At 40.8% G+C, this 81,835-nt stretch carries 65 protein-coding genes, 2 tRNA genes and 7 pseudogenes; 50 read left to right on the forward strand and 24 right to left on the reverse strand.

Annotated features, from left to right (window positions below):
• Positions 1-7 precede the first annotated feature (7 nt).
• The gene (locus ACINWC323_RS03260; RefSeq protein WP_221408631.1) at positions 8-1,201 is read left to right on the forward strand and encodes an IS256-like element ISAba26 family transposase; all 1,194 of its coding nucleotides are present in this window, start codon (positions 8-10) and stop codon (positions 1,199-1,201) included.
• A gap of 34 nt (positions 1,202-1,235) precedes the next feature.
• Here the strand turns inward: ACINWC323_RS03260 and ACINWC323_RS20180 are convergent.
• The 4 genes and pseudogenes from ACINWC323_RS20180 to ACINWC323_RS03245 all read right to left on the reverse strand — a co-directional run.
• Positions 1,236-1,316, reverse strand: a pseudogene (locus ACINWC323_RS20180) (LysR family transcriptional regulator); the annotation flags it as partial.
• Positions 1,317-1,448: 132 nt separating this feature from the next.
• The gene (locus ACINWC323_RS03255) at positions 1,449-2,243 is read right to left on the reverse strand and encodes a substrate-binding domain-containing protein (RefSeq protein WP_032881684.1); all 795 of its coding nucleotides are present in this window, start codon (positions 2,241-2,243) and stop codon (positions 1,449-1,451) included.
• 90 nt (positions 2,244-2,333) lie between these two features.
• Positions 2,334-3,644 carry an MFS transporter gene (locus tag ACINWC323_RS03250; RefSeq protein WP_009514864.1) on the reverse strand — a complete coding sequence of 437 codons (1,311 nt, stop codon included), beginning with the start codon at positions 3,642-3,644 and terminating at the stop codon, positions 2,334-2,336.
• A gap of 277 nt (positions 3,645-3,921) precedes the next feature.
• Positions 3,922-4,851: a LysR family transcriptional regulator gene (locus ACINWC323_RS03245; RefSeq protein WP_005071169.1), complete on the reverse strand. Its 930-nt coding sequence runs from the start codon at positions 4,849-4,851 to the stop codon at positions 3,922-3,924.
• A gap of 789 nt (positions 4,852-5,640) precedes the next feature.
• Between ACINWC323_RS03245 and ACINWC323_RS03240 the strand changes: the two are divergent.
• The 22 genes and pseudogenes from ACINWC323_RS03240 (at position 5,641) to ACINWC323_RS03140 (ending at position 33,248) form a co-directional block, all read left to right on the forward strand.
• Positions 5,641-6,688, forward strand: a pseudogene (locus tag ACINWC323_RS03240) (Bug family tripartite tricarboxylate transporter substrate binding protein).
• A 50-nt stretch (positions 6,689-6,738) separates the two neighbouring features.
• Entirely contained in the window at positions 6,739-7,185 is a 447-nt protein-coding gene (locus ACINWC323_RS03235) for a tripartite tricarboxylate transporter TctB family protein (RefSeq protein WP_155758141.1), read from the forward strand.
• A 12-nt stretch (positions 7,186-7,197) separates the two neighbouring features.
• Positions 7,198-8,697 carry a tripartite tricarboxylate transporter permease gene (locus tag ACINWC323_RS03230; protein WP_009514910.1) on the forward strand — a complete coding sequence of 500 codons (1,500 nt, stop codon included), beginning with the start codon at positions 7,198-7,200 and terminating at the stop codon, positions 8,695-8,697.
• A 49-nt stretch (positions 8,698-8,746) separates the two neighbouring features.
• The gene (locus ACINWC323_RS03225) at positions 8,747-9,793 is read left to right on the forward strand and encodes an AbrB family transcriptional regulator (protein WP_009514902.1); all 1,047 of its coding nucleotides are present in this window, start codon (positions 8,747-8,749) and stop codon (positions 9,791-9,793) included.
• A 438-nt stretch (positions 9,794-10,231) separates the two neighbouring features.
• A complete protein-coding gene (gene kdpA / locus ACINWC323_RS03220; protein ID WP_009514962.1) occupies positions 10,232-11,929 on the forward strand; it encodes a potassium-transporting ATPase subunit KdpA in 1,698 nt (565 codons plus the stop codon).
• A gap of 16 nt (positions 11,930-11,945) precedes the next feature.
• Positions 11,946-13,958, forward strand: a complete 2,013-nt coding sequence (gene kdpB, locus ACINWC323_RS03215) for a potassium-transporting ATPase subunit KdpB (RefSeq protein ID WP_009514871.1) — start codon at positions 11,946-11,948, stop codon at positions 13,956-13,958.
• 9 nt (positions 13,959-13,967) lie between these two features.
• Positions 13,968-14,579 carry a potassium-transporting ATPase subunit KdpC gene (gene kdpC, locus ACINWC323_RS03210; RefSeq protein ID WP_032881686.1) on the forward strand — a complete coding sequence of 204 codons (612 nt, stop codon included), beginning with the start codon at positions 13,968-13,970 and terminating at the stop codon, positions 14,577-14,579.
• A 13-nt stretch (positions 14,580-14,592) separates the two neighbouring features.
• Entirely contained in the window at positions 14,593-17,241 is a 2,649-nt protein-coding gene (locus ACINWC323_RS03205; protein ID WP_009514897.1) for an ATP-binding protein, read from the forward strand.
• An 11-nt stretch (positions 17,242-17,252) separates the two neighbouring features.
• Complete coding sequence (locus tag ACINWC323_RS03200; RefSeq protein ID WP_009514863.1) at positions 17,253-17,951, forward strand: response regulator transcription factor; 699 nt, start codon at positions 17,253-17,255, stop codon at positions 17,949-17,951.
• A gap of 235 nt (positions 17,952-18,186) precedes the next feature.
• Entirely contained in the window at positions 18,187-18,399 is a 213-nt protein-coding gene (locus tag ACINWC323_RS20565; protein ID WP_009514957.1) for a hypothetical protein, read from the forward strand.
• A gap of 91 nt (positions 18,400-18,490) precedes the next feature.
• On the forward strand, positions 18,491-20,368 hold the full coding sequence (locus ACINWC323_RS03190; RefSeq protein WP_009514893.1) for a potassium transporter Kup: 1,878 nt from the start codon (positions 18,491-18,493) through the stop codon (positions 20,366-20,368).
• Positions 20,369-20,708: 340 nt separating this feature from the next.
• Positions 20,709-20,894, forward strand: coding sequence for a hypothetical protein (locus ACINWC323_RS03185; RefSeq protein ID WP_009514884.1), 186 nt, complete (start codon positions 20,709-20,711; stop codon positions 20,892-20,894).
• A 188-nt stretch (positions 20,895-21,082) separates the two neighbouring features.
• The gene (locus ACINWC323_RS03180; RefSeq protein ID WP_009514881.1) at positions 21,083-23,899 is read left to right on the forward strand and encodes a type VI secretion system Vgr family protein; all 2,817 of its coding nucleotides are present in this window, start codon (positions 21,083-21,085) and stop codon (positions 23,897-23,899) included.
• A gap of 9 nt (positions 23,900-23,908) precedes the next feature.
• Positions 23,909-25,204, forward strand: coding sequence for a VRR-NUC domain-containing protein (locus tag ACINWC323_RS03175; protein WP_249364870.1), 1,296 nt, complete (start codon positions 23,909-23,911; stop codon positions 25,202-25,204).
• A 22-nt stretch (positions 25,205-25,226) separates the two neighbouring features.
• A complete protein-coding gene (locus tag ACINWC323_RS03170; protein WP_009514908.1) occupies positions 25,227-26,462 on the forward strand; it encodes a type VI immunity family protein in 1,236 nt (411 codons plus the stop codon).
• A gap of 95 nt (positions 26,463-26,557) precedes the next feature.
• Entirely contained in the window at positions 26,558-27,244 is a 687-nt protein-coding gene (locus ACINWC323_RS03165; RefSeq protein ID WP_009514950.1) for a GAD-like domain-containing protein, read from the forward strand.
• 152 nt (positions 27,245-27,396) lie between these two features.
• Positions 27,397-28,536 carry a hypothetical protein gene (locus ACINWC323_RS03160; protein ID WP_032881687.1) on the forward strand — a complete coding sequence of 380 codons (1,140 nt, stop codon included), beginning with the start codon at positions 27,397-27,399 and terminating at the stop codon, positions 28,534-28,536.
• 25 nt (positions 28,537-28,561) lie between these two features.
• Entirely contained in the window at positions 28,562-29,713 is a 1,152-nt protein-coding gene (locus ACINWC323_RS03155; RefSeq protein WP_009514868.1) for a hypothetical protein, read from the forward strand.
• A gap of 313 nt (positions 29,714-30,026) precedes the next feature.
• Positions 30,027-30,887, forward strand: coding sequence for a type VI secretion system immunity protein, TaeI family (locus ACINWC323_RS03150; RefSeq protein WP_009514952.1), 861 nt, complete (start codon positions 30,027-30,029; stop codon positions 30,885-30,887).
• A 91-nt stretch (positions 30,888-30,978) separates the two neighbouring features.
• Positions 30,979-32,034 carry a PoNe immunity protein domain-containing protein gene (locus ACINWC323_RS03145; protein ID WP_009514862.1) on the forward strand — a complete coding sequence of 352 codons (1,056 nt, stop codon included), beginning with the start codon at positions 30,979-30,981 and terminating at the stop codon, positions 32,032-32,034.
• 157 nt (positions 32,035-32,191) lie between these two features.
• Positions 32,192-32,374 (forward strand): annotated as a pseudogene (locus ACINWC323_RS19915) (DUF2515 family protein); the annotation flags it as partial.
• A complete protein-coding gene (locus ACINWC323_RS03140; RefSeq protein WP_032881688.1) occupies positions 32,358-33,248 on the forward strand; it encodes a hypothetical protein in 891 nt (296 codons plus the stop codon). The pseudogene ACINWC323_RS19915 and the gene ACINWC323_RS03140, both read left to right, overlap by 17 nt.
• A gap of 105 nt (positions 33,249-33,353) precedes the next feature.
• On the opposite strand, the gene ACINWC323_RS03135 is transcribed toward ACINWC323_RS03140, so the two are convergent.
• Genes ACINWC323_RS03135 through ACINWC323_RS03125 form a run of 3 tightly spaced genes read right to left on the reverse strand, consistent with a single transcriptional unit; the run spans position 33,354 to position 39,245 of the window.
• On the reverse strand, positions 33,354-34,826 hold the full coding sequence (locus tag ACINWC323_RS03135; protein ID WP_009514873.1) for an efflux transporter outer membrane subunit: 1,473 nt from the start codon (positions 34,824-34,826) through the stop codon (positions 33,354-33,356).
• 10 nt (positions 34,827-34,836) lie between these two features.
• Entirely contained in the window at positions 34,837-38,016 is a 3,180-nt protein-coding gene (adeG, locus tag ACINWC323_RS03130) for a multidrug efflux RND transporter permease subunit AdeG (RefSeq protein ID WP_009514903.1), read from the reverse strand.
• A gap of 5 nt (positions 38,017-38,021) precedes the next feature.
• Positions 38,022-39,245 carry an efflux RND transporter periplasmic adaptor subunit gene (locus ACINWC323_RS03125; RefSeq protein ID WP_009514943.1) on the reverse strand — a complete coding sequence of 408 codons (1,224 nt, stop codon included), beginning with the start codon at positions 39,243-39,245 and terminating at the stop codon, positions 38,022-38,024.
• A 195-nt stretch (positions 39,246-39,440) separates the two neighbouring features.
• Here ACINWC323_RS03125 and ACINWC323_RS03120 point away from each other — a divergent pair, with 195 nt between their 5' ends.
• The gene (locus tag ACINWC323_RS03120) at positions 39,441-40,472 is read left to right on the forward strand and encodes a LysR family transcriptional regulator (RefSeq protein WP_009514912.1); all 1,032 of its coding nucleotides are present in this window, start codon (positions 39,441-39,443) and stop codon (positions 40,470-40,472) included.
• 2,527 nt (positions 40,473-42,999) lie between these two features.
• Here ACINWC323_RS03120 and cas1f read toward each other — a convergent pair.
• From cas1f to ACINWC323_RS03095, 5 genes and pseudogenes are all read right to left on the reverse strand, one after another.
• A pseudogene (gene cas1f / locus ACINWC323_RS03115) lies at positions 43,000-43,952 on the reverse strand (type I-F CRISPR-associated endonuclease Cas1f).
• Positions 43,953-43,963: 11 nt separating this feature from the next.
• Positions 43,964-44,572, reverse strand: a complete 609-nt coding sequence (locus ACINWC323_RS03110) for a type I-F CRISPR-associated endoribonuclease Cas6/Csy4 (RefSeq protein WP_009514880.1) — start codon at positions 44,570-44,572, stop codon at positions 43,964-43,966.
• Between the two features lie 2 nt (positions 44,573-44,574).
• Positions 44,575-45,636, reverse strand: a complete 1,062-nt coding sequence (gene csy3 / locus ACINWC323_RS03105; protein WP_009514887.1) for a type I-F CRISPR-associated protein Csy3 — start codon at positions 45,634-45,636, stop codon at positions 44,575-44,577.
• A gap of 29 nt (positions 45,637-45,665) precedes the next feature.
• Positions 45,666-46,550, reverse strand: a complete 885-nt coding sequence (gene csy2 / locus ACINWC323_RS03100; RefSeq protein ID WP_009514914.1) for a type I-F CRISPR-associated protein Csy2 — start codon at positions 46,548-46,550, stop codon at positions 45,666-45,668.
• Positions 46,547-47,713, reverse strand: a complete 1,167-nt coding sequence (locus ACINWC323_RS03095) for a hypothetical protein (RefSeq protein WP_009514895.1) — start codon at positions 47,711-47,713, stop codon at positions 46,547-46,549. The genes csy2 and ACINWC323_RS03095 overlap by 4 nt, the downstream gene beginning before the upstream one ends.
• A 999-nt stretch (positions 47,714-48,712) precedes the next feature.
• Between ACINWC323_RS03095 and cas3f the strand changes: the two genes are divergently transcribed.
• Entirely contained in the window at positions 48,713-51,952 is a 3,240-nt protein-coding gene (gene cas3f, locus ACINWC323_RS03090; protein ID WP_032881690.1) for a type I-F CRISPR-associated helicase Cas3f, read from the forward strand.
• A 58-nt stretch (positions 51,953-52,010) separates the two neighbouring features.
• Here cas3f and ACINWC323_RS03085 read toward each other — a convergent pair whose 3' ends face one another.
• From ACINWC323_RS03085 to ACINWC323_RS20075, 3 genes and pseudogenes are all read right to left on the reverse strand, one after another.
• Complete coding sequence (locus tag ACINWC323_RS03085) at positions 52,011-52,709, reverse strand: DUF1826 domain-containing protein (RefSeq protein ID WP_009514879.1); 699 nt, start codon at positions 52,707-52,709, stop codon at positions 52,011-52,013.
• 898 nt (positions 52,710-53,607) lie between these two features.
• Positions 53,608-55,059 (reverse strand): aldehyde dehydrogenase, encoded by a 1,452-nt coding sequence (locus ACINWC323_RS03080; protein ID WP_009514894.1) that lies wholly within the window; start codon positions 55,057-55,059, stop codon positions 53,608-53,610.
• A gap of 37 nt (positions 55,060-55,096) precedes the next feature.
• A pseudogene (locus ACINWC323_RS20075) lies at positions 55,097-55,220 on the reverse strand (p-hydroxycinnamoyl CoA hydratase/lyase); the annotation flags it as partial.
• 4 nt (positions 55,221-55,224) lie between these two features.
• Here ACINWC323_RS20075 and ACINWC323_RS03075 point away from each other — a divergent pair.
• The 7 genes and pseudogenes from ACINWC323_RS03075 to ACINWC323_RS03050 form a co-directional block, all read left to right on the forward strand.
• Positions 55,225-55,695, forward strand: a pseudogene (locus ACINWC323_RS03075) (OprD family outer membrane porin); the annotation flags it as partial.
• 247 nt (positions 55,696-55,942) lie between these two features.
• Entirely contained in the window at positions 55,943-56,887 is a 945-nt protein-coding gene (locus tag ACINWC323_RS03070) for a DUF4424 family protein (protein ID WP_009514960.1), read from the forward strand.
• Between the two features lie 441 nt (positions 56,888-57,328).
• Positions 57,329-57,495 (forward strand): annotated as a pseudogene (locus ACINWC323_RS20430) (LysE family translocator); the annotation flags it as partial.
• A gap of 52 nt (positions 57,496-57,547) precedes the next feature.
• Positions 57,548-57,757, forward strand: coding sequence for a hypothetical protein (locus tag ACINWC323_RS03065; RefSeq protein ID WP_005231455.1), 210 nt, complete (start codon positions 57,548-57,550; stop codon positions 57,755-57,757).
• A gap of 939 nt (positions 57,758-58,696) precedes the next feature.
• The gene (locus ACINWC323_RS03060; protein ID WP_009514891.1) at positions 58,697-59,149 is read left to right on the forward strand and encodes a hypothetical protein; all 453 of its coding nucleotides are present in this window, start codon (positions 58,697-58,699) and stop codon (positions 59,147-59,149) included.
• 351 nt (positions 59,150-59,500) lie between these two features.
• The gene (locus ACINWC323_RS03055) at positions 59,501-59,794 is read left to right on the forward strand and encodes a hypothetical protein (RefSeq protein ID WP_009514858.1); all 294 of its coding nucleotides are present in this window, start codon (positions 59,501-59,503) and stop codon (positions 59,792-59,794) included.
• Between the two features lie 321 nt (positions 59,795-60,115).
• A complete protein-coding gene (locus ACINWC323_RS03050; protein ID WP_032881702.1) occupies positions 60,116-60,343 on the forward strand; it encodes a hypothetical protein in 228 nt (75 codons plus the stop codon).
• 216 nt (positions 60,344-60,559) lie between these two features.
• Here ACINWC323_RS03050 and ACINWC323_RS03045 read toward each other — a convergent pair whose 3' ends face one another.
• A complete protein-coding gene (locus ACINWC323_RS03045; RefSeq protein ID WP_009514860.1) occupies positions 60,560-60,790 on the reverse strand; it encodes a hypothetical protein in 231 nt (76 codons plus the stop codon).
• A 291-nt stretch (positions 60,791-61,081) separates the two neighbouring features.
• Between ACINWC323_RS03045 and ACINWC323_RS03040 the strand changes: the two genes are divergently transcribed.
• Complete coding sequence (locus ACINWC323_RS03040) at positions 61,082-61,693, forward strand: LexA family protein (RefSeq protein WP_009514869.1); 612 nt, start codon at positions 61,082-61,084, stop codon at positions 61,691-61,693.
• 4 nt (positions 61,694-61,697) lie between these two features.
• Positions 61,698-62,996, forward strand: coding sequence for a Y-family DNA polymerase (locus ACINWC323_RS03035; protein ID WP_009514906.1), 1,299 nt, complete (start codon positions 61,698-61,700; stop codon positions 62,994-62,996).
• Between the two features lie 72 nt (positions 62,997-63,068).
• On the opposite strand, the gene ACINWC323_RS03030 is transcribed toward ACINWC323_RS03035, so the two are convergent.
• Positions 63,069-63,974 (reverse strand): LysR family transcriptional regulator, encoded by a 906-nt coding sequence (locus ACINWC323_RS03030; RefSeq protein ID WP_009514872.1) that lies wholly within the window; start codon positions 63,972-63,974, stop codon positions 63,069-63,071.
• A 97-nt stretch (positions 63,975-64,071) separates the two neighbouring features.
• On the opposite strand from ACINWC323_RS03030, the gene ACINWC323_RS03025 reads away from it, so the two are divergent.
• Positions 64,072-64,668 carry an NAD(P)H-dependent oxidoreductase gene (locus tag ACINWC323_RS03025; RefSeq protein WP_009514883.1) on the forward strand — a complete coding sequence of 199 codons (597 nt, stop codon included), beginning with the start codon at positions 64,072-64,074 and terminating at the stop codon, positions 64,666-64,668.
• Positions 64,669-64,831: 163 nt separating this feature from the next.
• Here the strand turns inward: ACINWC323_RS03025 and ACINWC323_RS03020 are convergent, their stop codons facing one another.
• Positions 64,832-65,932 (reverse strand): MBL fold metallo-hydrolase, encoded by a 1,101-nt coding sequence (locus tag ACINWC323_RS03020; protein ID WP_009514889.1) that lies wholly within the window; start codon positions 65,930-65,932, stop codon positions 64,832-64,834.
• Positions 65,933-66,216: 284 nt separating this feature from the next.
• Between ACINWC323_RS03020 and ACINWC323_RS03015 the strand changes: the two genes are divergently transcribed.
• The 6 genes from ACINWC323_RS03015 to ACINWC323_RS02990 all read left to right on the forward strand — a co-directional run bounded on the left by ACINWC323_RS03015 (position 66,217) and on the right by ACINWC323_RS02990 (position 70,907).
• A complete protein-coding gene (locus ACINWC323_RS03015; protein ID WP_032881695.1) occupies positions 66,217-66,864 on the forward strand; it encodes a hypothetical protein in 648 nt (215 codons plus the stop codon).
• Positions 66,865-66,880: 16 nt separating this feature from the next.
• A complete protein-coding gene (locus ACINWC323_RS03010) occupies positions 66,881-67,846 on the forward strand; it encodes a 2-hydroxyacid dehydrogenase (protein ID WP_009514939.1) in 966 nt (321 codons plus the stop codon).
• A 111-nt stretch (positions 67,847-67,957) separates the two neighbouring features.
• Entirely contained in the window at positions 67,958-68,545 is a 588-nt protein-coding gene (locus tag ACINWC323_RS03005) for a 1-acyl-sn-glycerol-3-phosphate acyltransferase (RefSeq protein ID WP_005231431.1), read from the forward strand.
• A 155-nt stretch (positions 68,546-68,700) separates the two neighbouring features.
• Positions 68,701-70,113 (forward strand): M48 family metalloprotease, encoded by a 1,413-nt coding sequence (locus ACINWC323_RS03000; RefSeq protein ID WP_371873703.1) that lies wholly within the window; start codon positions 68,701-68,703, stop codon positions 70,111-70,113.
• 28 nt (positions 70,114-70,141) lie between these two features.
• Positions 70,142-70,507, forward strand: coding sequence for a GFA family protein (locus ACINWC323_RS02995; protein WP_009514870.1), 366 nt, complete (start codon positions 70,142-70,144; stop codon positions 70,505-70,507).
• A gap of 40 nt (positions 70,508-70,547) precedes the next feature.
• Positions 70,548-70,907 (forward strand): hypothetical protein, encoded by a 360-nt coding sequence (locus tag ACINWC323_RS02990; RefSeq protein WP_005231428.1) that lies wholly within the window; start codon positions 70,548-70,550, stop codon positions 70,905-70,907.
• A gap of 80 nt (positions 70,908-70,987) precedes the next feature.
• Here the strand turns inward: ACINWC323_RS02990 and ACINWC323_RS02985 are convergent, their stop codons facing one another.
• Both ACINWC323_RS02985 and rpsU read right to left on the reverse strand, forming a co-directional pair.
• Complete coding sequence (locus ACINWC323_RS02985; protein WP_004652784.1) at positions 70,988-71,434, reverse strand: GatB/YqeY domain-containing protein; 447 nt, start codon at positions 71,432-71,434, stop codon at positions 70,988-70,990.
• A 27-nt stretch (positions 71,435-71,461) separates the two neighbouring features.
• Positions 71,462-71,677 carry a 30S ribosomal protein S21 gene (gene rpsU / locus ACINWC323_RS02980; protein ID WP_004652785.1) on the reverse strand — a complete coding sequence of 72 codons (216 nt, stop codon included), beginning with the start codon at positions 71,675-71,677 and terminating at the stop codon, positions 71,462-71,464.
• Between the two features lie 144 nt (positions 71,678-71,821).
• On the opposite strand from rpsU, the gene tsaD reads away from it, so the two are divergent.
• From tsaD to ACINWC323_RS02955, 5 genes are all read left to right on the forward strand, one after another.
• Entirely contained in the window at positions 71,822-72,829 is a 1,008-nt protein-coding gene (gene tsaD / locus ACINWC323_RS02975; RefSeq protein WP_009514876.1) for a tRNA (adenosine(37)-N6)-threonylcarbamoyltransferase complex transferase subunit TsaD, read from the forward strand.
• 1 nt (position 72,830) lies between these two features.
• Complete coding sequence (locus ACINWC323_RS02970) at positions 72,831-73,283, forward strand: AAA family ATPase (protein ID WP_005231426.1); 453 nt, start codon at positions 72,831-72,833, stop codon at positions 73,281-73,283.
• Positions 73,283-74,038: a tRNA(His) guanylyltransferase Thg1 family protein gene (locus ACINWC323_RS02965; RefSeq protein ID WP_009514896.1), complete on the forward strand. Its 756-nt coding sequence runs from the start codon at positions 73,283-73,285 to the stop codon at positions 74,036-74,038. The genes ACINWC323_RS02970 and ACINWC323_RS02965 overlap by 1 nt, the downstream gene beginning before the upstream one ends.
• Before the next feature lie 41 nt (positions 74,039-74,079).
• Entirely contained in the window at positions 74,080-74,583 is a 504-nt protein-coding gene (locus tag ACINWC323_RS02960; RefSeq protein ID WP_005287343.1) for a hypothetical protein, read from the forward strand.
• A gap of 115 nt (positions 74,584-74,698) precedes the next feature.
• Positions 74,699-75,043, forward strand: a complete 345-nt coding sequence (locus tag ACINWC323_RS02955) for a hypothetical protein (protein WP_009514875.1) — start codon at positions 74,699-74,701, stop codon at positions 75,041-75,043.
• On the opposite strand, the gene ACINWC323_RS02950 is transcribed toward ACINWC323_RS02955, so the two are convergent.
• The 4 genes from ACINWC323_RS02950 to ACINWC323_RS02935 all read right to left on the reverse strand — a co-directional run bounded on the left by ACINWC323_RS02950 (position 75,032) and on the right by ACINWC323_RS02935 (position 78,803).
• On the reverse strand, positions 75,032-75,955 hold the full coding sequence (locus tag ACINWC323_RS02950; protein ID WP_009514937.1) for a DMT family transporter: 924 nt from the start codon (positions 75,953-75,955) through the stop codon (positions 75,032-75,034). The genes ACINWC323_RS02955 and ACINWC323_RS02950 overlap by 12 nt on opposite strands.
• Positions 75,952-76,530 (reverse strand): TetR/AcrR family transcriptional regulator, encoded by a 579-nt coding sequence (locus ACINWC323_RS02945; RefSeq protein ID WP_009514874.1) that lies wholly within the window; start codon positions 76,528-76,530, stop codon positions 75,952-75,954. The genes ACINWC323_RS02950 and ACINWC323_RS02945 overlap by 4 nt, the downstream gene beginning before the upstream one ends.
• A gap of 183 nt (positions 76,531-76,713) precedes the next feature.
• Positions 76,714-77,811 (reverse strand): DUF6670 family protein, encoded by a 1,098-nt coding sequence (locus tag ACINWC323_RS02940; protein ID WP_009514941.1) that lies wholly within the window; start codon positions 77,809-77,811, stop codon positions 76,714-76,716.
• A gap of 116 nt (positions 77,812-77,927) precedes the next feature.
• Positions 77,928-78,803, reverse strand: a complete 876-nt coding sequence (locus ACINWC323_RS02935) for an ATP-binding protein (protein ID WP_009514882.1) — start codon at positions 78,801-78,803, stop codon at positions 77,928-77,930.
• Between the two features lie 174 nt (positions 78,804-78,977).
• On the opposite strand from ACINWC323_RS02935, the gene ACINWC323_RS02930 reads away from it, so the two are divergent.
• The 4 genes from ACINWC323_RS02930 to ACINWC323_RS02915 all read left to right on the forward strand — a co-directional run bounded on the left by ACINWC323_RS02930 (position 78,978) and on the right by ACINWC323_RS02915 (position 81,612).
• Positions 78,978-80,486 (forward strand): DUF3336 domain-containing protein, encoded by a 1,509-nt coding sequence (locus ACINWC323_RS02930; RefSeq protein WP_032881697.1) that lies wholly within the window; start codon positions 78,978-78,980, stop codon positions 80,484-80,486.
• Entirely contained in the window at positions 80,461-81,279 is an 819-nt protein-coding gene (locus tag ACINWC323_RS02925; protein WP_009514923.1) for a protein kinase domain-containing protein, read from the forward strand. The genes ACINWC323_RS02930 and ACINWC323_RS02925 overlap by 26 nt, the downstream gene beginning before the upstream one ends.
• 106 nt (positions 81,280-81,385) lie before the next feature.
• A tRNA-Leu gene (locus ACINWC323_RS02920) sits at positions 81,386-81,470 on the forward strand.
• Between the two features lie 68 nt (positions 81,471-81,538).
• A tRNA-Trp gene (locus tag ACINWC323_RS02915) sits at positions 81,539-81,612 on the forward strand.
• The last annotated feature ends 223 nt before the right edge of the window (positions 81,613-81,835 follow it).

Consider the following 81,835-nt stretch of genomic DNA (forward strand, 5'->3'; position numbering starts at 1 on the left):
AGCAACAATCAAAAGTATGGCTGCCGAATTGGCTAAAGGTCTAAAAACACCAGAAGACTTAAACCAAATGACAGCAGTCTTTAAAAAATTCATGATTGAAACTGCACTCAATACTGAACTTTCAGACCATCTCGGTTATGAAAAGCATCAGCCCAAGAAAGGCTCAAATAGCCGTAATGGGTTTAGTTCTAAAACCATTACAACTCAAGATGGACAACTGGCTTTAGATATTCCCCGTGATCGAGAAGGTTCATTTGAGCCACAAATTATCAAAAAGCACCAAACACGCATCACCAGTATGGATGACCAAATCCTCTCACTGTATGCAAAAGGAATGACTAATAGGGAAATTGTAGCCTTCTTCAAAGAAATGTACGATGCCGATGTGTCAGCATCTCTCATCAGCAAAGTTACCGATGCTGTGATTGAGCAAGTGACTGAGTGGCAAAATAGAGCCTTAGATAGCCTTTATCCTGTTGTCTATCTTGACTGTATTGTTGTCAAAGTCCGTCAGCACTCCAATGTGATTAACAAGTCCGTATACCTTGCTTTAGGCATCAATATGGATGGGCAAAAAGAATTACTGGGTATGTGGATTGCTCAGACAGAAGGTGCCAAATTCTGGCTGTCAGTCATGACAGAGCTAAAAAATCGAGGAGTACAGGACATTCTTGTTGCCTGTGTAGATGGATTAAAAGGCTTTCCTGACGCGATAGCCTCTGTTTACCCTCATACTGATATTCAACTGTGTATTGTGCATGTTGTACGCAATAGCCTGAGATTTGTAAGCTGGAAAGACTACAAGGCTGTTACGTCGGGTCTGAAAGCGATTTATCAGGCAAGTACAGAGGAAAATGCTTTAAAGTCCCTAGACATCTTCTGTGATCAATGGAATCACCAGTATCCCAAAATTGGAGAATCCTGGCGGGCCAATTGGGAAAATATCCGAACGATCTTTAGCTATCCAGCCGAAATACGTCATGCTATTTATACAACAAATGCGATTGAGTCGTTGAATAGCGTAATACGCCATTCAACGAAGAAAAGGAAAATCTTTTCATCTGATGACTCAGTAAAGAAGGTCATTTACTTAGCAACATCAAATGCTGCGAAGAAATGGACGATGCCAATTCAAAATTGGCGTTTAGCAATGAATTGGTTTACGATTCAGTTCGATGATCGATTAAAAGATCATTTATAAAAAATGGAACTTACACAAAATAATTTACAGGCTCAATATCGAGATTTTTTGCAGCTTTACCCAAGCTTCCTGACTCGATCACTGCAATAAAATACTTTAATTGTTTAAGTTCCACGGCAAATACTACATTAACCTTTATGGATTAATTCTACACTGGTTTATCGCTATAGTTTTTGTTCTATTGCTTTGAGTAAACTACTAAAAGAGAAAAGGCAACATCACCTCAAGATGTTGCCTTTTAGAGCTTTTATTCTTTAACCTGCTCAAGACCCTGTTCTTCAATAATTTGTGTTGCTTGTGGCGATTTCACAAATTTAATTAACTCTTTTGCGACTTTTGCATGTTCCGAGTTTTTACCAATGCCTGCCGCAAATACCGTCACTTTTTGATAAGGTGCAGGGATTGGGCCGACTAATTCAACTTGACCATATTTGCCAGTAAAAGGTTTGATTTCACTAATTTGCTGGAAACCAATATCAAACTGGCCTTCGGCGATACGTTTTGCAACGCGGTCACCAACTACTTTTTCTGCCTTACTCGAAATTACTTTGTACTCGACAGGCGGGAAGCTAGGGAAAACATCTTTTTCAAGATGTGTACCGCTCGCACTTGCTGAATAGCCGATATGCTTGGCATTTAATAAAACTTTTTCAAATTTTTCTGCAGAACTAATATCTGGCTTTGGTGCACCTTTAAGCACAGCCATGCCAATGCTTGAATTTACTAAAGGACTTTGTGAATTTGGGTCTACATAACCCTTTTCTGCGAGCTTGTTGAGTTCAGGAGCAGCTAAGACCACCACGTCAAAACGTTCACCACGATCGAGTCGATTTGGAATTGCAGTTGGTGATGCACCCATGGATGAACCAGACGAGAGATGCACAGTATGACCTGTTTGTTTTTCAAATAATGGAATGAGTTTTTCCATAGATGAATAAAAACCACCTGAGCTAATCACTTCGATTGTATCTGCGTTAGCAAGAGTTGAGCCTAAGCCAGCACCAGCTAGGCAAATGGTCATGAAGATAGGGGACTTTTTCATAGTATCTCGCTTTAATGACAGGAGAACACAGTACGGAGATTTAAGATATGCCGTACTGTTCATTAAAATTTCAGGTTAAGTCGTTGTTGTTTAAGCGCTAATTTTTGCAGGTTCAGCAATCGCGTCAGTATTTTTCTGTTTAGAACCGCGGCATAAATACAAGCTTGAGATGAGGCTACAGACCGCAGCAAGCATGAGCCAGAAAGCAGGGGTACTTGGGTTGCCTGTGTTTTCGACAAGGAAGGTACAAGCCATTGGTGTCATACCACCAAAAATAGCGGCTGCAAGGCTGAACGCTAAAGAGAAACCAACTGTACGCACACGTTTTGGCATCACTTCTGCAAGGGTTGCGACCATGGTTCCGTTGTACATACCAAAGAAGAACGAGAAGTAAGCAAGCGTAATTAGAAGGTTTGAGAAGCTAATGTTACTCACTAACCAACTTAAAACCGGATAACTTGTAAAGAGAGCAAGTGTGGTAATGCCGACTAGAACTGGGCGGCGACCAATTTTGTCTGAAAGCAAACCACCCATTGGTAACCAGAAGAAATTAGACAAACCAACAAACACGGTTGCTAAAAGGCTATCTGTTACTGACATTTCTAAAGTACGTTTTGCATATACTGTGGTGTAAACCGTAATGAAGTAGAAAGTGGTCGTCGTCATCGCACTCATCATCATACCTGCAAGGACGATGCGCCAGTTGCTTGCCAGTGTGCTAAAAATTTCTTTTGTTGAAGGATGAGTCTTTTGCGCTTTAAAGTCTTCGGTTTCCTCTAAAGTACGACGGAACAAGAAGATTAACGGAATAATCAAACAACCGATTAAGAACGGAATACGCCAGCCCCATTCACCCACTTGAGCAGTAGTTAAGATGGTGTTGAGCCAGTAGCCAAGTAATGCGGCAAACACAACAGCAACTTGTTGGCTGCCAGACTGCCAGCTTGTGATAAATCCACGATTTTTATCCGTTGCAATCTCTGCGAGATAAATAGAAACACCGCCAGATTCAACACCTGCCGAGAAGCCTTGTAATAGGCGTCCAATGACCACCAAAATCGGCGCAATAATACCTATGGTTTCATAACCTGGTACAAAGGTAATTAAGATGGTTCCGATGGCCATAAGACTTAAAGTATCAATGAGACCTTTGCGTCGACCAACTCTGTCGACATAAGCGCCCAAGAAAATAGCGCCGAGAGGACGCATAAGAAAGCCCGCAGCAAATACGGTAAATGTCATCATTAAAGAGACATATTCATTTTCAGAGTGGAAAAATTTTGCCGCGATATAAGTGGCATAGAAACCAAAAAGAAAAAAGTCGTACTGCTCTAAAAAGTTGCCACTCGTTACATTTAATATTTTTTTAAAAGTAGCCCTACGGTTATTCACGACATCCATTGGAGACCTCCTTGGCCTGACAAAATGGAAACATTCACGATTTTCGAGGCTGGACCTAAATTGATTCAATCAATAAATCTAAAGAGCAAATGGGTTAGAGATGAGATTTAGCGAGGTCCTTTGCAGAAAATGTGATGCCTTGTTTCCAGTTCAAACTACACATCTATATTTGGATAAGCAGAAAACCACTTATCATTCGGACGAAAATGTAATCTCAAAAAGCAGGAGGGAGTGAGAGGGCAAAATTAATTAGGTATTTAATAAAATTAATGACTCTTTATAAAATAATTTCAGAACATGGCCAAATTTGGTTTTGAATCAAATCTTTCACGCAAGCCTTAATGGCTGACTTTGCGGCAAGTGCAGCAGGTGATAATTCTTCTTCGGCAAGGCTTACCAAGTAATTGATTCGTTCAACTTCAGGGTCTACTAACTTGAGTAATTGAAGCTTATGTTTGTACTCTTGCAGACAAGCGCTACCTGGGCGGACGCTGGCAAGGTCGAGGTGAATTAGACTGTCCATGAGTAAGTGTAGGCCATCAATTTCATAGACGACATTAAGCTGACCAATCTTGTGCTCAAGCAACTTTCTTAAGCTATGGCGCTGACGTGGTAGTACTAAAGGAAGGTCTCCAATTTGTTGAGACTGAATCACACCACTTTTGATGCAATCGGCAAGACCATATTCTTCTAGCACTTCTTTGCGTGCCATTAAATACATTTGCTCGCGTACTAAAGGTTGAATCGACCACTGTTTATCAATTTCATTGGTAAAAATAATCGCGATATCGAGCTGACGCGAGTTAATAGACTGAATTAGATTGCCTGATAGGGTTTCCACAATCTCTAAACGAATGTCTGGATAGCGTTCAGACATTAGTTTCATTAAAGGGATGCCAATCAAAGCCGTAATGGTCGGTGGAAAGCCAAGGCTGACATGTCCAGACAGTCGTGCAGAATGAGCAGCATCTACCGCGAAGTTCACTTGACGTAAAATAAGTTGAGAATGTTTTAAAAAGGCGAGACCTGCGGGAGTAGGGGTTACACCAAAGGCATTACGCTGTAATAGGCGAATGCTTAGCTCTTGTTCTAATTTACTAATTTGCTGGCTAATAGCTGAAGCACCTACATCAAGTTTTTGGGCAGCTTTACCAATACTACCTGCTTCAACCACAGTCAAAAAATACTTTATTTGTTTGATTTCCATCTATATATTTCCTATTAATTTTAGTAAGCGTTAAGCTTTCATAAATTTTTTGTATCTTAACAGTTATATATTTGCTTATAAATAACCACTTTTTCCCATCATAATTTTTTTAAATTGGCCAGCTCTAACTACCATGAATTTGAATCTTTATTTAAAACTGTGAAAAAGCAAAAGTGAGGAATAGTCAAAAAATCATTACCTCTTAACTGGAAATTAAAATAAAGCTTATAAATTTATTCAAGAATATTTTTTATTCATTTAAAAAGATAAGTATTTACTGTTAATTAATTGTGGATTTAATTGATAGATCATAATCTTATTTAAATCAAGTTTAATTGCATCATAAAGCCATTTTATAGAATTTTTAACCTATTTAATTTTACTAATGCCCCCTTTAAATTATTGGTATCACAATGGTTTCTTATTCTGTGCTTTAATTTTCTCAAATGTTAAAGGGAGAATAGTAGATGCATGATACAGCACAAGATATATTGGATTTATAAGCTAAAAATAAGAGATGATTAAATAATGATCGCAAATCCTGATGGTTTGGCCCATTTGATCATTCGTGAAGGCGTAATAATTAAGTAAATAGATTTAATTACTGGTTGTCCATATGGGGATAAACCTCACTCTTCTAGCGCTTGGTTATTTCTTTTAGCCGCTTTAATCATCATTTTTATGTGAAAGCGGTATTCATAAACTTTACTGTGCAAACGTGCACCGCAAACAAGTCAAAGATTCAATCATCCATACTCTGATCGCACCAAGAAAAGGGCGATCAGGTTCATGGATAAACATCAAAATATTAATAGATCAAACACGTTATAAGGATGTATTTAACATGAAGAATTTAAAATTACTCACATTGGCATGTGTCAGTGTGACCATGATTGGATGCGGTACAGGCAATGCTTCCAAAGAGGCGGGTCAGCCAAAACGTCCTGAATGTATCGCTCCAGCCAAACCTGGTGGCGGTTTTGATATGACCTGCAAATTGATTCAGGCAGGCTTCAAACAAACACAATTGCTTAGAGATCCGCTACGTGTAACTTATATGCCTGGGGGGGTCGGTGCCGTAGCCTATAACAAGATCGTAAACAGTGATCCTGCAAATAATAATGCCGTAATTGCATTTTCTACTGGTTCATTACTGAATCTGGCCCAAGGAAAATTCGGAAATTTCACTGAAAAAGATGTGAAATGGCTCTCTGGCGTAGCCGTTGATTATGGTCTGGTTTCAGTCCAGAAAGATTCCCCTCTGAAAAATCTTGATGACTTGATGAAAGCACTCCGAGAAAACCCGAAAGCACTTAGCTTTGGTGGTGCCGGAAGTGTGGGTGGGCAAGACTGGATGCAAACAGCAATGTTGGCAAAAAAAGCAGGTATTAGTCCTGGCGATTTAAGATTTGTAGCTCTTGAAGGTGGGGGGGAAGTACTGACTTCTTTATTGGGGCAACATATTCAAGTTGGTGTAGGTAATGTTAGTGAAGTCGGTTCACACCTAGAGTCAGGAGACATTCGGGTTTTAGCAGTTTTTGCAAATAAGCGTTTAGAAGGTAAGTTCTCGCAACTCCCTACCGCAAAAGAGCAAGGTTATGACATAGAGTGGCCAGTCATCCGTGGTTTTTATATGGGACCAAAAGTCAGTGATGCCACCTACGACTGGTGGAAAAATGCTTTCGATAAAATGATGATGGATCAGAAATTTAAAGTCGTACGTGAAAAACAAGATTTACTTCCGTTTCAACTGACAGGCCAAGAACTCTCTGCTTATGTATATAAACAGACAGAGGAAATGCGTCAATTATCGCAAGAATATAAATTATCAAATTAATAAATGGACTGAACTGAGAAGTTATTTTTAGCTCGGTTTTCTGAGGATAAATGATGAAATCTGAACGGATTCTTACCGCCATTATTACGGTTTGCGGGTTATTTTTGTTAATTTATGCGAGCAATTTTGAAGCTCCAATTTCTTATGATCCAGTAGGGCCTAAAGCTTTTCCTATTTTGTTAATGAGTCTTATTACTGCTAGTGCAATCTATCTCACGGTGCGTCCTGCCATTATGTTTGAACCCGTAGAGTTGGGCTGGTCCAAACATTTGCTTGTAAATTTAGCATGGTGTGTGGTGGCTTTAACCCTATATGCATTCGCTTTTGAATGGTTGGGCTTCATTGTTGCCACTTTGTTGATGACCATTGCAGTGGGCAAACTATTCCATGGTAAAACCATCCCTGTTCTGGTTACGGGCTTGCTACTCAGTATGAGTACCTACTATATGTTTGACCGTTTCTTGGATGTGCCATTACCACTTGGCTTTTTTGGTTAAGGATAACCTGATATGGATGTATTAAGTTTTTTAATAACAGGCTTTGAGGTTGCCCTGCAACCGCAGAATCTTTTAATTGCCTGTATTGGTGCCTTTATTGGAACGATTGTTGGTTTATTACCAGGTTTAGGTCCAATTAATGGGGTGGCAATTTTATTGCCCTTTGCTTATGCCTTGGGTTTACCTGTAGATAGTGCCTTGATTTTATTGGCAGCAGTGTATTTAGGCTGTGAATATGGGGGACGTATTTCAGCAATTCTATTAAATGTGCCTGGCGATGCAGGAGCCATTATGACCACCTTGGATGGTTATCCATTGGCCCAGCAAGGGAAGGCAGGAATTGCCCTGTCTTTGTCTTCGGTAAGTTCCTTTATAGGGAGTACTGTGGCTTTTATCGGGATTGTATTATTTGCACCGATATTGGCGAAGTGGGCAATTGCGTTTGGTCCAGCTGAATATTTTGCCCTGATGGTCTTTGCAATTGTCTGTTTAACCGGTTTGGTCAGCACCCAGCCATTTAAAACCTTAATTATGGCACTTATGGGCTTGGCTCTTTCAACTGTAGGTATGGATGCAATTACCGGAGTATATCGCTTTACTTTTAACAGTGTCGGTTTAAGTGATGGTATTGCTTTTACAACTTTAGTCATTGGCTTATTTAGTGTAAGTGAAATTTTATTACTACTTGAACGTACCACAATTGGTAAAGTTGCATTAAAACAAGGTAAACGGACTTTATTTAATTTAAAAGAATTCCTCAGTTCACTGGCAACTATTATTCGTGGTGCACTCATTGGATTCTTCTCAGGAATTTTACCAGGCGCAGGTGCAACAGTCGCAAGTGCGATGGCATATACTACGGAACGCAAGATTGCAAGCGATAGTAGCAAGTTTGGTAAAGGTGACTTACGTGGTCTTGCTGCACCAGAAAGTGCAAATAACGCAGCAGCGTGTGGTTCATTCGTACCCATGTTGACATTAGGTGTGCCAGGCTCGGGGACGACTGCGGTGATGATGGGAGCATTGCTTATGTACAACATCGCACCAGGCCCCCAGTTATTTGCTCAGGAACCTGTACTGGTCTGGTCACTCATCGCATCACTCATGGTGGGAAATATTATTCTCTTGATATTGAACTTACCATTAGTAGGTTTCTTTGCCCGGATGTTAAGTATTCCTAATTATATTTTGATTCCGATTATTGCCAGTGTCAGTTTTGTTGGTGTGTATGCTATCCATAGCAACATCTTTGACTTGCTATTGTGCATGGGTTTGGGTGTGTTCGGATATATTCTCAGAAAATTTGATTTTCCCTTAGCACCACTGATTCTTGGTTTTGTACTTGGCGAATTAATGGAATCGAATCTGCGCCGTGCACTTTCAATTTCTCAAGGAGAACTTGATGTCTTATGGAGCAGTAACATTAGTATAGGACTTTGGATCATGTCAGGATTATTATTGATCTTGCCAATTGTCCGTAAGTATTTGTTTGTCAAAAAGCAACAAGCTTAATAGGACAGCAATAATAGTCAGCATCGGTTGACTATTATTGCTCAGAATTATGGAAAAAATAGGTTCAAATCTCACAGGAATAGCAATTGCTCTGCTCGGAGCTTTAATTGCCAAATATCTGCATATTCCCTTGCCTTGGTTGCTTGGACCTTTATTGACGGCTTTATTGTTCGGTAGTGTTGGTCATCCACTTGCCTGTGATCCCCAGTGGCGACGGATAGGGCAGGTCATTATTGGTATGGCTTTAGGCCTATACTTTTCACCAGCTTTGGTACAGGCAGTGGCAGCATATTGGGGCTTTATCCTCATAGGTTTGGCATGGTCACTTGTGTTGGGTACATTACTGGCTGGATTGCAATATCGAATTAATGCCTTGGATTGGGCAACTGCATGGTTTTCTTCTGCGATTGGTAGCGCTAGTGAAATGGTGAATATTGCAGAACGGTACCAAGCTCAAGTCGATAAAGTCGTTGCTGCCCATAGTTTGAGAATTGTGATTTTGGTTGTGCTGGTGCCAATTTTTATGGAGCTTTATTTTCATGTCGAATGGACTGGTTTAAAGATACCAGTGTCGGATCAATTTAGCTTTTTTCAGGTCATCTTACTGTTTTGTCTGGCCCTGTTTGTTGGTCAGGTTTTTCAATTTTTTAATCTTTTGAATGCTTGGATTTTGGGGCCACTTGCCATTATTGGGGTATTGTCATTTGGTGGAATACTTCAAATGAGATTACCTGAATGGTTTACTGCCTTTGGTCAAGTCTGTATAGGCTGGTCACTAGGTAGCAAATTTCCATTTAGCTTTTTAAAGCAAAATAAAAAGTTTATCGGAATGACACTGATATTTAATTTATTGGCCTTAATGTTATCAATTAGCTTTGCATTATTACTGGTCAATCTAAGTCATACAGAGAAACAAATTCTAACTTTAGGACTTTCACCAGGAGGAATTGCAGAAATGTCGCTCATGGCTAAAGCGCTAGGCCTTGCAGTGCCTGTCGTCGTTTCCTTTCAACTCTCAAGATTAATTTTCGTAATTCTCACGACACGCTTTTTTTATCAATGCAGTCTTTGCCTATTCTTGAAATCTGGAAAATAAAATTTTCTTTATCCAAATTTTTATCAGAGTATCGATTGCGCAATTAAGCTATATGTATATTCCAGATATCGTAAAAGATTAATTAAACCAAGCAGATGATCATCGATCATAAAATTAAATATAAATGTTTTATTGATTATGTATGAATAGATGATTGTCCTGATGATCAGGTCATATTGAATTTAAACTGAAAAAATGAATCATAAAAACATGAATTTTACTCGAGTTTATTTTTTTAAATTAATCTATAGAAATATTATTTAACATCAAATCTAAAAGACAACGTTATCTATAAAGTTGCAAATCATGATTCTGCCTGGTCAGAGCAGGATAGGTTTTTATTTACGCAAAATTTACGAGTTCGGCTTTATTCAATATAGAGAATTTACGCCTTCAATTTCCATACTAAAGCTGATCTATTATTAAATGGCATCTGCTATGTGGGAATTTATCTCTGTATTTGTCCTTTCATTGCTGCTGGCTTATCCGCTCGGGACTTATCTTGCCGATGTGATGCAGGCCAAGCCAATGAAAAGTGATGCGCTGTTTAACTGGATTGAACAGCCGATTTATGCTGTGCTCGGTGTCAAGCGTAACGGCATGAACTGGCAGCAATATCTGGGTGCTTTTGTGCTCAGCAATGCTTTACTGCTAGGAGCTAGTCTCGCCATCTTGATGACTCAAGCATGGTTACCGCTAAATCCGGATCATAGTCCGAATATGAATTGGGATCTGGCTTTACATACCAGCATTTCATTCCTGACCAACACCAACCAGCAACATTATTCAGGGCAGGCGCAACTGTCTTACCTATCGCAAATGACCGTGATTGTGGGATTGCAGTATTTGTCGCCTATTATGGGACTGGCCTTACTGGTCGCCATGTTGAGGGCTTTGTTTCTGCAACCGGGGCTTAAGGACGGAGCAAATAAAAAAGACTGGCAGACGATCAATCTAGGAAATTACTGGATGGATCTCATCCGCCCGTTGTTTCGGTTCTTTATTCCACTCAGCTTGATTTTTTCTTTGTTGCTGACATTTCAGGGCGTTCCAGCAACTTTATCTGCTAGTCCAACCGCACAGGTTTTGGAACAAACGGCAGACGTTAAAACCCAGCATCTTCCACTGGGACCCGTTGCTCCGATGGTGGCAATTAAACAATTAGGCAGCAACGGTGGAGGCTGGTATGGACCGAACAGCAGTGTGCCATTAGAAAATCCAACGCCGTTGTCCAATGTAATCGAGATGATTGCGATTTTACTGATTCCATTGTCCGTGGTGTTCATGCTTGGACGCTTTATCCAGCGTAAGAAATTGATGTGGATGATTTTTGGCAGCATGTTACTGATGTCGCTGGCCTCAACCTTGTTGACGCTGTGGACTGAAAAATCTTCCTTAATTCCAGATACTGCCTTAATGGAAGGCAAGGAAGTCCGTTTCGGGGCCGAAGCATCGGCAGTGTGGGGAAGTTTGACCACGCAAGTGAATAATGGCTCAGTCAATATGATGCATGACTCGGCTTCACCACTGACGGGGCTGGTAGAACTGTGCAATATGCTGATCAATGCCATTTGGGGCGGGATCGGCTGTGGTCTATTACAGTTCTTTATTTATCTGTTCCTTGCAGTATTTATCGCAGGCTTGATGACAGGGCGTACCCCTGAATTATTTGGCCGCAAGATTGAAGTCACTGAAATCAAGCTTTTGGCATTGGTGATTCTATTACAACCTGTGGTGATCCTGGGCTTGACCGCAATCGCGATTGCCTTTCCATCCCTTACAGGGAATTCAAATCCCGCCTTTCATGGTATTAGCCAAGTGTTCTATGAATATGTCTCGGCCTATGCCAATAACGGTTCAGGTTTTGAAGGCTTGGGCGATAACACGCTATGGTGGAATCTGAGTGCCAGTGTGGCGTTATTGGCGGGACGTTATAGCGTACTGATTATACCTGTACTGATAGCAGTCAGTTTGGCAACTAAAGCGCAAGCTACTGAAAGTAAAGGTTCTTTACAGATCGAATCCCCAACCTTCGCTTTAACTTTAATCGGGATTGTACTGATTCTAACCGTATTGCAATTCATGCCCGTGTTGGTGATCGGGCCAATTGCAGATTATTTATCCCTAAAAGTTTAAGCGTGGAGCAAGCACAATGAAACATTCTAATGCGACACAACAGATGGATATTTTGAATAAAGAAATTATTCAACAGACCTTTCATAAGTTGTTGCCACAATATGCTTTTAAAAACCCGGTAATGGCCTGTGTCTGGGTAGGAACAATTCTAACGATTGTTGCGACTTTGCTGGGGCATGCCGGCCTTGGTTTTGGCTTGATCCTCAGTCTGATTTTACTGGTCACGGTGTTATTTGCCAATTATGCAGAAGCGGTTGCAGAAGCCAAAGGGCGTGGACAAGCTGCATCTTTACGGCAGGCGCGTGAAAATTTAACTGCAAATCGTATCCTCGACTTAAATGCGGTACCGAATACGATTTTAGCCAATCTGCTCAAAAAAGATGATCTCGTTATCGTGAAAGCCGGTGAAATTGTTCCTGCGGATGGTGAGATTATTCAGGGTTTTGCCACCATCAATGAATCGGCTGTTACCGGTGAGTCTGCACCGGTATTGCGTGAAGCCCATACCGATCGTTCAGGGGTAATTGGTGGCACCAAGGTTCTGTCCGATGAGATTGTTATTCGTGTCAGCAATGAAGCTGGTCATAGCTTTCTGGATCGTATGATTGCCTTGGTTGAAGGGGCCAATCGCCAGAAAACACCCAATGAGATTGCACTGAGTATCTTGCTCAACATCATGACCATCACCTTTATTGTGGTGGTCATCACCTTACCTTTTATTGGGTCTATGGTCGGGATTAAAATCAGCATGGTATTGCTGATCGCACTACTGGTATGTCTGATTCCAACCACGATTGGGGGCTTATTGCCTGCAATCGGGATTGCAGGAATGAACCGCGCTTTAAAAGCCAATGTCTTGGCCAAGTCAGGGAAAGCCGTTGAAGTTGCGGGTGATATTGATGTGCTGTTGCTGGATAAAACGGGAACGATCACCTATGGAGACCGTCAGGCTACCGCCTTTTATCCATTGGCGAGCGTGACAGCCACCGAGTTGCGTCAAGCAGCTATGCTGACCTCTTTTGCGGATCCTACCCCTGAAGGCAAATCGGTGATCAGTCTAGGGAAAGAACTGGGTGAAAGCATTCAGGAGCCAAAAGATGCAGAATTTATCCAGTTTAGTGCCTCGACACGGTTATCTGGGGTGGACTTGGTCAATGGGCAAAAGATTCGAAAAGGTGCTGTCGACGCCATTCTGAACTTTACCCATCAACAGATCAAAGACAATGTCGAGCTTAAAACCCGGGTTGAACAAGTGGCTTCTAAAGGAGCGACACCGCTTGTGGTGGCTTCAAATCATAGCATTCTGGGCGTGATTGAGCTCTCGGATGTGATTAAATCAGGGATTAAACAACGCTTCGCACTGTTACATGAGATGGGCATCAAAACCATCATGGTGACAGGTGATAATCCGTTGACTGCCGCCGCGATTGCAGCAGAAGCGGGTGTGGATGACTATATTGCAGAGGCCAAACCTGAAGATAAACTGGCATGTATCCGTAAACAACAGGCAGCGGGTAAACTGGTGGCGATGGTGGGTGATGGGACCAATGACGCACCTGCCTTGGCGCAGGCGGATATTGGTCTTGCCATGAACTCGGGCACGCAGGCCGCGAAAGAGGCGGGCAATATGGTGGATCTGGATTCCGATCCGACCAAACTGCTCGATGTGGTGGAAATTGGCAAGCAGCAATTGATTACCCGGGGTGCCTTAACCACCTTTTCTTTGGCCAATGATGTTTCCAAGTACTTTGTGATCTTGCCTGCCTTGTTTGCGGTAGCCATTCCACAACTTGCGGTGCTGAATATTCTGCAACTTGGCAGTCCGAGCAGTGCGGTGATTTCAGCCTTGATTTTTAATGCCTTGATTATTCCGATGTTGATCCCTTTGGCATTAAGAGGGGTACAGTTTAAACCTGCCAGTGCCTTGCAACTGTTGCGCCGTAATATGCTGATTTATGGTGTAGGCGGCGTGATCTTTCCGTTTATTGCAATCAAGTTGATTGACCTTGTTGTGTCATTGTGGATTTAGGAAATGAAAATGAATACATTAGAAAATCTGCCCTTATCAACCGAAGCTCAATCAATGTTACGTCCGGGTATGGGGCTTGTTTTGGTGGGCTTTTTAATAGCTGGACTTTTGTACACTACGGCCAGTGTTTCTATCGCGCAACTGATTTTTCCTACGCAGGCCAATGGTGGTTTGATTGAGTTAAATGGAACAATTGTAGGTTCGCGTTTAGTTGGACAATCTTTTAGCAGTGAACAATATTTTCATGGCCGGGCCAGTGCGGTAAGTTACAATGTCGATGCAATGGCAGGCAGTAATTTGGCAATTTCCAATCCAGAGTTACAAAAACAGATTAGGGAAAGAACCGTGCAATTTGCTCATCGTCATCATATTTCAGAGCAACAGGTGCCAAATGAGATGATCACTGCATCAGGCAGCGGGATTGATCCGGACATTTCACCTGAAAGTGCCTTGTTACAGGTGAAACGCGTAGCAGGGCAACGCCATTTGGCAGAACAACAATTGCGGGATTTGGTGCAACAACAGATTCAGCCGCCCCAGTTCGGTGTCTATGGGCAAGCGCGGGTCAATGTGCTACAGCTCAATCTGGCCTTAGAGCAATTGTCATCTACATCTCGTTGATAGAGTCATATTTATGCAGATTGACCGCAATAACAAAGCAGATGCATGGTTGGCGCATAGTCAACGTGAACAGTCTGGACGTTTGACCATTTTCCTGGGAGCTGCACCAGGTGTAGGCAAAACCTATGCCATGCTGACCCGGGCCCATGAACTGATGCAACAAGGGCAGCAGGTGGTGGTGGGCGTGGTTGAAACCCACGGTCGGTCTGATACCGAGCGCCTGATTCAAGGTCTCAATGTAATTCCAAGAAAGGCGGTAGAATATCAAGGCCGCCGATTGGAAGAGATGGATCTTGACCAGATCCTCAAAATAAAGCCTGAAATCGTGCTGGTGGATGAGCTCGCACATCGCAATGTACCGAACAGCCGGCATGAGTTTCGGTGGCAAGATGTTAATGAACTGTTGGATGCAGGAATTGATGTTTATAGCACTTTAAATATTCAGCATCTGGAAAGCCTGAATGATGTGGTCTACCAGATTACGGGCATTCGGGTGGCTGAGACCGTTCCCGACGCATTATTCAAGCGATTGAAAGACATTCGTCTTGTCGATTTGCCGGTACCGGAGCTATTAGAGCGGATGAACCATGGCAAGATTTATTTAGCGGATGTTGCCCCCCATGCATTACAGGGTTTTTTTAAGCCTGCCCATTTAACCGCTTTACGTGATTTGGCGATTCAGACTGTTGCAGGGCAGGTTGAGATTGATTATCGGGAAAAGTTTGTTGCGCAGGGACAGATCATCCCGATTCAAAATCATGTCATGTTGGCGATTGACGGTTCAGCGTTTTCTGAAGATTTGGTGCGACGCGCGCATCGTATTGCAGAACGACGTAATGCAAGCTTGAGCGTAATCTCGATCCAAAAGAGCCAAAACGCCAATACCCAAGCCTTTGCCGTGACTAAAGCCTTTAATTTAGCCAGAAAACTGGGGGCCGATACCTATTTGCTGTATAGCAATCATATTGCATCGACCATTTTGCAGGCAGCTTATGATTATGGTGCATCCAATATTTTATTGGGGAAAAGTCTAAGCAAGTCGCTCTGGCAACGCCTGTTTTCCGACCATATTGCCGACCAGCTGTTAGAAAAGCAGCATCCTTTTGAGATTACCTTTGTTCAACCGTTAAAAACGCAAAATCATCAGACCAGGTCACAGGACGATCATGTCCACTCATCCTGGTTTGAACAGGGGCTGGCTTTCAATCCGCGCGAGATGATCGAAAGTATTTTGATTGTTTTACTTGGCTTGATTGCGGCAACCGTGAGTGATCATTTTATCGGTTATAGCGAGCTGGCTTTAATCTTTGTGGTCACCGTGCTGATCGTGGCGATGCGCGCCAGAATGTTCATCACCATTCTGAGTGTACTGATTTGCTTCTTGTTATATAACTATTTATTTATCGAACCACGATTTACGCTTCGAATTAGTGCCGAGCGTGGGGTCATGACCATCATTATCTTCATTATTTCAGCCTTGCTGGTTGGGCGTTTAGCCAATCAATTACGTGCGCAGGTGCTGAGTTTACGTGCAGCCAATTCGGTTTCCTTACAAATGCAGGAATTGGAACGGAAACTGTCAAGCTGTGTTGATATTGAGCAAGTGATGAATGTTGCCAAGCAACATTTAGAGAGCTGTTTAAAAGCGACGGTCTGGCTCAGAATCGGAGAGCAGGAATTAGGCGATAGCAGTGTATTAAATGAAAAAGACCAGATTGCAGCAAACTGGACCCAGAAAAATGCCAAAGCCTGTGGACGGTTTACCAATACCTTAACCCAATCGGACTGGTGGTTTAATCCGCTGAATCTGGTCGGCGGTTATGGTGTGATTGCACTGCGGTTTAGTCAAAACACAGACACCATCAGTTTTGAGCAGCAGCGGCTGGCTGAACTGATGATTGATGATATTGCCCAAACCACCTCGCGGGTGCAGTTGTCTTTGCAGTTGGAAAACTCCCGCATTGTCGCCGAAACTGAAAAATTGCGTTCGGCATTATTGTCATCGGTTTCCCATGATTTACGTTCACCTTTGGCAGCGATGATCGGTTCGGCGGATAGCCTGAAATACTATGCCGGGCAGATGTCCGCAGAAGATCGTGAAAGTTTACTGGACACCATTCATGTCGAAGGGGAACGACTGGACCGCTATATTCAGAACCTGCTGGATATGACCCGGCTCGGTCATCAGGGATTAAGCTTGAGTCGTGACTGGATTGCGGTGGAAGAACTGATCGGTTCAGCGACCCAGCGACTGAAACGCTATCAACCTCAGGTCAGTATTGTGGTTCAGATTCCGGAAGACTTGCCGCAACTGTATGTACATCCTGCCTTGATCGAACAGGCGATTTTTAATGTGCTGGAAAATGCAGCCAAGTTTTCACCAGATCATGTGCCAGTGGAAATACGGATTCGGCAGGAGGAAAACGCGCTTCAGATTGATATTATGGATCAAGGGGTAGGCATTCCTGAAGAAGAACGCGAACAAATCTTTGATATGTTCTATACCATGCAACGCGGAGATCGTGGTAAAACAGGAACAGGTTTAGGGCTTGCTATTGTAAAAGCGATTATCGGGGCGCATATGGGCAGTATAGAAGCTTTAGCAGGAGTTCATGCTCAAGGGACTTTAATTAGAATACGCCTACCACTTCATCAGGATTAAAATCATTCTTTATGCCACACACATTCAATCAGCATGCCTCTATTCTCATCATCGATGATGAGCCACAAATTCGAAAATTTCTGGATATTGCCTTACGCGCGCAAGGCTATTCGGTCCATGTCGCTGAGAATGGGGTAAAAGGACTGGAAAGTCTGGCGAGCCGTGGTGCAGATCTGCTGATTCTTGATCTGGGTTTGCCCGATATGGAAGGACAAGAGGTATTGACAGAATTACGGCAATGGTCGGATATTCCTGTGATCGTCTTATCTGCGCGGCCGGATGAAAATCAAAAAATCAGGTTACTGGATGCCGGCGCCAATGATTATGTGACCAAACCTTTTAGTATTCAGGAGCTGTGTGCCCGTATCCGGGTGATGTTCCGCAATAAACCGCAGCACTTAGAACAACATATTGTCTTTAACGATGGCCAGCTTTGGGTCGATGTCGCCGAGCATACGGTGCAATTGGCAGGTCAGGAAATTACCTTGACCAAAAAAGAATTTCAGCTCTTGGCGCTGTTGATTCGTCATCAAGGCAAAATTGTGACGCAAAAACAGATCATGACCGAGTTATGGGGCATTACTCATGAAGAAGACACCCATTATCTGAGGATCTTGGTGAAAAAACTCAGAACAAAAATTGGTGATTCAGCCCTTAGTCCCAAATATATTTATACCATTGCAGGGGTTGGTTTACGTTTTTTGGGCTGATTGAGTTTAACGCATGCTTTAAATGAATTTGACTCTGCTAAATTGACAAGTCTCGAACAAGCGTTAAATTTAAGTCGGTTAATGAAAACCTAGAGTCGTCTGGCTGCAATAATAAATAGATGCTGCTTATTTAAAAATAGGGTAAATAGAATAAAAAATTTACGCAAATTTTACGCCGCCCAGTTTTGAAGATTACTAAAATATCATTTTGAAGATCGTTCCTATAGGTAGGTTAATGGGTTTCTTTAATACGGACAGTCAAAGCAATCATTTCCATAACATGGTTCTAAATCAAAAAAGCGTATTTACAGGTTACAGCACTGAAGTCTTGGTTGAAAAATATTCGTTAAAGCCCGTTGAAATACAAAAAATAATTGTTCAGATTTTAAGAGAAAGAGGCTATAGCTCGATCGAAATACAGCAGATGCTTAAATTACAAAGAGCTTAGCATTGCAGTAGCTCTAGAACAACATCGAGCTCAGTTAAATCACGTAGTGTTAAAAATATTGCCTGCCATAACCTGATATAGAACATTGATTATGCAAAGTACTGTAAAAAAGACAGCATTGCCTGCCACGGCATTAGCTGCATTAGGCGTGGTTTTCGGGGATATTGGGACCAGTCCTTTATATGCCTTAAAAGAATCTTTTCATGCCGCGCATGGACTGGCGATTCAGCCCGGCAATGTCTTGGGGATTCTTTCAATTATCTTCTGGTGCTTGATGCTGATTATCAGCATTAAATATATTGCTATCGTGATGCGTGCCGACAACAATGGCGAGGGTGGCATCATGGCTTTACTGGCCTTGAACCTTCGCAAGGCCAGAATCTCCGATTATAAAAAAATTTATCTGATTGCGATTGGTTTCATCGGCGCCTCTTTATTTTTTGGCGACGGGATTATTACCCCGGCCATCTCCGTACTTTCGGCCGTTGAAGGTTTATCTATTGCCACGAATGTGCTGGATCCTTTTATTGTGCCGATCGCGCTGGTCATCGTGCTGACATTATTTTTAATGCAGAAACAGGGCACCGCTTTTGTGGGTAAATTCTTTGGCCCGATTACACTGCTATGGTTCCTGTCACTGGGTATTCTCGGGATTGTCAGCGTGATACAGACACCTTTGGTGCTTGGGATGATTAGTCCGCATTGGGCCATACAGTTTATCTTTACCCATCCAGTACAGTCATTTTTTATTATGGGCGCCGTAGTCTTAACCGTGACAGGGGGCGAGGCGCTGTATGCAGATATGGGACACTTCGGTGCTCAACCCATCCGATTTGGATGGTTTAGTGTGGTTCTTCCATGTCTGGTTTTAAACTATGCAGGACAAGGCGCCTTGCTGTTGCGTAATCCTGCTGCAATCGAAAATCCTTTTTATCTGTTGGTTCCGGGCTGGGCCTTGTATCCCATGATCATACTCGCCACCATGGCAGCTGTGATTGCGTCGCAGGCGGTTATTTCCGGTGTATTTTCTCTGGCACGTCAGGCAATCCAGTTGGGTTATTTACCTCGGCTAAGTATCAAGCACACTTCTGATCAGGAGGCAGGCCAGATCTATGTGCCTTTTCTGAACTGGTTGCTGCTGGTTGCCATCGTGGTGCTAATTTTGATTTTTAAAACCAGTTCAAATCTGGCTAGCGCCTATGGGCTTGCGGTTACCCTGACCATGCTGTGTGACACCATTTTGGTTGCAGTCTTTATTTACTATGGATGGAAATGGAGCTTACCTAAAGTATTTCTGCTGATCATTCCATTTTTCATTCTTGAATCGGTTCTGGTTGCTGCGGCCTCTTTAAAAATATTCTCAGGTGGTTGGGTACCGTTAGTAATTGGTGCTATCGCAATGATCATTCTCATGACCTGGAAGCGAGGTCGGGAGCTTACTTTTGCCAAGCTTGAGCACGATACCTTATCACTGGAATTATTTGTAAAAAGTATCGGGAATAGCGTCCCTCGTGTACCGGGCGATGCCGTGTTTCTGACCGGAACCCCTAATGTGGTTCCGCATTCAATGCTGCATAATCTAAAACATAATAAAGTTTTGCATGAACGCAACATTCTGGTAACGGTCGTGGTTGAAGATGTACCTTTCGTTGCACAACAGCAACGGATCAGCGTTGAAACTCTGGATGAGCATTTTTATCGCATCAAGATTTTTTATGGTTTTAAAGATGAGCCGGATGTACCACAAGCCTTGATTCAGGCCTATGAGCAATTAGAGTTTGAATATGATGTGATGCAAATCAGCTTCTTTATTTCACGTGACCGTATTGTGCATAGCGTGGGGGAAGGCATGTCACCTTGGCGTGAGCATCTATTTATTTCGATGCAACGTAATACCAGTGCTGTCAGTGACTTTTATCATATTCCAACTAACCGTGTGGTCGAGTTGGGAAGCCAGATTGAAATTTAACGCCAGATGTAAATCATTCGCTTAGCTGCAGCATGCGTGTTGCCGCTGAGTTCTGGTCTAGAGTGGATCAAGCCGTTATTCATCAATCAGGAATATGCCAATGCACGATGAGAAGCTACTTTTTTATCGCGTAAGTTAGCCTTATATTTCAGGGAAATGACATAAATACTGGATGATTTCGCATCCATGCTTTGTGTTTCGTTATTACGCCCTTTTACCTCAATAGTGCTATCCTGTACAGGCGCTTGAGTGACAGATTATACAAAAAAATATTGATAACAAAATCTGGATTGAAAAGTGTACAAAATAATTTTATTTTTTTATTAAAAAGGAGTGGATTATGAAATATTTTTTATTAGTGGTGACTTTGTTGGGCAGCTTGGGACTGACTGCCTGTGCTGTACATACCCGTGAAGGAAGTATTGTGGTGGATCCGGAAGGACGACTCAATGATGGCCGTTATTATGACGGGCATGGCAATGGTCGTTTCTGTCCTCCGGGACAAGCCAAAAAGGGCAACTGTTAATTTATATTATCGGATGAATAAGCTCATCTCATGATGGGCTTGTTTATTTTTAAGCTTGATCTTGATTGGAGCGACTCAGGCATAATCAATTCAGTGACGTAAATTGTCACAAATAGACAGAACCGTATAGACAGAGCAACGCGATACTTTGTAAAATGCACTAAATTTAAGCGTAAGCCTATAACAAGATGTTGAACAATATATTTCAAGCCTTAGACAGCTTAGGTCTTACTGCACAAAAACGTGCCTTACATATTTTATTTTCAAGTCAAGATTTAAATACGCAAGTCTTTTTGCAGCGTATTGATGGGCAGCACCAAATCAATGCCGGGGTTGAAGCTGAACTCATCTGTCTGTCGACCAATGCTGCCATTCCACTCAAACAATTTATTGGCAGTCAGGTTGCCGTTGATCAGGTCACAGATACAGGACAACTATTCCGTACCACCGGCATTATTACTCAAGCATTGCAAGGACAATCGGATGGTAGCCTGACGATCTATAAGCTGACTTTGCAAGATCCGACGGCACTGTGGCATAAACGCCGTAACTCCCGTGTATTCATGAATAAAAGCGTGCGGGACGTTGTCGAACTGGTGTTTAAGGAGTGGCAGCAGAAAAGCCCGCTCTTTGCCGCCAGCCTAACACTAGATTTAAGCGGGCTGAGTCAAGACTACGATATTCGCCCATTTATCATGTCACAGAATGAAAGTGATTATGATTTTCTGACCCGCCTGATGCGTAGCGAAGGGATTAACTGGCTGATTGATGAAGCGCAACTGACAGTACCGAATTCAAATAGCAGCATTCAGCCGCAGCGATTAAGACTGATTGATGACAATGCCCAGTATCAGGCACTGGATCGGCGCAAGGTGCAGTACCATCGTAGCAGTGCAACGGAACAATTCGACTCGATTACCAGTTTTATCGGCAACCGTTCCTTACAACCGACTTCGGTGTATGTAAACCGTTGGCAGCCTGATGCTTTAGATATGGATGAAGGCACCGGTTCGGTCCTTACCACGCAGCAACATTCAGAACAGCATGATGCAACCCGCTTGGCGCTGGAAGATGCATGGCACTTTACGCCTGCATGGATGCAAGACCTGAACAAGGAAGATGGTGCAACACCTTCAGGTAATCAACAGGTTGAACGTTTCAATCAAAATCTCAGTCATTACCATAATGCACAGGCCAAGCAATTTATTGCCCAGTCGACTCTACGTGATGCACAAGTGGGCTACTGGTTTGAGTTGCAGGACCATCCTGAAATTGATCAGCATGATGGGGCAGACAAGGAATTCCTGATTACAGCCAAGCATTTCTATAATCAAAACAACTTGCCTAAAGATCTGCATCAGCAAATTTACCAGCTCTTGGCACAGAGTCAGTGGCAACCTAAACAGTTCAATACAAGCAACACAGAAGAACGCCAAGCCAATCAACTTACCTTACAACGCCGTCAGATCAAGATAGTGCCGGCATACAATCCGCAGCAGCATCGCCCCGAAGCGTATCCGCAACGGGGGAAAGTGGTCGGGCCAAGTGGTGAAGAAATCAATGTCGATGAATGGGGACGCATTAAAGTTCGATTCCTGTTTACCCGTGCAGAGGACCATAGCCATGATGGTGGTGCAGGTGCCAATGACAACGATACCGATTCTGCCTGGATCGATGTACTGACGCCGTGGGCAGGTGACGGTTATGGCGTACGTTTCTTGCCAAGAATTGGTGAGATTGTGGTGATTGATTTCTTTGACGGCAATATTGACCGTCCATATGTGGTGGGGCGAATTCATGAAGCACAACGTAGCCCAGCCAGATTTGACAATGCTGGCAAGCTGCCGGATACCAAAAAACTGGCCGGGATCAAATCCAAAGAAGTCCAAGGCGAAGGTTTTAACCAGTTACGCTTTGATGACACCACGGGCCAGATCAGTGCACAACTACAAAGCAGTCATGCTGCCAGTCAACTGAATCTGGGTAAACTCAGCCATCCCAAAGATAAGGCTGAAAGTGAAGACCGAGGTGAGGGTTTTGAGCTGCGGACCGATCAGTGGGGTGCAGTACGTGCAGGTCAGGGTTTACTGCTGAGTACACAGAAACAGGATCAGGCCCAAGGCGAACATCTCGATGCGCAGCCAGCCAAGCAACAGATCGAAGGCAATCAAAGCAATGCCAAAGCCTTAAGCGAAGTTGCCAAGAACCAGCAAACCGATGAAATTGAATCCTTAGAACAGTTAAAAGACTTTGCTGATCAGATTCAGGACAAGATTGCAAAATTTGAAAAAGCGTTATTGCTGTTAAATTCACCTGCCGGAATTGGCCTCAGCACTAACGAAGATATTCATCTTTCAGCAGATGGGCAAATCAATCAGGTTGCGGGCGATAGCATTAACCTAAGCACACAAAAGAATCTGGTTGCCCATGTTCAGAATAGGATTAGCCTGTTTGCAGCGCAGAATGGCATCAAGCAGGTGGCTGCCAAAGGTAAGTTTGAGGTTCAGGCTCAATCGGATGGCATGAACTTGCTTGCCAAGCAAGGCATTCAGATTATTTCGACCGAAGACCGTATTGAAATTACCAGCCCTAAAGAAATTGTATTTACCGCGCAAGGTTCGCAACTCAAGCTGAATGGTTCAGGGATTTTTCCGACTACAGGTGGTAAGTTTGAGGTGAAGGCGGGGCAGCATTTGTTTATGGGTGGGGCGAAGGTTTCAGTCTCTTTACCAAAATTTAATCCTTATTACTCAGGTTATTATGTGATTAGAGATAAGAAGACACAACAACCATTAGTGAACTACCCTTATGAGTTACAGTTACAAGATGGTCGGAAAGTAATTGGAAAGACGAATAGAGAGGGAGAGACACTTCTTGTAAATACAACCACAGCTCAAGAAGTGAAATTGGTTGAACAGGAGAAAAAGAAAAAAACTGTGCATCAGCTATTTGCAGCTGGCTCAGGCTCGATAAATTTAAACCTTGAATATTTTGATGATGAATAGGTACGAAACATGGGAATGATTACTCGAGTTGAGGTTGATAAAAAGTATCAGGATGTTGACAAGCCAGATTTAGGATATATCTGGGCGAAGTCTAATTTTGTTTTGAAATATATGAAAGGTCCTAATGTTATCGTAGAACCTGGGGAAAAGAAGATTCATAGTTATCAGGCAGCCTTTTATATTTTGGTCAATATTGATGAAAAAATTAATAAATATTTGTGGTACTACAAGCCAGAAGTAACTTTTAGTATGCCATCTGAAGCCGATAAAATAAGAAAGATTCCTGCTGTACCTCATCTCATTTCTAAATATGTAAAACTTGCAGACCGGAATGATGATAACTTTGATTATGGTGATAACCGTCGCCATTCACCCTCATGGCGTTCAAAGCTTGTTACCTCAAATAAGGTAGGGAGTTATCGTCGACGTCCAGATCTAATTATTGTTAAAGATCCTCAACGACGTTGGCCTGGTGCATCCGTTCGTGCTGTGGATAGTATTTATAATACTTCTTATCGGGATAATATTAAAAGACTCGTAGAAATGAAGTTTCCCAAAGATGCATTTCATAGAGGTCAAGAAGAGGACTATCAATATATTGCTGGAATTAATCGTTTTAGTACAGTGTGGATTTCAGAGGATAATGATCCCAATAACCATGAGCACACTTTTGAGTTTTCACCAGATCTTGTTCCAATTTTTGCAACCCAAAGATTACCCGATGCATATAAATTGGAAACATGGGTACACAATAGCTATCGTCCGATTAATCTATTAAGAGAAGAGCAGATCAAGGAAGATCTAACAGGCTATTTTCGCCCAGAAACATTGAAACAGTTACAACAAGATGCCCCGTGGTTATTTAAAACTGGTGAATTTACTGTAGAGAATGGGCAATATTCTTTTGTACCTGAAGATGGCAGTGAAAAGTTAACTTATTCTGAGTCAGATCTTCAACAAGCATGGCAACATATACAACAAGAAGTAGATATTGACGAAGAACAACTTAACGAAAAAACTACGGCTTTATCATCTCCACATTCTCAAGAAGTTATAGAATTACCAACTATTGTGATTGAAGCAAATGCAAGCACGGGTATGTCCACTGGTGAAAAAATTATTCTTGGATTAGAAATTGCTGCGACTGTGGCAATGTTTATTCCGGGTGTGAATATTGGAGCGGGGGCACTAAGAGCTGGATTATTTTTATTCAGGCTAGCAAAAGCGGCTAGGTTCGCACCAAAAGTAGCTCGAGGTTTGCAAAGTATATTTCGTGTTGGAAAACAAGTGGCACCAGCCTTTTAATAATTGAGAACTAGGAAAGATTATGCATTTAGTTGAAAAACAACTTCCTTCTGAGAAAGAGCTTATTCAACAAATAAAAGAAGCTGAACGAGAATTGTTAATGCTAGATAAAAATGATCGAGTTTTAGCTCAATTATCTTTAACTATACAGCTCTATTATTTAAACGGAGGAAATGATGAAGGGAAGCAAAAAGCCCTAAATATCATTGATAAATTCAAGAATACATATCCGCTAAAATCACATTTTCCTTATAACGCTTCTGGTTTTACTGAGCTAACTGAAAAAAGTTATCAATCTGCTTTAAAAAAAGCAAAAAAACCAAATGTAATGGAATGGTATTTATGCTCAGCTGAGTCTAATGAGTTTGCTGCTGAATATGCTTTAGGTATATTCACGGCGAGAGATAATTACGGATTATCTCATTTACAGTTGAACTTTCCTATCTCAATGGTCTATGAGGAGGATGGGCGAAAAGAATTTAATACTTGGATTGAAGAATTGTTAACTCAATTTGAAGTATTTCATGGCTATGCTGGCTTAAGTATTCAGTTACCTTATGATCGTCATCCTTATCAATTTTATGAGTATGGCGTTACTCGACAATATTGGGGAATAACACCTGATGGCGCTAGTTTCCTTAAACGAGATTGGTATGAAGGGATTCGGAGTATTAACTGGTATACCTTTATTGGAAAAAACTTAAAAGATAAATTTATTAATCAACCTTTCTATGAAACTACTTTAATGAATGCTCCTGATCTAGAGCTAACAGAAATAAATAGCTGTATGGTTATTAAAACTGGAGAGTTACCTCGTTTAGGCAATAAAAATAAATCATTGCCATTAAGCTATGTTGTTGTTAATCAATTGTGTAAAGCAGTACGTACAGATATGCCATCGGACGCTATGCATACGGCATATCGTGGACCACGTTATTCGTTGTCACAGGTCTATTATTGGATTCGAAGATGGGATAACGCAAATTTTTCTAAAGGTATTTTTGACTTCGATGGAATCAAAGAAGATTTATTACAGATTTTAGGGGAATATGGCAATGAAGATAGGATTGTTCCTTACAGCGGGGTATGGACTCCGTTTGATTTTGTCGGGATAGAGCAGCATCTAACCCAAGGCCAAGAATTTCCTGAAGAAGCTGAGTATGATTGGGACAATGGAGAGTTAGATAGCAAACCAGCAGTCTGGAAATTAATATCACGAGATGATGGTGGTGTTGTGGTACTACCTAATCCATTTTGATGAGTCGAGAAATAAGAAAAGATAAATGAAAGCCCAGAAGGGCTTTCCTTTATCTATATTGGATAGATGCAAAACTGGAAAGATGTAGAGTAGAAATGAATGATTTTATAATAGATGAGGCATTTGACTACTTCTATAATGATGAAGGGTTTGGCCCTCCTATTGAGTCTACCCCCGTATCTGAAGAAATATTAGCTAAGTTTGAAGAAAAATTACCTAATCAGTTACTTGAATATTGGAAAGCTTTTGGTTTTTCTGGATGGGGTAATGGTTTATTTTGGTTAGTTAATCCTGATGACTATCAAGATGTACTTGATGCTTGGTTAGAACATGTAGAACTGCCTTCTCATGAAGAATACTTTGTGATTGCCCGAACCGCTTTTGGCGATTTAAGTGTGTGGGGAACAATTCATGGTAGATGTTTAACAATTTCTTCAACTACATCGCAGATTTTTCCAAAAATGGAGCCAAGTTCTCAAGAGGACTGGGATAGTTTGATTAGAACATTTATTCTTGTACAAGAAAAAGATAATTTAGATATAAATGATTGGAAGAACAAACCTCTTTTTGATAGAGCCGTCAAAAAGTATGGTGTATTAAAACCGAATGAAATGTTTGGTTTTGAACCCGCTTTGATTCTAGGTGGGGAAGCTAAACTAGAAAATGTACGCAAGCTACCAATTATTTCACATCTACAAATGTTAGCCTCTCTTGATACGCCAAGAATGATGGTAGATATTGGTAAGTTTGTGGACGAGCAAGGTTTAGGAAAAGATGATTAAAGCCCGTACGGGCTTTTTTTATGTCATTTTATATTTTTTAAAAATGATATAGAGCATGATTTTAAAGTTACAGCTGATCCAACTGGAAAAATGTCAATAGACTCAAATATTTTTAAACCAGCTTCCAATACAAAACAAGGTGGGAAAAAACTATGACGCAGATATCATCTGTAACTTTCAACGCAGCATGTGCTATCTCAGATGATATGGTATATGTATCGAGCTTATTGGATAAATTTGATGATAATCAGCAATTTAGTCGATTGTTTATGTACGATTATACTGAAGATAATGGGCAAGAATGGTATTATCATGATGTTAATTTTATTGTAGTGGATGTATGTTTCTATAATGTTGAAAATAATAAAAAGTTAGTTGCATTAAGTGATGAAGGTGAAATTGAGGAGTTTGATGGTGAAAATAGTAAATTTAAACATATAGATGGCGCTGGTTTAAATCAAGAGTGGAGTAACGATCGTGGTTATCTCTCTAAAATAAAATTTCAAAATAGCAAGTTATTTGCTTATGGATATGATGGTCAGGTTTATGTTAATGATTTTAAGTGGTCTGACATCTCAAGTGGTTTAAATATTAATGATAATCAGGCGTTAAATTTTTATTCGCTTGATCGTGAAGATGATATTTCTGTTATTGATATATGTGAGGTGGATAGTAATTATTTCTGTGTAGGTCGTATTGGAGATAATGGGCTAATTGCTAATTATGATAGTAATCAATGGAATATATTGAAAAAAGTTACACCTGCTACACTATATTCAATTCTTTTGAAAAAAGATGGTAAATTAATTGTATGCGGAACATATGGGAATTTAATAGAAATTAATGATAATACTGATTTTGTTCGGAAAACAAACTTAGGTATAAAAGATGATTTCTATTCTTTAACTGAATTTAATGGAGTGGTTTATATCGGTTCAGCATGTGGTCTATATAAATTTCATGAAAATGAAATTACAAAAGTTAATGTTCATGAGGATGTTGATAGTAATCTTGTATTTAAAGTGGATTGTACTGAAAATATTTTATGGATTTTTACGAATAAACTTGTGGGCAGATATGATGGGGTTTCTTGGAAGATTTTTGATCATCCTGATAATAAAGAATACCAGAAAATATCTTTAACTGTCAGTGCTAATGAAAAATGTCCTAAGTCAGGATACTGGTATACGGTTGCGAAACCTAATTCAAGAGATTATTTTAGACAAGGTGATTCTTTTCCTCAGTTAGTCACTGATTGGGGCGAAGTATATTGGCAATTCGATGGTGAGTAATGGTTATATTTACTAGATCAAATATATGAAAAATCCTATTACATTTACTTCAGGATGCGCTATTAGTGCCCATAGTTTCTGTTTATCAGCAAATATTGATGAATTGGATACATGGGATCGCTTTAGTAAAACAATAATTTATAAACATTTAGAACAGCAAAACTGGTCATGTTTGGATTTGGAAGGATGGAAAGTTATTTCAGTTACTTACCAAATTAGAGAGGGTGAGCCTTCCATTATATCGCTTGATCAAGAGGGGGATGTTGGGATATTTCAAAAAAATAATAATGAACATCAAGAAATTAGATATAAATTAGAGGGAAAAATTTATGGGCAATTTAATCATGTCCGTGTAATTAATGGTGATCTTTATGCTTGTGGAGAGGGAAGTCAAGTTTATAAGAATAACCAGAATGAATGGAAATCTATTGGAATGCGATTGGAGGATGACCCTATTGAATTGAAAAATCAAGATTTATCCTTTTTAAAATATGAAAATGACTTAGCTTTTAATAAATGTTTCTATGATATAAATGGATTTAATAACAATGCTTTATATGTATGTGGGTTACAAGAAGAAGATGGATTTGTTGCTTTCTTTAATGGTAATAATTGGATAGAGGTTAATCGAATCACACCATCGGCTTTGTATAGTATTACGTTATGCCCTGATGGGAAGAATGTCTTAATTTCAGGCCAGTATGGTACCCTTTTGAAAGGAAATATAGATGATGGATTTAAAAATTTAAAAAATAGAAGTATAAATTCGACTTTTTATAATGCAGCTTTTTATCAAGAGGCTATATATATAGCTTCAGAACAAGGGTTATACAGATATACGGATTCAGAATATTTCATAGTCCCTGAGCTAAGTGATATACATGGGATTATATCTGTTGAGGAGAAGGATGGAGTTCTTTGGGTACTGAGCTATAAGCACTTGATTCGGTTTGATGGAAATACATGGGATAGAATCAATCATCCAGACAATGATGAAATACAATATAGCCAATTAAAATGTAGAGTTGGAGAAGTTTGCCCTAAATCTGGAGATTGGTGGAGTCCAGCAAATAAGATGGAAAAACGCCATTTTGATAAAGGTGAAACAATGCCTGAAATTCCGAATAACCCTTGGGGTGAAACCATTTGGTATTTAGATATAGAGTTAAATAATTGATTTATTTTATAAAACTATCCTCATTTGGATGGTTTTTTTACTTTTATCGAATGTCATGTTGGAACGTTAAATGTCCGTACAAGTAATATGAGCAGACAATAGATTGGCAAAAGTGGTTAAGTTTAGAAATAAAAGACACAGCTAGGTTTAGAGATAATTTTTTACAAGAAGAAATGTATAAAAGACGGTTTGATGCATTTCTTAATGGGGGCTAGCTGGTATGGATACAGCGGCAGCTCAGGCTCAGGCTAAGGGGATGGGAAAAGATGCTATGGATGTTGAATTAAAGCGTTGTAAATAAGAGGGTATTAAAATGCACCAAGAAGATATTGATTATTTTTATGAAAAGTATGGACAACCTCTAGATAGAGTTGAAGTAACAGAAGAACTTATTAACAAATATAGGGGAAAACTACCTGAGAGTATTTTAGAACAATGGCAATTGTTTGGTTTTTCAGGTTATTTAAATGGATTGTACTGGATTACGAATCCTGATGATTATTCAGAGATTATCTACGACTGGTTGGAAGATACCCCATTAGTCGACGATGATGTTTATTATGTATTGGCACGCTCAGCTTTTGGTGAGTTATTAATTTGGGGTGAAAATAATTTTTATAGATATTATATAAAGCCGATGGAAGGTATTTTGCATGATACTGGGGAAAAAACGGAAACTGCAGAATTCTATGGGGATCTATTTTTTTTCTACTCGGATAAAGACTCATTAGATCATATTGATATAAATGGGAAAAAGTTATTTGATCATGCGGTGAAAAAACTTGGTGTTTTAAAGGCAGATGAAATGTATGCTTTTGAGCCTGCACTTGCTTTAGGTGGTGAAGAGTCGTTAAGCCATTTAGCAAAAGTTAATTTACCAGTCCACATGAAACTATTAAAGCAGGTAACTCCACTAAGAATGAGAAGCTTTGAGGATCTTACAGCGGCTCTATATGGTACATCGTATAATGTGGAAGATTTAACAAGTGGGCAAGATGCCGAGTCACAATATAATCATTCAGTTAAAGCTGGGGAAATTTGTCCGAGAACTGGCTATTGGAAAACACCAGCTCAGCCAAATTCACGACAATACTTCAAACAAAATGAAATTTTTCCAACCCTTACTGAATTAGATTGGGGAGAGGTATATTGGTATTGGGATGGGGAAAATTAATTTAATCATTTGAGAAAACCATCCTCGTTTAGATGGTTTTTTTGTATTTATTAAATGATATGTTGCCGGAGTAAAAGAGTTGCATAACCAAATGAACGATTTAAATATTGATTGGGAACGATGGTTTAATCAACGGATACTAAATTATGGAAAATATAGAGATAATTTTTTACAAGAAGAAATGTATAAAAGACGGTTTGAGGCATTTCTTAATGGGGTCTATTCTGTCACTGACGGCTTTCAAAAATATAAAAAGAATGCTAAATCCAGTAAAATGATGGCTGCTGGACATCAAAGATTAAAAGATCTCTTAAATTTAATGTCATTACAGTACTCTGCTGGTGGGGATATTGCATTTATACAAGAACTTTACCCATATCTTTTAAACTGGACAGAAGAATATGCCGAAATTCACAGTCAATATCATCAAAGCCCAGAGGCAGATGGTCGGTATGTTTGGCATATCAGTTTAGGAACAGAAGACTATTGGTATATTGCTTTACGTCTGATTTGTGTTGGGTTGTTGACTGGCTATGCGGATCAGATGGATCGGATTATGCCCATCATTGACTATGTAGAAGCAACGCCTGAAGGACAGGAAAAAGATGGATTAATTGAACGTTTAGTTGCTCCATTTGTTGCAGATCGTGGAACTCCACCAGATGAAGCAAGACGACATTTACCTTATCGTAAGCTCATTAAAGTGTTTAATGCTTCACCTGAACAGCGACCAGCTTTAATGCTGCAATACTTAGAAGACTGGTATGACGCGAGCCGCCGAGAACCTTACCATGATCAACATCCTCAACCAGATATAAGATCTGGAGTTAGCTATTATGGTTATTGGTCATGGGAAGCAGCAGCGGTAACGTGGTTGCTGGATATAGATGATATGTCATATTGTGAACATCAGTTTTATCCAAAAGATTTAGTTGATTTTGCCCGTACACAGTCAAAAGTAGGTATAGATGATCAACAATTAGAACGTATGAAAGTTAAAGGTGGAGAAGTCTGTATTAAAACCGGTTATTGGCAAACACCAGCTCAACCAGATTCACGACAATATTTTGAGCAGGGGGAGATTCTTCCAACTCTTGCCGAGCTAGATTGGGGAGAGGTGTATTGGTATTGGGATGGTGAAAATTAATTTAATCATTTTAGAAAACCATCTTCATTTAGATGGTTTTTCATTCATATAATGACTGGCTTCAGATTGAGTGAATATTATTATAACTAATCGAGTGGAACTATCTAGGTAAAAGTGCTTAATTTAAGAATCTAAGGCATAGTTTTTAGGAGATAGAGAAGTTGAAAATTATGATCGGCGAATGAAATGGATTAGCAAGGCTAATAAAAAATATCATCGTTTAATGTTACATGAAAAAGACCGAGTTTTTTTAGAAAAAGAGTTAGCAATCATTGCCACTTGGGGTAAGAGTAAAGCTGAATATAAGGTTGGAAGAGATAGTAATGATGGCAAAATATAATCAGTTTATTTTTATCCTCTTTATTGGATTTTTATTAAGTGCATGTGAACCTGGCTCTAAAACTAGAGAGAGTCAATATATGAATAATGAGCAAACTTATACCCTACATTTTGGGGCACACGGTGTACAGGATTTTTCCAGATATACGAATGGAGAGGTTGACCGTCAACCTGCTGGGATAAACTTTATGACCCTGAATTGGAATCCACCAAATTTAGGTAAAGTTAGAGTTGAGCATGGTATCAATAGTTTGGAGCTGGAGAATATATTTTCAGTGATGGGTTCACAGCTTTCAGATAGCCCAGAGGAAGGTATCCAGATCATCGATATTGATGCGGGACTAACCCATGAAGAATTTGTAGCGCCAGAACAGGCTTATGCAGCCTATGTTAGTTTAATGAAAAAAATTAATGAGGCAGGCTGGAAGCAATATTTTTATAGGTCTAGTGTCAGAATTGCGAAGCAAGATAATCTTAAATATATTTTAGACCGAAAAGAAGTGATCGATCCGACATATATTTTAAGTTTTAAGGAGTGGCAGGAAGTATTTAATAAAATACCAACAAAAGTATTCTCATATCAGCTTTATAGCAATGGCATCTTATTAAAATTTAGTATTGATCAAACTGCTATTAATGAGAAAAAACAAGAGCAATATATGTTACGTTATACCATTAAAACTATACGATATATGGAAAGAAATAGTATTAGCAACTCAGATCAAATGACTATAAAAGAATTAGAGCAAGCATTTCAGAAATCTCTTATAGAAGATAAGCAGTTACGAACGAAAGCAGAACAAGAAGCAAGACAAAAGGGATATAAAATAGATGAAAATTATCAAGATCCCGATGTCTGGTCCTTTGTAAAATAATCATTAGGCTTAATTAATCTAGGCATACTAATATATTTTAAGTTTAAAAAAGCCCCATCATATATGGGGCTTTAATTGATTGTACTAATCTATTTTAAATCTACTTTATTGCCGTACCAACTCCACTTGCCCAGTATGCCAACCACCACCTAAAGCCCGAATGAGATCCACACTGGCAATCATCCGACTGCCATGAAGCTGTGCAGCGAGTTGCTCTTGCTGCAAAATGCTCCGATCCGAATCAATCACGTCCAAATAGCTGATCCGACCTTCACGATAACGCAAATGTGAGAGCTGATTGGCATGTCGGGATGCAGCAAGTGCTTGCCCCTGAGCCTGTATTTGCTGATCCAGAATACGCTGATCAGACAAACCATTTTCAACCTCACGGAAAGCATTCAGCACCGTCTGCCGATAATTCGCCACACTTTGTTCATAGCCAGCCCGAGCTTGCGCAACACCTGCCTTACGTTGCCCGCCATCAAATAACGGTAAAGACAAAATTGTGCCCGCGACAGGGCCGAGTAAAAAAGTTCGACTCGACCATTTACCCAAATCGCCTAAACTTGCAGATTCATAACCCAACGCACCAGTGAGATCCAGTTTGGGGAAAAAGGCAGCACGGGCAATACCGATGCGTGCATTATCGGCTGCCATGGCACGTTCGGCGGCAGCGATATCGGGACGACGTTCCAGCAAGCTCGAAGGTAAACCCGCAGGCAGGCGAATCACCGTAGCAGACGAGGGTTGAATCGCTAAGCTAAAATCAGCAGGCGGTTTACCGAGTAATACCGCCAGCGCATGTTCGGTACTGGCTCGATTCCGTGTAATACTGAGTGCAGTGCTTTGGGCGGTTGAGAGTTCCGTTTGTGCACGAGAAACATCCAGATCACTGACCAAGCCATTGTGATAACGTGCTTGAATCAAATTTTGATTCTCGGTCAGTAACTTGATGTTTTGCGTATAGATGGCTTGTTCAGCATCGAATTGGCGAATCAGAAAGTACGCCTGTGCCACATCTGCTTGCAGTGCTAATAGTGCTGAATGATACAAGGCTTCCTGTTGCTGTACATCTGCGGTTGCTGCATTAACACTACTGGCAATCCGTCCAAATAGGTCCAGTTCATAAGAGACATTGGCTTGTGCCCGCCATAAGGTACGTGCAGATGTGGATGCATCCGAATCAAGTCCTAAAGAAGCAGGTGAGGGCTTTTGACGGGTTGGTCCAAAACCTGCGCCGATGCTAGGTAAGCGTTCAGCTTGTGCAGCAGACCTTAAAGCACGTGACGCCTGAATATTGGCTGCTGCTGCCTTTAGATTCTGGTTGCCCGTAATGGCTTGTTGTTGCAGATCATTCAGTTGTGGATCATTAAAAATACGCCACCATTCACCGCGAGACTGCGCATCGGCAGGTTGCGCGATGCTCCAGTTGGGATCATTCAGTCTGGTATCCGCTTCTTTAAATTGCAGCGGAATAATCACCTTGGCTGGCTGATATTCCGGTGCTAATGAGCAGCCTGCAAGCAGCAGGCTTCCCATGAGTGAAGAGAGTATCCAGCGGGGTTTGAATCCTGTCATGTCCTGCTCCTTAGTGATCGTGTGAACTGTGCAGTGGTGCTTCATGCACAGCGGCTGAATGCAGTTTATGTTTGCTGTTCAGGGTACGAATCAATACATAGAAGGCAGGTGTCAGGAACAAACCAAAGAAGGTCACTCCGATCATGCCAAAGAACACCGCAACGCCCATGGCATGACGCATTTCAGCACCGGCACCGGTTGAAGTGACCAGTGGAACCACACCCATAATGAAGGCGATTGAAGTCATCAGGATCGGACGTAAACGTAGTCGGCTGGCTTCAACTGCAGCGTTAAATGCAGTCGCGCCTTGCATTTCCAGTTCTCGGGCAAATTCCACGATCAAGATGGCATTCTTACAGGCCAGCCCGACCAGCACCATCAAGCCGATTTGGGTAAAGATATTGTTATCACCGCCTGTTAGCCAAACCCCTGTTAGTGCTGCCAAGATACCCATCGGGACGATCAGAATCACGGCTAATGGCAAGGTCAGGCTTTCATATTGCGCCGCCAAGACTAAGAACACCAATAACACACTGATCGGGAAGACCCACAATCCGGCATTACCTGCCAAGATCTTTTGATAGGTCAGATCGGTCCATTCAAATTTTACCCCTCGTGGCAAGGTTTCAGCGGCAATGCGCTCAACCGCAGCTTCGGCTTGGCTGGATGAATAACCTGGTGCAGGACCGCCGTTAATATCGGCAGCAGTATAGCCGTTATAGCGCACCACCATTTCCGGGCCATAGGTTTGAGTCACATTGACCAGAGAAGACAGCGGCACCATTTGTCCTGCATTGTTACGGGTTTTAAGCTGTAAAATATCTTCAGGATTGGCACGGAATGGCGCATCGGCTTGAGCACGTACCTGATAGACACGACCAAAGCGGTTAAAGTCATTCACATATTGTGAACCGAGGTAAATCTGCATGGTGTTAAATACATCGGTCACGGCAACGCCTTGTTGCTTGGCTTTGACCCGATCCAGATCGACATTCAGTTGCGGTACATTGATTTGATAACTGGAGAACATTGGCCCCAATTCAGGTGCAGATTGTGCCGCCTTCATAAAGGATTGGGCTGCATTATTTAACTCGGCATAGCCTAAAGCACCGCGATCTTCCAGCTGAAGTTTAAAGCCGCCCATGGTGCCGAGACCCATCACCGGTGGTGGTGGGAATACTGCAATATAAGCATCCTGAATCGAGGCGTATTTCTGATTTAAAGCACCTGCAATGGCATTGGCAGAAAGATCGGCTGCTTTACGTTCCGCAAATGGTTTTAAGGTCACAAACACAATCCCGGCGCTGGAACTGTTGGTAAAACCGTTAATCGATAAGCCAGGGAAAGCCACCGCACTTTCTACGCCAGGTTGTTTCAGCGCAGCATCACTCATTTTACGAATGACATTTTCGGTTCGATCCAGTGAGGCGCCATTGGGTAATTGGGCAAAGCTGATCAGGTATTGCTTATCTTGTGCGGGCACAAAACCGCCCGGAACGATATAAGAAATTCCGATGGTCAGACCAAGTAGTACTGCATAGACACCCATCGCTGAGGCTTTATGGGAAATTACGCGACTGACACCACGGCCATATTGATCAGAGGCACGTGAGAATACGCGATTAAACAGGGCAAAGAAGCGTCCGAAAACACGATTTATTACACGAGTCAGGACGTCTGGTTTTGCATCATGACCTTTCAGCAACATGGCGGCCAACGCAGGAGACAGCGTAAGTGAGTTGAAGGCCGAAATCACGGTGGAGATGGCAATGGTCATGGCGAATTGCTTATAGAATTGCCCTGTTAAACCAGTCATAAAGGCCAGCGGGACGAACACGGCAACCAAGGTCAATGCAATCGCGATAATCGGTCCACTGACTTCACGCATGGCGCGGTAGGTGGCATCCCTTGGACTGAGTCCTGCTTCAATATTCCGCTCGACATTTTCCACCACCACAATGGCATCATCGACCACAATCCCGATGGCGAGCACCATCCCGAACAGGGACAGGGCATTGATGGAATAACCAAAGGCCAGCATTAAGGCGAAGGTCCCAATGATGGAAACAGGCACGGCCAGTAACGGAATAATCGAGGCACGCCATGTTTGCAAGAACAGGATCACCACCACAACTACCAGTGCAATCGCTTCAAGCAGGGTATTAATCACCGCTTTAATACTTGAACGCACGAATTGGGTTGGGTCGTAAACGATATCGTATTTAATTGAGGTTGGAAAATCTTTGGACAGTTCCGCCATGGTGCTACGCACTTGATCCGAGACCTGTAAGGCATTGGCACCTGGAGCTTGGAAAATCGGAATTGCCACGGCCTGTTTATTGTCCAGTAATGAACGTAAACCATATTGTGAAGCGGCCAGTTCAACACGTGCGACATCACCGAGTCGAGTCACTGCACCATCTGCAGCTGTTTTTAAAATAATATCGGCAAATTCCTGTTCGGTACTTAAACGACCTTGCGCATTCACCGAGAGTTGTAAAGGAGAATTATTGGGCGCTGCACCAATGGTTCCTGCGGCAACCTGAATATTCTGCTCACGAATCGCATTCACAATTTCAGTCGCAGTGAGATTGCGTTGCGCCACCTTTTGTGGGTCTAACCACACGCGCATGGCGTAATCGCCTGAACCAAACAGACTCACTTCACCCACACCTTGTAGGCGTGCTAAACGGTCTTTGACATTGAGTACGGCATAGTTACGCAAGTAGGTCATGTCATAGCGATTATCCGGTGAGGTCAGATGTACCACCATCGTCAAGGTCGGTGAACTTTTTAGCGTGGTCACACCGAGACGTTGTACATCTTCTGGCAAGCGTGGCAAAGCTTGAGACACCCGATTCTGCACCAGTTGTTGTGCCTTATCTGGGTCAATCCCGAGCTTGAAATTGACGGTAAGGGTCAGGTTACCATCGCTGTTGGCCTGAGACTGCATATACAGCATGTTCTCTACGCCGTTGATGGATTCCTCCAAAGGAGAAGCAACCGTTTCAGCAATCACTTTAGGGTTGGCACCTGGATATTGAGCACGCACCACCACAGAGGGTGGCACCACTTCTGGATATTCAGAAATGGGCAGTTGGAAAAGGGAGAGTAAGCCCGCCAGTAGAATCAGGACGGACAGAACCCCGGCAAAGATCGGGCGATCAATAAAAAACTTGGAAATATTCATGAGGATTAACCTTTTGCCGAAATTGGGGTTTTTTCTGAAGGCTGAGGTTGTTGTGCTGTGTTATCGGCAATGATTTGAGGATTCGGCATAGCAATGAGGTGAGGTTTGACAGGATCACCCGGACGGATGCGTTGTAAACCATTTACGACAATGCGATCACCCACTTGCAGACCGCTATTGATGATTTGTAGGCCATCTTGTTGCGCGCCGAGTTTTACTTCACGGTACGCAGTTTGGTTTTTCGCATCGACCACCATCACAAAACGTTTGTCCTGATCGACACCAATCGCAGTCGGGCTAATCAGAATCGCTGCACGAGGTTGTCCTCCACCCAGACGAATGCGGGCATACAGTCCGGGAAGCATCACGCCTTTGGGATTATCGAAAGTGGCACGAACCCGAATGGTGCCTGAGGTGGTATTTAAATTATTGTCGATCGAACTGATATAACCTTCACGGCTAAAACCAGATTCATTGGCAAGACCAAGATAAACAGGGACTTGGCCTGAATTGCGTTGATTGCTGATGTATTTTAAATAAGTCTGTTCATCGACATCGAAAGATGCATACAGACGTGATACTGAAACCAAGCTGGTGAGCACCTGTGCGCCATTACCTGCGGAAACCACGTTACCCACCGTGACTTCGGCACGGGAAATACGCCCACTGACAGGGGCAGTAATACGGGTATATTCCAGATTCAAACGGGCGGTTTCTACTGCAGCTTTAGCTGCCTGTAAATTGGCATTGGCTGAGCGGGCTTCATTTTGCGCTTGATCAAGTTCTTGATGGGCAATCGCATTACTTTGGATTAAACGCTGGTTGCGGCCTAAGTTCGCTGAAGAATAAGTCACTTGCGCTTCAGCAGAAGCCAGTTGTGCTTTGGCGCGATTCAGTTCTGCTTCAAAAGGGCGAGGATCAATAGTAAACAGCAGGTCGCCTTTATTTACTAAACTGCCATCTTTAAAATTCACGGCAATCAGTTTACCTGAGACTTGGGGACGGACATCGACTTGATCGATGGCTTCGAGACGTCCGGAATATTCTTGCCAGTCGGTAATGGTCTGACTGACGACATGGGCCACATCAACGGTTGCTGCAGGTGGCGCGCTTGCTGTTGAATTCGCTTTGGCATCTGCATTTTCTTGGAAGAGAATAAAACTGCCACCTGTTGCAAAAACGGCAATAATGACAGCAGACAGCGTCAGCTGTTTGCGGGAAAGTGACATGGGATGCTCCTGGTTATTTGAATCCCTGTTTTCAGACTTTTTGTTGTGGTCTGTATGGGAGAAACAGGTTTATGGAATGGAAGGAGCATAAAAGTTTGTCAATTACGAATAAATATACTAAATTTGATAACACTATTCGTATTTTTATAACAATTGATGCATAAAATCCAAAAAATGCATCAATGGGAGTGGCCCATGGATCTATTTCATGCAATGAAAGTCTTTAATAAAGTGGTTGAAACCAACAGCTTTAGTCTGGCTGCGGATAGTCTGGGGCTGCCACGTGCATCGGTGACCACCACGATTCAGGCTTTAGAAAAACATTTACAGGTTCGCCTGCTGAATCGAACCACGCGTAAACTAAGCTTAACTCCTGATGGTGCAGTGTATTATGACCGCAGCTTGAGAATTTTGGCGGACGTGGAAGATATTGAAGCATCTTTCCATGATGAGGAACGAGGACCGCGAGGACGATTACGGATTGATGTGCCTGTCTCGATTGGTCGTTTGATTCTGATTCCAAGGTTGAGAGATTTTCATCAACGTTATCCCGATATTGATCTGGTCATTGGAATGAATGATCGTCCTGTGGATTTGGTGGGTGAGGCGGTAGATTGTGCAATTCGGGTAGGAGAATTACAGGATTCCAGTCTCATTGCGCGCCGTATTGGTACGTTTCAGTGTGCAACAGCGGCATCAGCATGCTATTTAGAAAAATATGGTGAACCGAAAACACTTGAGGATTTGCAAAAGAATCATCAAGCCATTCATTTCTTTTCCAGTCGTACAGGGCGTAATTTTGACTGGGATTTTGTGGTCGATGACCTGATTCAAAGTGTCAGTGTTAATGGGCAGGTGTCTGTCAATGATGGTGATGCCTATATCGATTTGGCGCTGCAAGGCTTTGGCCTGATTCAAGGTCCACGTTATATGCTGACCAATCACTTTGAAGCAGGGACTTTAAAAGAAGTATTACCTCAATGGACACCTGCACCGATGCCGATTTCGGTGGTGTATTTGCAAAGTCGACATTTATCGCATAAGGTTCGGGTTTTTGTTGACTGGGTGGCGGAGCTGTTTGCAGGATGTCCATTGCTTGGGGGTAGTGCGTTGCCGTTGGATCAAAAATGTGAATTTGCCTGTGACCAAAAAACCAATCATGAATATACGATTCGTACTTTGGTTGAACAGCATAATATTGCTGAAGCAAGGGCATTAAAGACTTGATTTTTAAATCATCTATGCGATGACGAACGTTAATACACCGCCACATAAGCGGTTATTCATTTTCTAAATCATCTGTGCGATGAGGAACAGAGACCATAAAAGGATAGGTCCTAACTTAACTTTCTAAATCATCTACACGATGACGAACCCCTCTAAGGTGATAGGTACTGTGATGTTAATTTTCTAAATCATCTACGCGATGAGCAACAGGCAGCTAAGATTTCATACGCCGTGTATGAATTTCTAAATCATCTACGCGATGACGAACCAATTTAATGTTGTGTGTGATTTGTATGGAATTTTCTAAATCATCTACACGATGAGCAACGGCTAACGTCCTGGGCGTACTCCCTACAGGTGTTTCTAAATCATCTACGCGATGAGCAACGTTACGCGCCTTTTCGATTTCCCGTTCGGCTGTTTCTAAATCATCTACGCGATGACGAACAAACACCAGGTGTTTTAATACCGTTTGGAATTTTTCTAAATCATCTACACGATGACGAACGTCATACACACTTTAGGTTCATCAACACGAGACTTCTAAATCATCTACACGATGACGAACATTATACCGAGTGATAAGGCTAAACACTGGAACTTCTAAATCATCTACACGATGACGAACATTTTTATAAAAATATCTAAAAACAGCATTAGCTTCTAAATCATCTACACGATGACGAACGTCCATGACCGGCTGAGCAACATTTTTAAGTACTTCCAAATCATCTACACGATGACGAACGAATTAAGGGGGTTCTATGACTTATGCAGTTTCTTCTAAATCATCTACACGATGACGAACTTTTCTGCTGCAAATGATGTCTACATGTGGATCTTCTAAATCATCTACACGATGACGAACTCCCTTACCAACGTATGGTTTCAACTTCGAAACTTCTAAATCATCTACACGATGACGAACGGTTAAAGTCAATTTCTACGAGCTTGACAAACGTTTCTAAATCATCTACACGATGACGAACAAACCTTACAAGCCATGCCCGTATAGTGTGTATTTCTAAATCATCTACACGATGACGAACGAGATGAGCTTCCATAAGTGCGTATTTCATCTTTTCTAAATCATCTACACGATGACGAACTTAGAAAGCGTGGACTCCCACGAAGTCCAAATTTTCTAAATCATCTACACGATGACGAACAATAAAGAAAATATATAAATTTAAAGCATATTCTTCTAAATCATCTACACGATGACGAACAAATGCATCCCAAAAGGTGACTGGATCTTTGACTTCTAAATCATCTACACGATGACGAACTAAATAAAAGCAGTTTGTGCATTCATCTGGAACTTCTAAATCATCTACACGATGACGAACGAAGAAATCGCAGCTGGGCACAGAATTGAGCACTTCTAAATCATCTACACGATGACGAACCTATTCGGACCATGGTCTGAGCCAACGACTGTCTTCTAAATCATCTACACGATGACGAACGTTTACCGATTTCTTTTAATAAAATGACAATACTTCTAAATCATCTACACGATGACGAACATTACCCGGCAATTGAACATTACTAATCTAGATTTCTAAATCATCTACACGATGACGAACTGGTGGATCAGAAAGATCTGGCCATGCTGATATTTCTAAATCATCTACACGATGACGAACCAAATTTGAAGATGCAAACATAAATAAGTATTTTTCTAAATCATCTATGCGATGAGCAACACCAAACGGTAAAGGTCGCACTTTATGTATCGTTTCTAAATCATCTATGCGATGAGCAACGTCAATGCTTCGCTAATCAACATTAAAGAAAATTTCTAAATCATCTATGCGATGAGCAACTTTTTATTTGATTCGCCCACAGCTTCACTGGTTTTCTAAATCATCTATGCGATGAGCAACCTTTTATTTAAATCAAAGGAGAACAACAAGATTTTCTAAATCATCTATGCGATGAGCAACAGCCACCATTCATGCAGTTGTTAGGGTCTTGTTTTCTAAATCATCTATGCGATGAGCAACGATAACAATCTTGCTGAACGCATGAGTAAGTGTTTCTAAATCATCTATGCGATGAGCAACTTGCGGGGTGAATCGTCTTGATCTTGCCCATACTTTCTAAATCATCTATGCGATGAGCAACTGTGACGAGGAATTAGCCAAGAACTGTCTTCATTTCTAAATCATCTATGCGATGAGCAACCTTATTACGTTATTAAACAAGGTACCAGTTCATTTCTAAATCATCTATGCGATGAGCAACAATAGTATCTCGACTGAAACGATTCAGTTATTTTTCTAAATCATCTATGCGATGAGCAACAACGTGAAGCTAAGGGAATATCCATGCAAAGATTTCTAAATCATCTATGCGATGAGCAACATACACCGCCTTGTGATTTTAAAGATCCGTATTTTCTAAATCATCTATGCGATGAGCAACTAGAGTTAAGTTAATACAAAACTCTTAAAATCAATTATATAAGTTTTTAATGAGTGAAAATACTTCGTTATGAGGTATAAGTCTTAATTATATGATTTTATTTGATTTTACTACATATGTCAGTAATGAAGCTAAACATGTAATCCAAAATATCTTGATCTTGACAGGTTTCAATAAGTTGCATCCGGAATTCTTTTTGATTTAATCCTTTTGCGGCACATGTAAAAGCGATTGGCATCACAAAAGCATCTTTACCAGATCGGCGAGGTCAAAGACTAGACCTCCACGACGTGTTTTACCATGCAGAATAGGGAGGGCAAAGCTAATTCCCATGCCATTTAAAGCCACTGCTGCATAGCCATAGGCAATATAGTTTCCATGATCGAGATAACTGTTGGCGATATCAACAATAGTATCGTGAGAGTTTTTTCCTTCATCACGCGTAAACTCAAGGCCAAAACCTTTAGCAAGTTGTTTATATAACGCTTTGGCCCAACGTCCTTCGGCAGCAAGTAATTCCTGTTGATTTTCGGAACGATCAATATCTTGTTTAAATGTGTTTAAAGCGTTCTCATCAATATAAATACCAGATTGAATCAAATCAAAATTCTTTTTCCAAGCCTGTGATACGAGGGCAATACGTTCGAGTAATAATATTTTTGCCATGAGTAAGCGTGCATCATCTTCTAGCCATGCTTTCATCCAAATTTGCATATATTCAGTGGGACGATATTCACTTTGAGGCGCTAAAAATGTTAAGTCTAATGATGAAAATAAAGGGGAACCGCCAGAACCGCAAAACCCAACCATGACATTAGATTCTGCTAAACGTCTGGCAGCCGCATCTGTTAATGAACTGCCTTTGCCAAGGAGTAAAAAGGCGGTGTTTTTCTCGGGAATATTATAAAAATATTCCACAGGTTGTGAGTTCTCCGTCAAGTAAACAATTCGATCATCTTTTAAAACGACACGAACTCTTTCGAGATAAAATACACAGGCACGCTTTGAAAGCATAAGTGGGCGGCTGCGTTCTTGACGGAGTTGACTCATATTATATTTCCTTAAAAGACGGGAAGAGCAAAGGGACTTTCCTTACGGGCAAGGCCATAACTGTCTGGTAAGCCGTATCCCGCATTTTCGCTGTCCTGCACATCAATAATCACTGTAAAACCATGACCTGTACTGCTGACCACCTGAAAGAAGGGCATTCCTTTCGCAGTTTTTAAGCGTCTATCTCTTAAAGGTTCATTTTGATGAGAAAGCTTTGTGCGTTCAGCTTTCCGAGTTGGAATACGAAACTTTCGATAACTTTTCCAACCAGAAATTTTGGCAGCAGGAACAGCAATTGCGGAACCTAAAACGGTATAGTCGCGAATTTTCCAGTGTCCTTTAATTGCCTCGATTAACCCATCTAACTCCTCCTGTTTTTCTGCAAAAATTCGCAAAATATCAAAGTTAGGTTTAGCTGAACGACCATGTTTTTTTTCAAACTGTTCCTGCTTCGCTTTCAATTTATCGGATATCTCCAACGCAAGCGCGTAATGCGCAGGTAGTTTTCGAAATGCACCATGAATCACGGTGTAAATTTGATTACGAATATGGCCCAGTTTTAAATCCGTATCATCTGATGACTCAAGAACACGGATATCCAGATAATAATTGGCATCCATGATTATTCACCCTCAGAGTACACGCCACCACGAATTAAACATGCAATCAGGAACATACCTTTTTCGCTGTTTGGGTCAAGCTCATCAATTTCTTTTAAAATATCGAATGCAGAAACTTTATCTTTACCCACACGATAGAAAATCTGACCTTCTAGGTTTGCACCGTTAGGCTCTACTGCAATTGGCTTTTCATCGTTTTCTTTAAACTGTGGATACCAGGTATCAATTGTTCTTAGCGCATTTCCGATTTTTTGGTCCCGTAATGCAGCTTGACCAAGATATTGGTTGTCATTGGCTTTGTGGTCTGGTCTTTTCGGTGTTAATTGATATAGAGATCGAGAGAAACCTTTTGGTTTATCTTCTAAGTAATTTTGAGATGGGAAAACTTCTACACCACCCATTCCAAAGTCAACAATCGCTTCGATATGCAAGGCAGCACTTGTTGATTCACCTGTAATTCCTTTTAACAAAATATCTGCTAGTTTTTGTTCTTGTTCAGACGGTTGATCAAAACTCTTGAGGTTGTAGGAAAGGGCATCAAAACTCAATGTTTCAGGGTGGTCCTGAGCAGTCACTTGAATGGTAATGCTTTCAGCGACAATACGATTACGCCATAACCAACGGCCATTCACGATATTACGTACATAACGACGTACAACTTCTTTTAGTCCATCGCTTTCTTTGGCGCGATTTACAAAATTTAAGAAAGCTTGGCGGAAATTATATTCTTCGCTTTTGTCAGCACCCGCTTTAGAAGCACTTGCAAACAGCACATAGCTTAAATCAATAAAACGGAAGTCCCATTTCACCAAAAGTTTGGCTTTAGGTTGTAATTTTGCAGATTCAGTCAACTGAATATTGGTGACTTCACGAGCAAGTGAATTACCTGTTGCTGCACCTTTTTCTTTATTCCCTGCGACATTTTGAGTCCCTCGAATACCGTGATACATCACGTGTAAAGGCTCTTGTTTGCCATCTTCAAATAAGTTAAAAAATGCGCCATCACTGACCACTGTACCGCGTTGTAAAGAAAGGCTACCCGGTAATTTCTTAAAAATTGTCATGTGAAAAATTCCTTATGTTCAAAAATAATTTATGCATTAACGCAATTTTGTTTTAAAAGAAAAATGTCGTCTTGCGGCCAGTGGTAGGCCCACAATAGTTTTTGCAAGTTATGCCAAGTGTCATCCTCAGCCTCAGTATTTTTCCTTAGAATCTCGCCTAAAGAAAAATACTGAACAATGCCTGTAAGTGGTTCTGCATAGGCATGTGCTGTCGTTTCCTGATCTTGTGCTTGGCGAATACCAGCTCGTTGGTCTGTAAGTGGCTCAAGCAGGGCGTACCCTAAATTAGTTGCCGATATCCAACTTAAATTTGGGTCATTAAAGAAAGCTCTAAGCGCATCTGCTTTTAATGCCAGGAGTTGGGTAAAGGCCTGAACTCGATTAATTTGTTTACGTTGCTGATACTCAACAAGCAAATCTTGTCGATCTAAAATGGCAAATCCAGTTTTGATTTTCTTTAGGGCTGCTTCTAATTCATTTTCAGCATGGGTGCTAATGTCTAAAAACTCGATAATTTGTCCGCCAGCAAAACGGCTACGTTTAAGTATGTTTGTTAGTTTTTCTGGACTAATCCGAGAGCTACTAAATTTAATCACAAGGCTAAACTCTAAATGACAAGATGCAGTTGGTTGTAAAGACAACGCATATTTATTTTTAGAAGAATAGTCCTTTTTACCGATAAACACGGCACCACGACGTTGAGCAGGCGTAAAGCGGCCATAGGCTTGCCCGCCTAAACGCTGTTGGTCATGATGAATATAAATAATACCTTGTTCTTGAGTGCCTAATTGTCTTGCCAAATGATGTGCAAACATATTGGCTGCAAATAAAGGTACACCGCCTAATAACAGGCCATTACTTTGCATATTTGCATTTTGTACTCGCATACGAGGAATAACGACATAACGACTCATCGAATAATCTCCCGTAAACGACGGGCGATATAACCTTCAGCATTGCTATCTAGGCTAATCGTTATAGTTTCATTATTGATTTCGATATCAAAGGTTTCATTGGTAATTTTTCTAGCAAGATAATCAGAGAACTTAATTCTCCATTGGTCATCTCTCAGCTTTGGATCAATTAAACCTTGTAAAACAAATGAAAGACTCGGATGAACCCAGAATGAAGGGCGTTCAATTTCTTCCATGCTTGGTAAAATTGATTCAGCCTCTTCTAAAATATTTTTTTGAAAAGTCGCCTGTCTTAATACATCTTTAGCAAGGATATTCAGGAAAATAACTTCCTGATCTCGTACATCTCGATTGGTCGAAGGAGCGAAAATCTCGAGGTCATGCCAATTTTGAATGGTATTGGTCGCGGTGATAATAAGCTGGCGATTTAAAATTTCTGACCACTCTTTAATCGCTTCTTTTGCCCGTTTAGTTCCATGAAGCAGTTTTATCTTGCGGGATAGCCTTATGGTGAATCCGTTATAGAAAATTGCTAATGCTTGACGTACTTTTTCACTTGCTTGAGGAGCATCAACTGTAATAGGGCGTTGCATTGAACGCACTAGGCTTCCGACATTTTGTGGATTAGCTCCACCTATACCAAAAACAGCCGTTTGAATACGGTTAAACTCGCTGTCTTTTTCTTTGCGTAATTCATTTACAGTATCAACTTCCTGGTTCACCAGATAATTTACACCAGCAGCAGTAAGTGGACTCACTGAAACATATTCACCATTTTTTGGAATTAAAAGCTGGCGCATACGTATATCAATGTTTTCTGTACCGGCTTGATACGGCTCATTAAAAAAAGATGAAATGGATGGCTTGAGCTGTTCTACCTGATGTTGAAACTCAGCTTCTTCTGAACTGATATCATCATTAATCATGGCAGCTTTAACGACTTTAAAGATAGAAGCCGTTTTGCCTGCATTTGCCTGATAGTCCGTGGGAATCAGGAAGTCTTCATTTAATAAAGTTCGTGCACTGAGATAGGGTAAATCAAGTGCTTGTTGTTTACTTAAACGAATCCCACCTTTCTCAATATTGGAGTTAATCGTTTTTAAACTAAAGTGCACTGATTCTTCTAAGGCATTTATAAAAATATCTGTTTGTGGTTCAGGCATTGTCTTCCCCCGTTTTTGTTATCTAGCCAATTTTTAACAGATTATTTAAAAAATGAAAGTGTTGAAGAAACAATTAGCGTCATAAATTGTCGCCAAGTGTTTTGCACATTAAAGTGACTGGTAATTAATTTAAGTAAAGCCGACATTATTCATAAATATCGGCTTTAAATAGAGTTCTAGCTGGTATGACATGCATTACAGCAGTAATAACATCCGTTGATTCGAGCATTAGGCCATCTTCGTTTTGCTGTTAAAACAGCGCTAAAGCAATTCAAATGTTCACCTAAATCTACTCTATTTCGAGGGTAGGGCATAAAAGAGCAACCTGTTGTCAGGTTGTGAACTTCATAATTGCCATTTGCTTGAACATTTTGATTGATAATGTATTTAGACATAGCTCTTACTCCCCACAAATCATAATGATTGAAAGTAGATCTATGCTTTGCTGAGCAGCAACAGGGCGTGACAAAATTTTGAAATGTTGTGCTATCATTTGGATAGTCCTCCGTAGTAATTGAACACTGTGGAAATGGACAGGGCAGATATGAAGTTTCCTAGGCTGAATATCTGCTTTTTTTATGACCATTTACATTGTGAGTATTGTTGAATAGTTTTAAAATGTCAATTTTTATTTTTAAAAATTAAAGTATTAAACGGGCTCTAAGTATTAAGGGATTAATTTTGGTATAAGCAAGAAATGACACCTAAGTATTAAGGTTCTTTTTTAAAGTTGATAATCCATCTAAACGATGGCAAATAATCATTCTAAGAATTGGACTCTAAGAATTAATTTCTCAACTACTTATACAGTAGCAGACAAAAAAGATTATACAGAAATAGCGGTAACTGCTTGCAACTATTTGTTAAGTACAGATAAGCTAAAATATATTTTTAAAACGACATAAGATGTCGCTCTAGCACAATATCCTTTCATTAAAACTTTCTCTTTTTAAAACAAAAGATTATATTTTTATGATATTTAAACTTTAACAATAAACTATGCACGTTATTCTCATATCAGCTTGTGAAAAAAGAGCGTTAAAGAAAACTCGAGCGATCTTGGATAGCTATGCGATTCGTACAGGACATTCGTCTTGGCAAGCACCCATGACCATGGACGGCCTAAAAGAAATTCGTAGCGCACTCAAAAAAGTAGCCACCCGACAAACTGCAGTAGCTGCCTACATTAATTTTGGTGTGCGAAGAATGAGGCTGGCATGGGTGGTAGGCGCAAAACATAAATTTGCCCATGACGGTACATATCCAGTTGCATCGACCAAAAAACAGCAAAAGTTATTGATGCTAGATGTATGGGTCAAAGCAAGTAGCTTGCTGGCAGGTGCAGCAGGGGATATGCATGATATTGGTAAGGCTTCACAACATTTTCAGAACAAATTAAGTCCAGAAATGGCAGGACAAAAAATTAGAGATGACATTCGACATGAATGGCTGTCTCTAAAATTATTGCAACAACTCAGAAAAAATGGATGGGACTGGCAACTTGCCTGGAAGAATTTAGGTAAAGGTTTAGATAAATTTACTTTAGGTGATCGGCAGGAAATTGAACAGGGAATCCAAAATGAATTAGAAGCAGTCGATTATTTGATTGTGACACATCATGGCTTATTAGGCGTGGAAGAAGCTTTAAAAAATGATCCACTCGCATTACCTCACTATGAAAATCATGTCCGTACATTAGTTCCAAGTCGTGAGCAAATGAGCTGTGCCGGTGAGTTACCAGACTCTATTTTTAAAAGCCATCAAAAACGTATGCAGCGTTTAACTGCATTAATACCAAAACAAAAAACAGACCAGCTTTTGTATTGGAAAGCCTTAGCACTACATTCACGAGCAGCGCTGATTCATGCCGATCATATTGTCTCGGCCCAGCAATATTCTTTGCAAAAGCCTGAAAATATATTGTTATTTGCCAATACCAAGCTTAAAACTATAGATCAAGACAAGAAAGCCAAATTACCAGATCAACCACTAGAATGGCATTTACACCAAGTCGGAGACCGGGCTTCACGCATCGCCGTTCAAATGATGACTGATTTGAGTTTATCTGGTCTATCTGAACAAACAGTTGAGTACATTTGCCAGCCAACAAGTCACCCGCGGTTCCAATGGCAAAATATCGCAGCAAATGCCTTGCAAAAAAATATACAGAAACATCCTGAAACACCGGCACTGGTATTTAATATTGCAGGGACGGGAAGCGGTAAAACCCGTATGAATTTGCGCGCCGCCTGTACTTTACGACCAGATGATCCAAGACTGGCGATTGCGCTTAATTTGCGTTCTCTAACTTTGCAGACTGGGCATGCACTTAAAACCTCAATGAATTTATCTGAAGATGAAATCGCCGTGATTATTGGTGATACTGTTACTCAGAATTTATTCGATCAAAGTAAAGAGAAAATTGAATTCGTTGATGAAGATGAAAATCATCCTGAGCCTATGTTTGATGCTTGGGGCGAGGACTGTGAATTACCTGAATGGTTGCATTCATTATTTACGGTTGAAAAAAATGGACGTAAAGCTTTAGGTCAAAAGGAAACAACCATTCTTGCTTCACCATTACTGGTGTCAACCATTGATTATCTGATTGCAGCGGGTGAACCACATCGACAAGGACATCACGTTAAAGCATTACTCAGAATAATGAGTAGTGACCTGATTTTAGATGAAGTGGATGGCTATGAACCTAAGGCATTGATTGCCGTGTTGCGTTTAGTTCAGCTCGCTGCTTTGTATGGGCGGAACGTGATTTGTTCGTCGGCAACCTTATCACTGACCGTTGCCAAAACAATTCATCGGGCTTTTGAATCGGGTATGCAGATGCGGGCGGCTCTGTATGGAAATGAGAAAAAATCAATCATTGCGATTATTGATAATGAACTTAAACCACAAATCTGGTTAGAACGATCAAATCAAAAATCTGAATTTAATACAAACTACCAGAAGCATTTAGATGATTTACAAGTTCACTTGCTCTCTAAGCCTACTCATCGACTGGCTCAGTTGCTTTCATTACCTGAAACGACAGTTTTATCGTGGAAACAGTCAGTATTAGAAGCAGTAAAGCAACTTCATCAAGCGCATGCATGGCGTTTTAAAAAGACCGAAAAGAAAATTTCTTTGGGACTTATACGGGTTGCCAATATTAAACATGCGATTCGACTTGCCCAATTTTTATCAGATCATTTACCTGAGGCAAATGTCGCTTGTTATCATGCGAATGATTGGCTTATTTCAAGATTTTATAAAGAGCAACGTTTAGATCAGCTTTTAACACGTCATAAAGATAATAAAAAAAGAAAAACGGGTAATGAGCAGATTGAGCAAGATAATGAAATGATTGATCTCATTCAAAAATCTAATTCTCTAAATAATCCATTTATTGTGATTGCAACACCAGTGGAAGAAGTCGGGCGAGATCATGATTTTGATTGGGCGATTATTGATGCATCAAGTGTGCAATCCATTGTACAAACAGCAGGTCGTGTTAATCGTCATCGATTAGAAAAAATACAGCAACCTAATGTTATGATTCCGCAGTGGAATTATCGTTATTGTGAACAACGTGATATTGAAAGACTTAAGCAACACAGTAAACAGCGTAAACCAGTATTTGTATATCCTGGTTATGAAGGGTATGGTTCATCAGATATATCAACATATTCACCTCAAGATTTAAGTGAACTTTTACCGTGGGATCATCAATCTCAATTAGTCATTAATGCTCGACTACGTTTTGATCAAGTAAACTGTTTGTTTGCAAAATATGATGACCAACAAATAGGAAGTTTTTGTCAGAATTATTTTAATGATCAAGGAGAGCAATTATTTTCTCGGTCGGATGTAGATGCAAGCATCATGACAGAGAATATTTATAATTTAACGCCTTTACGTGAACGTAATTATCAAGAAACCTATAGGTTTGAGTGGACTGATAGCTTAGTTGTTAAAAAGCAAGTTTATGGTTTAGATGAGAAGGCGACGAAAACTTTAAAATATCCAAAATATGGTTTGGTATGGGATCAAGTCGAATTCGAAGAAATTCCTGCTAAACCACAAGCATGGTTAGCTCTCGATCCACAATACATGCAAGATTATTGTGAAGAGTACCATATTGCCATTGAGCAAGGCTGCCGTATATCTTTGACCCCTTATAGTAGAGATGAAGTGCCGACTTGGTCTTATGATTATGGCTTTGGGGTGATGCAAAAAAGTTAAATATAAAATTTTCATCTAGGCATAAGGAGAAATTTGTTAAATATCACATGGTTTTATCTTAACAAATCAACAGCAACCGATATTCGCCTTCTTTTTCAATTGGCGCGCGATGAACACAAGGCAAGACCTGTTGGGTTGGGTGATCTACGGCCAAGCGCCAAAGATGTCCGATCCCTAAATTGACAGGTTGAGCATCAGGTTGGGCTTGATAATGCAAATCAAAAAAGTATTCTTGCAAGAAGTGTTCAAATTCAGTTTCTGGTCCATCATGTAATTTTCTGAGCTGTTCTCTGATTTCTGGAATTAAAACCTTTTGTTGTGCCTGATCATTGGGCAGGATTTCGCTAGCAGCACCATGATAGGTACATAAAAATGTATCCGTTGCGATGGGCGACCGATCGACATGATAGGAATAGACATCTGTTGAAATGAAATCCAGTTCGTCATCGCGTTGGTAACTTTGAATTAAATTAAGAGTAGGTAAGGCGCCAAGATCAGTCAATAACTGTATATCTTGCAAGATCACTGCTCTAGCTAGGTTTCCTTGTTCCGAAAGGTGTAGTACCAAAAGGTCTTCTGCCGAAATTTCGGTAACATTTTCTTTTAACTGAAGCTGAGTCACGATTTCTTTAAAATCTCCAACCGGATTTCTATGCCAGCAAAGCGCATTCATTTCTCCTTGAAAATGAGTGTTAATCAGTTCAGAGAAAGTAGACACCACACCGACTTGCTTGTGATCAGAAAATATATTGTTCATATCAGCAGTAAAAAGAAACCATTCGCAGTAATATACACTGAGTTTTTGAAAATTTTTAATTTAGCTCTTTCACAGCGAGTTAATCTTTGTTCATGGACATAATTCTTGGAAAATAAAAAAAGAGCTTAAATAAGCTCTCTTCTTGATTTTATAGAATGCTATTTACAGCTAAAGTTTTCAGATTTTTCAGGATTATCTTGGTCATTGTAATGGGCAATGAGTGGGTAAGGGCAAAGTGCAAGGTTAATCCGTTTGTGGACCTGAGCCAATGTACCCGTCTCTTTAAGAAGTAGCTGAGCTAACCTAAATTTTCTTCCAAAAATGGTCTCCTTATATTTCAGAATGGGATGTCTGAAATAAGGTCCTTATACTTCCAAACTCTGTTACGGTAAAAGCGGGCAACCTCTATGGTTTCTTTGCCTTCATCACCAGTTGGCTGATTATCACTCCCATAAATGATAAGCCGAGCCACAAGTTGACTATAAAGTTGAACTTATGTGGTTCTCCATCTGCTCCAGCTGGGGTTAGGAAGATATGACCCCTAAATAGAATTACGCCACCCCAATACACTACCGCGATGCATACAATCACCAGTAGGATGGTTGAGAACTTTTTCTGCTTGGACATTTTTGTATTTCTAGCCTGAGACTGTAATGACTTACTTTGGCAGTGATTCCGCACTGGACGTGTATCAAGTTACTTTGCTATCTCGTTGGCTCTGATGGCATTAGGCTTTCCGTGCAATAAAATATGGTATAGCTCTAACTTTACCAACCGTTTACTTTCTTGGGATTGAGTGGCATTCATTTGCATTGCTTTCATTCTATAGAAAGCGCATCACTGCGCTTTTTTTATCATGCAATTTTTATTGAATATATTGGTATTCGCATTCGTCCGACTAAATCGGGTAATGACGTGATTGGGTTTGAATGGTAATCCAGCGTAAATCGGTGAACTCGACAATAGAAGCTTTACTACCAAACCGTCCATAACCGCTTGATTTGGTTCCACCAAATGGCATTTGAGCTTCATCATGTACGGTTGCACCGTTAATATGACAAATACCCGAATCAATCTGTTGAGCGACTTCTAATGCCTGCGAAATATTTTGGCTAAACACTGCCGAAGAAAGGCCGAACTCGCTGTCATTTGCCAATGCTACACCTTCTTCAATGCTTGAAAAACGCTGAACTGTGCATACAGGTCCAAATGATTCTTCACGGTAAAGCAGCATGTCAGGTTTAATATTGAGTACCAGCGTCGGTTGCATGGTGGTGTCTTCAATATGAATGCCTAAAGGTAAGTCAGCACCTTTGTTTTGTGCATCTTCCAGCAAATGCTGAATACGGTTTGCAGCACGGCGACTTTCTAAAACACCGAGTACATTGTCTTTTAAAGTTGGATTACCTGCCTGAATCGAGCGGGTTTTTTCAATTAGTTTTTCAATAAATTGGTCAGCAATATTGTCTTGAACCAAAACACGTTCGGTCGACATACAAATTTGTCCCTGATTGAAAAATGCCCCGAAAGCCACAGCATTTACGGCTTCATTAATATCTGCATCATTTAAAACCACAACTGGTGCTTTACCACCCAATTCAAGTAAAACAGGTTTTAAATATTTGGCAGCAGTCTCGGCAATAATTTTTCCGACTTTGGTTGAACCAGTAAAATTAATCCGTTTTACAGCCGGATGCGACACTAAACGCTCCACGATTTGTGGTGCATCTTCAGCGGCATGCGTAATTACATTCACCACACCTTCACCAAGACCTGCTTCATGTAACACTTCACCAATCAGACGATGCGTTGCTGGACAGGCTTCCGATGCTTTTAATACCACCGTATTTCCACACGCCAAAGGCATGGCAAGCGCACGGGTGGCCAAGATGACAGGGGCGTTCCAAGGTGCAATCCCTACAATCACACCACAAGGAACTCGCACACCCATGGCAAGATTGCCCGGCACATCTGATGGAATCAGGCTTCCATCTATTTGTGTGGTCATGGCTGCAGCTTCACGTAACATGTTGGCAGCAAGGCGAACGTTAAACCCATACCATGTCGCAGTTGAACCGGTTTCTTGCATTGCTGTTTCAATGAATTGCTCGGTTTTCTGGTCCATTAAATCGGCAGCGTTTAATAAACGTAAACGGCGTTCGGTTGGTGAGAGCTTCGACCAAACTTTAAACGCTTGCTGTGCCGAATCAATGGCACGATCAACATCGTCCAGTGTCGCAGCAGCAGCTTTGGTTGCCACTGATCCATCAATAGGACTAATACGCTCAAAAGTTGCCTGACTTGATGCATCCACAGATTGACCGTGAATAAGTAACTGTACATTTTGCATGGGTTGTGTCCTTACATTGCCATTAAAGAATCAAAAGTTAACCAGTACGTTTATAGCTCTGTAAACTCGTTTTAATTGATTTTTCGTCTAAAAATTGTTTTTAAATCTTCTTGGTGGCAGCTAATTTTTGTATCACGATGGATGCATTGGTCGAGCTTGGCCTATAACCGCCATATTAGTGGCTTATTTGGTTTGAACTATCAAAACCATACAGTTTCTTTGGGCTATATGCAGTCATTTGGCTCGACTGGTCTGCCATTTTTGTCGGGAACTGAAAGTCCCGTGGTGCTTGATTTTATGAGCTCTGACTATTCAAATAAAGACGAAAAAGTCTATTCAGTTCGTTATGAATATGACTTTAAAAATGCGCGACTAGGCGATGTTTCCTTAAATGGGCTACGTTTTATGACCCGATATGCGAAAGGGGAAGACATTGATCTGTTGCAATATGGCGACCAGCGTTTTAAAGAAGAGTCGATGGAATTTGATTTGGGCTATAAAATTCAAGAAGGCAAGTTAAAAGGCTTAGGTATGCGGGCTCGGTTTTCTCACTATCGCAACGATATGCCAACCAATATGACTTTCCATGCTGCCAATGAAACACGCTTGAATATTGACTATAGCTTTAAGTTTTAAACAGTAAATACTATCAACCGGTTTTTTAAACTAAAAAAGCTGGTTGATAGCAGATTAAAATGAAAAAGTGAACACAGTTCTATATTTTCAATACTTTATGTTTTTTAAGCTGGATTATACATTTGCTCTAGAGCAATGCTTTTCCTTCATCCACCCCAATAAAAATTTCACATTGTGGCGCTACAACCGCTATGATTTCTAATAAATGAAAATCTCATAATAACAAGTTCCGTAAGAGCAGTTAAAAATGAAAAAAATTGCAGTGGTTTTGGTCTGTTTAGCTTCATCATCAACTTATAGTCTAGCCAATGATTCTACGGGCTATGTTGGAACAGGCGGCATTCAGTATCTTAAAAACGCGCAGATAGCGATGCAAAGTGAAGACTTATTTATTAGCAAAAAGCTGATCAAGGTTGATTATGTTTATAAAAATTTAAGTAAGCACGATATTACTGAAACCGTGTTATTTCCCTTACCGCGCATTGATAATTTCTTTGAAGCGGATTTTGCCCATACCGAAGCATTGTTAAAAAGTTTTAAGGTTATTGTCGATGGTCAACATATAAAACCTGAAAGGCATGTACGTACCTTTATTCAAAGGGATGATAAGTCGCCGCTGATAGATGCCACCGAGGTATTTCAACAATGTGGCTTTAGTCAGGCAGATATGCTCAATCCTTGGGCTAGAAATAACGATGATGATGAATATTATCAAGATAAATTGAGACAATGTAAGCAGCCACAGATACAGAAAATTCTGGCGGGCTTCAATAAAGATGATGTGATCCCGTGGTCATCTCAAGTGATCTATAGCTGGAAGCAGACCTTTAAAGCCGATAGTGTGACTAAAATCTATCATGCATATAAACCTTTGGTCGGTGGTTCTGTCGCGCTCTATCCAGATGAATATAACCAGCAATTTTGTATGGATAAATCATTTAAACAGGGCTTGAAAAAAGCCAGTGCAGAACATTCACCGTTTAGTGCCTTGAGCTATATCCTGACTACAGGTGCAAACTGGGCTAAACCGATAGAAAAATTTAAATTGACAATTGAGCGTGATCATAACGAGCTGGTGTCTTTCTGTTGGAATGGCAAAGTTGAAAAGATCAGCCCAACCCAGTTCCAGATGGTCAAGCATAACTTTATTCCAGCACAGGACCTGGATATCATTTTTGTGAGCGTGAAATAGGTTTTTAGTGGATAAAATACCGGGTGAAGTAGGGGAAGGTTATTGTATAAGGATAATTTTCTTCATTAATCAAACAATTGGATGAAATAAAATTGGGATATATACCTTTGCTATTTTGTAATTGTGATGTTTATCACATATTTTTTCGATTGCATAAAGTTTTAATTTATTATTTTTATTTTATAACCTTTTGTTTTTTAATATTTTAAAAGATATCTACATTTTTCGTTACAACCCTTTTATCGACAAACTTTATATTTATTTGCGATATTCGCTTGCAAACTTAGCAAAGGAATTTGCTTATGGCGTCATTTTATTTATGGAGTTGAGTGCAAGGATTGTGTTTACAGCTAGTCCAACAAATAGATAAAGTATTATTTACTATTATTGGGATTGGTCTTTTTACGTATAGTAACGTTGATCCTGAATCATTATTTTAATTACAGAGGAATATTTTTGATAGGGATTACTGCAATGCCTTTTTATGGATTGCTTTTGAAGCTATATTGATTTCTAATAAAATCGTTTGGTTAAATCAATAAAAATTGCAACGAATAGCTGCTTTTATTTTAACCTTTTTTGCAATGCCTTTAGCTTATTTGGCAATGATATTTTCTAATTTATTTAGCTGTTTTTCCAATTTTAAAATGGAGTTATTTGATGAACAATATAAAAATCAAAGTAAAGGATCAGTTTGAGGCTGAAAATATAGCCCTTGCCTTAATTCGGAAGGCAAATGAGCAGGAAATTCCGTTATTCAAAAGAATAGAGCATATTGAAATTGAAGGCGAGATCCTGCTGCCTAATATGGAACTTCTATATGAGAATCCCAAAGATGGTCGTATCTATCGATTTATAGAGGAACTTTAAGCCTTATTCAAGGGTTTATCTGTTCGACGGTATAAAAGTCCCATGATCATAAGATGATGGGATTTTTTCTGTCAAAATTAATTTTTTTAAAAGTGTTTTGAAGCTGAAATTTAAATAATAAAATATTGATTGCTGATATTTTTAATAAGTATAGATGTTGAAATCATTATTTTTGAATAAATACATTAACTGTTAAATTAAAGTGGTTTAGGTGTTATCTTTTTAATATATATATTTATATAATAATAATTCTTAATTTGTGGAGCTTTTTAATGATTACATAGATTTGTAAAGCTTGCGGGAAGTATAAAAGGTTTTATCCCGACACCCTGAGGTCAGGACAAATTGTGTACTTCTGCCAGTATGATATACAGGCGGGAAATATTAGAAAAATATTTAGAAAAGGAGTGATATTAAAAATTAGAAAAATATTCTGACCATTCTAGATCAGAGTATTATATTTTATTACAAAAGCACGCAAGTTTATCCGGCAGATGCACCTGCAAAATTTGTTTATAAAATTTTTGGTGAATGTCGCTGTGGTAAAAATTGATGTTTCAATATTATATAAATTAAACCGTTAAAGAGCTTATATTGGAAAGGTAAATGAAATTCTTGTTGTATTAAAAGAATATTAAATAACAAGGATTTAATGTGTACGCTAAGATGAATAAAATCTTTTAGCTAGAGGCAATGCTTAGATAAGGACAAAAAAGTAGAAAGTTTAAGTTTTTCAGTCAGCTGAATAATCGTTTTAGAATTATGCTGAGCCAGATCAAATTAAAAAGCAGATAAAAGACAAATAACCAGAATGTAAACAATGATGTCTATGTTGCACAAAAATTACACTAGTTACATGTAAATTATCAATCCTTACAAAGTAAAAATGGTTCTTATTTCAAAATAAGAATAGTAGGTTGCATCTTAAAGGAAATAGAAATGCCTCAATATTTACGAATATCTGAAAATATATATAGGAAATTTAAGGAAAATGATCGGTTTACGGATAATAAACAAGATTGTTTGAACCTGATTATCAAGCAAATCCGTAAGGAACTTGTCGATACAGATCTTAAGTTAATCTATAACTATATTGATTTTGTTGAAGGATTTGAAGAACCTGTAAAAGATAGACGCATGAGTTTGGACATTAGTTTGATCCCGAGCTATAAGCATAAGGACGAATTTGTGTTATGGCTGGCGGGATTTATCGAAAGAATTACTGAAGGCGGGGTGAAACGCTTAGCGCCATTGCATACCGATATCCCGCCTGAATTTACCTTTCAAAGTGATCCAAATGTGGTGCTAGATATACGTAACCAGCATAGCGGTGAAAGAATCATTTCATATTTTAGAAGTGATGATTTTGCAGACGAAATCAAGAATATTTGATTTTATTGGATAAAGTGTAGCTCTGTTTAAGTAGAGTGCTCCACCTATCGGGTTTCCTAGAAAATCCTATACAAATAATAGGCTTAAGTAAAAATCTAAAATAACAAAAACGAGTTGGAAAATTTTTGGATTGTTCTTGGTCATCATTCAGCTAAAGTATGGCTTTGCTAATGAGGGGTAAAAGGCAACACCAGAGTGTGAAAAGCACAATGTGCAGGCTTTCGGTGGCGTAAAATATTCGGCTAAATTTTATGCCATTCAATGCAACATAACATGATAATATTCATCACTAAAATTAAAAATCGATGGGGCTTGAGAATGAAAAAGACGCTATGTTTGGGGATTGTTTTTATGGCATCAACTTTGACGTGTGCTGCTGATGCGCAATTACCGAGTTCAGAACCTGTTGCGATTGCTACAGCATCGAGTGATAAAGGCAAAGAATCGCTGATTAAGCAATCGGTAAAAAAAGCTGACATCAACGAGGAAGTAGGCACCCAAGCTTTAAAGCTAGGTGGAATTCATCGCAGAGAGGATGCACGAGAGTATCTTGAGTTAAAAAAAGATGCACAACAAAGTCAGCAACAATTACCGGTAGAAAAAGCCAAAGTTAAAAATGTAGCCGAAATTGTGGCAAGTAAATAGTTGTTTGCTATTCCGTGAAGGGGAGTCTACATTGTCTGTGTGTCACAGTGAGGGGAAGCAGGCTATTCAAGTCAATCTTTACCCATTAAATGCCCGACATGCGTGGAATTATTTTGAAACGTTTATGCTGTGCATTGTAACTCGACAGTTAACTCAAGATTAACGGAAAAGCTGATTTTGGTGTTAATTTCAATAAGTTAGCAGTTTAAAAAATAAAACTATAATACTTATAACTCTTGTTACAACCATTTGATCGACAATTTATAGAAAATTTCCCATAGTCCTATGAACAAGATTATTGGGAGAACTGTTATGGATAAGATTGATAAAATTACAGTCATTGTAAAAGATCAAGAAGAAAATGAGTCTATTGTCGTGGCCCAGTTAAATGATCTCGAAGATCAGGATATACCGTTTTTTAAGCGGGTAGAACATATTGAGGTTGAGGGACATATTATTCATCCGAATATTGATTGGCTGTTTGAAAATGAAGCAGATGGAAAAATTTATAAACTGGTTGCACCCGTGGATGATCAACGATTTGTTTAAATAACGTCCGTATCATCTCATCTAAAAAACCCACTTATCATCTTGAAATAAGTGGGTTGTGTTGTTGCTCATCATGAAGATTTATCGTTTTTCATGGCTATTTTTATCGTATCAATATTTGCTGCTAGGGTTGGGAGGTAATTTAAATAGCCGACTAACTAGGATGAGAAGTCTAGGCCTTGTCTAACATAAACATTATCTTCTGGTGTGGATTGGTCAGGTAATTGGATTAAGACCTTTTACGATATCGTTAAATTCTGAGCCATTTAACCAGAAGGATTTCTTCAGGAAAAGTGTGGTCATAATATGCTCTGCATTTTCACTGTCAGGACTTTCACAAAACAGTCCATAGCTATTGCCAAGCACGGTATTGTTCTCAATTAGACGAATAAAGTAAGCATGTTGTTCGTCTGCATAACCTAAAATAGCATCACGTTGATTGTTCATTTTTCATGTCTCCACATCAAAAATACTTGAATAAAACCTAACTGCCGGGTAATCAGATATATTCATGAAGCAGATCAATAACTTAATTTCTTAAAAAGAATTTTAAAAGATTTAAATCATTGATTTAAAATATGAATTTGGTTTGTTTTACATCCTTGTCTTAGTTAAACAAGCCAAAATCTGATCTATACGATTTATTGTTATGCAAAATTAATGAGGCGTCAACTTGAATTTGTAACTTTTTCAAGTTAAATTATTTGAACGCATTTTAGAGTTGGCTAAGGGGGAGATATGTCCAAAAAAACGGAATTTGAGCATGGTGGGGCTAGAATCAATGCTGGGCGTAAGTCACAGTTCAGTGAGCCGACCAAGGTGATCCGTGTACCGGAGTCTCAGGTTGATTTCATCAAAAACTGGTTACTGAATAATGTCAAAACCGGAACACGCTCTGATTTGACGCCCTCGCTGAAAATACAAAATGTACAGGCCAATAATGATCGAATTTACCATATTCCACTTGCCACGGAACGTGTTGCCGCCGGATTTCCATCGCCTGCCCAAGACCATATTGAACAAGCACTCGATTTAAATCAGTTTTTAATTCGTAATGAAAATTCTACCTTTATCGTTAAGGCAAACTCTCTGTCAATGCTGGATGCAGGCATTGATATTGATGATCCGCTGGTGGTCGATCGTAGTTTGTCTGCCAAATCGGGTGATATTGTGATTGCCTTGATCGACAATGATTTTACCGTGAAGCGTTTAATGGTTGACCATCACTTTAGCCCGCCAAAAGTCTGGCTAAAGGCCGAGAATCCTGATTATCAGGATATTTATATTACAGAAGGGCAAGAGCTGCTGATCTGGGGTGTAGTGACTTATAACCTGAAACCGATGAGATAAGCGGATGAGTCCTCCACAACGTATTTTTGCCTTGATTGATGTGAATAACTGTTATGTCAGTTGTGAGCGGGTATTCAATCCAAAACTGGAAAATCGTCCTGTTGTGGTGCTGTCCAATAACGATGGTTGTGTGGTTTCGCGTTCTTATGAGGCCAAAAAACTCGGGATCAAGATGGCTGCGCCAGTGTTTCAGATTGAGGAGATTATTCGCCGACATCAGGTTGAAGTCTTTTCAAGTAATTATGCCTTGTATGCGGAAATGTCGCGCCGTTTTATGAATATATTGGGTAACTTTGTAGATCCATGCGAGCAGGAAATTTATTCGATTGATGAGTGCTTTCTAGAATTGACAGCTTATCAGCACAGCTATGATTTAAATGAATATGCTCAACAGATTCTACGGACCGTAAAACAATGGTTGGGAATGCCGTGTTGTATTGGGATTGGTTATTCCAAAACGCAGGCCAAGCTTGCCAATAATCTGGCCAAAACCTATGCCTGTTTTAATAGTGTCTGTAATATCGTTGCAGAAGACCCATGTGTGATTGAAGACCTGCTGCAACACATGCCGGTAGGAGAAGTGTGGGGTGTCGGACGAAAGATCCGGCAACGTCTGGAAAAAATGGGAGTCTACTCGGTGCTGGACTTGCTACAGGCTGACCCAAAGATGATGGGAAAATATTTTTCTGTACTGATGGAAAATACCGTAAAGGAGTTGCAGGGTCTGGCCTGCCTGCAGATTGAAGACGTGATAGCCGACCGTCAGCAAGTATTGAGTAGCCGTTCTTTTGGGCAGCCGATTGAAGATAAAAATAGCCTAAGCGGAGCATTAACTGAATTTACCTTGCGGGCGGTGGAGCGTTTACGTCAACAAAACTTACTCTGTAAAGCGGTCGGGGTCGGGATTCGTACCAATCGTTTTAATCAAGAAACTTATTACCGTCCTTTTACCGTGGTATATCTGGCGGATTATAGTGATGACCGTCTGGAGATTATGAAAGCAGTCCAGCAAGGTCTGGATCGGATTTATCAGGCAGGACATCGCTATAAAAAAGCCGAAGTCATCTTGCTGGATATTATTCCGCAACATAGTCATGCCGTCGATTTATTCCATGACACAGATGAACTGGTTGCCCGTCGTCATCTCTCACAGGCCTTTGATGAAATCAATCAGAAATTTGGTCGGGACGCCATGACTTTAGGACGTTTGATTACGCCGCATGGACGGACATGGCGTATGACTCAGAACCATAAATCTCCGAGTTATTTAACCCGCTGGGATGAGCTTCTGAAAGTCATGTGAATCGACCTTGCGATATCGATCACCTTCATTAGCCAGCTGCATTGGTAAAACGCTTTTGAATGGCCATAGGTTTTAAGCTTTCAGTTGTTGAGGCAAAGCCGCCACCACATGATCAATCGCCAAACGCGTCTTAAGCGGCATATAGGCTAAAGCAGGCCAGACCACGTGAATCGGAAAATGGACACTGGTAAATTCTGCCAATATCTGAACTAAACAACCCTCTTGCAGTTCTTTATGGATGAGCCAGTCCGGTAACCATGCGATACCATAATGCGATAACACCGTATCCTTGATTGCTTGCATGTCATTCAGCATAAATTTAGCTTTCGGTTTGACCGTATATTGCTGTCGCTGTTCATCCTGTAATTGCCATTTTTGCAGATGTCCTGAGGAGGCGTAGGCAATAGTTGTGTGGAGCTGTAAATCTTCCAGAGCCTTGACAGGCCCTGATCGTTGAAGATATTCAGGTGTGCTGCACAGTAACATCCGATGCATGCCTAGTTTTCTGGCCACCAGTTGATGACTGTCAGGCAGATTTCCAATACGGATGGCCAGATCAAAACCCTCTTCAACTAGGTCAACTGTCCGGTCATTAGCCGACAGTTCAATCTGTAAATCGGCATGCTGTTGTGCAAAACCTGCCATGAGTGGGGCAACATAAAGCTGTCCAAACAGCACTGGAGCTGAGATTCTTAACAGGCCCGTTGCCGTGATTTTACCTTGATCTAACAAGCTTTCAGCACTGTTTATCTCGGCAAGCGCACGCTGACCATGTTCATAAAATAATGTGCCTTCCGCTGTTAAGCTCAGGGTGCGGGTAGTGCGTTTAAATAAATTGACACCTAAACGTTGTTCTAGACGGGCAATACTTTTACTTATTGCGGAGCGGGTGAGATGCAGTTGTTCGGCGGCCTTGCTAAAGCTGCCTGCTTCGACTACTGCCACAAAGATCGCAATGGAATTTAGTTCAGTCTGCATTATTGTAGAATTTTTGGAATCAATTGACTGAAATAGTATCACGACTGGCGAGTAAAATTAAGAGTAAGATAGCTTCATCAAGATATGGAGAACAAACATGGCAAAAGTGTTAGTGTTGAAGTCAAGTATTATGGGCGATCATTCACAAACCAGCCATTTGATCGATGCATTTTTGAAACAGCGTATAGAAAATGGTGTACAGGATGAAGTCATCATCCGTGATCTGACCACACTGAACTTACCTGTACTGGATGCTGAGATTTTCCATGCTCTGCGTGGTGCCGAAAATGTCAGTGCCACGATTCAGCAGATCGTGCAACTATCAGATGAGCTGATAGCAGAGCTTAAAGCGGCAGACTTATTGTTGATTGGTGCGCCAATGTACAACCTGAATGTACCAACCCAATTAAAAAACTGGTTTGATCTGGTAGCGCGTGCCCGTCATACCTTCCGTTATACCGAAACCTATCCACAAGGCTTGGTAGAAGGCGTAAAAGCGATTGTCATGAGTAGCCGTGGCGGTATTCACGTGGGACAGCCAACCGATGCGGTGACACCTTACCTACGTTCAGTCTTGGGCCTAATGGGCATTCATGAGGTTGATTTTGTCTATGCGGAAGGACTGGATATTTCGGCATTAAAGACTGATGCCTTGAAAAATGCACGTCTGAAAGCACAACAGATGGCTGTTTAAAAGCTTTATACCCCTTGCTGCCCTATTGGCAGAATCGGACAATGTTCCAACTATTGTCCGATTTTTTTTATCTAAAAAAATCCACAAATGGCTAAAACAGGCTTTAACTTTTAGAGGTGAATCAAAATACCGTATTGAAATAGAGCATGATGACTTGATGAAATTAACGGATATTTTTCCACCAGTCTTGAAAGACTTGCTGTTGGTTATCAAGTTCAACCAGTTCACCAATCATTGGCGTGGCAAGGCGATAATTGCGAGTTCTTGAATATTCGGAAATACGGATAATCGGTTCATTCCATGCATGTTTGGCTAAGCTAAATTTGGAATGATGTACTGGAAGCATATTGCGTGCATTCAGCTCTTCAGTTGCTTGAGCGACTTCATCCGGATGACAATGTACAGAACGCCAGGCTGCATCATATTGTCCATTTTCCATCAAGGCCCAATCAAAGGGACCATATTTTTTGCCGATCGCTGTAAAATGCTGACCATAACCGCCATCTCCGGTATAGAAAATCTTGTTATTCGGTGACTGGATTATAAATGATACCCATAGATTTTTACCGCCCTCAAAGGCCCGCCTTGAGTCGTGATGCGTAGTTTCAGTGATAATACAAATACCCTCATCAAATTCGATCCGGTCACCCCAATCTCTCTCGATCAGCTTTTCTTTGGGATAGCCCCAATACTCAAAATGTTCTCCAACCCCTAAACCGGTAATCACGTATTTGACCTTATCTTTGAGTTTGATAATGGTATCGTAGTCCAGATGATCATAGTGATCATGTGAGATCAGTAAATAATCAATATCGGGTAAATCTTCAACCTGATAAATATCGGTTCCTTTATAGGCACGTGTGCCCCATGGAAAAGGCGAGGCTTTGCCGCTCATGACCGGATCAATCAGGAGTTTTTTACCCTGCAGCTGCATAAATACCGAGGAATGTCCAAACCAGACCATGACATCATGTTGGGGATTCAGTGTTTTTAGATTGGTCTTAATCGAAGGAATCGGATCAATTGGATTGCGATGGGGAATGGTCTGAATAAACGTTTTGTAGAGTTCTACAACCATGCTGCAACCTTCACTCATACCTGACTTTTCAATCAGATTGCGGAATTGTCCTTGCCGATAGTTGGGAGAGTTTTTGATTAATTGTAAACGTTCGCCAGTGGGACTTTTACCAAATAAGGGGTGTTGCGTATAAATAAAACTGCTCACAATAAGCAGCATCACAGCAATGGCAAAAACAATAAGCATAAATGCAGTCAACCATTTCATTTGAGCATTCGATACGACAGTAATAAAAAGTCAAAGCGACAAAATGATGAAATAGACTTGAAAACCGATGAATGAACGATGGCCTATTCTGATTGAAGCCTTGCTTCAAGGCATCAAACCGGTTCTTTTTATCTGGCGGTCTATGGCATGAGAAGAAATGTGATTGAGCAAAAGGAAGCCATTTAGACAGGGTAGGTTTGTGTTAGACTAGCGCACATTACAGGATCGAAAATGACTGTAAGTAGAGACGACGAGTAGGTAGCATGATCGGGCAGCAGAGAAACATATTGGCAAGTTTAGGAATAGATGTCTGGATTCCTAGGGAAGTCGTATGTCAAAAAAATACTGCGTCCAGCCTGTGGCGGGACCAGGTGCTTGAAGAGCTTCAACAAGTCCCTGCACCGGTATTTGAGCCTGCGCCAGTGGTTCAAGATGTTGAGGTCAAAGCTGTCCAGACAGCGCTGGTTACTGAAATTGAACGTCCTCAACAGGCAGAAGTCGTTGCAGAACCTGTGGTTAAAGAAGCGGTCGTTGAAAAAGAACAGATCGTTGTTAGCACCCAGATCCAGGCATTTGAATTGCAAATGTATGTTCTGGAAAACTGCGCCATTTTATTGGAAAGCAGTCAGCTTAACGATGCACAGCGCCAGTTATGGCAAAATATTCAAAAGGCCAGACTGGGACAATATGCCGAGCTGAAATGGCCATTTCCTCTGGCGGCTTTTCAGGAAAGTCGAGGACTGTCTTCATATATTCAAGGCTTTCTGGATGCAACCGCCACTGGTAAAAAAATATTATGCTTAGGTCAACTGGACTTTATCCAGCATTCTAATATATTACATTTAGCGAGTTTGGAAGAAATGCTGGCTCAACCTTTACTGAAAAGACGGTTGTGGCAGCTCATGCAATAAAGAGCGGAATTTAATAATGAAGAAAGTCGTTGTATTTAGCCAGATCGATCAGGATGTTATCGCACAGTTACAGCAAGATTATCAGGTAGTGGTACTGAATCCCAAGCTTGGTGATATTAATGAACAAATCCGAACAGAAGTGGCTGATGCCGAGGCCATGATTGGCGCAGGGCGCTTACTCAATGAAAGTAATCTGGCACCCGCACAAAAACTCAAAGTGATTTCTACCGTTTCGGTAGGCTACGACAACTATGATGTCGATTATCTGAATCAGAAAAAAATCTGGCTGGCGAATACACCGCATGTATTGACTGAAACCACGGCAGACCTTGCTTTTACTTTATTGCTCAGTGCGGCACGTCAAATTCCGTATCTGGATGCATGGACCAAACAGGGCCAATGGAAAAGGACCGTATCGACTGAACAGTTTGGTGTCGATGTTTTTGGTAAAACCCTCGGTATTATTGGTTTGGGAAATATTGGGGCTGCCATTGCCCGTCGCGGCTTTTATGGTTTCAATATGAATATCCTTTACCATAATCGCCGTGAAAAAATTGAAGTTGCACAAGCTTTCAATGCGCAATATCGCGAGCTCGATCAACTGTTACAACAGTCGGATTTTATTGTGGTTGCGGTTGATTTAAATACCGAATCTAAAGCCCTGATAGGTGCGGAACAGTTCGATTTAATGCAGAAACATGCAGTATTCGTCAATATTGCCCGTGGTTCAGTGGTCGATGAAAATGCATTGATCGAGGCCTTGCAGCAAAACAAAATCTTTGCAGCGGGTCTGGATGTTTATACCAAAGAACCTTTGCAAACTTCTCCTTTATTCGACTTACCTAATGCCGTGACTGTCCCGCATCTGGGTTCGGCAACCGCAGAGACACGCAAGAAGATGGTGAATCTTGCTTATCAAAACCTGATTGAGGCTTTAGAAGGCCGTACGCCACGTTATCTGGTCAATCCGAAATTCGAATAATTGCTTACAATGCTGAGCATTTGATCGCTGGATTATTGTACTGGACGATCTTTCTAAATTGATGGATATTGCTACACTTGCGCCCTTTGTGACTTCGTCTTGGGGTGTCTGGTGTTTGAGAAATTAGCTGAACAAAGTTTAGGATTAATGGGCTGGGAAATTGACAATCATTGGGATCTGAATATTGATCAATGTGTCATGATTGCAGCTCCGCACACCAGCAACTGGGATGCGCTTTATGCACGTCTGGCCCTAAAAGCCTTAGGGGTTAATGTACGTATCACCATTAAAGACAGTTATATGAAATTACCCTTTGGTCCTTTTGTACGTGCGATGGGTGGAATCGGGATTGACCGTCGTGTTAAGCAGCAAGGTCAGGAGCGTCCAAGTATGGTTCAGCTCATGAGTAATCTGTTTAAGACACATCCTAAATTGGTGATGCTGGTGACCCCTGAAGGAACACGAGCAAAACAGGAACAATGGAAAACCGGTTTCTATCATGTAGCGACGACTGCAGGCGTGCCGATTGCTTTGGCTTATATGGACTATGCCAAGAAAAAGACCGGGGTAGGAAAAATTGTTTATCCAACAGGGGATTATGAAAAAGACATGGCGGAAATCATGGCTTTTTATGCTGGAATTCAAGGTAAATTTCCGGAAAAATTCAGTGTAGACCAGCGTTATATGACAGCGGAATAAATAAGTTGCTTGCAAAAATCATAAAATAAGGCAGGATTTTTCTGCCTTTTATAACACATTGTTGCAAATTTCTCCTTTTTTCAGTGCTATATTAAATTTCTTTATTAAAATCATAGAGAAACCCCTTGAGATCGTTGCTGCTTGCATGTGGCTTACTGGCCACAACTCAATTGAGTCATACAGAGGTGTTTTTGCCGACAGTGACGGCTGGGCAAACGGAAGTACCTGAAATTGGCAGCGGTATCGGTTTACTCGACCAGCAAAAAGAAAAATTTATTGGCGAAAAGGTGTATCGTGAAGTCCATCGTCAAATGCCAACCGTGCAGGATGCATGGCTGGAAGATCAGTTTTTACAAGTTTTCTCAGGTATTTTAAGCCAGACTCAACTGGGCCAGCCGATTGGACTGGTGATTGTAAAAGATCCTCAGATTAACGCTTTTGCAGTACCGGGTGGCTTATTTGCCTTAAACACCGGTCTGATTACCTCAGCAAAAAATCTGGATGAAATTGCGGGCGTTATGGCGCATGAGATCGCGCATGTGGCACAACGACACTACAGCCGTTCACAAGAAGCATTTAAAGGGCAGGGCTTACTGGCATTGGCGGGGATTCTTGTCGGTGCCGCCATTGCCTCTCAGGCAGATAGCAATGCGGGTTCGGCGGTCATGCTGGGAACTCAAGCTGCATTGATGGACAAGCAGTTGAGTTATAGTCGTAATCAGGAACGTGAAGCAGATCGTATCGGTATGCAGTTTATGTATGCTGCTGGCTATAATCCGCAAAGTATGGCGGACTATTTTGAAACCATGCATCGTGCGACCAGTCGGGTTAGCTTTTTACCAGACTTTTGGTTTACCCATCCTTTAACCACTGAGCGTATGAGCGAAGCACGATTGCGGGCGAATCAACTGCCGAAAGTTAAATCAAAGATTTACGATCTCGATTTTGAAATTCTAAAACTCTATACCTTGGTTGTGTCTAATCAGGCGACAGAAATCCAGTTACAGGCACTGGCCAACCAGAACAATACTGCAGCACAACTTGCACTCAGCAAATTCTATTTAGAGCGCGGTGATTATACGCAGGCTCAGGAAAATCTGGATCTGGTTAAAACAAGATTAAAAAATCATGTGCTGATTCCCTTGATCCAGACGGATATTTATCTGGGGCAAAATAAAATAGAGCAGGCCAGTAATAGTATCGTTTCAGTACAAAGAACCATGCCTGAAAACCGGGCATTGTCTTATAAACTGGCAGAGGTGTTGATTCGTCAAGGACAGGTCGCGCAGGCACAAGCTTTGGTACAACGCTTTATTCATAAGAACCAAAGAGATATTGAAGGCTGGCAATTATTGCAGCGTGCTACTAATCTGGATAAGAGTTCTTCGCTGCAGGCAATTAATGTGCTGTGCTATCGTGCAGAAGCCGAGTATTGGTCGGGATATGAGGAAAATGCGATTAAATCGATGCTGCATGCCCAGCGCTTGGCAAAAGGAAATCTGGCTATGTCAGCCAAAATTGACTCGCGCCTAAAACAGATGCAAGATGAACGGCGTATGAAAATCTAAAACCAGCTAAGACCCCAAGGAAAATAAAATGATCAAAGGGCAATGTTTGTGTGGTGCGGTGCGGTATCAATATCATGGGGAAATTGAACACAGCATCTTATGTTATTGCATGCATTGCCAGCAGGCTCAAGGTGCTATTGCAGGCTGGAACAGCCCACTTGAGCAAAGTAAATTTGAGCTAATTTGCGGACGTGAGCAACTGAAAGAATATTTTCATACACCTAACAAGGCACGCGTGTTTTGCCAAAACTGTGCCAGTCCGCTTTATTCTTATCATATTGATTTGCCGAATGTCATCCGTTTACGTCTGGGTACAGTGACGGAAGGTGATATCCCTGCACCGAAAGAAGAATTTTTTCTTGAGCATAAACCAAATTTTATTGAATTAAGATAAGATGGCCTGCGTAAGCAATGGCTGAGCATTTAGAACATTTATGAAAAAGATTTTAGTTTTAATTTGTGCATTAAGTGCAGTGGGGATGAGTTCAGCAGCTTCTGTTGAGCAATATGTAAATGCAGTCGATAAAATTCGTAGTAGCTATGCACAGGACATCCGGAGTTTTTTACGCAGCTTGAATCCCCAAACCTCACAATTTACGCCTGAGCAGCAGGCCAAATATTGCCAGATAAATCAGCGTTATATTCAGGATATGTCGGATGCGATCGAACAAAATCGCTCATCATTACCGGCACAATATGCCAGTATGACCAGACAGGATCTCATCAAGCAGGTTGCAGAATCGAAAGAGATGCAAATGCTCGCAAAATATCATGTTCAGTGTGATTTTAAATAAAACAGCGGCTTTGGGTTCATTGTGGAAATGAATCCAATTTTTGAATTGAATAAATTATATAAAGGGGGGAATTAAGCAGATTAGCTTAATTTTGCTTTAATTTTAGCAGATACTTGTGCAGGATCGGCACGCCCGGCTATGATCGGACGTAGAGAATTCATCACCTTACCCATATCTTTCATGCTAGTAGCTTCTTGAGCAGCAATCGTTTGCTCAATGATAGAATCAAGCTCTTCCTCAGTCATAGCTTCTGGTAGAAATTGAGAAATAACCTCAACTTCGGCTTGTTCTTTACTAGCTAAATCATCACGACCAGCGCCTTGAAAGGCTTTGATCGATTCTTTACGTTGTTTAATTTGCTTTTCAATGACCGCAAGAACCTGAGCATCGTCAAGCTCTATGCGCTCATCGACTTCGATTTGCTTAATTGCTGCCTGTACACCACGAATCACCGTTACTGTTGCCATATCTTTGGCACGCATTGAGTTTTTTAACACGTCAGTAATCTGGTTTTTTAAAGTATTCATAGTCTTCAGCAGTCAATCACAAATTAATTAGTAAAGGCGAGTAGTACGTACAGATTCGCGAGTCAATTTCTTTTGATAACGCTTAACTGCAGCAGCTTTTTTACGCTTACGTTCTTGAGTTGGTTTCTCATAGAATTCGCGCTTACGAACGTCAGCTAAAACACCCGCTTTTTCGCATGAACGTTTGAAACGACGGATAGCTACGTCTACTGGTTCGCCTTCTTTCAACTTAACTTGTGGCATGTAAAATCCTCTAAGATAATGGATAAGATCTAACGCACTATGCACTAGATCGCAAGTGAAGGTCAGTATTTTACTCATTTACAACTCAGATCACAAGTCTATAATAGCTCGGATATTATTTTTGATCGTTGTAAAGGCAGTTTAATGATTGTTTTGGGCTTGGAAACTTCGTGTGATGAAACTGGGTTAGCACTCTATGATAGCGAGCTCGGCTTACGTGGACAGGTTCTCTATAGCCAGATCAAACTGCATGCTGAATATGGCGGTGTGGTGCCTGAACTGGCTTCACGTGATCATGTTCGTAAAATGATTCCCTTGATGAATCAACTGCTTGAGCAAAGTGGTGTCACCAAGCAAGAGATTGACGCAGTGGCTTATACCCGTGGCCCAGGTCTCATGGGCGCGCTTATGACGGGTGCGTTATTTGGTCGTACCTTAGCCTTTGCGCTGAATAAGCCTGCGATTGGTGTACACCATATGGAAGGTCATATGCTGGCACCATTACTTTCGGAAACTCCACCGGAATTTCCGTTTGTGGCTTTACTGGTTTCTGGCGGGCATACCCAATTAATGGCGGCTTATGGTATTGGTCAATATGAATTACTTGGTGAATCAATTGACGATGCTGCGGGTGAGGCCTTTGATAAAGTCGCGAAAATGATGAAGCTACCTTATCCGGGTGGACCGAATATTGCGAAGCTGGCGTTACAGGGCGATGCACAAGCTTTTGAATTCCCGCGCCCAATTTTGCATCAAGGTCTGGACTTTTCTTTTAGCGGTCTGAAAACAGCAGTTTCAGTACAATTGAAAAAGCTGGGTGAAGAAAATCGGGATGCGGATGTGGCGGCATCTTTTCAAGAAGCGGTGGTCGATACACTGGTTAAAAAATCTGTGAAAGCTTTAAAGCAAACGGGTTTAAAGCGTTTGGTGATTGCCGGTGGTGTTAGTGCCAATATCCGTTTGCGTGAGCAATTAGAGACGTCACTGAAAAAGATCAAAGCGCAGGTGTATTATGCCGAGCCTGCGTTGTGTACCGATAACGGCGCCATGATTGCCTTTGCCGGATACCAGCGATTAAAGGCAGGACAGCAGGATGGTTTGGCGGTAACCACCACACCGCGCTGGCCAATGACCGAGTTAAAACCGACCTAAAATGGAACTTATCATTTTTGTGGGTGGGCAAGCTTCAGGTAAATCAACATTCTTTAAGCAATATTTCTCTGACACGCATATTCGTCTCAATCTTGATATGTTGAAAACTAGACATCGTGAGAAAATATTGTTTCAGGCCTGTTTGGACGCAAAACAGAAGGTTGTTGTTGATAATACCAATCCGAGTAAATTAGATCGAAAAATATATGTTCATGATGCAAAAAATGCTCACTTTAAAGTGATTGCTTACTATTTTGATAGTGGTCTGGATGATGCTCTTTTACGAAATGAACAACGTCAAGGTAAGGCGAAAATTCCTAGAGTTGGTGTGATTTCTACGTTTAAAAAGTTAGAAGTCCCTGAGCTTAATGAAGGTTTTGATGAAATTTACAGCGTTTCAATTGATCAAGAAAATGATTTTAATGTGAGCTTGCTGTATCAAAGAGAACAATAATGAGATTTGAAGATTTAGATACCAGACTAAGAAAATATGAGACGGCTTACGATTTTTGTATTCCGCCCGAAAATTATATTGTCGTAAGGTTGGATGGTCGTGGGTTTACACGGTTAACTAAAGAGATCTGGCAATTTGAAGCGCCATTTGATGTACATTTTAGAGATTTAATGGTAGAAACCACAACCCATTTATTACAATGTGGTTTTAATATCGTTTATGGTTATACCCAGAGCGATGAAATTTCTCTTTTATTCCATTACCGTGATGAAAGTTTTAATCGTAAGGAACGCAAAATTCTTTCTATTTTAGCAGGGGAAGCCAGTGCAAAGTTCTCTGTTATGCATGGTCAAATGGCTACTTTTGATGCTCGAGTTTGTGTTTTACCCAATTCGCAATTAGTCGATGACTACTTCCGTTGGAGACAAGAGGATGCTCATCGAAATGCATTAAATGCACATTGTTATTGGATGTTAAGAAAATCAGGCCATGCAGTCGGTGCGGCAACGGAACAAGTTAAGGGATTAAATCGTCAAGAAAAGCATGATTTACTCTTTTCACAGCAGATTAATTTTAATGAACTCCCTGCATGGCAAAAACGTGGTACAGGTGTTTATTGGAAAGATGTTGAAAAAACGGGTCTGAATCCGAAAACTGGTGAAACTACACAAACGACAAGAAGGCAGTTAGTTGCTGATTTTGATTTGCCTTTAAATGAATTCTATAGTGAATTTATACGTCAAAATTTTTTTTGAAAATATTTTTATGAACAAATCGTTCATAATGGAGTTGTAAGTTGAAAATTTCTTATATTTTTACATGTGGCCGATTAGAATCTTTATTTAAAATTCTATGCCTCACTCAAAAAGGTGAGGACAAGGTTGCATCAAAAGAAAAAATCGTTGAACAATATCGGAAAGACATCGCTTTAGGTCGACCATTTGAAGAAACTGAACTTTATCAATTAATTGAACAAAGTGAAGAAAAAATTATCATTAATCGCTTAAGTAATATTCTGCGCGAGAAACCGACTCAGCAGAAGAGCAACTTTGATGCGGATGAATATAAGACAGGTGCATGGTCTGAGTTTAATGATTATAAGCTGGCAGTTCGTTTTTCTAATGCGAAAACTGAGTTAAGTGAAAAGCACTTTGCGAAAACTGGTGAATACATGACCAGTCGTGGTATCGCAAAATTGACGGGTTTTAATCCAAGTAACATTAAGAATATGTTGCACCATAAAAGAAGTGTGGTCAGAAAAATGCTAACCACTTTAGAAAAGTTAGCAAGAGAGTATTAATCTTTCAGTTGGATGGTCGATGCAGAAATTTTTTTGCATCGATATTGCTCAATATTTTTAATGATCAAATAATTTCAGTATTTTTTAATAATATATAAATAAAAAGGAATCGATCATGTGGGTGATTAAAGCAGCCAATGGCTGTGCATGGTTAAGTATAATTATAGTTGTCGCAGCAGCAATTTTTTCAATTTATGTTCTCAGTATTCCATGTACAACTGATCGAATCTGTGAAATGCCACCCATTCATTTATTCTTTTTGCTGGCATGGATTATTTCAATTATCTGTAATTTTATTGGCATCATTTTTTCGATCATTGGATTGAAAAAAGATGAACCCATTAAAAAACTAGCCAAAGTAGCATTGTTCTTTAATGGGAAAATCATTGCTTTGAGCTTTGTGTGTGCTTTATTACTATTTATTGATTTTAATGGCTTAGCAATTTTTCTAAGTGATTAACTGTAAACGATCAGCTTTAGACAACACTGCCAGACACACAAAAATCAACACCATACCCAGCCAGCCAATAGGTGCCAGTTGTTCGCCAACCAGCAAGACGGCAAATAGTGCTGCAACCAGTGGTTCAAATAAGGTCAATGTGGTGGCGGTACTGGCTGAAATAGTTTTTAGCGCATAACCAAATAATAGGTAGCCGAGAAACATCGGGATCAGCATCATATAACCCACCACATAAAGATTTACCGGTTCATCAAACAGGTTGGTGCCGGTAAAAAATAGGGTCGGTAATAGAATTAAGGCCCCAAAACCGAAAATCAGGCCCATAGAGGCTTTGGAGTCGACGCCGCGATCAATCATCTTTTTTGCAGCCCAGGAATATAGAGAATAGGTCAGGGCAGCGATCAGTCCGAGAATAATTCCAATGCTTTTCTGATCTGTCTCAATGGTATGTATTGATCCTTGAGAATGAGATTCGCCAATGGATAATAGTAAAACGCCGGCGACACCAAAAACGAAACTGATAAACCATTTACCAGAAAGTGCTTTTTTATCAAAAAACTTTTCCAGTAATGCGGTAAATAAAGGGGCTGAACCGATTGAAACCACGGTGCCAATGGTAATCCCCGCCATACGCATCGATGAATAGAACGCTAATGGATAAATCGCGACTGAGACCATACCGATCAATAATAATGGATAGTAAGCGCGAATATGGGGTAAGTGGTTGCGAATATCTTTATGGGCGAGTAAGGCTTGTAACAACCCACCACCACCCATGGCAATTGCGCCGATGGCCAAAGGGCTTAAATTCGGTGCATAGGACGCAGCCGTCCCTGTGGTTCCCCATAAAATAGAAGCCACTAACACCGCAATAAAGCCGTAATGAGCTTTTATATTGATTGAGCTATTCAATTTGTAATCTCTTGTTCTAATAAGCGCTGAGCCATGTGTTTGGCTGCAAAAACCTTGTCGCTGGAACTTTCCAAACCTGCGCGGGCAATCGATCCTTCAAGAAGAAAAGAAAGTAGTAATGCCAGTTCTTTGACTCGCTCAGCATCGTGAATTAATTGATTTAAATGGCCGGCTAAAATTGCTTCAATTTCGTCTTTATGGTTTTTGACAGCTAATCGCTCAGGGCTATAAGCAGGAAATTCTGCTGCCGCATTCAATAAGCCACAGCCACGAAAACCGTTTTCATAGGCAAATTCGGCATGATCCTGATAGGCATCAAAAACCGCCAGAATTCCATCTAGAGGGGTTTTAATCTGGACTTTTCGTTTTTCATATAAGTCGAGCCATTCCTGATGACGTGCTTCGATATAGCAGGTGATCAGATCTGACTTGGTAGCAAAGTTATTATACAAAGACATTTTCGCTACGTTGGCTTTCTCTGTAATGCTATTGATGCCTGTATTACTGATGCCATCGTTATAGAACAGGGTAGATGCTGCATCCAGAATTTTTTGTTTTGCTGATTTCGAACTCATTGTAAAATTACTTATGTATACCGATCTACCTAATATTAGGTAAAAATTCTTTTATTCGCAAGTATGAATCCTTAAACAGACAGTAATTTTTTTAGCGATGAAGCGGCGAAAGAAATGAGAGAGTAGATAAGCCTTTTATTATTTTCAAAGGCTTATCGCTATATTCACTGCTAAATAGAAGGTTTATTGAAATGCTTTCTGGTCTTCGACATCCACATATTCAATATAACCACGGCCCTGAACTGGCTGACCTAGATATTCACCTGTATAAGTGTAGGCGCTGGCATAACCCACACCGTGTCCATAACGGAACGGACTGTCAATTTCAGCAATGATCTCAAGTACCTTTTGACCGGCATTATCTTTAACAGACCAGCTAAATTGTTGTGGCAGACGCATGTTCTTGCCGCTTGGCGAAACATGACGATCAGATTGATAACGGGTGACCTTGAACTCAACATCGGTATAGACTTCAGCCGGCTTGTCGGTATGGCGAACATGCAATGTATAGGCTGCGGGCTGCCCAAGAATATCGGCTTTGGTCAGCAGTAATTGCGTGGTCTCGGTTAAGTTAATAATCTGATAGGTAAAGAAATCAAGCGGTAATTTATAGGGTTCAGGCAGGAGTTTTTTCACCATGCCATGTGCACCTGTTGCGCGGGCATATTCATAAGTACATAAGCCCTCAGCAGGTGTTTTTTTGCCCTTATACTCAAGTTGGCCTTTGAAGCTGGCTAATAGACTGAAATGATCGTAAATCGGGGTTTTGATAAACCATGAAATTTGTTCGCTGACATCCAGCTCGAATTCAAAGCTGAGGCCATGATAAGCCCCTTTGAGCTGAATATTCGGTAATGTGCCTTGAATTGAAACCTCTTCGCCCAATTCAATCAAGGTCCCATCTTCCTGAATATTCGCATTTTCAGGCATGATATAGGCTTTTAACAGATGTTCATCTACAGCAGCCGTGCTTGAAAAGAAGGTTGCGCTTTCTCGTGGATCACCCACTGTAATATCGTCATGGTCAAAGGCCAATGCACCAGGCGTACCCAATAAAATCATGATATTTAAATAACGGTGCGGTTCAGGTAAGAGCGGAAAGAAAATTCCATAATGCGTCCACGTGTAAAATTTTTCGTCTATGCGTGGTCGAATAATTTCAGGGGTGGAAAAAGGGATTGTTGAATACTTGACTGATTTATCTAATGTGTTCTGAGCCAGTAATAAGCTTTTGCCCAAAATTTTGCTGGTCAGGGAAGTTGGTGGCAATTGTTTTTTCATCTCATTTTCCTAAACTCTATTTACGCAGGGAAGTAGGTTAGGGAAAACAATTGCCATTGCTAAGCGGAAATGAGGACAAAACCAAAGCTTTAGAGGACAACTCACTATTTAACTTTTTAGGTAATTTTTTCTAAATTTTGTGAACCAATCCAATGTTTTGAGAACTGATAGGCGGCACGTCCGGAACGTTGTCCACGGGCCTGACACCATTTTAGGCTTTCACCACGTACCAGCTCGTTATATTCCAGATTCGCTTTCACGATATAGTGTTCAACGATTTCTAAATAAAGCTGCTGATCCATAGGATAGAAGGATAGCCATAAGCCAAACCGATCCGAAAGTGAAATTTTTTCTTCAATGGCTTCCTGTGGATGCAGTTCCGTATATTGCGGCACATCGACTTTGCGTACCGGAGTATTCTCGTGCATAAATTCAGGCAATAAATGACGGCGGTTACTGGTGGCGTAAATAATAAAATTGCTTGAACCCGATTGCAGGGAACCATCCAGAACGCTTTTTAGACTGCGATAGTTTTCATCTTCGGCATTAAAAGCCAGATCATCACAATAGACAATAAATTTCTCAGGACGCCCTTCAATTAGCTTTTGAATTTTAGGCAAGTCTGACAGATCATCACGTTCAATTTCAATTAAACGTAAACCTTGCGCTGCATATTCGGTAAGCAGGGCACGTACAATCGAAGATTTCCCCGTGCCTCGAGAGCCAGTGAGCAATACATCATTGGCAGGCAAGCCATTCAGGAATTGTAAGGTATTCTGGATAATCTTCTCTTTCTGGCGTTCAATCCCTTTTAAATCTTCCAGATACATCTGCTTGGGCTGCTGTATGGCGACCAGTTGTTGATTTTCCCATCGAAACGCGATCGCAGAGAAATCAGTCGGCTGTCTTGGTGCAGGAAGAACTTGCTGCAGTTGTGTTAGGACATTCGATAAAGACTGGAGAATAGATTCGGGTAAATCAAGGATCGCCATAAATACAAACCAAACTTAATAATGAATAGTGATACTAACATTGCTATTTCTGAAAGAAAGAAGATCTCATCAGAAATATCGAAATAAATCGATTTTACCCTTGATTGTTACAGCAGCTTTTTGCATTGTATAGGTGCAAGAATTCAAAAAATATGCTGAAAAACAGGATCGCGAATGTTCAATAGAGTTCAGGAAAAAAAGAATACATATCAGTCGTATAGGGTTGATATGTTGCAAGAACACTTACGGCACGCAAACTCTTATGATGAATGGAAGGAAATTGCACTAAAACTGGACGAAGAATCGGGTCATGAAGTATGGAAATATGACAATGAGTCGCCTTATTTTGATGCCGAAATTTTATCCAAGCGTTATAACCTATTAAAAAAGTATCGCACTCAGCATCGGACACTTGATCTGATTTATGTATTAAGAGAAGGCTTGTCTTATGACTTTGCCAATATTGGTCATCCAATGTTATTTGCGCAAACCTATATCGGAACAAAAAAGATTATTGAAAATTATGTCGAGGAAATGAGTGACTGTTTTCGTTATCTTGCCTCTAGTGAATGTATTACCTTTCAGTTAAAGGAAAAAATCCAGTTTTTTGAAGAATGCCAGAAAGCCTATGGACAGCCAGCCCTGATGTTTTCTGGTGGCGCTACCTTGGGACTGTTTCATACCGGCGTATGTAAGGCCTTGCTCGAGCAGGATTTAATGCCACGGGTATTGTCCGGTTCCAGTGCGGGGGCCATCATGACTGGCATGTTAGGCGTCTCCACCTCGGATCAGGTGCCCGACTTGCTCAAAGGAGAGCATTTTTTTAGTGATGCATTCAAGTTCAGGAAAATAAGTGAACTGGTCAAGGGGCGTGGCGGTCTTGCCGATGTCATGTATTTAAAACAGTTCCTGATGCAAAACCTGGGCGACGTCACCTTTGCTGAAGCTTATCAGCAGTCCAACCGTCATATTAATATTGTGATTGCTCCCTATAACACGGCGCAAAGTCCGCGGATCATGAATGCATTAACTGCGCCGAATGTGTTGGTATGGAGTGCAGTACTGGCTTCTTGTGCTGTCCCGGTGCTATTTCCACCTGTGCATTTGACCAGTAAACGTTATGACGGACAGCATACTCCATATCTGGCCAACACCAAATGGGTGGATGGCAGTATGCGTAGCGATTTCCCGCAGGAAAAAATGGCACGGCTGTATAATATTAATTACACCATCGCCAGTCAGGTCAATCCGCACATTGTGCCGTTTATGCAAAGTGATTCTGAACGGTTCCGTAGAGATGTCTTGAGCTGGCCTGAACGGATTGTGCGCCGTCAAGGCAAAGCAATTGCACTGGAAGTGATGGATCTGACACGTAATTATGTGGGAAGTTTTTTCCCGATCCGCCGTGCGCTGGATCATGGCTACGGTATCCTGGGACAACGTTATTATGGTGATGTGAATATCATTGCCAAATACGGTTTACGGCACTATTGCTATATGCTGAAAAATCCACGACCAAAACTGTTCAAAATCTTGCAGCGAGAAGGTGAGCGGGCAACCTGGCCCAAAGTTTCTGCCATTGAAACCCATGCGCGGATTGGTAAAACCATTGAGCATTGTTTAACATCATTGCGAAAGCAGGAAGAAAAGCAGCAGAATGAGTTTTACTACGTGGATCTATGATCCCAAGATTCAACTTAAAAACTTAACTTTAATGACCAAAGCCCAAAGCTATGCCTTTGGGCGACGTTTATATACTTTTGAAATTAACCAGCAGCAATATTGGCTGAAATTCCACCGTTCAAATACCCATACCGGTTTAAAACAGGCTTTATTAGACGAGCTGGAGTTTTACCAGCAGCATGCCGGGCAACACTTTTTGTTAACGCATCAGATCGTTCAGCTTAACCCGTTCACATCCCTATTGGATTGCGATGGTGATGAAATAGGCTTGATCACGCTTGCTGCACAAGATTTTTTTACACCTATGCAGGATTTGAGCAATATTGAAGAGCTACGGCAAAAGCTGCTGAAGGCCTTAGATGCATTAAATGAGTTGCATCAATCGGGCTGGATTCATGGTGATTTAAAGGCAGAACATTTTCGCTTATATGATAACAGTTGCAGGCTGATCGACTTTGAACAGACCGTTAGGATAGGGCAGTCCATCACGACGCTAGATGCAACACCGCATTATATGGCCCCAGAACTGTTTCAGGGCGCAGGCAAGAGCGTGCAAAGCGATTTATATGCCTTCGGTATTATTGTTTATGAATGGTTGACACAAAGCAGATTACACGCCAAAAGCTATCATGATTGGGCGATATTGCATTGTCAGCAACTCCAGAGCCAGCTTCCTGAACAATTACAGTGTTTTTCCCCCGTGTTAAAAGGGTTGCTGGAGAAACATGTTCAACATCGATTTGATTCTGTTGATGCGATAAAAACTCGCCTCAATACGCTAAATTTGCTTTAAAAGTAAACATAACACCTTGATTTGAATATTATATGTTCATTTGAGTGGTTTTTTTAAAAGAAAGACTTGTCATGAACAACGTTTCTCTCTAATATGCATACCCATCGGGGGCGTGGCGAAATTGGTAGACGCACTGGATTTAGGTTCCAGCGCCGCAAGGTGTAAGAGTTCGAGTCTCTTCGCCCCCACCAAATTTAAAAAGCAAGGTTACCTTGCTTTTTTTATGGTTAAGTCTTTTAGGCTTTAATCATACGGTTATAGAGGATTGGTGTAATGGTAGCATGACGGTCTCCAAAACCGTTCGTCAAGGTTCGAGTCCTTGATCCTCTGCCAAATCTGAAAAGGACTTTTTATAAAGTCCTTTTTTTATGTCTGTTATTTTCTCAGTTGTATATTAAAAAAGCATTAGGTTTCATAGACATGTTTTTTTTATAAAAAAGGCTTGTCATGAGCAAAGTTTCTCTCTAATATACACACCCATCGGGGGCGTGGCGAAATTGGTAGACGCACTGGATTTAGGTTCCAGCGCCGCAAGGTGTAAGAGTTCGAGTCTCTT

The sequence above is a fragment of the Acinetobacter sp. WC-323 genome (genome assembly GCF_000314615.1).
GTDB classification, from domain to species: Bacteria; Pseudomonadota; Gammaproteobacteria; order Pseudomonadales; family Moraxellaceae; genus Acinetobacter; species Acinetobacter courvalinii.

Coding starts and splice junctions, on each gene's coding strand:
- ACINWC323_RS03255 (WP_032881684.1), bottom strand. CDS start 2,243: ATGAAAAAGTCCCCTATCTTCATGACCATTTGCCTAGCTGGTGCTGGC.
- ACINWC323_RS03250 (WP_009514864.1), bottom strand. CDS start 3,644: ATGGATGTCGTGAATAACCGTAGGGCTACTTTTAAAAAAATATTAAAT.
- ACINWC323_RS03245 (WP_005071169.1), bottom strand. CDS start 4,851: ATGGAAATCAAACAAATAAAGTATTTTTTGACTGTGGTTGAAGCAGGT.
- ACINWC323_RS03235 (WP_155758141.1), top strand. CDS start 6,739: ATGATGAAATCTGAACGGATTCTTACCGCCATTATTACGGTTTGCGGG.
- ACINWC323_RS03230 (WP_009514910.1), top strand. CDS start 7,198: ATGGATGTATTAAGTTTTTTAATAACAGGCTTTGAGGTTGCCCTGCAA.
- ACINWC323_RS03225 (WP_009514902.1), top strand. CDS start 8,747: ATGGAAAAAATAGGTTCAAATCTCACAGGAATAGCAATTGCTCTGCTC.
- kdpA (WP_009514962.1), top strand. CDS start 10,232: ATGTGGGAATTTATCTCTGTATTTGTCCTTTCATTGCTGCTGGCTTAT.
- kdpB (WP_009514871.1), top strand. CDS start 11,946: ATGAAACATTCTAATGCGACACAACAGATGGATATTTTGAATAAAGAA.
- kdpC (WP_032881686.1), top strand. CDS start 13,968: ATGAATACATTAGAAAATCTGCCCTTATCAACCGAAGCTCAATCAATG.
- ACINWC323_RS03205 (WP_009514897.1), top strand. CDS start 14,593: ATGCAGATTGACCGCAATAACAAAGCAGATGCATGGTTGGCGCATAGT.
- ACINWC323_RS03200 (WP_009514863.1), top strand. CDS start 17,253: ATGCCACACACATTCAATCAGCATGCCTCTATTCTCATCATCGATGAT.
- ACINWC323_RS20565 (WP_009514957.1), top strand. CDS start 18,187: ATGGGTTTCTTTAATACGGACAGTCAAAGCAATCATTTCCATAACATG.
- ACINWC323_RS03190 (WP_009514893.1), top strand. CDS start 18,491: ATGCAAAGTACTGTAAAAAAGACAGCATTGCCTGCCACGGCATTAGCT.
- ACINWC323_RS03185 (WP_009514884.1), top strand. CDS start 20,709: ATGAAATATTTTTTATTAGTGGTGACTTTGTTGGGCAGCTTGGGACTG.
- ACINWC323_RS03180 (WP_009514881.1), top strand. CDS start 21,083: ATGTTGAACAATATATTTCAAGCCTTAGACAGCTTAGGTCTTACTGCA.
- ACINWC323_RS03175 (WP_249364870.1), top strand. CDS start 23,909: ATGGGAATGATTACTCGAGTTGAGGTTGATAAAAAGTATCAGGATGTT.
- ACINWC323_RS03170 (WP_009514908.1), top strand. CDS start 25,227: ATGCATTTAGTTGAAAAACAACTTCCTTCTGAGAAAGAGCTTATTCAA.
- ACINWC323_RS03165 (WP_009514950.1), top strand. CDS start 26,558: ATGAATGATTTTATAATAGATGAGGCATTTGACTACTTCTATAATGAT.
- ACINWC323_RS03160 (WP_032881687.1), top strand. CDS start 27,397: ATGACGCAGATATCATCTGTAACTTTCAACGCAGCATGTGCTATCTCA.
- ACINWC323_RS03155 (WP_009514868.1), top strand. CDS start 28,562: ATGAAAAATCCTATTACATTTACTTCAGGATGCGCTATTAGTGCCCAT.
- ACINWC323_RS03150 (WP_009514952.1), top strand. CDS start 30,027: ATGCACCAAGAAGATATTGATTATTTTTATGAAAAGTATGGACAACCT.
- ACINWC323_RS03145 (WP_009514862.1), top strand. CDS start 30,979: ATGAACGATTTAAATATTGATTGGGAACGATGGTTTAATCAACGGATA.
- ACINWC323_RS03140 (WP_032881688.1), top strand. CDS start 32,358: ATGATGGCAAAATATAATCAGTTTATTTTTATCCTCTTTATTGGATTT.
- ACINWC323_RS03135 (WP_009514873.1), bottom strand. CDS start 34,826: ATGACAGGATTCAAACCCCGCTGGATACTCTCTTCACTCATGGGAAGC.
- adeG (WP_009514903.1), bottom strand. CDS start 38,016: ATGAATATTTCCAAGTTTTTTATTGATCGCCCGATCTTTGCCGGGGTT.
- ACINWC323_RS03125 (WP_009514943.1), bottom strand. CDS start 39,245: ATGTCACTTTCCCGCAAACAGCTGACGCTGTCTGCTGTCATTATTGCC.
- ACINWC323_RS03120 (WP_009514912.1), top strand. CDS start 39,441: ATGGATCTATTTCATGCAATGAAAGTCTTTAATAAAGTGGTTGAAACC.
- ACINWC323_RS03110 (WP_009514880.1), bottom strand. CDS start 44,572: ATGGATGCCAATTATTATCTGGATATCCGTGTTCTTGAGTCATCAGAT.
- csy3 (WP_009514887.1), bottom strand. CDS start 45,636: ATGACAATTTTTAAGAAATTACCGGGTAGCCTTTCTTTACAACGCGGT.
- csy2 (WP_009514914.1), bottom strand. CDS start 46,550: ATGAGTCGTTATGTCGTTATTCCTCGTATGCGAGTACAAAATGCAAAT.
- ACINWC323_RS03095 (WP_009514895.1), bottom strand. CDS start 47,713: ATGCCTGAACCACAAACAGATATTTTTATAAATGCCTTAGAAGAATCA.
- cas3f (WP_032881690.1), top strand. CDS start 48,713: ATGCACGTTATTCTCATATCAGCTTGTGAAAAAAGAGCGTTAAAGAAA.
- ACINWC323_RS03085 (WP_009514879.1), bottom strand. CDS start 52,709: ATGAACAATATATTTTCTGATCACAAGCAAGTCGGTGTGGTGTCTACT.
- ACINWC323_RS03080 (WP_009514894.1), bottom strand. CDS start 55,059: ATGCAAAATGTACAGTTACTTATTCACGGTCAATCTGTGGATGCATCA.
- ACINWC323_RS03070 (WP_009514960.1), top strand. CDS start 55,943: ATGAAAAAAATTGCAGTGGTTTTGGTCTGTTTAGCTTCATCATCAACT.
- ACINWC323_RS03065 (WP_005231455.1), top strand. CDS start 57,548: ATGAACAATATAAAAATCAAAGTAAAGGATCAGTTTGAGGCTGAAAAT.
- ACINWC323_RS03060 (WP_009514891.1), top strand. CDS start 58,697: ATGCCTCAATATTTACGAATATCTGAAAATATATATAGGAAATTTAAG.
- ACINWC323_RS03055 (WP_009514858.1), top strand. CDS start 59,501: ATGGCATCAACTTTGACGTGTGCTGCTGATGCGCAATTACCGAGTTCA.
- ACINWC323_RS03045 (WP_009514860.1), bottom strand. CDS start 60,790: ATGAACAATCAACGTGATGCTATTTTAGGTTATGCAGACGAACAACAT.
- ACINWC323_RS03040 (WP_009514869.1), top strand. CDS start 61,082: ATGTCCAAAAAAACGGAATTTGAGCATGGTGGGGCTAGAATCAATGCT.
- ACINWC323_RS03035 (WP_009514906.1), top strand. CDS start 61,698: ATGAGTCCTCCACAACGTATTTTTGCCTTGATTGATGTGAATAACTGT.
- ACINWC323_RS03030 (WP_009514872.1), bottom strand. CDS start 63,974: ATGCAGACTGAACTAAATTCCATTGCGATCTTTGTGGCAGTAGTCGAA.
- ACINWC323_RS03025 (WP_009514883.1), top strand. CDS start 64,072: ATGGCAAAAGTGTTAGTGTTGAAGTCAAGTATTATGGGCGATCATTCA.
- ACINWC323_RS03020 (WP_009514889.1), bottom strand. CDS start 65,932: ATGCTTATTGTTTTTGCCATTGCTGTGATGCTGCTTATTGTGAGCAGT.
- ACINWC323_RS03015 (WP_032881695.1), top strand. CDS start 66,217: ATGATCGGGCAGCAGAGAAACATATTGGCAAGTTTAGGAATAGATGTC.
- ACINWC323_RS03010 (WP_009514939.1), top strand. CDS start 66,881: ATGAAGAAAGTCGTTGTATTTAGCCAGATCGATCAGGATGTTATCGCA.
- ACINWC323_RS02995 (WP_009514870.1), top strand. CDS start 70,142: ATGATCAAAGGGCAATGTTTGTGTGGTGCGGTGCGGTATCAATATCAT.
- ACINWC323_RS02990 (WP_005231428.1), top strand. CDS start 70,548: ATGAAAAAGATTTTAGTTTTAATTTGTGCATTAAGTGCAGTGGGGATG.
- ACINWC323_RS02985 (WP_004652784.1), bottom strand. CDS start 71,434: ATGAATACTTTAAAAAACCAGATTACTGACGTGTTAAAAAACTCAATG.
- rpsU (WP_004652785.1), bottom strand. CDS start 71,677: ATGCCACAAGTTAAGTTGAAAGAAGGCGAACCAGTAGACGTAGCTATC.
- tsaD (WP_009514876.1), top strand. CDS start 71,822: ATGATTGTTTTGGGCTTGGAAACTTCGTGTGATGAAACTGGGTTAGCA.
- ACINWC323_RS02970 (WP_005231426.1), top strand. CDS start 72,831: ATGGAACTTATCATTTTTGTGGGTGGGCAAGCTTCAGGTAAATCAACA.
- ACINWC323_RS02965 (WP_009514896.1), top strand. CDS start 73,283: ATGAGATTTGAAGATTTAGATACCAGACTAAGAAAATATGAGACGGCT.
- ACINWC323_RS02955 (WP_009514875.1), top strand. CDS start 74,699: ATGTGGGTGATTAAAGCAGCCAATGGCTGTGCATGGTTAAGTATAATT.
- ACINWC323_RS02945 (WP_009514874.1), bottom strand. CDS start 76,530: ATGAGTTCGAAATCAGCAAAACAAAAAATTCTGGATGCAGCATCTACC.
- ACINWC323_RS02940 (WP_009514941.1), bottom strand. CDS start 77,811: ATGAAAAAACAATTGCCACCAACTTCCCTGACCAGCAAAATTTTGGGC.
- ACINWC323_RS02935 (WP_009514882.1), bottom strand. CDS start 78,803: ATGGCGATCCTTGATTTACCCGAATCTATTCTCCAGTCTTTATCGAAT.
- ACINWC323_RS02930 (WP_032881697.1), top strand. CDS start 78,978: ATGTTCAATAGAGTTCAGGAAAAAAAGAATACATATCAGTCGTATAGG.
- ACINWC323_RS02925 (WP_009514923.1), top strand. CDS start 80,461: ATGAGTTTTACTACGTGGATCTATGATCCCAAGATTCAACTTAAAAAC.